Source organism: Streptomyces sp. NPDC050418 (genome assembly GCF_044458745.1).
GTDB lineage: Bacteria > Actinomycetota > Actinomycetes > Streptomycetales > Streptomycetaceae > Streptomyces.
Genome location: NZ_JBITIG010000004.1, coordinates 401,535 through 514,272, shown reverse-complemented (window position 1 = coordinate 514,272; position 112,738 = coordinate 401,535). Strand labels below are relative to the sequence as shown.

Here is a 112,738-nt window from a genome sequence, read left to right as displayed (position 1 = left end):
CATGCGCCGGGTCTGCGAGCAGGCGGTGGAGCACGGGGTGCGGATCGGCGCCCAGGTCTCGTACCGCGACCTCGCCGGTTTCGGCCGGCGCGCGATGGACGTACCGGCCGACGAACTGGCCGCCGAAGTGGCGTACCAGATCGGCGCGTTGGAGGTCTTCGCGCGCGCGGCCGGGGCGGGCGTCTCCTATGTGAAGCCGCACGGCGCGCTCTACAACCGCGTGGTGCACGACGAGGAGCAGGCGGGCGCGGTCGTCGACGGCGTGCTCCTGGCGGGTGCGCTGCCGGTGCTCGGGCTGCCGGGCTCACGTTTCCTGGAGATCGCGGGCAAGGCCGGTCTGCCGGTGGTCGCGGAGGCCTTCGCGGACCGCGCCTACACGGACGAGGGCACGCTCGTGCCGCGTACCCGTGAGGGTTCCGTGATCGCCGACCCCACGGCGGTGGCCGAGCGTTCCCTGCGACTCGCCGCCCGCGGCGAAGTCACCTCCCTCGACGGCCGGTTGATCGCGGTGCGCGCCCGCTCCCTCTGCCTCCACGGCGACACGCCGGGCGCGGTGGAGCTGGCCCGCGAGATCCGGCTGCGTCTCGAACGGACCGGCGTGGAAGTGGCGGCCTTCGCATGAACGTGCCCGTCACCCCCACCCGGCGCATCCTCCCGATGGGCGCCGACGCCCTGCTCGTCGAACTCGACAGCGGACCGGCGGCCGAGGCGCTGCACGCGGAGCTGGTACGGCTGCGCGCGGCGGGCGGCTTCCCGGCCGTACGCGAACTCGTCCCGGCCGCCCGCACGGTCCTGCTCGACGGCCTGGGCGAGCCCCCGCGCCAGGTCGCGGCCCGCCTCGCCGCGCTCCCCGTACCGCCCGTACCGGCCGCGTCCCATGAGGTGATCGACCTCCCGGTCCGCTACGACGGCCCCGACCTGCAGGAGGTCGCCGGCCTCTGGGGCGTGCCACCCGCCGAGGTCGGCCGCATCCACTCCGCCCTCGAATTCCGCGTCGCCTTCTGCGGGTTCGCGCCCGGCTTCGGCTATCTGACGGGCCTGCCCGAGCAGTACGCGGTACCACGCCACGCCTCCCCACGTGCCGCGGTCCCTGCCGGAGCGGTGGCCCTCGCGGGCCCGTACACCGGCGTCTACCCCCGCTCGTCCCCCGGCGGCTGGCAGCTCATCGGCTCCACGAACGCGGTCCTGTGGGACCACACGCGCACCCCGGCGGCCCTGCTCGCACCCGGCACCCGGGTGCGGTTCCGGATCCGCGAGGAGTCCGTATGACCGACCGCGCCGTCGTGGTGGTGCGGCCCGGTGCGCTGACCACGGTGCAGGATCTGGGCCGCCCCGGCCACGCCCACCTGGGCGTCCCGCCGTCCGGGATGCTCGACGCGCCCGCGGGCCTGCTCGCCAACCGGCTCGTCGGCAACGCTCCGGAGGCGGCCGTCCTGGAGAGCACCCTCAACGGCGTTTCCCTGCGCCCGCGTTGCGCGGTGACCATCGCGGTCACGGGCGCGCCGTGCCCGGTCACGGTCGACGGCCGTCCCGCGGCCTGGGGCGCACCGGTCCATGTGCCGGCGGGCGCGCTCCTGGACGTCGGGCAGGCGACTTCAGGGGTACGTTCCTACGTCGCCGTCTGCGGCGGCCTGGACGTCGACCCGGTCCTCGGCAGCCGCGCCACCGACCTCCTCTCGGGCCTCGGCCCACCCCCGCTCGCCCCCGACACGGTGCTCCCTCTCGGCCCGGCACTCCACGCCCCCGCCCTGGTGGACGTGGCCCCTCAACCCTCGCCCCCCGCGGAACTCCTCCTCCACATCACCTTCGGCCCCCGCGACACCTGGTTCACCCCGGCCGCCCTGGACACCCTCACCACCAGCACGTACTACGTCTCCCCCACGAGCAACCGCATCGCGCTCCGCACCGAGGGTCCTCCCCTGGAACGCGCCACACCCCGTGAACTCCCCAGCGAGGGCCTGGTCACAGGAGCCCTCCAGGTCCCCCCGAACGGCCACCCGCTCCTCTTCCTCGCCGACCGTCCGACGACGGGGGGCTATCCGGTGGTGGCAGTGGCCCGCCATACGGACCTCGCCGCGGCAGCGCAGGCTCGCCCGGGGACACCGGTCCGTTTCGTGGCACTCGGCGCCCCATCCGGCCCCGCCGGCGTGTGAGGCGAACCGCAAATCGGTACAGCCGGGAAGGGGCGGGGTGGGGGAGAAAAGCCCGCCGCGGGCGCCCCCGCCCCCACCTCCACCCTCAAAGAACCCCCGCCACCGCCGAGGCCGTCGCCCGAGCAGCCCGCACATCAAGCACCACCGACGTCCCCGCCAGCCGGTGCCGCACCTCCTCCACCGCAAGCCCCACCAGCTGCGGCACCAGATCCGTACACCTCCGCACCACCCACCCGGTCCCGGCCGTCGCCAGCCACAGCACCCCGGCCGACCGTGACGGCATTCCGTCCACCTCGACCGAGGGCGCGCCACCCACCGCCAACCCCTGCTCCACGAGCCGCGCGTGGAACCGTGCCGCCAGCATCCGATGCCCGAGCTCTCCGGGATGCAGCCGGTCCGCGCTCCACATCCCCCGGTCCGCCGCCCACGCTTCGCCGGCGACGTGCACATGCACGGCCCCGTACCGTTCCGACAGTGCGTGCACCACGGTGTTCACCGACCGCTGGCGCCGCGCGAGCGGCCGGCCCAGCGCGGACGGCAGACCGAGCATCGTGCCCGGATCGGGCAGACACGCGGTCAGCAGCACGGCGCCGCGTCCCGCGAACTCCGCGTAGACGGCGTCGAGCCTGGACGCCACCGCACGGATGTCGAACGTGTACCGCAGTGTGTCGTTGACGCCCACGAGCACCGAGACCACATCGGGCGAGAACGCCACCGCACGCGGCAGTTGCTCCATGTGCACCTCACGCGTCTGCGCCCCGCTGACCGCGAAGTTCCGGAATTCCACGCCGCGTCGAGCATCGGCCAGCGCGGGCGCGAGCAGCGCCGCCCACCCCCGCCAGCCGCCCTCGACGCGGTCCCCGACCCCTTCGGACAGCGAGTCCCCCAGCGCGGCGAACCGCAGGGCCCGGTTCATGACCGCACCACGGACCCGGCCGCCGCGTCATGCGCCCCGAGGAACGCCGCGACCGCCCGGTCCCATCCGAAGCACTCGGCCCGCACACGGGCACGGTGGCGCCGCACGGCAGGGGGCCACCCCAGCACTTCCTCCACGGCATCCGCGAAGGCCGAACCGTCATCCGCCGCGACGACCCCCGCCGCACCCAGCACTTCCTGCAGCGCCGAGGACGCACTCGCCACCACAGGAGTCCCGCACGCCAGGGACTCCAGTGCGGCGAGCCCGAAGGTCTCGGCGGGACCGGGCGCCAGGCAGACATCGGCCGCACCTTGCAGAGCGGCGAGCCGACGCCGGTCGGCCATGTGCCCGAGGAACGTCACCGGCAGGGCCCACGCCCGCGCCCGCTCCTCCATCCGCCCTCGCAACGGCCCGTCCCCTGCCACGACAAGCCGCACCGGAATCCCGCGCCGCCGCAGCACCCGTACCGCATCGATCGCGATCCCCGGCCGCTTCTCGACGGAGAGCCGTGAGCACAGCGCAACCACCACCTCGCCGGGGTCCGAACCGGCCCCGGGGTGCGGCCGGAACACCTTGAGGTCCACCCCGAGCGGAGCCCGCACCACGTTCCGCGCCCTGATCCGTACGAACTCCCGCTCGGCCCACTCGGTGGTGCACACCACGCGTGCATAGGCGTGCGCCGTGCGCCGGTTGAGCCGGTCCGCCGCCCGGCCGGCCGCCGCACGCGGCAGCCCCCAGGTCCGCAGCACCCCGTCGGCCGTCTCGTGCGAGACCATCACGGCGGGCACCCGCGCCCGCCGCGCCCACTCCCCGGTCCAGCGCAGCGTCGTACGGTCGCTGACCTCCAGCCGGTCCGGCGCGAGTTCCTCCAGCAGCCGCGTCAGCGCGGGCCGGCCGGTCAGCACGCGATAGCCCCCGGTGCCGGGCAGCAGCGGCCCGGGCACGGTGATCACCCGCCCCTGACCGGTCATACGGTCCGAGGCGCGTGCCCCCGGCACGACGAGCACGGGCTCATGTCCCGCGGCCCGGTAGCCGGCGCCCAACTCCCGCAACGCCGTCCGCAGTCCACCGGAGGCGGGTGCAACGAAGTTGGCCATCCGGACGATCCGCAGCCCTTCCCTCGCGTACCCGCTCATGCCGCCACCGCCGCCCGCGCGTCGAGTACCTCGGCGTAGTGCCCGAGGAGCCGGTCTCCGACCGCCTCCCACGTGCGGCCCAGCACGGCGGCCCGCCCGGCCCGCCCGAACGCGGCGCGCAGCGCGGGATCGGCGGACAGGGACCACACCGCGTCCCGGAAGGAGGCCGCGTCGTCGGGCGGTACGAGCAGTCCGGTGCGGCCGTGCGCCACGAGGTCGAGGGGTCCGCCCGCCGCCGGCGCGATCACGGGCACACCGCAGGACATCGCCTCCTGCACGGTCTGGCAGAAGGTTTCGTACGGTCCCGTGTGCACGAAGAGGTCCAACGAGGCGAAGATCCGGGCGAGTTCACCGCCGGTGCGCCGCCCCAGGAAGTGCGCCCCGGGCAGCGCGGCCCGCAGCGTGGTCTCGCTCGGCCCGTCCCCGGTGATCAGGACGCGTACGCCGGCCATCCGGCAGACGTCGGCGAGCAGATCGACCCGCTTCTCGGGCGCGAGCCGCCCCACGTATCCGACGAGCAGCTCGCCGTCGGGCGCGTACCGGCGCCGCAGGGCCTCGTCCCGCAGCGCCGGATCGAAGCGCACGGTGTCCACTCCGCGCGGCCACAGTCCGACCCGCGGGATCCCGTGTGCCACAAGCTCGCGGACCGCGGAGGCGGAGGGGGCGAGGGTCCGGTCGGCGGCCTTGTGCACGGCGCGGATCCGGCGCCAGGCGGTGGCCTCGCCCGCGCCCACGTAGGTGCGCGCGTAGCCGGCCAGGTCGGTCTGGTAGACGGCGACGGCGGGCAGCCGGAGCCGGGACGCGGCCGCCATGCCGCGCACGCCGAGCACGAACGGGCTCGCCAGATGGACCAGTCGGGCGCGGTGGGAGCTCAGCGCCGCCGTGACCCTGCGGCTCGGCAGCGCCACTCTGACCTGCGGATAGCCGGGAAGCGGCAGCGAGGGGACGCGCACCACGGGACAGGGCGCGCCGGCGTCGGCGAGGGGGTCGTGGCCGGCCGTGGCCGGGGCGACGACCAGGGGCTCATGGCCGCGCCGTACGAGGTGGCGGGCGGTCTGCAGCGCGCAGTGCGCCACGCCGTTGACGTCGGGGGGAAAGGATTCGGTGACGATGACGACACGCATACCGGTGTTGTCGTCGTCCGCGGCGTGGTGGCGCCAACGTGGATCTTTCCGGCGAGGAAACGTCCCATGAGCGTTCCGCTCCGCGAGCGGGGGCGGCCTCCGGCCGCCCTCCTGCGTCCCGCTCCCCCGCTCTTACGGGCCGGCCCGGTCCGGCCTACGCGTCGGGGCCGATCCGGCTCCGTACGACCGTCTGCACCTCGGTCTCCTCGGCCGGGTCGGCGGCGAGCCGGCGCAGCTGCTCGACGACGCGGCTGTCGGCGGTCTCCGCGTGCCGTGCGGCGAGTTCGCGGGTGGTCTCCTCGCAGTCCCAGAGGCACTCGACGGCGAAGCCCGCGGCGAAGGAGGGGTCGGTGGCGGCGAGCGCACCGGCCGCGCGTCCCCGCAGGTGCGAGGAGGCGGTCTCCCGGTAGATGTGGCGCAGGACGGGGGCGGCGCACGCGATGCCGAGCCGTCCCGTGCCGTCCACGAGGGTCCACAGCGTGGGCCCGTCGGGTCCCTCGGCCCGCACGGCCTCGCGCAGCGCGCCGAGCACCAGCGTGGCGTCCTCGGCGCCGCCCCGGCAGGCGAGCACCCGCCCGGCTGCGGCTCCGAGCGCGTCGGGCCGGGTCGCCCAGCCGCGGGCGCGGTCCAGGGCGCTGTCGTCGGTCATCCGCTCGAAGGCGTCGACGGCTGCGTCGATCACGGTCTGCGAGCCGTCCGCCAGGGCGGCTTCCACGAGGTCGAGCACGACGGGATCGCGGGTGTCGGCGAGGTAGCGCAACGCGGTGCTGCGTGCCCCGTCCGACCCTGATCGCGCCGCGGAGATGATCTCCGGCAGGTCGTCGGGTCCGGCCACGGCGGCCAGGCACCGGGCAGCCGGAACGTGACGTCCTGCGCCTCGCTCCATCGCCTCCTCGGCCCAGGCGAACACGGCGGAGACACTCCAGCCGGGACGTGGCCCGGACGGCCTGAGCTGGCGTTGCCACTGGTCGAAGGAGCCGCGCTCACCGGCCGCGCGCACGCGCGCTCCGACGGTGTCGCGGGGATCCTCGGCCCACAGGCGCCATGGCCGCGGTTCGAAGGCGTCGCGCACGGCGGCCGACAGTTCGGCGTCCCCTTCCGCGGTGCGCGGGAAGCGGGCGAGCACGGGCTCGGCGAGGGCGCGCAGCGCGGAGTCCTCGTCGCGCAGCGCGAGTTCGTCCAGGGCCCAGGCCCAGTTGGCGCCCTCGGCGGCGTAGCGGCGCAGCAGCATCAGCGCGTCGTCGCGGCCGTACGAGGCGAGGTGGCCGAGCACGGCCAGGGCCAGGCCGGTACGGCACTCCTCGTCGTCGAGCACGTCCTCCGCGCAGAAGAGGTGCTGCGCGATGTTCTCCAGGGAGCCGTGCAGATCGAGGTAGAGCCGCGCGTAGTACAGCGAGCGGTTCTCGACCTGCCAGTCGTGGCGGGGATCGCTCAGCACGCAGTGGTCGAGGGCGGCGAGCGCTTCCTCGCGGGGGGCGGTGAGCGCGTGCAGTGTGCCGTCGCCGCGGCCTCGCTGGAGCAGGCCGAGCAGCGTACCGCTGGGCGCTATGACCGTGTCGAACATGGAAAGAGCCTCACATCAAGCGTCGACGCAACAGGGGGTTCGCATTACCTGCCGGCGCGACAACACGTGCGGCTGCCTGTCGTCTGCTGCTTGCTGTAAGCCATCTTCCTCTGCCTCTCGGTCGGCGGCCCCGGGTAGGGCCGGTCACGGTGCGCGTGCTGCGGCATCTGCCCAGCAGTCGTGTCCGTGAATCACGACGTCATGATGGCCCAGCCGCTTCGGCCGGGTCGACCAGATTTCCGCTGACCCCCCGCGTACCCCCGTCATCCCCTGAAATACCGGCCCCGCAACACCAGGGGCCAGGGGACCTACCGCGCGCCGAACAGCTCCAGGAGATCGGTCTTGCCGAACATCCGCGCCGTGTCGACCGCCGACGGCGTCCCCGCGGCCGGATCGGCCCCGCCGTCGAGCAGCACCCCGATCACCTCGGACTCGCCCTTGAAGACCGCGCCCGCCAGCGGCGTCTGGCCGCGGTCGTTGGCCCGGTCGGCGTCCGCTCCGCGCTCCAGGAGGACGCGGACGGCTCCGGCGTGCCCGTGGTACGCGGCGAGCATCACGAGGGAGTCGCCGCGGTCGTTGGTGAGATTCACCGGTACGCCGGCGTCGACGTACGCGGCCAGCGTCTCGGTCTCGCCCTGGCGCGCCAGATCGAAGATCTTCGTGGCGAGCTCCACGACCTCCGGATCGGGTACTTGCGTCATCGGCCGGACCTTTCCCTGGGTGGCCGCATCACATCGGCCGTACGAGTGAATCGACAGCGTACTGCCCGTCACAGCACATGCGTGCCCCCGCCCGCGGCAAAGATCACCTCGGGCCCCGTGCGGCCCTGACACCCGCCCGGGCGGCTCACCCGCATGCGGCCATACGAGGGAAATTAGCCGAATTTCACCCAGTTGCACCTTTTATCGCATGGATACATGCTGTGAGCCTGGAAGAACTCATGGTGACTGTCCCCCTCAACCAGGAGAACTCTCATGATCCTTTCCATCTCGGGTGTAGTGCTGCTCGGCGTCATCGCCTTCCTGTTCTTCCGCAAGGACGGACTCAAGGCGTCCCACGCGCTGGTCTGCGCCCTCTTCGGCTTCTACCTGGCGGGCACGCAGATCGCCCCCAGCATCCAGGCCGGCGGCGCGAGCCTCGCCAACCTCCTCGGCGGCATCAAGTTCTGACCGCCGCCCCTCGGTTCACAACGGATCACAACTTCAGGAGTACGACGTGGCCAGGCGACCACTCCCGCGCATTCTGACCACCCCTTCCGCGTCGATCACACGCAGCAGGGAACTGGCCAGAACGGCAGCCGACAGCGCCACGGACGTGCTCCATCCGTTGATCACCATCACTCGGGGACTGCGCCGCCTCGCATCGGCTGGGCGGCGCAAATGGAGCGAGACACCCAAGGACCGCCGCGGACCCGTCCTGTTCCTGGTGGCGTCCTGTCTCCTCGTCGTGGTCCTCGTCCCCTACGGCCCGCTGCTCGCCCTGGTCGTCCTCATGGCGGTCGCCGCCTGGACCGGCCGCGACCGCACACCGGTGCAGACGGGCCCGGACGAGAGCCAGCTCCAGCGCCTCCAGACCCTCTACGAGGCGCTGGTCCCGTATTTCTCGGTCGCCGACGACCCCAGCCCGCTCTATGCGCACGGCGGCGAGTGGGACAAGGTGTTCACCTCCCACACGTTCGACGACAACGGCCGCATCAGCAGCCTCTCCCTGCGCTACCCCGCGTACTTCACCGACGGCGAGGCCTCGTCCCGGGCCCGCATCGAACAGGTGCTGCACGCGAAGTCGGGGCGCGGCCGCGAGTACCACTTCGAGTGGGACGAGGAGGGCAACGAGCTCACCGTCGACGTTCTGCCGCCGCTGCCCACCGACCTCGCGGCGCAGCGCTTCGTGACCACCCCCGGCGAGACCGTCCTCGGCTTCACGGACGAGACCGCCGTGCAGCGCACGCTGCCCGTGACGGACGGGGACGAGCAGCGCGACGTACCGCCCGTCGTCTGGCGCACGGGCCCCCGCTCCACCGAGCCGCATCTCCTGATCGTCGGCCAGCCAGGCAGCGGCACCACAAGCCTCATGCGCTCCATCGCCCTGCAGGCCCTGCAGAACGGCGACGTCCTGATCGTCGAGGGCAGCGGCACCGGCGAGTACGCCTGTCTGACCGGGCGCCGCGGCGTGCTCGGCGTCGAGTGCGGGCTCGCCGGAGCGGCCGCCTGCCTGGAGTGGGCGGCGCACGAGACGGAGCGCCGGCTCATCGCGGCGAACCGCGCCCGGCAGGCCGGTCACCCCGCGCCCGAGGACACCCGCCGTCCCCTGTGGATCCTGCTCGACCGCCCCAGCGTCCTCGGCCACCTCGCCGCGGCGGACGGGCGCCCGGACCCGCAGGCGCTGCTGCAGGTCCCGCTGCGGCACGGGCGCGCGGCGAGCGTCACAGTCGTCGTGGCCGACCAGTTCGACACGATGGACGCGCTGAGCGAGCCGGTGCGCCGGCACACCCGGGCCCGCGTGGTCCTCGGTTCGGCGCCCGCCGCTCAGATCGAGACGGTGCTCGGCACCGCCCCGCACACCACCCCCACCCCGGAGGTCCCGCCCGGCCGCGGCTACGCGCGGCTCGGCACGGGCCCGGTCCACCGCCTCCAGGTTCCGGCCACCCCGGACCCGTACGACGACGCGACCAGCGACACGCACCGGCGCGCGGTGCTCGACCTGCTGCCGGAACGGGTGGCGCCGCAGGACGACGTGAGCATCGTGGGTGCGGGGGACGACCCGGGTGTCGTGGGCGCCGGGGAAGGCGCGAGCGCTGTTCGGACGGCGGACGGCCCGGGTGCTGTACGCGCGGCGGACGACCCGGGTGCTGTGCACGCGGCGGACGGCGCGAGCGCGCCGGGCGATGGCGAGCTGAGCCCGTCCAACGTCTGACCTTTGCCCCAGGGCAACCGACCGCGGGCTCCGGGGGCGCCCGCGCTCCCTCCTTACGCGACGAACGTATGCGGCTGCAGCGCCCCGCCCCCGGCTCCCCCTTCGACGAGCCGGGCCGCGGCGGCCAGCCGTACGGCGGCCTCGTCGGCCAGTGCCCCGCCCACGGTGAACGGCAGCCGTACGAAGCCCTCGAAGGCGCCGTCCACACCGAACCGCGGCCCGGACGGGACCCGTACGCCGACCCGCTCGCCGACCTCGGCAAGGCGCGACCCTGACAGGCCGCCGGCCCGCACCCACAGGGTCAGTCCGCCCGCGGGCACCTCGAAGTCCCAGGCGGGCAGCTCGCGGCGGACGGCGGCGACCAGGGCGTCCCGGTTCTCCAGGGCCTGCGTCCGCCGGATGGTCACGGCCTCCTCCCAGCCGCCGGTGCTCATCAGCCAGTTGACGGCCAGCTGCTCCACCACGGGCGTCCCGAGATCCGCGTACGCGCGGGCCGCGACCAGCGACCGGATGACATCCGGGGCGGCCCGCACCCACCCGATCCGCATCCCCGCCCAGAACGCTTTGCTCGCCGAGCCGACGGTGATCACCGAGGAGCCCGCGGGGTCGAAGGCGCAGACGGGCCGCGGCATCTCGAAGCCGGGCTCCAGCCACAGTTCGTTCATCGTCTCGTCGACCACGAGCACCGTCCCGGCCGAGCGCGCCGCGTCCACGAGCGCTCGCCGCTGGCCGTCGTCCGGCAGCGCACCGGTCGGGTTGTGGAAGTCCGCCACGACATAGGCGAGCCGGGGCGCCGAGTCGCGCAGCACCTGCCGCCAGCGCTCCAGGTCCCAGCCGGTCAGCCCCTCCCCCATGGCGACCGGCACCAGACGCGCGCCCGCCTCCCGCATCAGCTGCAGGATGTTCGCGTACGAGGGCGATTCGACGGCGATGCGCTCGCCGCGACCGGCGAAGAGATGGCAGATCGCGTCCATGGCGCCCATCGCACCGGTGGTGACCATGATCTGCTCGGGCATGGTCGGGATGCCGCGCTCGGTGTAGCGGTCGGCGATCATCTGCCGCAGCGCGGGCAGCCCGGCCGGGTAGTCGCCGTGCGTGTGGGCGTACGGCGGCAGCTCCTCCAGCGCGCCCTGCACCGCCCGCGTCAGCCACGGCTCGGGGGCGGGAAGCGCCGCGCAGCCGAGATCGATCATCGAGCCGAGCGCCTCGGGCGGCAGCGGCTCCAGGCCGCGCGCGGGCAGCGGATTCCCGGCCGGTACGGCCGTCCAGCTCCCGGCGCCCCTGCGGGACTCCAGGAAGCCTTCGGTGCGCAGTGCCTCGTACGCGGCGGCGACGGTGGTCCTGCTGACGTTGAGCGAGACCGCCAGTTCGCGCTCGGCGGGCAGCCGCGCGGCGACCGGGACCCGGCCTTCGAGGACGAGAGTGCGCACACCGTCGGCGAGCGCGCGGTAGGCGGGCGGGCGCCGGCTGCCGGGGCCCGCGGGACGGGCCTGCTGCGACGTGATGAGGCGGGCGAGTTGTGTGGCACCCACCGCCGAAGTCCACTGCGCCATGAAACCAGTCCACCTTCCCCGAATTGGCCCTATCGGCCATCTCCTGGCAAGCCACAGAGTGTCATGCGTGGACCTGTGAAGGCCACTCCCGATTGCGACGCAGGCCACACGGCAGTCCGCGGCCGGGACCAAGGAACGCACCACCGAGGGGGACACCTTGCAGCGCGGCACCCATCTGACCCGCCGCCTCATCCAGCTCTATGCGGGTCTCACGCTGTACGGCGCGAGCTCGGCGCTGCTGCTGCGCTCGGGTCTCGGCCTCGAACCGTGGAACGTGCTGCACCAGGGCCTGGCCGAGCGCACCGGACTCACGATCGGCGTGGTCTCGATCATCATCGGCGCGCTGGTCCTCGTGCTGTGGATCCCGCTGAAGCAGCGCCCGGGGCTCGGCACGGTCTCCAACGTGTTCGTGGTCGGTCTCGCCATGGACGGCACCCTGGCCCTCATCCCGGACGCGGACGGCTGGACGCTGCGGATCCTCGCGATGGCCACCGGAATCGTCCTCAACGGTGTGGCCACCGGCCTCTACATCACGGCCCGCTTCGGCCCCGGCCCCCGCGACGGCCTGATGACCGGCCTCAACCAGGCCACCGGCTGGTCCATCCGGCTCGCCCGCACCAGCATCGAGATCGCCGTGGTCGCCACCGGCTTCCTGCTCGGCGGCACGGTCGGCGTCGGCACGGTCGCGTACGCGCTGGCGATCGGCCCGCTCGCCCAGTTCTTCCTGCGCTTCTTCGCCATCCCGGGTGCGGACGGCGGCAGCCGGGTGGTCGCCGCCGCGCCACGCAGGCGCGCGATACTGCGTCGGTGAGCACACCGAACCGCCACCCCTACCTCGACGCCCCCGTACCGCTCGCCTTCGCCCACCGCGGCGGGGCGGCGGACGGTCTGGAGAACACCGAGGCCGCCTTCCGCTCCGCGGTCGCCTCCGGCTACCGCTATCTGGAGACGGATGTGCACGCGACGGCGGACGGAAAGCTCGTCGCGTTCCACGACACCACCCTCGACCGTGTCACGGACGCCGACGGCGCCATCGCCGATCTGACCTGGGCCGACGTGAGCAGGGCACGGATCGGCGACCAGCCGGTCCCTCTCTTCGAGGACCTCCTCGAAGCCTTCCCCGAGGCCCGCTGGAACGTGGACGTGAAGGCGGAGCCCGCGCTCGGCCCCCTGCTCGACCTCATCCGCCGCACCGACAGCTGGGACCGCGTCTGCGTCGGCTCGTTCTCGGAGTCCCGCGTCGCCCGCGCCCAGCGCCTGGGCGGCCCGCGCCTGGCGACCTCGCTCGGCACCACCGGCGTCCTCGCGCTGCGGCTGCGCTCCCTCGGCCTCCCCGCGAAGGTGCGCCGTTCGGCCGTCGCGGCCCAGGTCCCCGAGACGCAGTCCGGGATCCGCGTGGTCGACCGCCGCTTCGTGCGCACCGCCCACGCACTGGGCCTCCAGGTCCACGTATGGACCGTGAACGACCGGGCACGGATGGAGCGACTCCTCGACCTGGGGGTCGATGGCATCATGACCGATCACACGGGGACACTGATCGAGGTGCTCAAGGAGCGCGGGGCCTGGGCCTGAGCGCACCGAGGCGCCGCCTCGACGGGAGCAGCGAGGGGGCGCGGTGGGCACGGACACCGTCATGGAGCGCAGCGACGGAGACCAGCGCCGGCGCGAGCAACGCGGCTGGTACTTCTACGACTGGGCCTGCTCGGTCTACTCGACCACCGTGCTCACGGTGTTCCTCGGCCCGTATCTGACGGAGATCGCCGAGTCCGCGGCCGGAGCGGACGGTTTCGTCCACCCGCTCGGCATCCCGGTACGCGCCGGCTCCTTCTTCCCGTACGCCGTGTCCGCCTCGCTGATCGTCGCGCTGATCGCGATGCCGCTGGCGGGCGCCGCGGCCGACCGCACGGGCCGCAAGAAGCCCCTCCTCGCGGCCGCCGCCTATCTGGGCGCGGCGGCCACGACGGGCATGTTCTTCCTGGACGGCGACCGCTATCTGCTCGGCGGTCTGCTGCTCGTGATCGCCAACGCCTCGTTCGCCGTGGCGATGGCGCTCTACAACGCGTACCTGCCGCAGATCGCCACACCCGAGGAGCGCGACGCGGTCTCCGCCCGCGGCTGGGCCTTCGGCTACACCTCCGGCGCGCTGGTCCTCGTCCTGAATCTGGTCCTCTATCTCTCCCATGACTCCTTCGGCGTCTCGGAGGGCACGGCGGTACGGATCTGTCTCGCCTCGGCGGGCGTGTGGTGGGGCGTGTTCGCCCTCATCCCCCTGACGAGACTGCGCGACCATCCGCGTGATCCCGCCGAGCTGCGGGAGCCGGCGGCGTCCGGGGGCTGGCGCCAACTGCGCGCCACTTTGCGGGACATGCGCCGCCACCCGCTGACCCTGGCCTTCCTGCTCGCCTATCTCGTCTACAACGACGGCGTCCAGACGGTGATCTCCCAGGCCTCGGTGTACGGCTCCAAGGAGCTGGACCTCGATCAGTCCACGCTGATCGTGGCGGTCCTCCTGGTGCAGGTACTCGCGGTCGGCGGCGCGCTCGGGATGGGGCGGATCGCCCGGGTGTACGGGGCCAAGCGGACGATTCTCGGTTCGCTGGTCGTATGGACGCTCATCCTGGCGGCGGGCTACTTCCTGCCGGCCGGCGCACCCGTCTGGTTCTTCGTCCTGGCCTCCGGGATCGGCCTGGTCCTCGGCGGCACGCAGGCGCTTTCGCGGTCCTTGTTCTCGCATCTGGTGCCGCGGGGCAAGGAGGCCGAGTACTTCTCCGCGTACGAGATGAGCGACCGCGGCATCAGCTGGCTCGGGCCGCTGATCTTCGGCCTCACCTACCAGGCGACGGGCAGCTACCGCTCGGCGATCATCTCCCTGGTCGCCTTCTTCCTGCTCGGCTTCCTGCTCCTGGTCCGGGTGCCGGTGCGCCGCGCCGTGGAGGCCGCGGGGAATCCCGTGCCCGAGCGGATCTAGCGTCGGATTGGGCACAGGGAGACAAAGGCCGGTAGTGTACGCCTTTGGCCTGCCAGGCGTACCGTTCCTTCACGCTAAAGAGATGGAAGCGTTGGGTGACATCTCCTGCCAGATGTGACAAAGCGGGCGTGGGTGGGTACAACAAGGGGCGGCTAAGACGGCGACGCGTGACCCGGAACGGGAATCTTTACCGCCGACCGGACGTTGACCGGATGACGACGACAGCGACACCTGTCCTGTGGGCGACAAGCCCGGGAGGCACGATTCATGAGTGAGCGAGCTCTTCGCGGCACGCGACTCGTAGTGACCAGCTATGAGACCGACCGCGGCATCGATCTGGCCCCGCGCCAGGCGGTGGAGTACGCATGCGACAACGGACATCGATTTGAGATGCCGTTCTCGGTGGAGGCAGAGATCCCTGCGGAATGGGAGTGCAAGGTCTGCGGGGCCCAGGCACTTCTCGTCGACGGGGACGGCCCTGAGGAGAAGAAGGCCAAGCCCGCGCGTACGCATTGGGACATGCTCATGGAGCGGCGTACACGTGAGGAGCTGGAGGAGGTCCTGGCCGAGCGCCTGGCCGTCCTTCGCTCCGGGGCGATGAACATCGCCGTGCACCCGCGCGACAGCCGCAAGACGGCCTAGCGCGGTACACGGCAACAAGACCGGACCGGGGGCGCGGACAGTGATGTCCGCGCCCCCGGTCCGGTTTTTGTGTGCTCTTTACCTGCGGTCAGGACCCGATCGGCGGGTACGGTCCCGCATCCCGCCGCGGCCCGTCGTCGCGCGGGGTGTCCTCGCGGATCACCTCGCCCTGGACGACCTTGCCGTCGGGGCGGTGGATCCGGGCCTGCTGGAAGGCGTCCTCGAAGCTGCCGGGGCTCGCCTCGGACAGCCGCTTCTCGAAGGACTTCTCGGCCCGCGCCGCGACCGCCTTGCGCACCGGCGGCAGCAGACAGACCAGACCGGCCACGTCCGAGATCAGGCCCGGCATGATCAGGAGCAGTCCGCCGAGCATCGTCAGACCATTGCCCTTGCTCGCCGGAGCACTGGGCGCGGCGGGCGCCTCACCGGTGGCCGCGGCGGTCTGGGCCTGCTGCAAGGTGTCGGTCAGATTCTTGAAGGCGCGGCGGCCGGCGCGCTTGATCACCACGGAGCCGAGCACCACTCCGGCCAGGAGCAGCAGGAAGACCACGAAGCCACTGGTCGCCGAAGCGACCTGGATCAGCAGCCAGATCTCGAGCACGAGCCAGGCGGCGATGCCCAGCGGCAGGAAGCGGCGCAGCTTCGAGCGGCCGGCAGGGCGGCCGCCCGGGCGATCTGTCGGAGGCATCGTCATGTCTCCAGTGTGCCGTGTGCCGCATCCGTTCGGCGTAAGGCGGAGATCAACAACGGTGGCCGCCACGGCGGTGGCCCTCGCCTCGGCAGCGGCCACCGCCTAGGCGGCCCTCTCAGCGCCTCCTGCCGCGCCCGAGGATCTTGCCCGTGCGCTCGGTGACGCCCCACGCGGTGACCCGCCACAGCGCCTCGACGAGGATGTCGCGGCTCATCTTGGAGTCGCCCAGCTCGCGCTCGACGAAGGTGATCGGCACCTCGACGACGTGGAAACCGGCCCTGACCGCGCGGCGGGCGAGGTCGACCTGGAAGCAGTAGCCCTGCGAGGCGACGTCGGCGAGGCCGAGGCCCTCCAGGGTCTCCTTGCGGAAGGCGCGGAAGCCACCGGTGACGTCACGGATCGGGACGTCCAGCATGAGGCGCGAGTACATCGAGCCGCCGCGCGAGATGAACTCGCGGGACTTGGGCCAGTTGACCACCCGGCCGCCCGGCACCCAGCGCGAGCCGAGCACGAGGTCGGCGCCCTTGAGCGCGGTGAGCAGCCGCGGCAGCTCCTCGGGCTTGTGCGAGCCGTCCGCGTCCATCTCCACGAGGACGCCGTAGCCGTTGTCGATGCCCCAGCGGAAGCCCGCGAGATAGGCGGCGCCGAGGCCCTCCTTGCCCTTGCGGTGCAGTACGTGGATGTGGTCGTCCTCGGCCGCGAGCTCGTCGGCGAGTTTGCCGGTGCCGTCGGGGCTGTTGTCGTCGGCGACGAGGAGGTGCGCGTCGGGAACCGCGGCGCGTACGCGGGCCGCGATCGGCTTGATGTTCTCGGCCTCGTTGTACGTCGGGATGATGACCAACGCTGCGCCGAGCGGGCCGTACTCCCGCTGACCGCCGTCCTTCACTGGGTGCCCCTTAATTCCAAAAGCGGATGCTCCACCATAGTGCTGCCCGCGCCCCGACCTGCCGGTCCGGGGTCACGGTGTCGCAGGAGCAAGGGAAAACGGTGCGGGTCCGGGACGCTAGCGCGGCGCGGGAGCGGACGGTACGACAGCGCGTGCCAAGAACGGGACCGCGCCGCGGCGGGAAACATCATCGGGGTGCGGGATCGGGGCCCGGTGCCCTTCGGGCCGACCTGGGACCCGCTGGCTGCGGGTCGACCGAAAGCCGTTGTCTACTGAGCAACCGGGCCCCACCCGGGTCGCACCCATCCGGCCGGGCTGCACCTGCGTTCGCCCCCGAGGCGCGGTCGCTGGGCCTGGCTCCCAGTGGCGGGGTGCCGGTGCGGCACTCCGCCCCCATGACCCAGCAGCGCTCGACGACTGCGTGGAGGTGTCCCCGCCGGACGTCCTGTGGTGGACCCGGCCGAAACTACCCGCCCCACGCGCCCGTCTGTCAACACAGCTGCCACCTGCGGCTTTTCGCGGTCCTGGCAGCTCAAGGCCGTGATCACGGGCCGGGGCGGCCCTCCCTGGGCCTCCGATCGGATCCGCGCCACACCGCAACCGTCACTCGGTCGGCCGCACGTAGACCGTCCGGCCGCCGACCACGGTCTCCAGACAGACCGGCAGTTCGCTGCCCGGGGTGAGGTCGGGCAGGCCCGGTGTGCCGGAGCGCGGGTCGGTGGACCAGCGGGCGACGCGGTCGTCGGGTGCCTGGACGATCAGTTCGTCGGCCTGCCAGATCGCGAAGTCGGCGGGTGCACCCGGGACCAGCGTGCCCGCGTCGTCCCGGCCGACGGCGCGCCAGCCGCCGCGGGTGTGCGCGGTGAAGGCGGCGCGGACCGAGACACGGTGCTCGGGCGTGCGGTGGAAGGCCGCGGCGCGCACCGTGCCCCAGGGGTCGAGCGGTGTGACGGGGCTGTCGGAGCCGAAGGCGAGCGGGACACCGGAACGCAGCAGCGCGGCAAAGGGGTTGAGGGTACGGGCCCGCTCCACGCCGAGGCGCTCGGCGTACATGCCGTCCTCGCCGCCCCACAGCGCGTCGAACGCGGGCTGCACGGAGGCGGTGAGGCCGAACTCGGCGAACGCGGCGACGGTTTCGGGGCTGAGCATCTCGGCATGCTCGACACGGTGCCGTCCGGCGCGGACGCGGGCGAGGCCCAGCTTGTCGGCAGCCTTACGCATCCCGGCCACGACGGTGGTCACGGCGGCGTCGCCGATGGCGTGGAAACCGGCCTGGATGCCCGCCTCGGTGCATGCGAGGACATGGGCGGTGACGGCGGCCTCGTCGAGGAACGCGGTGCCGGTGTGGGCGGCGTCCTCGTAGGCCTCGTGCAGGCACGCGGTGTGCGAGCCGAGCGCCCCGTCGACGAAGAGATCACCCGCGGCGCCGAGCGCGCCGAGGTCGCGGATGCGGTCGGCGTCCGCGGCGGACTCCAGGGCCTCGGCCCAGTAGCCGACGACGCGCGGGCCCGCCTCCTCGGCGGCGAGCGCGAGCAGGCCCGTGAGGTCGTCCTCGGACGAGATCTCGGGCCCGGCGCACTCGTGCACCGAGCCGATGCCGAGCGAGGCCGCCTGCCGCAGGGCGGCTCGCTGGGCCTCGGTGCGCTGGACGGGCGTGATCGCGTCGTGCGCCGCGCGCCGCACCGCGTGGTGGGCGTCCTTGGTGAGCGGTGCGTCGGCCTCGAAGCCGGGCAGCTCACGGACGCCGGGCACGAGGTCGAGGAGCGCGGTGGTGGCGACGGCCGAGTGCACGTCGATCCGGGTCAGGTAGAGCGGGCGGCCGCCGGTGGCCTCGTCCAGCTCGGTACGGTGCGGCGCGCGGCGCTCGGGCCAGCGCGCGGCGTCCCAGCCGTGCCCGAGCAGCACACGGTCGGCAGGCCGCCCGGCCGCATACGCGCGGACGGCGTCCAGCGCCTCGCGCAGGCTGCGCGCGCCGGTCAGATCGAGGCCCGTCAGCGCCAGACCGGTGGACGTCGTGTGGACGTGCGCATCGGTGAACGCCGGCGTGACAAGGGCACCTTCCAGATCCCGCACGTCCTCGACACCTTCGGCGAAGGCATCGGCCGCCCCCTCGGACCCGACCCACGCAACATGCCCACGCTCCACGACCATGGCGGTCGCGAACGGGTCGGCGGGACTGTGCACCTCACCGCCACGCAGCAGAACGGTGCGGTGGTCCGGGACGCTGGAGTTGCTGTCGCTCATAGGGAACAGTCTCGCGCCTGCCGCGGGACGATCCGGACGCGGGGGCCGACAACGGCCACGAACGCCCGCGAACGGGTCAGATACGCGGCGGCCGCGCCTCGTAAGGCGTGGACAGGCAGACCGTCGTCCGGGTGGAGACTCCGGCGAGGGCGCGGACGCGGCCGAGGAGGTCCTCCAGTTCGAGCGGGGTCGAGACGCGCACCTTGAGGATGTAGTTCTCGTCTCCGGCGACGCTGTGGCAGGCCTCGATCTCGGGGACTCCGGCCAGGCGCTCGGCGATGTCGTCGGGTGCGCTCGGGTCGAAGGGCTTCACCGAGATGAACGCGGTCAGCGGCAGGCCGACGGCCTCCGGGTCGACCACGGCCGCGTATCCGCGGATGACGCCGCGCTGTTCGAGCCGGCGCACCCGCTGGTGCACGGCGGACGTGGACAGGCCGGTGGCCTTGCCCAGGTCGGTGTAGCTCATCCGCCCGTCCTTGACGAGCAGCTGCACGATCTGGCGGTCGAGGTCCTCCATGGCGCAAGAACCTACAGGGCCGTGATCCATTGGGATACCGGGGTTACCCACGTGATACCCGGGGTGCGGCCTCATGCGCGGATGCCGGGGTACGCGACGGTGACGGGCGGCGTCCGACCGGCGGAAGTCCGCCCGGACCGGGTCCTCGTAACCGTTCTGTGACGAACGCCACACCCCGGAAACCGTGTCCTCGCGGGTGGCGTGGTTACGGCAACGAGCAGGCGGGAAGTGCTTGCTGTGGTCGAGGCCGCAGCGCCTTGCCGGCCCACCCGAGGGGGAGTACCCATGCAGCACCACGAGGGCAGCGTCGAGCCCGATGCGTACGACACATTCGAGATGTACCGGGTGATCTGCCCGGACTGCGAGCAGCCGATCGCGCTCCTCGCGGACGAGGACCTCCTGCCGCAGCACGCCAAGTGCGCGACGCCGTGGAACCCGTTCGGTCTCACCACCTGCTCCGGCACGGGCCGGCCCGCCGCCGACGCCCGCCCGGCCGACGAGGGCTTCGAGGTCCAGGAGCAGGACACCGCACTGCTTCTGACGCTCCCTCAGGGGCTCGACTGGCGGACCCAGCCCTTCTCGCACGTGGGTGGTCCGGGCTCGCGCCCGGTGAAGACCTCCGCGCTGCGCCGCGCCGCCTGAGAAGGCGACGCGGCCGCCGGGCCTGCGGAGCGACCGCCGAGCCCGCGGGCTGACCGTGTGTCAGCCGCCTTGTCCGAGCGCTTCATCCCAGTAGCTGCCTTGCACCATGGCCGTCAGACTGCCGTGGTGCAGGATCAGTTTGTCCACGTCCTTCGGGTCGTCCGGGACGCTCACCTCGCCGAAGTGCACCTGCCGGTAGGCCACGCGCAGCATCACGACCGCGTGCCGCAGTGCTGCGTACAGCGTGTAGAAGTCCATGTCCCGCGGTGTGTGGCCGGTGAGTTCGCCATAGCGCGCCTCGATCCGGTCGCGGCGCAGGAAGTCCGGCAGGCCGTCCTGGCCGAAGCTCACCGTGAGGTCCTGGAAGAAGCGGTGCAGGTAGACCGTCCAGCCCAGGTCCACTTCCCGCGGCGCGTACGACGCCATCTCCCAGTCGAGTACGGCGGCGGGTTCGAAGCCGTCGTAGATGATGTTGCCGATGCGTGCGTCACCCCAGTTGAGGACGGGTTCGCCCTCCTCCGCCGGCCAGAGCTCCTCAAGACGGTCGAAGGCCGTCTCGATCAGCGGGGAGCGTGCGACGTCGCGGACGACCCACTCGTAGTAGGCACGCTGCGCCTCGACATGACGGCGCAGGGCGCTGCCGTCGCCGGGCGTTGCGAGGAACTCGGCCTCGCCGGAAGGGAACTGGTCGTGCAGCTTGGCGAGCAGTGTGACCGAGGCGGCCTCCAGATGCTCGCGCTCGGCGTCGCTCGCCGCGTGCAGCCAGTTGCCCTCGTACGTATAGGGCATGACGTCCGGCGGTACGCGGCCCTCCTTGCGCTCCATCACGAAGAACGGCGCCCCGAGCGGGCCCGGATCGGTCTCCAGCCACTGCACGCGCGGCACCGGCAGATCCGTGTGCTCGCCGACGAGGTGCATGACGCGGTGCTGCCGCTCCATGTCGTACACCGGGAAGATCGTGTACGCGGAGGGGTCGGCGGCCAGACGCAACGCGCAGGCGGTGAGCGGGGTTTCGGGGTGCTCGATGTCGAAGAGCAGAGTCTCGCTGGACATGCCGTTGGACTCGGGGACCGTGAGGTCGGTCGCCTTCGCGCCGGGCAGCCGGGCGGAGAGCCACGCGGTCAGCAGGCGGCCGAGTTCCTCGGGGTCGCGGGTGCTGGTACGGGGGCGGGGTGCCGTGGCCATGGGTCGGCTCCTTTCGTGGGCGGCGGTGTTCAGGGGGCGACCGAGTCGAAACCGGTGAAGCCGGAGGGGTCGTGGCGGCCGAAGCTGCCGTGCTCGAAGATCCCGTAGCCCGTACGGCCGTCGAGGGTGAAGCGGGCCGCGTGGTCGATGACGCCGTAGGCGGCGAGCGGGTGTGCGGTGGGGTCCGAGAGGTCGTAGGTGCGGCGGTCGGTCCAGCCGTGGCCGCGCCAGGTGCCGTGCTGCCAGTCGTCGGCGGGCGGATAGCCGGCGCCCACCGCGAGCGGGATTTCGGTCAGGCACTCGACCGTCATCTCGACCGGTTTGCGGGCGGCGTCGGTGAGGTGGACCACCGCGCGTTCGGGGTGGCGGCTGCCCGGGCGGTAGGTGATGTCGGTCTGGGGCCAGCCGAGTTGGACGTCGCGCTCGCCGTCGCGGACGAGGACCGCCTCGTTCAGGGTGCGGTAGCCGTCGGCGTCCTCCTGGGCGATCACCATCACGAAGCGGTCGTCGAAACGGACCGGGATCCAGAGCCAGTGGAAGCCCTCGGTGCGCTCCTCGGCGCCGATCCGGCCGCCCTCCTCGCCCGGGATGGGCCGCACGCCCCAGCTGCGGTCGCGGGTGCCGGTCCAGCCGTCGGCGGAGACCGTGATCTCCTCTCCCCCGGCCCGGATGGTCCCCTCGGGCCGCCCGCCCTGCACGAAGCGGCGCCCCTCCAGGGTGAGCCGGTCACCCTTGCGCTGGGTGTGGTGCGGTTCCCAGACGGCCGGGAAGTCGGCGGTCCAAGTGAGGTCGTACGCAAGGGAGTCGGGGCCGTCCGCCGCGCACTGCAGACGTATGCGCTTGAGCGGTTCCTCGATCGTGATCCGCAGCGGGCCGACTTCGAGACGCATCCGGTCGTCCCCGAGTGCGTCGGACGCGCGTACGGCGTGCAGCGTGTCCCCGATACGCAAGGTGGCGTACGCGTCGATCACGCCCATGTTGGGGTAGACCCCCAGGCCGAGGATGAGCAGGAACCGGCCCTCGTGGTCGAAGAGATGGAAGATGCAGCGGTCGTACGCGTTGCGGTCGCCGGTCGCGACATGCTTCATCGAGAGCGGGACCTGGTGCACGGGGTACTCGTCGAGCGGTACCGGACGGTCGTCGGCCACGGCAATCCTCCCTGGACGCACGGTGGTTGCAGGGAGCGCCCCCTGCGGCGGAGTTGACGGTACGTCAGATACGCCGCGGGGGACCATACTCGTGTCACCGCTCGTGAGGAACGGCGACGGATCCGTCCGCGCCACTCGGCGCAGATCCGTTCCGTGTCACCGCCTGCCCCTCCAGGGCCACTCTCCGAACGGACCTTCGGATTCTTCCGGGGGTGTCCCGCGCGGCCGTGCGGCGTTGGCCCCGGCATGACCCCCTTGCACGAAGCAGTCGGACGGCGTCGCCGCACGCTCTACGTACCCGCGCCCGGCGAATCGGTTCAGCAGAGCGCGGACCATGCCGGTCCCGTACGCCCCTCCGACCCCCCGATCTACCGGGAGCTGATGCGGCACTGGGCGGGCAAGGGCAAGACGCTGCCGGGGCGGCGCGACCCGGAGTGGGCGCGGCTGACGGCGCCGATCGTGCGGCCCGGGGAGTTCGGCTCGCACGACGGCTTCGGGATGGGCGAGACCTTCGGGATGGGCGAGGCCTTCGGACGGTCCGAGACGTTCGGCTCGGGTGAGCCCTTCGGATCGGGCGAGGTCTTCGGGACGGCATCGGGCACGGGCGCGCGCCCCCCGCGGCGCTTCACACCGGCGCCGGTGCCCGCACCGATGCCGGCGCCGATGCCGGTGAGCGAGGCGCGCGAACCGCGCGAGCCGAGGGAGCCCCACGCACCGCAGGACTCCCTCGCGCAGGTCAGCGAGACTCGGGACCCGCGAGGTGACGGGCGATGACCATCCGCTGGATCTGATTGGTGCCCTCGACGATCTGCAGCACCTTCGCCTCGCGCATCAGCCGCTCGACCGGGAAGTCCTGCGTGTAGCCGTACCCGCCGAGCACCTGCACCGCGTCCGTGGTGACCTTCATGGCCGCGTCCGTGCAGAACAGCTTGGCCATCGCGGCCTGCCGCGAGAACGGCCGGCCCGCGTCGCGCAGCCGCGCGGCCGCCAGGTAGAGCGCGCGGCCCGCCTCGATCTGGGTGGCCATGTCGGCCAGCATGAAGCGCAGGCCCTGGAAGTCGGCGATCGGGTGCCCGAACTGCTTGCGCTGCAGCGCGTAGGCCAGCGCCTCGTCGAGCGCCGCCTGGGCGACACCGATGGCACACGCGGCGATACCGAGCCGGCCGCCGTCCAGGGCGGACAGGGCGATCGCGAAGCCCTGGCCCTCGTCGCCGATCCGCCGCGCGTCGCCGACACGGACGCCGTCGAAGTGCAGCTGGGCGGTGGGCGAGCCCTTCATGCCCATCTTCTTCTCGGGCACGGCCGCCGTCAGACCCTCGGCGTCACCGGGCACGAGGAAGGCGGTGATCCCGCGGGAGCCCTCTCCCCCGGTGCGGGCGAGCACCGTGTAGAAGTCGGCGATCCCGCCGTGGGTGATCCACGCCTTGGTGCCGTCGAGGATCCAGTCGTCGCCGTCCCGTACGGCCTTCGTGCGCAGCGAGGCGGCGTCGGAGCCGGACGAGGGCTCGGACAGGCAGTACGCGCCGAGCAGTCCGCCGCCGAGCATCGCGGGCAGGTGCTCGGCCTGCTGCTCCTTCGTGCCGTAGTTGGCGAGCGCGTGGCAGGCGAGCGAGTGGACGCTGACGCCCAGGCCGACCGTGAGCCGGGCCGCGGCGAGCTCTTCGAGCACCTGGAGGTAGACCTCGTAGGGCTGGGCGCCGCCGCCGAACTCCTCGTCGTACGGCAGACCGAGCAGGCCCGAGTCGGAGAGCAGCGCGAACAGGTCGCGCGGGAAATGGCCCGCTTCCTCCTGCTCGGCGGCAGCGGGCGCGATCTCGCCCTTGATCAGCTCACGGACGAGCGCGAGCAGGTCCTCGGCCTCCTCGGTGGGCAGCTGTCGGTCCACCGGCTGCGGGGCTCGGACGGTCATGGCGAGACTCCTCCCTGTCGGGCGCTGCAGCGGACGCGCGCAGGGTGTGGCGGCGCCGCCGAGGTCTGACTGCTCAGTCCTAGCCCCGGATACGGGTCACGAAACAGGGGCGGGTGACTGTGGCGGGATGAGTATGCCCGATGAAACGCTGCACGTCACCCGGTTCACGGCCGTTAACTCCGCCACGGTTCGGGGACGGTGGACACACGACGCCCGGTGGCGCCGCGGGACCAAGTGGAGTACCCCACACATGACCTCCGTCTCTACCCCTCAGGGCCCCACGGTGGCACCGTGGAGACCGTCCTGGGGGGACACCCACCGCAGTACCACCGTGAGCGAGTCAGCCATGAACTCCAGCGCCCGCGCAGCCACCAGCACCGCCGAAGTCGCCGAGTACGTCCGCAGCCGCACCGGCGGGCCCAAGGACGACGGCCCGAAGATCCTCGAGCACCTCGCCGGCTGGACGCTCGTGGTGGTCGTCGCGATGCTGGTGACGCAGCTGGGGCTGCTCTGAGCCAGTCCTGCGCCGGTCAGCGTGCCGGGCGGTAGGTCGCGATGATCACGCCGCTGCTGGTCGGCCGGGCGCTGACAAGGTCGAGCTTCTTCAGCGGGAAGTCGTCCGTGAACAGCTTCTTGCGCCCCTCACCGGCGACCACCGGGTGAATGAGCAGCACGAGCTCGTCCAGCAGATCCAGTTCCAGCAGGGAACGGACCAGCGTCGGGCTGCCCGCGACGGTGATGTCCTTGCCCTCACCCGCCTTGAGCTCGTTGACCGCGGTCACGAGGTCGCCCTTGATCAGGGTGCTGTTCGCCCAGCCGTCGACGCTGTCCAGGGTCGAGGAGACGACGTACTTGGGCGACTCGTTGATCCATTTCGCGAAGCCGGCGTCCTCGCCTTCGGTCACCGTCGGCCAGTATCCGGCCCACTCGGTGAACGTCACGCCGCCCAGCAGAATCGTGTCCGCCGACTCCAGCGTTCCGGCCAGTGACGCGCCCATCTCCTTGTCGAAGGCGAACTGCCACTGGTCGGGCGACTGGGCGACACCGTCGAGCGAGACGAACAGACCCGAGACAAGCTTGCGCATGATTCCTCCATGTTGAATCCGGGGGCCCGGCGCCCGCCCCGGCCGGGGCGGGCCATCCCCTTCGGCCACAACAGGAACCCTAGGCAGGCCCCATGGGGCCTGGCTTGTACAGAAGCGACAGCGGCTCCTGGGGGTCCGGCGCGCTCAACTGCGTGGCGGTGCGCCCCACGTACCGCTTCAAGGACCGTGCCAGGTGCGGCTGGTCGAAGTATCCGAGCCGGTGCACGACCTCCTGGGAGGACACCCCCTCCTGGATCAGCACCGCCGCCTGGCGGGCGCGGTGGATCTGCCGGATGGCGCCCTGGGTCTGGCCGGTCGCCGCGACGAACCGTCGCTGGAGGGTGCGGTCGGTGACGTCCGGGGCGGCTCCGCCGAGCACCGCGGGCACGACGTGGTCCGTGTCCACGATGTCCTCGCGCACCATCCGGCGCACGAACGCCTCGGCGTTGTCGTAGTCGGGAACGTGCCAGGCGGACCCCTTCAGCCACACGGAACGCCGCGTCACGTCGGGGATCTCCGCATTGCCGCCGACCAGGCGGCTGACCGGGAGGTGCGGCATCGACGTCCCCAGCGCGAAGCTGATCCCGAAGAAGTCCGCGTCGCCGGGGACCGGTGCGTGGGACGCCTTCGTCTCCGGCCCCAGCACCGCGGCCTGCATCGCGCCCTGGTGCTCCCAGAACACGAGTTCCCAGTGCGAGGTGGCGACCGACATCATCCGGCCCACGTCGTCGCTGCGGCTGCGCCACACCCGCTCGATGTACGGCAGCTCCGACGGCCGGCTCTCGATCACCAATCCCACCCGGTCCCCCTCACGCGGCTGCCGCGGTGCAAGCGGCGGAATGCCATGCCCCGATCCTCCACGCAAGCCGTGGGACCGCGCCAGGGGGGTCGAGCCTCCCGCGTACAAGGACGGCCGGGCGCGCGGCCGTCACGCCGCCGGGACGGCCGCCGCGCCGCGCACGCTCACCGCAGGCCCAGCGCCCGCAGCGCGCGGCGCTGACGCGGCGTCGGCCTGGCGGGCCAGTAGAGGTAACAGACTCCGCCCGTGCCGGAGACGACCTTGCCGGTGGAGTTGTAGCGCTTAGTGCGGAGCCAGATGTTCTCCCACTCACGCCGCTTGTAGACCCGCCGGACCGCCTCGTTGCTCGGCGAGGCCGGGTCGTTGGCGATCACGTCGCCGTCCGCGGTGAAGCCGATGACGGTCATCAGGTGGCCCGAGGTGCCGTAGCCCGCGCCCGTGAGCTCCTCCTTGAGGAACGACTGGGACGTTATGGCCGGGATACCGGCCGCGATCAGGCTCTCCAGCTCGGTGAGCGAGCCGAGCCGGGTGACGACGCCCTGCAGATTCTCGTACGAGGCCGCGTAGGCGGCGTTGAACGGCCAGTTGCCGCAGCCCTCGTACTGGTAGTCGTAGGTGAAGCGGGCCGCGTGGCAGACCTGCGGGTCGTCGAACTCGGGGTTCACCCAGGCCAGGTCCTCGGGGGTCGGGCCGCGGCCCCAGTACTCGATGATCATCGTCGAGGAGGTCGGGCTGCACCAGGCCTCGCCGCCGTTGTCGTACTCGGGGTACTGGCCGACATGCGTGTTCTGCGAGTACCGCGGAACCGCCAGCTCCTTCGCGAGGCCCGGCGCCGAGGCGGGCACCTCGAAGCGGTCGGGCACGTCGGAGCCCATCGCCCCGGCCCGCCACACGGTGGGCGTCGCACCGCTGCCGGGCTTGCGCAGCAGCGTCAGACGGAGCCGGTACGCGGTGAGGCGCAGGCCCGTCGCCGGGTCGTCGATGGCGAAGGTGTCGGTCCAGATGGAGCTCTTGCCGTCGCTCTGGTCGTCGACGGAGGTGCGCCGGATGTCCTCGTCGCCGGCGGCCCAGCGGCCCATCACGTACCAGGGCGTGGCCGTTCCGTCGGAGTACGTGCCTTGGAGCTCGATCTCGATCCAGGTCCCCGCCGGGGTGTCCGCGTTCCAGGACGCGATGGCCTCGGTGGCGGGGACGGCGAGCCGGTGCTCGCGGCTGGTCCAGGTCGCGTATTCCCAGTTCGCCGTGGTGCCGGTGTGCGGGTCGGTGTACTCGCGCACCCCGGCCGGACGGGACAGGGCGAGGCCGGGGCGCAGGCCCGGGACGGGGCGGGTGCCGTCGGCGGTGCCGCCGAGCCAGTCGGCGTACGAGGTCCAGAAGTGGTTGTCCACGAGACGCCCCTGCGGCACGGGGCGACGGGGCGCGGAGGCGGCCGCCGGGGAGGCCGGGCCGACGGCGGCCGCGGTGGCGGCGGCCACGGCGGCGGCGAGGACGGTTCTGCGGGAGGTCCTGTGCGGGGAGTTCATGAGGGGCTCCTGGTCCAGAACGACACGGGTAGAAACGGGCGGGACGGGATGCCGTGCGGGGGCGGAATCCGTCCTTTCACAAGGGCCGACAGCCGCCCACTATGGACGGTCGCGGACCCCTTCTGCCAGGGTTTCGACCCGCGTCGCGCGACCAATATTGGCCTGGACCACTGGCGTGACCCCCTGGCGTGACCTGCGACGCCGCCGTTCGGCCGCCGCACCGGCCGTACGCTGGGCGCGATGAACGACTCCCTCGCACCCGCCCCTGACCCGCACGACGTGCTGCCCGCGCTGGCCGCCGCGCTGCGGGCACTGCCCCCGTCGTGCGGGCCCGTGCGGCTGGTCGGAATCGACGGGCACGCGGGCTCCGGGAAGTCGACCTTCGCGCGCCGGCTCGCGGCCGAGCTCGCAGGTGCGCCGGTGCTCGGGCTCGACGACGTCCGCAGCCATGCCGAGCTCTTCGACTGGACCGGCCGCTTCACGCGCGAGGTCCTCGCACCGCTCTCGGCAGGCGAGGCCGCGCGCCCGGCCGTGTACGACTGGAACGAGCGCGTCCACCGGCCCGGGCCGGTGCTGCGGCCCGCCCCCGTCGTCCTGGTCGAGGGCGTCGGCGCCGGGCGGCGGGCGCTGCGCCCTTGGCTGGCGCGCCTGTTGTGGATGGAGCTGCCCGCCGGCACGGCGTGGCGGCGGGGGCGGGCGCGCGACGGTGCGGTGCAGGAGGAGTTCTGGGAGCAGTGGGAGCCGGCGGAGGAACGGCACTTCACGGAGGACCCCTCGCGACCCTTCGCCGATGTCTTGGTACGGCAGGTTCCAGAGGGGTACGAGGTGCTGCCGGGGCTCAAGTCGGGTGCAGCTTGACCCTGTGCCGTCACCCAGCGTGATGACGCGCTACCGGGGTCCCGAGCGGCCCGGAAACGGCCGGGCCGACTCCCCCAACTCGGCTTGACCGAGGGGTCGTACAGGACTTACGTTCTCAATATGCGACCGCGAGCCGGTCGCCCTCAGACGCGAAGCCCCCGGTTGTTCCCCCGTGATCGGGGGCTTCGTTCTGCCCTTTGTCCCTTTCGCGTGTGCGCCTCGCCTTCAACCGGTCACCCACGGTGACCAGTTGGGGCCCCGCCCGTGCTCCCCCTGTGCTTCCCGCCGTGCTCCCGGCGACTCGCGCGGCACCCTACGGCCGATGCCCGAGGCGCAGGTACGATGCCTCACGGTGCGATCTCCGGGCCCGCCCGGCTGCTCGCCACCACGTCAACTCCCGGTACCAGCACGGCGGTTCGGCGAAGGACGCCGGCGGGCAGCTGCCCGGCGGCGCACCAACGGGGGCAGGGTTTGTGGGGGACGTGATGGACTTCGGCACGCAAGGTGCATCGGCTCCGGCCGACCTCGCCTGGCTGCGCGGCGTCGACGCCTACACCATGGGCGCGTATCCGCAGGCCGAGGAGGAGTTCAGGACGGCGGTCCGGCTCGACCCGGGGATGGCCGACGGCTGGCTGGGGCTGCACGCGCTGCGGGTGGACACGACCACCGCGTTATTGCGGATGTACCGCCACCGCGACCGTTTCGGCGAGCAGCGCACCCGTCACCGCCGCACGCTCAACTCCTGGTACTGGCTGGGCTGGTGGGTCCAGCCCGTCCTCGAGAGCACCCGCGATCTGCTGCTCGCCCATGCCTCGCACTGGCTCGACGGGCGGCACGTCCCCGATCTCGACCGTGCGCTCGCCGGGCTGCCGCCGGTCGACGCCGACGCGCAGGTGCGCTTTCTGCACGCGTGCCGCTCGTACCTGGTCAAGGACTGGGAGCAACTCGTCCGGCACACCGACCCGTTGATCGACGACCATGCGCTCGGGATCGAGGCGGGTCTGTTCGGCGGCATGGCCCGGGTGCGCCTGGAGATGTACGGGCAGGCCGAGCCACTGCTCGCCGCGGCCCTGATGCGCTGCCGCAGCGAGCAGCCGCAGCGCAAGGAGCTGCGCTACTGGCTGGCGCGCGCTCACGAGGGCACCGGGCGCAGCGCCGCCGCGCTGCCCCTGTACCGGGCGGTGCACCGGGTGGATCCGGCGTTCATGGACACCTCGGCGCGGCTGGCCGCCATCGCCGACTACGACGGCATCGACGGGATGGACGACGGCGGGGACTTCGCCGCCATGACCCTGGGGGGCGGCGACGCCGGGGACTACCCCGACGGCTATGACACGGCGTACGGGACCGAGGGTGGCGACCTCAAGGTCGACCCCGACCCGCCCGGCGGGGGCCAGCCGCCCGAGGCCGATGCCGTACGGGAGAAGGCGTTGATACCCGCGCAGGCGGGACCGCCGCTGCCGACCGGTCCGGCGGATCCTGCGCTGCTCCAGGAGGCACTCGCCGAGCTGGAGCGGATGGTCGGGCTCGAACCGGTGAAGCGGCAGGTCAAGGCGTTGTCCGCGCAGCTGCGGATGGCGCGGCTGCGGGCCGACAAGGGGCTGCCGGTGCAGCCGCCGAAGCGGCACTTCGTGTTCTCGGGGCCGTCCGGCACCGGCAAGACCACCGTCGCCCGGATCCTCGGGCGGGTCTTCTACGCGCTCGGGCTGCTCGGCGGCGACCATCTCGTGGAGGCCCAACGGGCCGATCTCGTCGGCGAGTTCCTCGGCCAGACGGCCGTGAAGGCGAACGAGCTGATCGACTCGGCGCTCGGCGGAGTGCTGTTCGTCGACGAGGCGTACGCGCTGTCCAACTCCGGGTACAGCAAGGGCGACGCGTACGGGGACGAGGCACTGCAGGTGCTCCTGAAGCGGGCCGAGGACAACCGCGACCACCTGGTGGTGATCCTCGCGGGCTACCCCGAGGGCATGGACCGTCTGCTCGCCGCGAACCCGGGGCTCTCGTCACGCTTCACGACGCGCGTGGACTTCCCCTCGTACCGCCCGCTGGAACTCACCTCGATCGGCGAGGTCCTCGCCGCGGAGAACGGCGACCAGTGGGACGCGGAGTCCCTCGACGAACTGCGGTCGATCGCCGGGCACGTGGTCGACCAGGGCTGGATCGACGAACTCGGCAACGGCCGCTTCCTGCGCACGCTCTACGAGAAGAGCTGCGCCTACCGTGATCTGCGCCTGTCGGGCTACCCGGGCGAACCCTCGGTCGAGGACCTGGCAACGCTCCGGCTGCCGGACCTGATGCAGGCCTACGGGGAAGTGCTGTCGGGGCGGGGGCCCGGGGACACGGCCGGCGCGTGAGCCTGCGGGAGCCGGGGGCATCACCCCCGGCCCGCACACGCGGACTCCGTCCGGAGCCACTCACGCGACGGCCGGACTGACCGTCTCCCGCGCCGACTGGACCGGTATCACCCGGTGCGCCGGGTCCCGTACCTCTCCGACCAGGAGTTCCAGGACGTCCTCCAGTGCCACCAGGCCCAGGACACGGCCCGATGAATCCGCGACCTTCGCCAGGTGGGCTGCCGCGCGTTGCATGACCGTCAGGGCGTCGTCCAACGGGAGTTCGGCGTGCAGGGTTGCCAGGGGGCGCCAGATTTCCTGGGGGACGGCGCGTTCCGGGGCCTCGACGTCCAGGACGTCCTTGACGTGGACGTAGCCCATGAACGCGCCGCCGTCCGCGCAGACCGGGAAGCGGGAGTAGCCGGTGCGGACGGCGAGTTCCTCGATCCGGCGTGGTGTGACGGTGGGGGCGACCGTGACGAGTTCGGCCGGGTCCAGGAGCACGTCGGAGACCGCGCGGCTGCCCAGCTCCAAGGCATCGCCGAGGATTTCCTGCTCCTCGGGCTCCAGGAGCCCGGCCTGGCCCGCGTCCTCGACGAGACGGCCCAGCTCCACACTGGTGAAGGCCGCCTCGACCTCGTCCTTGGGCTCGACCCCGAACAGCCGGAGCACGGCCCGCGCGCACGCGCCGAAGGCCGCCGTGACGGGACGGCAGAGGCGGGCGAAGGCGACGAGCGCGGGGCTCAGCCACAGCGCCGTTTTCTCCGGGGCCGCCATCGCCAGGTTCTTCGGCAGCATCTCGCCGATCACGAGGTGCAGGACGACGACCGCGGCGAGCGCGATGACGTATCCGAGCGGGTGGATCAGACCGTCCGGGACGTGCAGCCAGTGGAAGACGGGTTCCAGCAGGTGCGCCACGGTCGGCTCGGCGACCGCGCCGAGCGTCAACGAGCAGATGGTGATGCCGAATTGGGCCGCGGCCATCATCTGCGGCAGGTTCTCCAGGCCGTACAGGACCCGGCGGGCCCGCGCCGAGTCCTTCGCGTACGGCTCGATCTGACTGCGGCGTACGGAGACGAGGGCGAACTCGGCGCCGACGAAGAAGCCGTTGCCGAGGACCAGGAGGAGGGCGAAGAGCAGATGCAGCACGCTCATCGGGCGGCCTCCAGGGGCCGCGACGCGGTCCGTACGAGACGTACGCGCTCGGCACGGTTGTGGCCGACCTGTCGTACCGACAGGCGCCAGCCCGGGAGTTCGGCACGGTCGCCCGGTGCGGGGATCCGGCCGAGCAGATCTGCGACGAGTCCGGCGACCGTCTCGTACGGGCCCTCGGGGACCTGCAGCCCTATCCGCAGCAGGACGTCGACCCGGCAGCTGCCGTCCGCGTCCCAGGCGGGCCTGCCGTCCTCGGCAGGGGCGGTGGCGAGCTCCGGGGTGACGTCGTTGTCGTGCTCGTCGCGTACCTCGCCCACGAGTTCCTCGACGATGTCCTCAAGGGTGACCACTCCGGCCGTCCCCCCGTACTCGTCGACGACCACGGCGATCGGCTGCTCGCGGCGCAGCTGCTGCAGCAGACTCCGCACGGGCAGCGTCTCGGGCACGAGGAGCGGCGGCAGCGCGATCCGGCCGACCGGAGTGCGGCCGCGTTCCTGGACCCGTACGGCCAGGGCGTCCTTGAGGTGGACCATGCCGATGATTTCGTCGATGCGCTCGCGGTAGACGGGAAAACGGGACAGGCCCGTGGCGCGCGTGAGGTTGAGGACGTCGGCGGCGGTCGCGGAGGACTGCAGCGCGTTCACCTTCACGCGGGGCGTCATCACGTGCTGCGCGGTGAGCTCGCCGAGGGAGAGCGTGCGCACGAACAGGTCCGCGGTGTCCGCTTCGAGCGCGCCGGTCTGCGCGGAGTGCTGCGCGAGCGACATCAGTTCGTCGGGGGTACGGGCCGAGGCCAGCTCGTCGGCGGGCTCGACGCCGAAGGAGCGGACGAGCCGGTTGGCCACCGCGTTCAGCGCGGCGATCACCGGGCGCAGCAGCCGGGCGAACGCTCCCTGCGGCCCGGCCACGAAACGGGCGACCTGGAGCGGGCGCGACACGGCCCAGTTCTTCGGGACCAGTTCACCGATCACCATCTGCACGGCGGACGCGAGCAGCATGCCCACCGCGACGGAGACACCGGGGACCGCCCCGGATGGTATCCCGGTCGCGGTGAAGGGTCCGGCGAGCAGATGCGCGAGCGCGGGCTCGGCCAGCATGCCGACGACGAGGGAGGTGATGGTGATGCCGAGCTGGGTGCCCGAGAGCTGGAAGGAAAGCTCCCGCAGCGCCGAGACGACCCGGCGGGCCTTGCGGTCACCGGAGTCCGCGGCGCGCTCGGCGTCCGCGCGCTCGACGGTGACGAGGCCGAACTCGGCAGCGACGAAGAACCCGTTGGCGAGGATGAGCAGGAACGCCGCGGCGAGCAGCAGAAGGGGGATGATCATGCCGCCTGCTCCCCGGGTCCGGTCGCGGACCTATGTCGGGAGGGGGCGGCGCAGGTACTACCGGACGATCCGTCCATCGGCGGAGGGAGTCACTCCTCGGTTCGCAGGGGCCCCCGGCGCGGGGACGGGCGCGCACGGCGCCGCTGCCACCAGATTAATCACGGCAGGGGGTGCTCCGGCAGTGCTCCCCCGCCGGTTGTCGCCCGGCAGGGGAACGGTGCGGGCGTTCAGTTGCCGTCGGTGCCCGTGCCGTGTGCCTCGGCGAGCGCCCGCAGCGTGCCCGCGTCGCGGATGGCCTGCCGCTTGCCGATGCCCGGCTGGATGCCGAGGGCCGGGAGGCTGGTGCCGTCGCTGAGGTTGAGGAACACCCAGGGGTCGCCGGGACGCAGGTTGACCTGGAGGATCTCCGCCCAGGCGAGCCGACGCCGGCTGGTCAGGTTGATCACGGTGACCCCGGAGTCGTCGGCCACGACCTTCGGCCGGGACAGCAGGATCAGACCGCCGAAGAGCAGCGCGGCGGTGAGGATGAACGACATCCGCTCACCGGTGCCGAGCGTGTTCAGCATCAGGGCGATCGCCGTGATCACGGCGAACATCGCGACCCCGATGGTCAGCAGGACGGCACGGGTGCGGGTGGGCCGGAACGTGACCGGCAGCGAGGGGAGTTCGACGTCGGCCATGGTTCAGAGCCGGCAGGCGTGGATGGCCGTGGTGAGGATGGCGCGGGCGCCGAGCGCGTACAGGTCGTCCATGATGCGCTGGGCCTCCTTGGCGAGGACCATCGCACGGACCGCGACCCAGCCCTCGCTGTGCAGCGGCGAGATGGTCGGGCCCTCGAGGCCGGGCGTGAGGGCGACGGCGGCGTCCAGGTGCTCGGCGCGGCAGTCGTAGTCCATCATCACGTAGGTCCGGGCGACGAGCACGCCCTGCAGACGGCGCAGGAACTGCTGGACCTTGGGGTCCTCGCCGTCCGCGCCGGCCCGCCGGATGACCACGGCCTCGGACTTCATGATCGGGTCGCCGAAGACCTCCAGGCCCGCATTGCGCAGCGAGGTGCCGGTCTCGACGACATCGGCGATGGCGTCGGCGACGCCCAGCTCGATGGCGGTCTCGACGGCGCCGTCGAGGTGTACGACGGAGGCGTCGACGCCCTGCTCGGCGAGGTGCTTGCCGACGATGCCCTCGTACGAGGTGGCGATCGTGCGGCCCGCGAGGTCCTCGACGCTCGCCACCGCGCCGGGCTTGGCGGCGAAGCGGAACGTGGAGCGCGCGAAGCCGAGCGGCAGGATCGTCTCGGCGCTCGCGCCGGAGTCGATCAGGAGGTCCTCGCCGGTGATGCCGATGTCGAGCCGGCCCTGCGCGACGTAGATCGCGATGTCCTTGGGTCGGAGGTAGAAGAACTCCACCTCGTTGTCCGGGTCGACGTGGACGAGTTCCTTGGACTCCTTGCGCTGGGAGTAGCCGGCCTCATGGAGCATCGCCGACGCAGGTCCGGACAGTGAACCCTTGTTGGGGACGGCGATGCGCAGCATGAGGTCGGCTTCCTTGCGTAGAAGTTGATACGGAGTGGGGTGGCGGCGTACGTCAGAGATGGGCGTACACGTCGTCGAGCGTGATGCCGCGGGCGACCATCATCACCTGGACGTGGTACAGCAGCTGCGAGATCTCCTCGGCGGCGGCTTCCTTGCCCTCGTACTCGGCGGCCATCCAGACTTCGGCGGCCTCTTCGACGACCTTCTTGCCGATGGCATGCACACCCTTGTCCACCAGCTCGGCGGTACGGGAGGTGGCGGGGTCGCCGTTGGCGGCCTTGTGCTGGAGCTCGGTGAAGAGCTCCTCGAACGTCTTCTTGGACATGATGGCCCTACTCTACGCCGCTCCCCGTCCCGTCCTAACGCCAGGGCTCCGAGACGGTACGCAGCGTGGTCGCGGTGGCGACGGCGGCGATGACCGCTTCGTGGCCCTTGTCCTCGTTGGAGCCCTCGATACCGGCGCGGTCCAGGGCCTGCTCCTCGGTGTCGCAGGTCAGGACGCCGAAGCCGACCGGGACGCCGGTCTCCACGGAGACCTGGGTGAGACCCAGGGTCACGCCCTGGCAGACGTACTCGAAGTGCGGGGTGCCGCCGCGGATGACGACGCCGAGCGCGACGATCGCGTCGTAGCCGCGGCCCGCGAGGACCTTGGCGACGACGGGCAGCTCGAAGCTGCCGGGGACGCGCAGGACGGTCGGCTCGTCGATGCCCAGCTCGTGCAGGGCGCGCAGGGCGCCGTCGACGAGTCCGTCCATGACCTTCTCGTGCCACTGTGCCGCGATCACCGCGACCCGCAGGTCGCCGCAGTTCTTCACGCTGAGTTCGGGTGCGCCCTTGCCGCTCACGTGCTCTTCTCCTCGTGTCGCAAATGTCTGTACGGGTCGGTGGGTCGTCTACTGCGCGTCGAGCCAGGGCAGGTCGTGCCCCATGCGGTCGCGCTTGGTGCGCAGATAGCGCAGGTTGTGCTCGCCGGCGGGCAGGGGCAGGACCTCTCGGCCGCTGATGGCGATGCCGTGCCGGGTGAGTGCGTCGGACTTCTCGGGGTTGTTGGTCATGAGGCGGACGCTGCGCACACCGAGGTCGGTGAGGATCTGCGCGCCGGCCCCGTAGTCGCGGGCGTCGGCGGGCAGGCCCAGTTCCAGGTTGGCGTCCAGGGTGTCGCGGCCGCGCTCCTGGAGCTCGTACGCGCGCAGCTTGGACAGGAGGCCGATGCCGCGGCCCTCGTGGCCGCGCAGATAGACGATGACGCCCCGGCCCGCGGCCTGGACGCGGTCCATGGCGGCCTCCAGCTGGGGGCCGCAGTCGCAGCGCAGGGAGTGGAAGACATCGCCGGTGAGGCACTCGGAGTGCATACGGACCAGGACGTCCTCGCCGTCGCCGATCTCGCCGTGCACCAGCGCGACATGCTCGACGCCGTCCACGGTGGAGCGGTAGCCGTACGCGGTGAACTCGCCGTGCTGCGTGGGCAGCTGGACCTCGGCCTCGCGCCGGACGGTCGGCTCGGAGCTCTTGCGGTACGCGATGAGGTCCTCGATCGAGATGATCGTGAGGCCGTGCTTGCGCGCGAACGGGACCAGCTCGGGCAGGCGCAGCATCGCGCCGTCCTCGCCGGCGATCTCGACGATCGCACCGGCCGGGCGCAGGCCCGCGAGGCGGGCCAGGTCGACGGCGGCCTCGGTGTGGCCGTTGCGCACGAGCACGCCGCCTTCGCGGGCGCGCAGCGGGAAGATGTGGCCGGGGCGCACGAAGTCGGAAGCCTCGGTGGTGCCGCTCGCCAGGAGGCGCAGGGTCGTGGCGCGGTCCCAGGCGGAGATGCCGGTGGTGACGCCGTGGGCACCGGAGGCGTCGACGGAGACGGTGAAGGCGGTCTTCATCGACTCGGTGTTGTCGGCGACCATCTGCGGCAGCTGCAGCCGGTCCAGCTCGTCGCCCTCCATGGGAGCGCAGATGAGGCCGCGGCACTCGCTCATCATGAACGCGATGATCTCGGGCGTGGCCTTCTCGGCGGCGATGACGAGGTCGCCCTCGTTCTCGCGGTCCTCGTCGTCCACGACGACGACCGGGCGTCCTGCGGCGATGTCGGCGATGGCCTGCTCGACCGGGTCGAGGCTCAGGTCCTCGGCGTCACCGGGGATGTAGCTGACGGGCGCTGTGCTCATGCCGGGGCTCCTTCCAGGGCCGGGGCGGTGGCGCGCGAGCGCAGCCACCAGTCGCGCATGCCCCACAGGACGAGCGCGCCGTAGATGACGTAGACGAATCCGGAGAAGGCGTAACCGTTGGCGAAGTTCAGCGGGACGCCCACGAGGTCGACGAGCAGCCAGGCGAACCAGAACTCGACCATGCCGCGGGCCTGGGCGTACATCGCGACGATGGTGCCGACGAAGATGTACGCGTCGGGCCACGGGTCCCAGGACAGGTGCGGGAAGGCCTTGAAGAGCAGCGCGACGGCGACGGTGCCCGCAGCCGCGGCCGCGACCATGAGGCCGCGCTCCTTCCAGGTCGCGAAGCGGACGGCTATGGAGCCGTCCTGCGCGTTCTTGCGGCCGCGGGTCCAGGCGAGCCAGCCCATCGCGGCGACGACCATCACCACGACCTGCTTGCCGGCGCTGCCGGACAGATGGCCGACGGCGAACGCGGCGAAGAGGATCAGGCCCGAGACGAACTGGGCGGGCCAGGTCCAGATCGAGCGCTTCCAGCCGAGTGCGAGCGCGGCCAGACCGATGATGTTGCCGATCATGTCGGACCACTTGATGTGCTGGTCGAAGGCCGTGAAGGCCTCCGCGTTCAGCCAGTTCAGCATGGAGCTCACTTGGATTCCCCCGAGGTGTTCCGGTCCGCGGCGGCGGTACGGTCGCCGAGCAGACGCTCGACGTACTTGGCGATGACGTCCACTTCGAGGTTCACCGGGTCGCCGGCCTGCTTGAGGCCGAGCGTGGTGAGGGCGAGGGTCGTCGGGATGAGGCTGATCGTGAAGTAGTCGTCGGCGGCCTCGACCACGGTGAGGCTGACGCCGTCGACGGTGATGGAGCCCTTCTCGACCACGTAGCGCGAGAGTTCGGCCGGGAGCGAGACCTTGACGATCTCCCAGTTCTCGGACGGCGTACGGTCCAGGATCGTGCCGGTTCCGTCGACGTGGCCCTGCACGATGTGGCCGCCGAGCCGGGCGCCGACGGCGGTCGGGCGCTCCAGGTTCACGCGGGAGCCCTCGGCGAGCGCGCCCAGGCTGGAGCGCTTGAGGGTCTCCTCCATCACGTCGGCGGTGAACCAGTCGTCACCGAATTCGACGACGGTCAGGCACACCCCGTTGACGGCGATGGAGTCGCCGTGACCTGCGCCTTCGGTGACGACTTTGCCGCGCACGCGGAACCGGCACGAGTCGCCGAGCTGCTCGACGGCGGTGATCTCACCCAGTTCTTCGACGATTCCGGTGAACATGCTCAGGACTCCTTCGGGCGCGGCGTGGCGGTGATGCGGAGGTCGGGGCCGATGCGCACGGTCTCGGTCACGTCGAGGCGCAACGCGTCGGTGATGGTGGTGATTCCTGCGTCGGCGAGCGCGGCGGGGCCGGCGCCGAGCAGGACGGGGGCGAGGTAGCCGATGACGCGGTCGACGGCGCCGGCGGCCACGAAGGCACCGGCGAGCGTCGGTCCGCCTTCGAGGAGGACGGAGCGGACGCCTCGGGTGTGGAGCGCTGCCAGCAGCGCCGGGATGTCCAACCCGCTTGCGCCGCGCGGCAGTCGTACGACGCCGGCCAGGTCGGTGGTGGCGTCCTCGGCGACGGCGATCAGCGTCGGGGCCGTGTCGTCGAGGATCCGGGCGCCGGGCTTCACGGCGGCTGCCTCGGTGTCGACGGCGACCCGCAGCGGCTGTACGGCGCCTTCGATGCCGCGGACGGCGAGGTGCGGGTCGTCGGCGCGCATCGTGCCGGAGCCGACCACGACCGCGTCGCACTCGGCGCGCAGCCGGTGCACGTCGGCGCGGGACTCCGCCGAGGAGATCCAGCGGCTGCTGCCGTCGGCGGCGGCGATCCGGCCGTCGAGGGTGGCGGCGTACTTCCAAGTGACGTACGGGCGTCCGGTGTTGACGGAGGTGAGCCAGGCGATGTTCCCGGCGCGTGCCTCGTCCTCGAGCAGTCCGTGCTCGACGTCGATTCCGGCCGTACGAAGGGTGGCAGCGCCACCCGTCGCGGTGGGGTCGGGGTCGCTCACCGCGTAGACGACGCGGGCGATCCCGGCCTCGATCAGGGCCTGGGCGCAGGGGCCGGTGCGGCCCGTGTGGTTGCAGGGTTCGAGGGTGACCAGGGCGGTGCCGCCGCGGGCCTTGTCCCCTGCGGCGCGCAGGGCGTGCACCTCGGCGTGCGGGCCGCCGGCCCGCTCGTGGAAGCCCTCGCCGACGACCGTGCCGTGGGCGTCGAGGACGACGCAGCCGACGACGGGGTTGGGGCTGGTGGAGCCGAGTCCGCGCGCGGCGAGCGCGACGGCGCGACGCATCGCGTCTGCTTCGGCTGCGGTGGGGGCCACCGGGTCCTCCTGCCTCATAGGGCACGGACTCCGGGGCCTGTCGATGACGACAGAGTTCACGGGCGAGGACACTTCGGGGACGCCGGATGACGGTGGTCCTGTGACGACAGGGCCCACCTTCGGCGGCGTACACGAATACACGTGCCTGCCCGCCGCGCACTGCCTCCCATCCGGACTTTCACCGTCGGTCCAGGAATTTCACCTGGTCAACCGGTCACTGGAGGTGACCGGGTCGCGGACTGTAACCGCCGGTTCGGAATTACACCGACCCCGGAGTGCGCTGCTGCTGGTACACGGCCAGTGTGCCACGCCTGATCGACGGCCATACGGGCGAACGGCTGTGGGCTGGCTCACAAGGGGTTTGCGTTTGTCCCGCGGCTGCCCGGGCCAAAATGTGACGCCTCTGCGAGGCTGGGAACTCGGCCCCCGTACCGGAATTCCACCCGAATTCCATTCCAAGGGGGCACGACGAGCCCCGAGGAGGGCGCGATGAGCACGATCCTCGTGACCGGAGCGACCGGCACGCTCGGCACTCCGCTCACGCAGCTGCTGCGGGACGCCGGACACGACGTACGGGCGATGAGCCGGCGCTCCGACTGGTGGGCGGCCGATCTGCAGACCGGAGCGGGCCTGGGCCAGGCTCTGTCCGGGGCGGAGGTGGTGGTGCACTGTGCGACGGCGCAGAAGACGGGCGCCGATGTGACGGCGGCCCGGAATCTGATCGCCGCCGCGAAGAAGGCGCAGGTCAGGCATCTTGTCTATATCTCGATCGTCGGCGTGGACGTCGTACCGCTCGGCTACTACCAGGCGAAGTACGAGGTCGAGCGGCTGATCGAGGAGTCGGGGCTCGGCTGGACGACATTGCGGGCCACGCAGTTCCACGACCTCGTGGTGAAGGTGCTCTCGGCGCTGGCGAAGCCGCCGGTGCTTGTGATCCCGAAGGACGCGCGCACCCAGCCGATCGCCGTCGAGGAGGTGGCCGCGCGGCTCGCGGAGCTGGCGCAGGGCGATCCGCTGGGGCGGGTCGACGACATGGGCGGGCCCGAGGTCCTGACGCTGCGGGAGCTGGCCGAGAAGTATCTGGCCGCGGTCGGCAAGCAGCGGCGGATCATCGAGATTCCGCTGGCCGGCAAGACGTATCAGGGCTTCGTCCAGGGTGGGCATCTGGCACCCGAACGGGCCGTGGGCAAGGGGACGTTCGACGAGTATCTGACGCTGCATGTGGCGAAGGGCGGGTAGCCCGCCCTCTTCGGCCGGGGTGCGCCGAAGCCAGGTGATTCAGCGCTCCGACGGGAACAGCGCGTCCTGAGCCGCCTCCTGCGCTGCGAGCAGTGCGCCGCGCAGGACCGCGCCGCCGCCGAGCTCGCCCGCGCGGACCTTTGTTCGCAGCGGCGAGAGCGCTGCCACGCGTTCCTCGACGCGGCGGGCGAGGTCCGGGCCGCCCGCGCAGCCGATCTCGCCGCCGAGGACCACACAGCCGGGGTCGAGTACGGCGGCGGTGGCGGCGGCCGCGAGGGCGAGCCGGTCGGCGAGTGCGTCGAGGAAGGCGTCCGCACCCTCGGCCACGGCGTCCGCCACGACCGCCGCGCCGGCCGGACCCGCGGCGTCGTCGGGGGCGGACAGGCCGTGCTGCGCGCCGAGTTCGACGAGCGCGGCCGAGCAGGCCAGCGAGTGGAAGCCGCCGCCGCAGTCCACCGCGGACGGCAGGCCCACCGTGCCCGGCACCGGCAGGAAGCCCAGCTCGCCCGCGCCGCCGGAGACGCCGCGCCGCAGCCGTCCGTCGAGGACGACGGCGGCGCCGACTCCGTGGCTGAGCCAGATCAGCACGAACGTGTCGTGGTCACGGGCACCGCCCGCGTGCTGTTCGGCGACCGCGGCGAGGTTTGTCTCGTTCTCGACGAGCACCGTCGCGGGAAGTTCCCGCTGCAGGGCCGCCACCAGGCTCCGGTGCCAGGCGGGCAGACCGCTGCTGTCGCGGAGTTCGCCGCTGGCCGGGTCGATCAGGCCGGGCGCGCCGATCCCGACACTGTGCAACTCCCCCGCCCCGGCGTCCTTCGCCGTCTTGTCGAGCAGGGCGACGGCCCGCTCGACGGCGATCCGGGTGCCGTCGCTCTCGTCGATGGGCAGCGAGGCCTCGGCCCGTACGACGCCGAGGAGATCGGCGACGACCACCGAGACCCCGGCCATCCGCACGTCGAGGGCCGCCAGGAACGCGCGGTCGGCGACGATCCCGTACACCTTCGCGTTGGGTCCCCGCCGCTGCGCGCCCGCCTCCCCGACCACGCCGATCAGACCGGAGCCCTGCAGCCGCTCGACGAGGTCGGCGACCGTCGGCCGGGACAGACCCGTGAGCTCCTTGAGCTGCGCGGCCGTCAGCGGACCCTGCTGCTGCAGAAGCCGCAGCGCGAGCCGGTCGTTGATCGCGCGGGCGGTACGGGGAGAGGCGGCCATGGCGGGGATCCTTCCAGATCGCTGAGCGGGTCCGGCGTGGGTGCTCGGGTCAGGCGAGCGGCCCCGGTGCGGCCTTGGCCTCGGCGACCGCGCCGCGGGCCGTCACCTGGTCGCGGCCCGCGGTGCGCAGCACCCCGGCGAACAGGATCAGACCGACGGCGAGCACCGTGACCAGGCTGAACGAGACCATCAGCGAGGTGGCGTCGGCGACCGCGCCGATCGCCGAGGGGGCGATCAGACCCGAGGTGTACGTGATGGTGGCGACGCCCGCGATGGCCTGGCTGGGGTTGGGGCCGCTGCGTCCCGCGGCGGCGAAGGCGAGCGGGACGACGACCGCTATGCCGAGGCCCATGAGTCCGAAGCCGGTCATGGCGACGGCCGGATGGTCGGCGAGGACCACCAACAGGCCGCCCGCGGTGGCGAGTACACCGCCGGAGCGCACGGTGCGCACGGGCCCGAAGCGGTCCACGACCTTGTCGCCGGCGATCCGGGCGACGGCCATCGTCAGGGCGAAGGCGGTGGTGCAGGCGGCGGCGAGGCCGGCGGAGGTCTCCAGCTCGTCCTTGAGGTAGACCGCGGACCAGTCGAGGCTGGCGCCCTCGGCGAACACCGCGCAGAAGCCCACCGCGCCGATGAGCAGCGCGGACTTGGGCGGCAGCGCGAACCGCGGCGGCGGGTCCTCCTCCGGGGCGCTCTGTACGTCGAGCACGGACTGCACGGCGAACAGTCCGACGGCGGTCAGGACGCCCGCGGCGAGCAGATGGTGGATCCGGGCGTCGGCGCCGAGGTGCGCGGCCAAGGTGCCGCCCGCCGAGCCGATCAGGGCGCCGGCGCTCCACATGCCGTGCAGACCGGACATGATCGAGCGGTCGAGCCGGTTCTCGACCTCGAGTCCGTTCGCGTTCATCACGACGTCGGACATGCCGGAGGTCGCCCCGTACACGAAGAGCGCCGCGCCGAGCGTCATGAGGTTGGGGGCGAGCGACGGCAGGATCAGCGACAGCGTCCACATCGCGAGCAGGACCCGCAGCGCGGGGCGCGAGCCGAAGCGGTGGCTGATGGCCGCGGCGAGCGGCATCGCGACCGAGGCGCCGAGCGCCGGGAACGCGAGGGCGAGGCCGAGCTGTCCGGCGCTGACGTCCGCGTGCTCCTGGATCCAGGGGATCCGGGTGGCGAAGGAGCCGGTGACGGCGCCGTGCACACAGAACACGGCCGCGACGGCGAACCGCGCCCGCTTCAACTCCCGTTTCCCCGTGGCCACTTCACTCATGGGTCCCCTCCCGAAATCCGCGCCCTGCCTGTCGGGGCGTAAAACTATCAGGAACGTTGCCTGATAAATAGAGGGCTTTCGGCGGCCGGATCAAGGACCCTCCGCCTCGAGCACGCCGCGCGCCCGGCCCTACCATTGCGGCGATCATGACGGGGAGCAGACCCCGCAGGCCGGAGAGAAAGCGATCCCCACCATGAACCTCGGCGTCCGCTGGAGCGTGCACGGCGACGGGAAGACCCCGGCGCCCGGCGCGGTGGTCCGCCCCGACGAGCGGCTCTCCTGGCCGCGCACCTTCGGCTTGGGTGCGCAGCACGTCGTCGCGATGTTCGGCGCCTCGTTCGTCGCTCCGGTCCTGATGGGCCTGGACCCCAACCTCGCGATCATGATGTCGGGTGTCGCGACGGTCATCTTCCTGCTCGCCACGCGGGGCAAGGTGCCCAGCTACCTGGGCTGTTCGCTCTCGTTCGTGGGCGTTGCGGCCGTCATCCGGGCGCAGGGCGGTGACAGCGCGACGGTGACCGGTGCGGTGCTCGTGGTGGGCGCCGTGCTGTTCCTGGTCGGCCTCGCCGTGCAGCGCTTCGGCGCGCGGATCATCCACGCCGCGATGCCGCCGGTGGTGACCGGCGCGGTCGTCATGCTGATCGGCTTCAACCTGGCGCCGGTGACCGCCTCCACGTACTGGCCGCAGGATCAGTGGGTCGCCCTGCTGACCATGCTGTTCACCGGTTTGGCCGTCGTGTGCCTGCGCGGTTTCTGGGCCCGTGTCGCGATCTTCCTGGGGCTCGTCTTCGGCTACGGCATCTCCTGGCTCTTCGACAACGTCTTCGGGAAGATCAACTCGGTGGTCGGGGGCGGCGAGGCCACCGACCACTGGCGGCTCGACCTGTCGGCGGTCGGCAAGGCGGACTGGATCGGGCTGCCCGACTTCCACGGGCCGTCCTTCGAGTGGTCGGCGATCCTCGTCGCGCTGCCGGTCGTCATCGCGCTGATCGCCGAGAACGCCGGGCATGTGAAGGCCGTCGGCGAGATGACCGGCGACGACCTCGACGACAAGCTCGGCACGGCGATCTCCGCGGACGGCGCCGCGTCGATGCTCTCCACCGCGGTCGGCGGCCCGCCGAACACCACGTACGCCGAGAACATCGGGGTCATGGCGGCCACCCGCGTCTACTCGACGGCCGCCTACTGGGCCGCCGCCTTCTTCGCCCTGCTCTTCGGCCTCTGCCCCAAGGTCGGCGCGATCGTCGCGGCCATCCCGGGCGGCGTGCTCGGCGGCATCACCGTGATCCTCTACGGCATGATCGGTCTGCTCGGCGCGCAGATCTGGATCAACGCCCGGGTGGATCTGCGCAATCCGCTGAACCTGGTGCCGGCCGCGGCGGGCATCATCATCGGCACCGGCGGGGTCAGCCTGAAGTTCACCGACAACTTCGAGCTCAACGGCATCGCGCTCGGCACGCTCGTCGTCATCACCGGCTACCACGTCCTGCGGGCCTTCGCCCCGGCCCATATGAAGGAGAGCCGCGAGCCGCTGCTCGACGAGGGCACCTCGCGCTACGGCGACGAGAGCGGCGAGCCGGCCGACCGGCCGCGCAAGCAGCTCTGACCGGCGGACGGGCGGCTCACCTCAGCCGCCCGTCACCGCTCCGGTCAGCCACCGCTCAGCCGCCGCTCAGCCACCGGTCACCAGGTCGTACGCGTAACTCGGCGTGAACGTGCCGGGCTTGCCCTTGCAGCCGTCGGACTCGCCCGGCAGCTTGATCCAGAGGTACGCGTCGATCCTGGACTGCCCCGTCGAGAGCGTCGGCGGGCGGCCGAGCTTGCGGCCCGCCGGATCGCACCACTCGCCGTCGGCCGGCGGCCCGTTGCCGTTGCGGCTGGTGTCGATGACCGCGCCGAGCCCGGACGAGCCGCCCATCGCGCTCAGGACGGACTGCGCGAACGTGACCTCGTCCTCGGTGCGGTGGAAGTTGGACACGTTGGTGAAGATGCCGTCCGACGAGGCGGAGGACGCGGCGCCCGCCTGGCGGAGCGCGCCGGCCTGCTTGGCCGCGGAGTTCCAGCCCGAGTGACCGCCGTCGTAGTAGACCCGCGCGTTGGGGTTGGCGGCCTTGAGCGTCCGGCCCGCGCGGGCGAGCGAAGCGAAGCGGGCGGCGCGCTGGTCCGCGCTGAGGCAGTCGAACTGGGCCAGCGAGTCGGGTTCGAGGATCACGATCACCTCGGACGAGCCGAGCCCCGCCGCGAACTTCTCCACCCACGCGTCGTACGCCCCGAGATCGGGCGCACCGCCCTGCGAGTGCCCGCCGCAGTCGCGGTCCGGGATCGCGTACGCCACCACCGTGGGCACCTGGCCGCGGGCCGAGCCGCCCGCGGTCACAGCCCGCACCCGCGAGGTGATCGTGTCGGGGCTGTAGTCGGCGAACCAGACGGCGGCCGGACGGTCGGCTATCTGCGCCTCTATCTGCGGGCGGCGCGGGTCCGAGCGGTTGGCCCGCACCCAGTCGAGCACCTGCGAGTCACCGTGCAGATAGAGCCGGTTGGACGAGGCCGACTTCGGCTTCCTCGCCGGCGCCTTCGAACTGGGCTTCTTCGAGGGCGACTTGGATGCCTTCGGTGATTTCGAGGCGCTCGCCGACGGCGAGGGCGTGGGGACGGCCGGCAGCGGCTCCAGCTTGGGCGCCCGGGTCTCCTGAGGCTTCGACTCGTCCGACGCTCCCCCGCCGTCCGCGGCCGCGAGCACCCCGCTGACCGTGCCGATCACCACGACCACCGAGGCCCCTGCGGCCATCACGTTCCGCAGTTTTGCCTTTCTGCGCTCGGCGCGTTCGGCCCGCCGCTGTGCGCGTACGCCCTGCACGTCGCTGATCCCCCCATACGTTCCTGCGCCTGTTCCGAGGCCCTCCCGCGCACCCCGTTCCCCCGATCCGGCGAAGCTCGCGGCCCGTCGGGCCCGACAGCAGCCTATGACTGGGACGCTGCGTGCATGGCGCAGACCGGTCAGATCACAGCAGACACCACCCACGTCACCGCCGTGGCCGCGCGGATGCGCGCCTGGGACGCGCGGTGGCCGCAGACGGACGGGGTCGCGGTCTTCAACCGGGTCTATCTGAGGGTCACCGAGGAAATCGGGCGCGAGATCGGCGCGGGCGGCTTTCCCGACGTCATCGCCGCGCAGACGCTCGGCGCCCGGTTCGCCGAGCGCTATCTGGACGTCGTGGAGCTGGTCGCGGAGGGTGGCCGTCCGCCCGCGTGCTGGCGGCCGCTGTTCCAGTACCGGGGGCATCGTGACGTACGACCGCTGCAGTTCGCGCTCGCGGGCATCAATGCGCACATCGGACACGATCTTGCACTGGCCGTCGTGGACACCTGTCGTAGTCTCGACTGCGCTCCACGGTCCATCGAGGACGAGTTCGACCGCGTCGGCGAGATCCTCGGGACGCTGGAGGAACGCATCCGCGAAGAGCTGATGCCGGGCCCCGATCTGCTGCAGGTGGCCGACCCGCTCACGCATCTGCTCGGCACCTGGAGCCTGGAACGCGCACGGGACGCGGCGTGGTCGGCGGCGCGGGTCCTGTGGAGTCTGCGGGAACTGCCGGATCTCGCCGAGGAGTTCACGGAGCGGATGGACGCGGGGGTCGGCCTGGTGGGGCGGTGCCTGCTGACTCCCTGGCGGTGAGGTCAGTCCTCCGGCAGTTCCACCGGTGCGATCTCGTCGAAGAGGTCGCCCGGGCCGGGGTTGGTCGCGTCGGTGGCGCCGCCGAACTGGTGCATGACGCCCCACACCGCGTTCAGCGCGGTCTGTACGGCGCCCTCGGCCCAGCCCGCCGTCCAGGAGATGTCGTCGCCCGCGAGGAACAGACCGCGCTGGTCGGCGGGCAGCCTGTCCTGCATGAAGTGCGTGAACAGGCGCCGCTGGTAGCGGTAGTGGCCCGGCAGGTTGGCCTTGAACGCGCCCATGAAGTAGGGCTCGTTCTCCCAGGAGACGGTGACGGGGTTGCCGATGATGTGGCTGCGGATGTCGACGTTCGGGTAGATCTCGCCGAGCGACTTCAGCATGACCTCCATCCGCTCGTTCGCGGAGAGCGGCAGCCACTTCAGGCTGTCGTCGCACCAGGTGTACGAGAGGCAGATGACGGCGGGCTTGTCCGGGCCGTCGTCGAGCAGGTAAGTGCCGCGCGTCATACGGTCGGTGAGGGTCATCGACATGACGTCGCGGCCGGTCGGGTTTCCCCTGTCGTCGACGGCCTTGTCGAGCCAGAACGGGCGGTCGACCGGCACGAAGAGCTTGCTGGACTCCATGTAGTGCGTGCGCTCGATCGCCGTCCAGTGGTCGATCGGGAAGAGCCGGTCGTCGCAGGCGATCTTGGAGAGCAGCATCCAGGACTGCGCGGTGAAGACGGCCGCCTTGTACGTGCGGATGTCGCCGGTCGCGTCCGTGACGGTGATCCGGTTGCCCGCGGTCCGGGCCAGCCGGGTCACGGCCGGACGCGGTTCGCCCGCCTCGTGCAGGGAGCTCAGCGAGGTCCCGTACGCCCAGTGGACGATCTTCTCCGGGGTGCGCTCCCACAGGCGCAGCGGCAGCTGCTGGCTGCCGCCGACGATGCCGCGGTGGTGGTCGTCGGCCTCGGTGTAGACGACGCGCAGGATCTCCAGGATGGAGTTGGGGAAGTCGGTGTCCCAGCCGCCGGTGCCGAAGCCGACCTGGCCGAAGATCTCGCGGTGGCGGAAGGACTTGAAGGCCTCGGAGTCGCAGAGGAAGCCGTAGAACGTCTGGTTGTCGAGCTTCTCGACCAGCTGCGACCAGATCGCCCGGATCGTCGGGATGTCGCGCTCGCGCAGCGCGCGGTTCATGGCGGAGAAGTCGGCGCCCTCCTCGAGACAGGCGTTCCAGGCGTTCATCACGTCGCGGTAGACCTGCGGCAGGTCGTCCACGGACGTGGCGTAGTGCGACTCGCCCTTGAGGTCCACGACCGTCGAAGGGGTGGACTCGGCCAGGGGGTTGGGGAACGGCTTGGTCTCCAGGCCCACCAGGTCGATGTAGTGCTGCAGCGCCGTGGAGGACGGCGGGAAGCGCATCGCGCCCATTTCCGCGGTGAGTTCGGGGTCGCAGCCGTCGAAGCCGACGGTGCGCAGGCGGCCGCCGATCTTGTCGGCCTCGTAGACGACGGGCTTGAGGCCCATCTTCATCAGTTCGTACGCGGCGATGATCCCGGAGAGCCCGCCGCCGATGACCGCGACCTCCTGGCCGTGCTCGGTCGCGGGTATCTGGCCGAGGCCCGCGGGGTGCGCGAGGAAGTCGTCGTACGCGTAGGGGAAGTCCGGCCCGAACATCGTGATCGGCGGCTGGTTCGCCGGGGTGTGCTGGACGGCCGTGGGCACAGTGGACGTCATGGGGTACGGACTCCTTGCGGGAACAGGTGCTGCGAGGGGGGCGGAGGCGGGTCGCGGGATCGCGGAAGGGTCAGATCAGGGAGCCGTAGAGGCCCGGGCGCCGGTCGCGCAGATACGGGTTGCCGGCTCGTGACGCGGCCAGGAACTCCGGGTCGGCGTCGGCGAACAGCAGCTCGGCGCCGCGGCCGCCGCGGGTGCGGGCGATGCCGTCGGGACCGGCGAGCGTGGACAGGCCCACGAACTCGAACTCGCCTTCCGCACCGGCCCGGTTCACGTACGCCACGTACATCTGGTTCTCGAAGGCGCGCACGGGCACCAGGGATTCGGCGACGAACTGGAAGGGGTGCATCTGGGCGGTCGGGACCAGGAGGAGGTCGGTGCCGGCGAGGGCGTGCGCCCGGACGTTCTCGGGGAACTCGACGTCGTAGCAGATCATGATGCCGACGCGCAGCCCCGCGATCACGGCCTGGACGACGGGCTGCTCGCCCGCGGTGAAGTGCCGCTGCTCGAACTCGCCGAAGAGGTGGGTCTTGCGGTAGTCGGCGAGGGCGCTGCCGTCCGCGCCGATCAGCTGCGCGGCGTTGTACACGGTGTCGCCGTCGCGCTCGGGGTAGCCGTGCACGATCGCGAGCCCGTGCCGGGCCGCGGTCTTGGCGACGGCCTGCGCGTAGGAGCCGTCGGCGGGCTCGGCCAGTCGGGCGACGTCGTCGCCGATCGCGTACCCCGTCACGAACATCTCCGGACAGACAAGCAGCCCCGCGCCGACGGCGGCGGCGCGCTCGGCGGTCTCCTCGAGGAGCGCCAGATTGGCCTGCACATCACCCGGTCGTCCGGAGTTCTGAAGCAGGGCGATACGCAGCGGGGGCATGGGCGGACCTCGGTCGTACGGGATGCCGGCAGGGGAACGCATTGACGGTACGTTCGCGCGGACCCCTGCGACAAGACGCGACCATTGCGTCTGGGTGCGCGATCTGTTGCGCAGATCGGCGCCGGAACGGCGATTCGTTGTCCTGCGTGCGCCCGGCCGGGACCCTCAGGCGGGTGCTCCCGACGAATACCGCCGCAGCAGCGGCGAAAGCACCAGCACCGACTTCGTCCGCTCCACGAACGGCTCGCCGGCCACCTTCTCCAGGACCTGCTCGAAATGCCGCATGTCCGAGGCGAAGATCTGCACGACCGCGTCCGCCTCCCCCGTCACCGTCGAGGCTGCCACGATCTCCGGATACCGCTCGAGCCCGGCCCTGATCGCGTCCGGCGAGGTGTTGCTGCGGCAGTAGATCTCGACGAACCCTTCGGTCTGCCAGCCCAGCGCGCCCGGATCGACCCGCACCGTGAACCCGGTGATCGCCCCGCTGGCCCGCAGCCGGTCCACGCGCCGTTTCACCGCGGGCGCGGAGAGGCCGACCAGCTGGCCGATGTCGGCGAAGGAGCGCCGGGCGTCCTCGGCGAGGGCGTGGACGATACGTTCATCGAGCTCGTTCAGCACGGCGGGCGGGTCACTCCTCGGTCGCAGGGGCGTCGGCCGCCTCCACGGCCAGACGCGAGCGGCGCCGGCCGTACGCGAAGTAGATCGCGAGCCCGAGCGCCATCCACAGGCCGAACACCGTCCAGGTGACGGCCCGCAGGGACACCATCATCCACACACACAGACCGAAGCCGACGAGCGGGAACACCGGGGCGAACGGCACCCGGAAGGAGCGGCGCAGGTTCGGCCGCGTCCGGCGCAGCACGATGACGGAGATGTTGACGAGCGCGAAGGCGAAGAGGGTGCCGATGCTGGTGGCGTCGGCCAGCTCGCCCAGCGGCACGATCGCGGCGAGCACGCCGCAGAAGAGCGAGACCCAGATGGTGTTGATCCGGGGCACCCCGGTCCGCGTGTGGATCTTCGCGAAGGAGCGCGGCATCAGCCCGTCGCGGGACATCGCGAAGAGGATGCGGGTCTGGCCGTAGAGCACGGCGAGCACCACGGACGCGATGGAGATGACTGCTCCGGCCGCCAGGACAGTGCCCCAGAAGGTCTGGCCGGTGACCTCGTTCATGATCGCGGCGAGGGTGGCCTCGGTGTCGGTGAAGTTCTCCCAGGGGCGCGCGCCGACGGCCACGAAGGCGACGAGCACGTACAGGGCGGTGACGATGCCGAGCGAGAGGAGGATCGCGCGGGGCAGGTCGCGCTGCGGGTTCTTGGCTTCCTCACCGGCCGTCGAGGCGGCGTCGAAGCCGATGTACGAGAAGAAGAGCGTGGCGGCCGCGCCGCTGACCCCGGCCATGCCGAGCGGCATGAAGTCCTCGTAGTTGCCGGACTGGAAGCCGGTCAGGCCCACGGCGCAGAAGAGCAGCAGCGCGGCGATCTTCACGCCGACCATGACCGCGTTGACCCGCGCGGACTCCTTGGAGCCGCCGAGCAGCACGACTCCGGCGAGCAGGACGAGGATCAGGGACGGCAGGTTGATCACCCCGCCGTCGCCGGGCGGCGACGCGAAGGTGTCGGGGATGGTGAAGCCGAAGGTGCCGTTCAGGAACTCGTTGAGGTACTCGCCCCAGCCGACGGCCACGGCCGCGATCGAGACGCCGTACTCGAGGATCAGACACCAGCCGCAGATCCAGGCGATGATCTCGCCGAGCGTTGCGTACGCATAGGAGTACGAGGATCCCGCGACCGGGATGGTGCCCGCGAGCTCCGCGTACGAGAGGGCCGAGAAGAGCGCCGTGAGACCGGCGATCACGAAGGAGAGCGTGACGGCGGGTCCGGCCTTGGGCACGGCCTCGCCGAGCACGACGAAGATGCCGGTGCCGAGCGTGGCGCCGATGCTGATCATCGTCAGCTGCCACATGCCCATGGTGCGTCGCAGGCCACCGCCCTCGCCCTGCCCGCCCTCGGCGACAAGCCGCTCGACCGGCTTGCGGCGCATCAGGCTGCCGAGCAGCGACTGCTCGGTTCGGGTCGACGTCGCGTCGGACACCTTGGGCTCCTCGGTGGGTTCTCTCGGGGGACCGCTCGGGGGTGAGCGGGCGCTGGCGCGCCGCAAAACCATACGGTCACTCGTATTCACTTGCGTAACGCAGCGAACCGCCGTCCGGAGACTGCGATTCCGCTGTTTCCGTCCGGGATACGGCAGTTCGTTGCGTCCCGCCACTCGGGAAGCCGCCCCGTCGTGACCATTGACACATCGCGAGGGCTCGCTCATCCTCCTCGCCGCCCGAGGACCGGATCTTTCGGTATTTCGAAAACCGCTCGCCGTGGAGGACCGGATGGACCTGGACGTCCTGTACGAGATCGATGTGCCCAAGCCCTGGAACAAGCCGCACCCGTACGGCCAGCGCGAGGCCGAGCAGCGCGCCTACCGCGAGGCCGTCGAGCAGATCAGGCTCGCCGACCGGGTCGGGTTCCGCACCGTCTGGGCCGTCGAGCACCATTTCCGCGAGGGCCGCTCGCACTGCCCCGCCCCCGAGGTGCTGCTCGGTCATCTGGCCGCGCTGACCGAACGCATCCGGCTCGGCTTCGGGGTGACCCTGACGCCGTTCGGCTTCACCCCGCCGCAACGGATCGCCGAGAAGGTCGCGGCCGTCGACATCCTCTCCGGCGGCCGCGTCGAGTGGGGCACCGGGCGCTCGACGCCGATGGAGCAGACGGCCTTCGGGGTGGACCGGGAGCTGTCGCGGGACGACTGGCGCGAGGCGATCGGGATCGTCACGGGGATGTGGCGCGAGGAGTACTTCTCGTACGAGTCCCCTCGGTTCTCCTTCCCGCGCCGGATGGTGACCCCGAAGCCCGTACAGGATCCGCATCCGCCGGCCTGGATGGCGGCGACGTCGGCGGGCTCGGCGGAGGTGGCGGGGGCGGCCGGGATGGGGCTCCTGTCGTTCTCGATCATGCAGCCCCTGGAGAAGATGGCCCAGCAGGTCGCGGCGTACCGCGAGGCCGCCCGCGCACCGTCCCCGCTCACGGACGTCACGACGAACCGGGTCAGCGCGTACACCCTCGTCCACGTCGCCGACAAGCCGTCGCAGCGGGTCTGGGACTCGGTGGCCTGGTGGTACGGCAATCTCGCGCAGTTCACGCTCGACTGGGAGCTGCCCCACCTCTCCCCCGAGGAGCGCGACCGGACCTTCCCGTTCCTGAAGCCGATCCTCGAAGGGCACGTCCCCGTCCAGGAGTTCAACGACGGCGACATGATCCTGATCGGTGACGCGGAGACCGTCATCCGCAAGGCCAAGCACTACGCGGACCTCGGTATCGACCAGCTGATCTGCTACGTCCAGTGGGGCTATCTGGAGCACCAGGAGATCCTCAGGACCATCGAGATCCTGGGCAAGGAAGTCATCCCTGAGCTGGCGGCGTACCGGCCGCGGAGGCCCGTATGAGCCTCGACGACTCCCCTGTTCCCGATTACCCGGGCCTCTCCCGCCTGGACGGCCGCGGCTTCGTGCTGCTCGGCGCGGGCAACGGCATCGGACGGCAGACCGCGCACGCGCTCACCGCATCGGGCGCGCGCGTGGTCTGCGTGGACGTCGACAAGGAGCGCGCGGAGGCGGTGGCCGCCGAGACGGGATCGGCCGCGTACGTCGCGGATGTGACGCGGCGGGACGCCGTACGCGAGCTCTTCGCCTCGTCGGTACGGGAGTTGGGCGCCGTGCACGGTGTCGTCGACATCGTGGGCATGGCCCGTTACAAGGCGCTCGCCGACCTCGGCGACGAGGAGTGGGAGTGGCACTTCGACATCGTGCTGCGCCACGCCCGGCTCGCCATGGAGTACGGGGCCGAGGCGGTGGCGGCGGCGGGCGGTGGTCCGCTGGTGTTCGTGGCCTCGGTGTCCGGTCTGACCGGGGCACCCCTGCACGCGGCGTACGGGGCGGCGAAAGCGGGACTCGTCTCGCTGGTGCGCTCGGCGGCGGTCGAGTACGGGCCGCGGGGTGTACGGGTCAACGCGGTGGCGCCGGGTGTGGTGTGGACGCCGCGCGTCGCGGCGCTGCTGGGCGAGGACGGGCGGGCGCTCAACGCGGCGAACGCGCCGCTCGGCCGCGTCGCCGAGACCTCCGACATCGCCTCCGCCCTCCTGTTCCTGGCGTCCCCGCTCTCCTCGTACGTCACCGGGCAGACGCTGGTCGTGGACGGCGGCGTGGGCGTGAAGTTCCCGTATCCGACGATCGGGGGTGCGAAGTGAACGAACTGCTGCGCGGGGTGAGCTGGCTCTCGCCGGAGGGTGCCGTGCTGCGCGCCGACCCCGCCGACCGGGTCCGGTTGCCACTCGACACCTGGGAGCGGGCGACGGTACCGGCCGGGGTGCGCCTCGAGTTCGTGGCCGAGGGCGTGGCGGCGCTGGACGTGACGTACTCCGCCACGCCGCCGCTGCCCGCGGACGCGTACCGGAAGTGCGAGCCGGTGTTCACGCTGCTGTGTGGCGAGCAGGTGGTGGCGGAGGCCGCGGCTTCGGCGGGGGACGGCCAGGTGGTGCGCCTTGAGCCCGGGACGGACGGCGAATTCACGCTCCACCTGCCCGAGGTGCTGCGCCCGGTCGTGCACGAGGTCCGCCCCGCGGGCGGCACGCTGCGTCCCGCCCCGGCCCGCCCCCGCTGGCTCGTCTACGGCGACTCGATCAGCGAAGGCTGGACCACCTCACGACCACACCGCGCGTGGCCGTCGCGCGTGGGGCGGAAGCTCGGCCTGGACACCGTGAACCTCGGCTACGCGGGTGCGGCGCGCGGCGAACTGGCGTCGGCGCAGCAGCTCGCCTCGCTGCCGGCGGACCTGATCACCCTGGCCTTCGGCACCAACTGCTGGAGCCGTACGCCGAGTTCGGGCGAGCTGCTGTACGAGACGACGCGCGCGTTCCTCGGCATCGTGCGCGCGGCGCACCCGGACGTCCCGGTCCTTGTCGTCTCCCCGGTCGTACGCCCCGACGCCGAGCACGTCCCCAACGCGCTCGACGCGTCCCTCGCACGGCTGCGCGGGGCGCAGGAGCGGGCGGTGAGCGACCTGGCGGACAAGGGGGTGCGGCTGCTGTCCGGTGAGCGGCTGATCGAGGCGCGGCACCTGGTCGACGGGGTCCATCCCGGGGACGAGGGGCACGGGATGATCGCGGAGGCGGTGACGGAGGTTCTGCGGGACGTCCTGGCCGGGCAGGACCGGTGAGGGAGTCCCGGCGAGGGAATCCCGGTGAGGAGTCCCGGTGAGGAGTCCCGGTGAGGAGTCCCGGTGAGGGGATCCGACCGGCCGAGATCCTGGCACATAGCCCGGCTCCATCACGAGGCAGCCGACGCCAACTCCTTCACCAGGAACCCGCAGCCAGCTCCTTCACCAGGAACCCGCTGCCAGCTCCTTCACCAGGAACGTGCAGGAATCTGCGCACTCCACCCGCAGACCGCCCCGGTCCACATAGGCCCAGCGGTCCACGTACGGCACCACCGGCCGGTATCCAAGGCGCTCGTACAGCGCCGCCGCCCGCGGGTTGCTCTCGTCGACACCGAGACCGATCGCGGGCAGGCGGCGCTCGCGGGCCAGCTCCTCGGCGGCGGCGATCAGTGCGCTGCCGATGCCCTGCGACCTCAACTCACCGGCCACGGCCAGGCCGTTGATCTCGGGGCAGCCCGCCACGGCCGCCCGTACCTCCGGCGCCGCGCAGCCGTTCCAGCGCACCTCGGCGTGCCCCACAGGCCGTCCGTCACGCCAGGCGAGCAGATACGTGGACTCGCCCGCCTCCTGGCGCGCGAAGCGGGCGGCGTGATGCGAGTCGGCACTGGCGGACGGCAGGTGCTCGTCGAGGAGTACGAGGTCCTCGGAGCGGCAGGGCGTGATCTTCATCCGGCCGACAGTACCGGTGGCCTGCCGCCGATCTCCTTCCCCAACACACCCGCCACATCCGTGAGTTGCCCCGCGAGCCGGGTCAGTCCCACGCCGTCGAGCTCCGGCAGCCCGGTCGCCGTCAGCGCGAGGGCGACCGCCCCGTGCTGGTCGAAGACGGGCACGGAGAGCGTCGCGAGGCGGTAGCGCTCCCGGTCCGCGACGGCGAGCAGCTCGTAATCATCACCGAGCGACGCCACCAACGAGGCCACCCGCGCCCGCAGTTCCGCGTCACGCGGCGCGTCCGCGAGCCGGGCCAGTGCCTCGCCCAGGGCCCGGCGGCCCGGGGTGTCGAGGTTCGCGGACCAGCCCCGTTCCCGTACGACCGCCATCGCGGTGTCGAGATGGGGCGGCAGCGGCGCGCCGACGGACGTCCGGTCGAGCCAGCGCCGTACCTCGCCCGAACCGTTGCCCGACCAGGCGAGGAACACCTGCCCCAGCGGCGGGAGCAGCGGCAGCCGCTGACCGGCCCACACCTCGGGCGTCCGCCCTCGGCCCTCGACGACGGCGAGGATGACGATGCTGTCGCCCGCGACCGCGCTCACCACGTACTCGGCACCCGACGCGGCGGCCAGGGCCCGCAGTTCGCCGCGCGCCCGGTCGACGACGCGGTGCCGGGTGAGCGCAGCGTGGCCCACCGCGACGAGCGACATCCCGAGCCCGTACGTCTTGCGCTGCGGATGGCGCGCGAGATACCCGGCGTCGGTGAGCGCCTGGAGCACCGAGAGCAGCGACGGCGCGTTGATGCCGAGCGCGCCGCTCAACTCGCTGAGCGTGTACGACTGTTCGGGATGCGCCGCGAAGTAGTCGAGCACGGCGAGTGCGCGGCCTGCGGCGAGGGCTGGACGTACCACGGCCCTGATCGTACGGAGACGATCAGGGCCGTGAACAGGGCTTCAACCCGAGCGATCAGCTCCAGGAGGCGTGCAGCGGCTTGCCCTCGGCGTAACCGGCCGCCGACTGGATGCCGACCACGGCCTTCTCCTCGAACTCCGCGAGGGAGCCGGCCCCGGCGTAGGTGCAGGAGGAGCGGACACCGGCGATGATCGAGTCGATCAGGTCCTCGACGCCCGGACGCTGCGGGTCGAGGTACATCCGCGAGGTGGAGATGCCCTCCTCGAACAGCGCCTTGCGGGCGCGGTCGTAGGCGGACTCCTCGGACGTGCGGTTCTTGACGGCCCGCGCGGAGGCCATGCCGAAGGACTCCTTGTAGAGCTTGCCGTGCGCGTCCTCGTGGAGGTCGCCCGGGGACTCGTACGTACCGGCGAACCAGGAGCCGATCATGACGTTGGACGCACCGGCGGCGAGCGCCATGGCGACGTCACGCGGGTGACGGACACCGCCGTCGGCCCACACGTGCTTGCCGTACTTCTTCGCCTCGGCGGCGCACTCCAGGACGGCGGAGAACTGGGGGCGGCCCACGCCGGTCATCATGCGGGTCGTGCACATGGCGCCGGGACCGACACCGACCTTGATGATGTCCGCGCCGGCGTCGATGAGGTCCTTGACGCCCTCGGCGGCGACGATGTTGCCCGCGACGATCGGGACCTGCGGGTCGAGCGCCCGCACCTTCCTGATCGCCTCGATCATCGACTCCTGGTGGCCGTGGGCCGTGTCGATGACCAGGGTGTCGGCGCCGGCGTCGAGCAGCTGCTTGGCCTTGCCCGCCACGTCGCCGTTGATGCCGACGGCGGCGGCGATCCGCAGCCCGCCCTTGGCGTCCACGGCCGGCGTGTAGAGGGTCGCGCGCAGGGCGCCCTTGCGGGTGAGGATGCCGGCGAGCTTGCCGTCGGCGTCCACGGCCGGGGCGTAGCGGCGGTTGGCGTTGTCCAGCTTGTTGAAGGCCTCGCGCGGGTCGATGTCCGCGTCGAGAAGGAGCAGGTCCTTGGACATGACCTCGGACAGCTGCGTGAAGCGGTCCACGCCGGAGAGGTCCTGGTCGGTGACGACACCGACCGGACGGTTGTCGCCGTCGACGACGACGCCCGCGTTGTGCGCGCGCTTGGTGAGCAGCGCGAGGGCGTCGGCGACGGTCTGGGTCGGGGCCAGCACGATCGGGGTGTCGAGCACGTGGTGGCGCGTCTTGACCCACGAGATGACGTCCGTGACGACCTCGATCGGGATGTCCTGGGGGATGACCACGAGGCCGCCGCGGCGGGCGATGGTCTCGGCCATACGGCGTCCGGCGATCGCGGTCATGTTGGCGACGACCAGCGGAATCGTGGTGCCCGTACCGTCCGGGGACGAGAGGTCCACACCCTGACGGGAGCCGACGGCGGAGCGGCTCGGCACCATGAACACATCGTCGTACGTGAGGTCGTACGGCGGCTTGATGTCATTGAGAAAACGCATGCTAACTCTCTCACCTGCAGGTTTACGTCAGGGCGGGTGGGGAGTCAGCGCAGAACCGGCACTGGATCAGGCTGCGGCTCCTAGGCCATCATCGCCGATGCCACCCCCTCATGGCCAACCGGCGCCGAGGACGCTGTACTATCCGCCGGTTTCCCGGCCGCAATGTCTGTAGGTTCCACCAAGCGCCCGGCTCGCGGCCACCGCAAGCGAAACGGCGACCAGGCGTTAGCGGCGCGGCGACCGCGCCCGGCAGTGTGGTGCCACCAGAAGCCTGCCGCCTGAGGGCCGGTCCGGGAGACGGGGAGCACACGGCCATGACGCGCACCATCACACACGCCGCCGGCGCCGGCGCCTCAGGCGAGCGAGTCGGCGCGGGCCGGGTCGAGAGCGTGGTGCAGTGGCTCGGAGCGGGTGAAGCGGCGGAGCTCGTCGAGCACGAGCCGGCCGAGGCGGTGGCGTTCGGTGCCCACGGCACCGGCGATGTGCGGGGTCAGTACGACGTTGGGCAGCGTGAACAGGGGCGAGTCGGCGACGGGCGGCTCGGGGTCCGTCACATCGAGCACGGCGGTGAGATCGGGCCGGTTCCGCAGGACGTCGACGGCGGCCGGTTCGTCGATCAGCGCGCCCCGCGCGGTGTTGATCAGTGTCGCGCCCGGCCTGAGCGAGTTCACCAGGTGCGCGCCGACGACGCCCCGGGTCCGGGGCAGCAGGGGCGCGTGGAGGCTGACCACCTGACTGGTGGCGAAGAGTTCGTCGAGGTCGACGAGCTGTACGCCCGCCTTCCGGGCGGCACTCGGCGAGGCGACCGGGTCGGTGGCGACGACCTCGACGTCGAAGCGGGAGAGGTGTCCGGCCACCAGCCTGCCGATGTGGCCGAGCCCCCACAGGCCGACCCGGGTCCGGTAGGCACCCGCGACCTCGGGGTGGCCGGGGAAGCCGCGGCCGGCCGCCGCCTCGCGGGCGATGCGGTGGGTCTGCTTCAGTCCCAGCAGAACCTGGGCGAGCGTGAACTCCGATACCGGGACGGCGTTGGCCGCGGCGGCCGAGACGATCGGGATGCCGCGGCCCCAGAAGGCGGGCGTGGTGATGTGCCGGACGGAGCCCGCCGCCACGAACACCGCACGCAGCCGCGGCGCCCGCGCGAGCAGGCCGGCCTCCAGAACGGGCGCGCCCCAGCCGGTCAGCAGGAAGTCGACGTCCCTCAACTGGCCGGGTGCGTCGGCGAGTTCCTGCCGGGTGCAGGGCGGGGCCGACCAGGTGACCAGGTCACCGATCGCGGCGAGCACCTCGGGTGGATAGACGTCCGCCCGGCGTTCTTCCTCCATGACCAGCAAGGCAGTCGGTGCGTCGGCCCGCGGGGCGGTGGGTGCGTCGGCCGGAGCGTCCATGGCGGCTGTCTCCTTTGGCAGGCCGAAGCCGGTCGGGGTGTGTCTCGTTCATGTCGTCGAACGCATCGACCCGCCGACCATACATCGGATCTCTACGGCGCCTCTACGGGAGAGGTCCGAGGAATCCGCGCGTCTGTCCAGCACGTCGGAGCGCAGGCCCCGAACCCTGTGTTTCGCTCCGAATCCTTCAAGAATCAAGGGAGATGAAGGCCATCGAGGTGCTCCGCCCCTGCGATGCTCCGCAAACCCTGCCCACAGGCGCGCGGCGAGCAGGGCGGGCCAGATCTCGTATCACTCGTTATTCATCGGAGTATTGACCGCCAATTTCGACCCCGCTACCTTCCCAGCAAGCGCTTACCAGGCCAACGGCGATGCGGCGAAACGGGAGTTGTCATGCGGAGATCTCGATGGGTCGGTGCCGGCGTTCTCGCCTCGGCCCTGGCGCTCACCAGCTGTTCGTCCGGACCCGCGGGAACGGACGCCAAGCAGAACGAGAAGGCCACCCTGGAGCTCTGGACCAGGACCACGCCCGGCGGGCCGGGCGAGGAAGGCGCGGTCAAGCTGGCCACCGCCTTTGAGAAGGCCACGGGGTACAAGGTCGAAGTCACCGCGATCTTCGACGACTTCGAGACCAAGCTGCAGCAGCGGGCGGCCCAGAAGAAGCTCCCGGACATCGTCATGAACGACGTGACACAGCTCGGGGCCATGCACAGTCAGGGCCTGCTGCGTGAGATCGACCTGGACAAGATCAAGGACCGCGCCCAGATCATCGGCCAGGGCCTCGACTCCGGGAAGAGCGTGGACGGCAAGCAGTACGGGCTGCCGTACTCGGCACAGGCCTCCGCTCTGCTCATCCGCAAGGACTGGCGGCAGAAGCTGAAGCTGGACGTTCCCGAGACCTGGGACGACTTCGCCGGTATGGCCAAGGCGTTCACCACGCGGGACCCCGACGGCGACGGGAAGAAGAACACCTCCGGCCTGGCCGCACCCCTGTCCACAAAGCGCGGCTACGCGTCGTGGTACTTCTCCAACTTCCTCTGGGCCGCGGGCGGTGACTTCATCACCGAGGCCGGCAAGGGCACGTACAAGCCCGCCATGACCGACAAGGCGTCGGTCGAGGCGGTGCAGTGGTTCCGCGATCTGAGCTGCAAGGACAAGGCCGTCCAGCCCGGCGCCGTGACCATGGACACCCCGCCGACCAACGAGACGTTCGAGTCCGGCAAGGCCGGCATGTTCGTCGTCGGCCCGTATCTGCTCCCGCGCTTCGACGAGACGCTCGGCAAGGACAAGTACGAGGTCGTGCCGATGCCCAAGGGTCCCAAGGACTCCACCGTGCTGGCCGAGGGCGGTTCCGTCTATCTGATGGCGGGCTCCGAGAACCGGGCGGGCCAGGACGCGTTCGCCTCCTTCGCCGTCTCGGCCGAGGGCCAGAAGACGGGCATGGAAGGCACCACCGCTTACACGGTGCAGCTTCCCGTGAACAAGTCCGTGGACATCTCCCAGGTACGCCCCGACCCTCGCTGGAAGACGTACGCGCAGGTGTACCAGGAGTCGGGCCGCTACGCGCCGTCCATTCCGAACTGGACCCCGGTGCGCCAGGCCACGGCGGACGCCCTGAACGCCCTCATGGCCGACTGCGGCCTGAGCACCGAGACCAAGCTCCGTGAGCTCGACAAGCAGCTCGCCGGCATCCTCGAAGAGCAGGGCGTCTCGGCGTCATGAGCCTCGACCAGGCCGGACCGGCCACCGTCCCTGCCGCCGCACGCAAAGTGCGGGGCCGGGGCCGCGGGAGCGGTGAGGCGGCGGCCCGCCGGGTACGCAGCCGGCGGTCCGGCCGGTGGTGGATGCCCTGGCTGTTCCTGGCCCCCGCGCTTGTGCTCTTCCTGTACTTCAAGTTCATTCCGATGGCCAACGCGCTGACCATGTCCTTCCAGGACGTTCAGCCGTACCTGGGCAACAAGTGGGTCGGGACCGAGAACTACTCCACGGTCCTCGGGTCCACCGGTTTCCGCGAGGCCGCCTGGCACACGGTCGTCCTCGCGGCCGGTCAGACCGCGGGCTCGATGGCGCTGGGGCTGGTTCTGGCCCTGCTGATGGAGGGCCAGAGCCGGCGGCTCGGATTCGTGCGCTCCGCCGCGTTCCTTCCGGTGGTGGTGCCGATCGCGGTCGTCGCCGAACTGTGGCGGATCATGTACCACCCGACCGGGGACGGCATGCTCAACTCCCTGCTCGGCCTGGTGGGGTTGGGTCCGTCGGGTTTCATCAACGACCCGGACACCTCGATGGCCTCGATCATGCTCACGGGGGTCTGGCGAGGCGCCCCGTACGACATGATGATCTTCCTTGCCGGTCTGGCCGGCGTGGACCGCGGCCTGTACGAGGCCGCGAAGGTCGACGGCGCGTCCCGGTGGCAGCGGGTGTGGCACGTCACCGTGCCGGGTCTGCGGTCGGTGTTCTCGATCCTGTTCATCCTCGCGGCGATCCGCGGACTGAGGGTGTTCACCGAGGTGTTCCTGCTGACCAACGGCGGGCCCGACGGGTCCACCGAGGTCGTCATGACCCTCATCTACAAGCTCGGACTCGAACAGAACCGGCTCGGCGTCGGAGCGGCAGGGGCCGTCCTGCTGTTCGTCGCGACGCTGATCCTGACCGTCGTCGTCCAACTGCTGCGGCGCAGGGAGAACAAGTGAATGCGCACACCGAGACCGCGCTGGGCCTGACCGAGAACCGTGGCACCGGCGGACGGATCCTCAAGACCGTCATCCACCTCCTGGTCCTCACCGTCTTCGCGGGGCCCCTGCTCGCCCTGCTCGTCGGTGCGTTCGGCGATGTGAAGGACCCGACCCAGCTCAGCGTCGTCCCCTCGGGCCTCACGCTCGACAACTTCCGGATCGCGTTCGACCAGGGGGTGCTCGCGTACCTCCTGAACTCGTTCCTCGTCGTCGGCTTCGGGCTGCTGCTGCAGGTCACAGTCTCGGTCCTGGCCGGGTACGCGCTGGCGCGCAAGAAGTTCCGCGGCATGACGCTGGTCCTCGTCGCCGTCCTGGCCACGCTGATGCTGCCCGAGGAGATCCTCGCGCTGCCGCTCTCCCTGATCCTGGCCGATCTGCCGGTCGTCCACTTCAACCTGGTCGGCACCCTCGCGGGCATGATCGTTCCGCTGGGTGCCTGGGGCTTCTCCATCCTGGTGATGACGGAGTTCATGAAGGACGTGCCGCGTGAACTCGAGGAGGCGGCCCGTATCGACGGCGCGGGAGACCTACGGATCTTCGCCCAGGTCATCCTGCCGATGTGCAAGCCGGCGCTGGGCGTCATCGGCGTGTTCGGCTTCACCATGATCTGGGACCAGTACCTGCTGCCCCTCCTCGTCTCCACCGACGCCTCCTCGTACACCCTGCCGCTCGCGCTGCGGACCTTGCGGATCGACCCCGCCGTCACCCCCGGAGTGGTCCTGGCCGCCTCCCTGCTGGCCCTGCTGCCCTCCGTGATCGCCTTCCTGTTCTTCCAGCGCTCCTTCGTGAGCGGTCTGTCCTCCGGCGCGCTGAAGGGCTGATCCCCGCAGGTTCCGCGCCCACCTCTCCCCGCCCGTGCACGAGAAGGAGCGATGTCCCGTGTCCACTTCCGCCGCAGCCCGTCCCTCGACCCCGCCGGCCACCGCACCCGCTCCGGACCCGACCTGGTTCACCACCGCCCGGTTCGGGATGTTCGTCCACTGGGGCCTGTACTCGCTCGCCGCCCGGCACGAGTGGGTCAAGCACCGCGAGCGGCTCACCGACGAGCAGTACCAGGTCTACTTCGACCACTTCGACCCCGACCGCTACGACCCGGTGCGATGGGCCAGGGCGGCGAAGGCGGCCGGCATGCGCTACGTCGTCCTCACCACCAAGCACCACGACGGCTTCTGTCTGTGGGACAGCGCCCTCACCGACTACAAGGTCACCAACACCCCGTACGGTCTCGACCTCGTCGGCCCGTTCGTCGAGGCGTGCCGGGCCGAGGGGCTGAAGGTCGGGTTCTACCACTCGCTGATCGACTGGCACCACCCGTCCTTCCCCGTCGACGGCACCCATCCGCAGCGCGACGACGAGGAGTTCAAGGCCGTCCACGCCGGCCGGGACATGAGCGAGTACCGGCGGTATCTGCACGGGCAGGTCCGTGAACTGCTGACGTCGTACGGGCACATCGACTACCTGTTCTTCGACTTCTCGTACGCGGAGCGGAGTTGGTGGGGCGGCAAGGGGCCCGACGACTGGGACTCCCCCGGACTGCTCGCCATGGTCCGCGCGCTGCAGCCGCACGTGCTCGTCAACGACCGGACCGGGCTGCCCGGCGACTTCGTCACCCCCGAGCAGTACCAGCCCTCCGAGCCGATGACGGAGAACGGGCGGCCCGTGGTCTGGGAAGCCTGCCACACGGTGAACGGCAGTTGGGGCTACGACCGCGACAACCTCGACCGCAAGAGCGCGGACCTGCTGATCCGAATGCTCGTCGACGGCGTGTCCAAGGGCGGCAACCTGCTGCTCAACGTCGGTCCCACCGGCCGCGGCGACCTCGACCCGCGCGACGTCGAGGTCCTGGACGAGGTCGGCCGCTGGATGCAGTTGCACGAGCGGTCGGTCCGGGGCTGCGTCCCGGCCCCGTACACCGCCCCACCGGAATGCCGCTACACCCAGCGCGGCGACCGGCTCTACGTCCACCTGTTCGCGTGGCCCCTGCGCCATCTGCACCTGCCGGGCCTGGCCGGGCGGGTCCGCTATGCCCAACTGCTCAACGACGCCTCGGAGATCGTCCCGGTGCACATCGACGCGGACCACGTCGCGGTCAACACCGAGATGGGCGGGCAGCCGGCCGGAACGCTCACGCTTGAGCTCCCGGTACGGCGTCCCGACACACCCGTCCCTGTCATCGAACTGTTCCTGGCCGGCCCCACCACCGTCTGACCCGCGGTCCTTTCCCCGCGCGGTCCGTTCCTAGCGCGGTCCAACCCGCGCGGTCCTTTCCCCCGCAGTCCCGTCCACCGCACGTCACGGAGGCACCATGCAGCGCCGCACATTCCTGATGAGCACCGCCGCGGGGGCGACCTTGGCCGCCCTCCCCATCGGCGCCCCGCCGGCCGCCGCCACACCGCTGCCCGGACCGGTCCGCACTCTGGACGAGCTCCGGGCGGCGATCGACCGGGCGCGGCCCGGCGACCGCATCGTCGTCGCGGACGGCACCTACACCGTCCCCACGGACGCCCCCGTGCTCATCCGGGACACGCACGGCACCGGCCGCGCCCCTGTGACCATCACGGCGCAGACCCGCGGCGGTGTCGTCCTGGAGGGCGAACAGAGCTTCGTCCTGGAGAAGTCGAGCCACGTGACCCTCAGCGGGTTCGCCTTCCGGCAGCGCACCACTCTGGACGTACCGCCGGACTGCTCCCACATCAGGCTCACGCGCAACGACTTCCAACTGGCCGACATCGAGGGCCTGCACTGGGTGATGGTGCGCGCGGACGACAGCAAGGTCGACCACAACCACTTCCACGGCAAGAGCACGCTCGGCATCTTCCTCGGCGTGGAAGGCGCGGGCACCGACGAGATGGCACAGCGCGTCCACATCTACCGCAACCACTTCTCCGACCACAGCTTCGCCGGATCCAACGGCGGCGAGCCCATCCGCCTCGGCGTCAGCCCTCGCGCCCTGTCCAGTGCCCGGGCGGTCGTCGAGTACAACCTCTTCGAGCGCTGCGACGGCGACCCCGAGGCGGTCTCCGTGAAGTCCTCCGACAACACGGTGCGCCACAACACCTTCCGCGACAGCCTCGGCGGCATCGTCCTGCGCCACGGCAACCGCAACCGGGTGGAGGCCAATCACCTCGTCGGCGGCAAGGAGGGCATCCGCATCTACGGCGACGACCACGTGATCGTCAACAACTACCTCGGCGGGCTGTCCGGCCGTGCCCTGGTCATCGGCAGCGGCTCGGAACGGGACCACCTGCCGGGCGAGTCGCCCGAGGCACGCCGCGGCAACGACGCCCCCGACCGTGTGCTCATCGCGTACAACACCCTGGTGAACAACGGCGGCACGCTGTCCGGGGAGAGCCATCGCCCGCATGAGCCGCGCGATGTCACGGTTGCCGACAACCTGTTCGTGGCGGACTCCGGCGCGCTGGTCGAGATGGCCGCCACGGTGCGCTTCACCTGGTCGGGCAACATCCTCTGGGGCGCCGCCGCCGACGGCAACATGCCCGCCACGGGCGGTACCCGGACCGACCCGCGTCTGGTCACGGACGCGTACGGCGTCGCCCGCCCGGCCGCCGACAGTCCCGCGATCGATGCCGGGACGCTCCGGTGGCCGCCGGTCACGCACGACATCGACGGTCAGCCGCGTGGCCGGCGCCGGGACGTGGGCGCCGACGAGTACGCGCCTCGTGCGCCGCGCCGCGGACCGCTGACCCCGGCCGACGTCGGCCCCGACGCCCCCTGAACTCCTGTCCCCCACCTCTGAAGGAGACGCCATGCAACGACGCACGTTACTCAGGAGCGCCACCTTGGCCGCGCTCGCCGTCGTCCCCGTCGGCGCCGCGCCGACCACGAGCGCGTCGGCGGCCGAGATACCCGTCTCGTCCCTGGCCGAGCTGCAGAAAGCGATCGACGGTGCCGAGGCCGGGGACCGGATCGTCGTCGCCGACGGCACTTACACAGTCCCGTCCGGCGGTGCCCTCAGCGTCTCCGGCAAGCACGGGACCAGCAGCGCGCCGATCACCATCGTGTCCCGGAGCCGCGGCGGCGTGGTGCTGAAGGGCGAGCGCAGTTTCGTGCTGAGCAACTCCAGCAACATCACTCTCAGCGGCTTCACCTTCCGGCAGAGCACCACACTCGAACTGCCCGCGGACTGCTCGGCGATCCGGCTGACCCGCAACGACTTCCAGCTCGCGGACTCCGGGGACCCGCACTGGCTCGTCGTCCGGGCGGACGACACGAAGATCGACCGGAACCGGTTCCACGGCAAGACCACAGCCGGCGTCTTCCTGGTCGTCGACGGCCCGGGGTCGACGGCCATGGCCCAGAACCTGCACGTCTTCCGGAACCACTTCTCCGACCACACCTACGGCGGGACCAACGGCGGCGAGGCCCTCCGCCTCGGCGTCAGCGGCCGCGCCCTGTCCGGCGCCCACGCGGTCGTCGAGTACAACCTCTTCGAGCGCTGCGACGGCGACCCCGAGGCCGTCTCCGTGAAGTCCTGCGACAACACCGTCCGGTACAACACCGTCCGCGACAGCCGCGGCGGCATCGTCCTGCGCCACGGCAACCGCTCGACCGTCCAGGGCAACCACCTGCTCGACGGCGGCGAAGGCATCCGCCTCTACGGAAACGACCACAGGATCGTCAACAACCACGTCAGCGGGCTCTCCGGCCGCGCCCTGGTCATCGGAAGCGGTTCGACCCGGGACCACCACGCGGGCGAGACGAAGGACGAGCGCCGGGGCAACGACGCCTGCGACCGTGCCCTGATCGCCCACAACTCGCTGATCGGCAACGAGGAAACCCTGTCGGGAGAGACCAAGCCCTACGAGCCGCAGGACGTCGTCGTCGCGGACAACCTGCTCGTCGGCGACACGGGCAGCCTCGTCGCCATGGGCGCCACCTCCGGCTTCACCTGGCAGAGCAACCTGCTGTGGGGCGCGGCCGCCAACGGCAACATCCCCGCCGGCGGCTTCACCCGGGCCGACCCCCGACTCGCCGCGGGCGCCGACGGTGTCCTGCGGCTGACGTCCGCCAGCCCCGCGATCGGCGCCGCCACCCTCGCGGGCACTCCCGTCACCGACGACGTCGACGGAGATCAGCGCGGCAGCGTCCGGGACATCGGCGCCGACGAGTACGCGACGGCCGCCCCGCTGCGTCACCCGCTCACGGCGGCGGACGTCGGACCGAACGCCCCCTGACGCCCGCGCCGCCCCGCACCCCCGAACACGCCGTCCCTGCACCCCGAACACACCACACACATGGAGAAGGGCAGCACCATGACCTTGGCAGGGACGAACAGCAGCCGCGCCGGCCGGGCGGGCCCCGTCCCGGCCGGCCCGCCGGCCGCGGGGAGGACCCGCCTCGGCCTGTGCTCGGTCACCTTCCGCCGGCTGCCCGCCATCGAAGTCGCCCGGTACGCCGTCCACGCGGGGCTCGAAGTCATCGAGTGGGGCGCGGATGTGCACGCGCCCGCGGGCGAACCCGGCACCGTCCGCGCCGTCCGGGAGATCACCGACCGCTACGGGCTGACCTGTTGCTCGTACGGTTCCTACTTCCGCGCACTCCCGGAGGAACCAGTCGCGTTCCCCGCGATCGCCCGCGCCGCCGTTCTGCTCGGCGCGCAACGGATCCGGGTCTGGGCGGGAGGCACCGGATCGCGTCACGTGCTGCCGGACGAACGGCACGCGACGGTACGCCGGCTGAGCGAGGCGGCCCGGATCGCCGCCGACCACGGCCTCATGCTCGCGACCGAGTTCCACGGCAACACGCTCACCGACACCGTCGCCTCGACCCTCCGGCTGCTCGACGAGCTGGGTGAGCTGGGCACCGACAACGTCCGCACGTACTGGCAGCCGCCGCAGGACGCCCCCGACGAGGAGGCGTTGGCGGGTCTCGTCGCACTCGGCGACCGGGTCGCCGCCGTCCACGCGTTCTCCTGGTGGCCCGGCAACACCCGTCTCCCGCTGGCGGATCGCGAAGCCCTGTGGACCACGGCCCTCGGCCTCGTGACCGGCCGGGGCCTCGACGCCCTCGTCGAGTTCGTCCCCGATGACAATCCCGAGCTCCTGGCACGCGAGGCAGCCACCCTGAGGCGGGCGGCCGCACCATCACCGTCAGGGCTCCCATAGTTGACAGCGACCGGACCGACCGCAGAACCGGACCGACCGCGGAACCGGATCAACCGCGCCCTCCGGCCGGCTCCACCTCCGACACGACTACGACGCGACTTCAACCCGAGAACGGCAGACATGCACTTCACGGACTCCGACACCCTCGTGTTCATCGGCGACTCCATCACCGACGCGGGCCGCGACCGCACCGACCCCTCGTCGCTGGGCAACGGCTACGTCAACGAGATCGCCCGCACCCTGAACGCGCGGGCCGCCACCGGCCACAAGGCCGACCCGGCCCCTCGGATCATCAACCGGGGCGTCAACGGCCACCGCATCCGCGACCTCGCACCCCGCTGGACCACCGATGTCCTCGACCACCGCCCCACCCACGTCACCGTCAAGATCGGCATCAACGACACCTGGAGACGCTACGACCGAGGACTCCTCAGCCCGGTCCCGGAGTTCCGCGCCGCCCTCGACCGCCTGCTGGACCTCACCGCCCGGCACACCACCGCCCGGCTGACCGTCATCACGCCCTTCCTCCTCCCGGTCCGGCCGGACCAGCACGCCTGGTTCGAGGACCTGCAGCCCCGCACCGAGGCCGTACTCCGGGCCGCCGCCGACCACAAGGCCCGGATCGTCCGCGCCGACCTCGTCCTCGAACAGGCCGCACGGCACCACGCGGCCGCCGAACTCGCCCACGACGGCGTCCACCCCACCCCGCTCGGGCACCGGCTCATCGCCGACGCCTGGCTGTCCACGGCCGAGGCGGTCTCCCCCGCGCAGGGCCCCGACGGCGGGTGACCCGCGCCAGGCAAAGGCGCTCAGGCGCATCACTTCACGTGGGCGATCACACGCTCCCCGAAGGACGCGGCCTGCTCCAGGAACTCCGCGCGGGTGCGGGCCGGAAGGGCGATCGTGACGCCGGTGACACCCACCGCGGCCTGCTCGGCCAGGTCCTCGACGATCGCGTCGGCGTCCAGGTCAGCGCCGGAGAACATGCTGAGGCCGCGCGGCATGAAGGTCACGTCCACCGGGGCGGTGCGGCCGACCGACGCCGCGTACTCCTCGAGGTAGTCGAGCCGCGCGCGCAGACCGGCGAGCGTCTCGATGCCGGGGGTGCGCAGGGTCTTCGAGGCCTTGGCGGGGGCGGGCATCGGCAGCCAGCCGTCGCCGAGGTCCACTACGCGGCGGATGGCGCGCTTGCTGTTGCCGCCGATCCAGACGGGGATCCGCTCCTGCGCGGGCCGCGGCAGCATCGTGTTCCCGGGCGCCGCGTAGCCCGCGCCCTCGAAGACCACCGACTCCCCGGTCCACGCGGCCCGCATGGCGCGCAGCGCCTCGTCGAGCGCGTCGTTGCGTCCCTCGAAGTCCGCGCCCAGCGCCGCGAATTCGGGCTCCAGATAGCCGGCGCCCACCCCCAGGATCACCCGTCCTGCGGACAGCGCGTCCAGGGTGGAGATCATCTTCGCGGAGACGAAGGGGTTGCGGTACGCGGGCACGAACAGGTTCGTGTGCAGCCGCAGGGTGGTGGTCGCGGCGGCGGCGAACGAGAGGGTGACCATCGGGTCGAGGGTGTGATGCCCGCCGTGGGCGAGCCACCGGTCGCCCGGGAACGGGTGGTCGGTCACGAACGCGGCGTCGAACCCGGCGTCCTCGGCCGCGCGCGCCATCTCCATGACCGCCTCGGCACCGACCAGATCGGCGCCCGCGTCCACCCTGTGCGTCGGTATCCCCACCGAGAAGAACATGCGGCCGACCGTAACTGACGACCCGTCAGTTGTCAGTAGTGTGTACGGGATCAGACCGCATGGTGCAGCTTCGCCCCCAGGTGATGCTGCAGCCGCTGACCCACCGCCGCGAGATCGTGCACGAAGTCGAGGGTCCCACCGCCCTCCGTCCGGGTGTAGCGGCGGCGGGTGGCGGTGACCTCCTTGGCCGTGGGGGTGAGCGCGACCGAGTGCGAGGCGAGTTCGGCGAGTCCTTCGGTGACCGTGCCGACCATGATCTCCGCGATCCCGGTCGGCTGCGTGATCAGCGCCTCCACACGTCCCTCCGGCTGGATCCGCCACCACCCGCTCTCGCGCGCGGCCGGCCGCAGCGGACCGTCCTCGCCGTCGATCAGCCAGGCCCTGGCCTCGTACCGCAGGAAGGGCCGTCCGTCGTGCGCGAAGGTCACCTCCTGCGCGTACGTGAAGTCCGCGTCGAGCGTGGGGTACGTGCCCCGCCCCCTCCCCCGCCAGGTCCCGAGCAGCCAGAGCGCGGGCGCGAGCTGCTCGTGCGGCTGTGGCGCGCTCTCGGGGCTCAGGGCTTCGGAGTACGGGTACGCGGGGGTGTGGTCGGACACGGTGGCGCTCCTCGGGGTGCCTTGCGTGGGGTTCGTCGCGGGAAGCGTAGAGGGCGCGAGCCGGCGCCCTGACACGCGGTGCGCGCGTCGCGGTACTTCGGCTTCCGGAGCGCTACTCCAGCACGACAAGCGCCGTGACCGGGTCGGCCTCGGCGAGGATCTCCCGCGCGGTCTCCCACTCGCCGGGCCGCGCGGCGGCGTACGCACCCCATCCGGTCAGCACCACCACGGTGCCGGGCTCCAGATCTCTCAGACAGTCCGCGAGGGCGTCCCAGTTGCGGCCGAACCACGAGGGGAACGCGAGGCTGCGGGCGCACGCGTCGAGGAACGCGGCCTTGTCCGTGACCTCGGACAGGTCGAGCACATGCAGCGGGACATCGGAGCTGCGGGCCGTGTCGGCCAGCGCCGCCAAGGGCTGCGGGCGCCCGGCCCAGCGGCCCGGCGGACACCCCGCCGAGCTGCCGGGACGCGGGGGGTACGGCACGCCGGAACCGGTGTCGTACACCTCGGCACCCGACGGGCTCTGCCCCTCGTCCGGCCCTTCGAACGCGCCGCCGGATGCGCTGGAACCGCCTGTCATCGCAGGACCGCCTTGAACGTGTCGTAGTGATCGTCCGTGTAGTAGAACTCCCCGCCCCGGCCGGTCACAATGCGGCGGGCCCCGCGGTCGCGTTCGCCAGGGGTGCGGACGGTGTACTCGCGGTAATAGCCGCGCTTCTGGCGCGGCAGGATCCGCTCGAAGTTGCCGAAGGTCGCACCGTCCTTGGCGTACGGGAAGGGCCCGCCCTCGTCGATCAGCCGCAGCGTCTGACGGGCCTCGGCAGGCAGTTCCCCCTCCTGGACGGTCACGAAGCCGTTGGCCCAGGCGGGGGCGGCGGTCTCCGTCCGGCCCACGGACTCGGACGCGGCAGCAGAAGCAGAAGCAGCCGACGACGCCGTATCGCCCGCCGAGGAACCCGCCCCGGACGAGCACCCCACAAGCAGCACCGCACACAGCGCACCGAGCACGCCCACGAGAAGACGGACGAGCGGACGGACGAGCGGACGGACGAGCGTGGCCGTCCGGCGTCTGGGGTCCATGCGGCCGATGCTGCCACGACGACCCGCACGCCGCCGGTCGGCGCGGCCCCCGCACCCGGAGAGCGCACGCACGCCCCCTGCGCCCCTGCGCCCCGTACGCCACGATGAGGACATGCTCTTCGCCGAAGTGGCCACCACCTCGCACCGGGTCGCCGCCACCACCGCCCGCAAGGAGAAGACCGCGCTGCTCGCCGAGCTGTTCGGGCGGATGACACCTGACGAGGCGCCGCTCGTCGTCTCCTATCTCGCGGGCCGGCTCCCCCAGCGGAAGATCAACGTCGGCTGGACGGCCTTCCGCGAGAAGCAGCAGCCCGCCGCGGTCCCCACCCTCACCGTGGTGGGCGTGCACGAGACCTTCGACCGCATCGCGGCCGTCGCGGGCCAGGGCGCGCAGGCCGAGCGCAAGCGCCTGCTGCACGGGCTGCTCGCCGCCGCCACGGAGGACGAGCAGCGGTTCCTGTCGGGGCTGATCGGCGGCGAACTGCGCCAGGGCGCCCTCGACGCGCTCGCCGTGGACGGCCTCGCCGCCGCGTACGGTGCCAAGGCGGCCGCCGTCCGGCGCGCCGTGATGCTCGCGGGCCGCCTCGACACCGTCGCCCAGGCCCTGATCACCGACGGCGTGCCCGCGCTCGACACGTTCCGGCTCACCGTCGGCCGTCCGGTCCTGCCCATGCTGGCGAAGACCGCCAAGGACGTGGACGAGGCGATCGGCCTGGTCGGCGCCTGCGCGGTGGAGGAGAAGCTGGACGGCATCCGCGTCCAGGTCCACCGCGACGCCGGATCCGTACGGATCTTCACGCGCACCCTCGACGAGATCACCGAGCGGCTGCCGGAGGTCGTCACCGCCGCCCTGGAGCTGACCGCGGAACAGGCCGTCCTGGACGGAGAGGTGATCGCGCTCGGGCCCGAGGGCCGCCCCGTGCCGTTCCAGGACATCGCGGGCCGTGTGGGCTCCAAGGTGGACGTCCCCGGCGCCCAGGCCGAACTGCCCCTCGCCCCCGTCTTCTTCGATCTCCTCGCCGTCGACGGCCGCGACCTCCTCGACCTCCCGGCCCGCGAACGCCACACCGAACTGGCCCGCGTCACCCCCGCACCGCGCCGCGTCCGGCGTTACGAGGTCACCGACCCCGACGACGTACAACAGCGGGAAGAAGCACGGAAGTTCGCGGAGGAGACCCTGGCGCGCGGGCACGAGGGTGTCGTGGTCAAGGGGCTCGACGCTCCGTACAGCGCGGGCCGGCGCGGGGCGTCGTGGGTGAAGGTGAAGCCCGTGCACACCCTGGATCTGGTGGTGCTCGCGGCCGAGTGGGGGCATGGGCGGCGCACGGGAAAACTGTCGAATCTGCATCTGGGGGCCCGGCGCGAGGACGGTTCCTTCGCGATGCTGGGCAAGACCTTCAAGGGTCTGACCGATGCCGTCCTCGCGTGGCAGACCGAGCGGCTGCAGGACCTGGCGGTCGAGGACGACGGCTGGGCGGTGACGGTGCGGCCCGAACTGGTGGTGGAGGTGGCCTTCGACGGCGTACAGCGTTCGACCCGCTATCCGGAGGGCGTGACCCTGCGCTTCGCCCGGGTGGTGCGGTACCGGGAGGACAAGACGGCCGCGGACGCGGACACCGTGGCCGCGGTGCTGGCGCTGCGGCGCTGAACGGGGAGGCGGGTCCGATGGATGAACCGGGCGGGTACGGAGGCGGTTTCGGCCTCGACGACTTCGCGAGCGACAGCGATCTCGCGGATGTCCCGGACGACCACTGGCTGATCGAGGGCCTGGAGGCGAGCGGCCTCCACTCGGTGGCCCTGACCTGGGTGGACGTGGCGGGCCACACGCGCGTCAAGACGGTGCCGCTCGCCCGCCTCCAGGAGGCCGCCGAGCACGGCGTCGGCATGTCCCCGGTCTTCGACGTGTATCTCGTCGACGACTCGGTCACCACGAGCCGCCACATCGGCGGTCCCGACGGCGATCTGCGGCTGCGCCCCGACCTCGACCGGCTCACGGCCCTCGCGGGGCAGCCCGGCTGGGCCTGGGCGCCGGTCGACCGCTTCCACCAGGACGGCCGTCCGTACGAGGCCTGCCAGCGCCGGTTCGCCCGCTCGATGGTGCGGCGCGCCGCCGAGCAGGGGCTCGAACTGCGGATGGGCTTCGAGACGGAGTGGGTCGTACGGCGCGGGGACGAACCTGCCTGTACGGGGCCTGCGTACGGCATGGCGAGGGTCGTGGAACTGTCCGCGTATCTCGGCGAGCTCCTGACCGCCTTGCGTGATCAGGGACTTGAGGTGCTACAGCTCCATCCCGAGTACAGCCCGGGCCAGTTCGAGCTGTCCTTCGCGCCGACGGACCCGGTGGGCGCGGCCGACCAGGCGGTCCTGGTCCGCGAGACGATCCGCGCGCTCTCGCTCGCGCACGGGCTGACCCCGTCCTTCGGTCCCGCCGTCGCGCCCGGGGCGGTCGGCAACGGGCGCCATCTGCATCTGAGTCTGTGGAGCGGCGGACGGAATCTGTGCGCCGACGGCGAGGGACCGTTCGGCATGACGGACGTCTGCGAGCCGTTCCTCAGCGGCATCCTCCGCGAACTGCCCGCGCTGCTCGCCCTCGGCGCCCCCTCCCCCGCGAGTTATCTGCGCCTGACGCCCTCGCGTTGGGCAGGCGCGTTCCAGTGCTGGGGCCTGGAGAACCGCGAGGCCGCGCTCCGTTTCATCGCGGGCCAGGGCGCCAACGCCGAGATCAAATGCTTCGACCCGGCGGCGAATCCGTACCTCGTGGTGGGCGCGGTGATCGCCGCCGGCCTCGCGGGCCTGGAGTCCCGTCTCGCCCTGCCCGTGCCGGTCGCGGGGGATCCCGTGCGCCAGTCCGAACGCCGCTTGCCCCGCTCGCTCACGGAGGCCGTGGAGCACTTCGCCGCCTCACGCGTCCTGGGCGAGGCCCTGGGCGAGGCCCTCACGGAGGCGGTGATCGCGGTCCGGACGGCGGAGGTGGAACTGTTCGCCGGCGCGACACCCCAAGAACTCGCCGAGGCGACGAGGGACCGGTACTGATGCCCGCGCCGTGCGACGAGCCGAGGCCGGGCGACCGGCGGATGCGGCGCGGTGCGCCGACGCGCGGCGACCGGCAGACGCCCGACGGCGAGGCAGCACCCGGCGAGCGGCGCGCACCCGCCGCCCCCGGGCACGCTCACCTCCGCGCCGCCGACCCGTCCCCCTCCCACCCCCTCCTCATCGACCACCACTGCCACGGCCTGGTCCGCGGCGACCTCACGCGCGCCGCCTTCGAGGCGTACCTCAGCGAGTCCCCCGAACCCGCCCCGCCCGGCACCAGCTTCTTCGACAGCCAACTCGGCTTCGCCGTACGCCGGTTGTGCCCGCCGGTCCTCGGCCTCGATCCGCACTGCCCGCCGGACGTGTACCTGGAGACGCGCTCCCGGATGGGCTGGCAGGAGGTCACGCGCAGACTGCTGCGGGCCGCGGACATCTCCGCGTACCTGGTCGACACGGGCCTGCCCGGCGACCTCACCCCGCCCCACGAACTGGCCCGCCTCGCGCGCTCGCCGGCCCGTGAGATCGTCCGTCTGGAACACCTCGCTGAGTCCCTGGCCACCACCGCACCCGCCCCGGACGCCTTCCTCGCCGCGCTCGCCGAGGCCCTGCGGGAGGCGGCGTACACGGCGGCCGGCTTCAAATCGGTCGCGGCCTACCGCCACGGCCTCGCTCTGCCGCCCGAGCCCCCTGCCCGCCCTGATGTCGAGGCCGCGCTGGCCCGCTGGCTGCCCGCGGGCGGCCGCCTGACGGACCCCGTGCTCCTGCGCCACCTGCTCTGGTCGGCCGCCGCCACGGGCCGCCCGCTGCAGCTCCACACGGGCTTCGGCGACCCGGATCTGCGGCTGCACCGCGCCGATCCGCTGCTGCTCACGGAGTTCATCGAGGCCGTACGCCCGACCAGGTGCACGCTCGTGCTGCTGCACTGCTACCCGTATCACCGGCAGGCGGGCCATCTCGCCCAGGTGTATCCGCACGTCTACGCGGACGTGGGCCTCACGCTGAACCATGTGGGGGCGCGGGCGGCGGCGGTCCTGGCGGAGTTCCTCGAGCTGGCGCCGTTCGGGAAGCTGTTGTTCTCGACGGACGCGTACGGGCTGCCGGAGCTCTATCTGACCGGGGCCCGGCTCTTCCGTGAGGCGCTCGCCGAGGTGCTCGGCGGCTGGACGGCCCGCGGCGCGTGGGCGGACGCCGACGCCGACCGGGTCGCTGACCTGGTCGGCGCCGGGAACGCGCGCAGGATCTACTCGCCGTCCGGGTCCGCGCGGTCCAGCGCGGGCTTCGGGGCGGGGCCCGCGGACAGCAGGTAGTCGGCCGCGGCGGTGTCCGTGACAAGGCTGGTCACCAGGCCGGAGCGGAGTACCGCGTCGATCGCGGAGGCCTTGCGCTGGCCGCCCGCGATGGCCACGACCTCGGGGATACGGCGCAGCCGGTCGGCCTCGACCGTGATGCAGCGTTCGCCCAGGTCACGGCCGACGCGGCGGCCGTCGGCGTCGAAGAGGTGCGCGGACATCTCGGCGGCGACACCGAGCGAGGCGTAGTGTGCCCGCTCCTCGTCGCTGAGCATGTCGTGCACGGTCGAGATGCCGGGCTCCCAGGAGCCGATGGAGACGCATGCGACGGTGACCTTGTCGAAGTACTCGAAGGCCCGCGCGATACCCGTCTGGTTCCGCAGCGCCGCGGCGGTGGCCGCGTCCGGCAGGAGCATCGGCGCGTAGATCGGGTGGGCGTCACCGCCGGAGACCTGCGCGGCACGGCGGACCGCCTCGACGGAGCCGCGCTCGGCGGTCCCGGCGTCGTACACGCCCGTCAGCTGCACCACGGTGCACGGCGGCAGCCGGTCGAGCGCCGCGGCCATGTGGATGGTGGAGCGGCCCCAGGCGAGGCCGAGCACATCGCCCTCGGTCACCAGCTCGCCGAGCAGGTCGGCGGCGACCTCGCCGAGGTTCTCCGGGTCGGGCGACTGCTCCTCCGACTCGGCGGGCGACTCGACGACGACCGCGTGCCGCAGGCCGTACCGGGCCCGCAGCTTGTCCGAACGCTCCGCGTCCAGCTCCGCCGGAACCCGGATCTCGATCCGTACGAGATCCCGTTCGAGAGCCGTCTCCAGGACCCGCGCGACCTTGAAGCGGCTGACGCCGAACTCCTCCGCGATCTGGATCTTGGACTTGCCCTCCAGGTAGAAGCGGCGCGCCATGGCTGCCGCCTGCACCAGCTCAGCGGGTCCCATCCGCAGGGCTGGCCTCCCCGCTGACATGCCCGTCACGGCGATCTCCTCACTGCTGTTCACACGCTCTTGTCGAAGCGAGCCATCGGGCGACTCGCCGTTCATCCTCGCAGATCCGGCGGTGCTTGATCAGTCCTGAAGGGCCCGGATCGGTCCCGAACCCCGCCGTTCACCTGCCGCAGGCCCGGACGACGGCCTGCCGACCGCCCCCCGATGCCGCGGACTCAGTGGCCGCAGGCCCAGGCCGCCGAAGCGGTGGCGGTCTCGGCCTTGGCGCGCAGGGCCGCCACGGCGGCGGCCGGGTTCTCCTTGCCGTACACGGCCGAACCGGCCACGAACACGTCGGCGCCCGCCTCGGCGCACTGCTCGATGGTCGCGTCGGCGACACCGCCGTCCACCTGCAGCCACAGGTCAAGACCGTGCTTGGCGATCAGCTCACGGGTGCGGCGGATCTTGGGCAGCATGATGTCGAGGAAGGCCTGGCCGCCGAAGCCCGGCTCGACCGTCATGATCAGCAGCATGTCCAGCTCGGGCAGCAGGTCCTCGTACGGCTCGATCGGGGTGCCCGGCTTGAGCGCCATGGAGGCGCGGGCGCCCTTGGCCCGGATCTCGCGCGCCAGCCGGACGGGCGCCGCGGCCGCCTCGACGTGGAAGGTGACGGAGGAGGCACCCGCTTCGACGTACTGGGGAGCCCAGCGATCGGGGTCCTCGATCATCAGGTGGCAGTCCAGCGGGGTGTCCGTCGCCCGGCTCAGGGACTCTACGACCGGGACACCGAGCGTGAGATTCGGGACGAAGTGGTTGTCCATGACGTCGACGTGGAGCCAGTCGGCGCCGTCGACGGCCTTTGCCTCGTCGGCGAGACGGGCGAAGTCGGCGGACAGGATGCTGGGACTGATCTGAACGGCCATGCCCCAAGCCTGCCATGCCCGGGGAGTGTTGCCGTCCGCGGTACGGAGCGTGAGACGCGCAGCGCCCGAATCCTCCCGGGATCATGGGCGGGCGTGCCATTCTTGCGCCCGGCGGCCGTGGCCGTCATGTGGGGTGGGCACCTATTTGGGGGGCGTCGTGCCGGACGCGGAGACAGCGGGCAGCACCGAGGAGGACCGGCCGGGCGGGGTACCGGGCCCGGTGCGGGGCGGCGCGGGCGAACGGCGCGGTGTGGCCTGGCTGGTGTGCGGCAGGCGCTCGAAGTGGGTCGTCCTGCTGCTGTGGCTCGTCGTCATCGTCCTGATGTCCCCGCTGGCCCAGAAGCTCGCCGACGCGCAGGACAACGACAACGCGTCGTGGCTGCCCGGGGACGCGGAGTCCACCCAAGTCCTCGATCTCTCCGAGGACTTCAGGCCCGAACAGCTGCCGGCCGTCGTCCTGTACGTGCGCGACGGCGGGCTCACGGACGCCGACCGGGCGAAGATCGCCGACGATGTCGCGGCCTTCAAGGCGCTGACCGCGCACGGCATCCGCGGCGCGGAGACCCAGGGACCCGTTGCGTCCGAGAAGACCCCGTCCGCCGCCGCTCAGGTCTTCGTCCCGATCACGATGGACGAGAAGGGCTGGGAGCGGATCGCGCCCGCGGTGGACGAGTTGCGCGGGATCGCCGGGAAAGGCGCGGACGGGCTCGACGTCTATCTGACGGGTCCGGGCGGTACGACGGCGGACTTCTCGGAGGCGTTCGAAGGCATCGACTCCACGCTCCTGTTCGCGGCGATGGGCGTGGTGATCGTGATGCTCCTCATCACGTACCGCAGCCCGACACTGCTGCTCGTACCACTGGTGTCGGTCGTGGGCGCCCTGTTCACGGCGCAGGCGATCATCTACCTCCTCGCGGACAACGCGGGCCTCACCGTGAACGGCCAGAGCGCGGGCATCCTCACGGTGCTCGTCTTCGGCGCGGGCACGGACTACGCGCTGCTGCTCGTCGCCCGCTACCGCGAGGAGCTGCACCGCCACGAGGACCGGCACGAGGCGATGGCCCTGGCCCTGCACCGCGCGGGGCCCGCGGTGCTCGCCTCGGGCGCGACCGTGATGCTGGGCATGCTGGTGCTCCTGTTCGCGGACATGAACTCGACGAGCGGCCTCGGACCGGTCGCCGCGATCGGCGTCGCGGTCGCGCTCCTGGCGATGCTGACGCTGTTCCCGGCGCTCCTGGTGATCTTCGGCCGGTGGATCTTCTGGCCCGTCATTCCGCGTTACGACACCGCCGAGCCGACCGAGACCGGCCTGTGGGCGCGGATCGGCCGCCGTATCTCGGTGCGGCCCCGGGCGGTCTGGGCGGCGACGGCCCTCGTCCTCGCGGCACTCGCGCTGGGTCTGACCCAGCTGCGCGCGGAGGGTCTGAGCAACGCTGACGCCTTCACGGACACCCCCGAGTCGATCGTCGGGCAGCGGGTCCTGGAGGAGCACTTCCCGGCCGGCTCCGGCGATCCGCTCTACATCGTGGCGAACGCGGAGCAGGGCGAGGCGGTGGGCCGGGCCGTCGCCGCCACGGACGGTGTCGTCGACCGGTCGATCCGGCCCGCCGTGGGCGCGAAGCCGGAGCACGACGGCCGGATCCTCCTCGAGGCGACGATGGACTCGCCGTCCGACAGCCCGGCCGCGAAGGACACCGTGGAGCGGGTACGGGACGCGGTGCACGCCGTACCCGACGCCGGGGCCCAGGTCGGCGGCAACACCGCGGCGCTGCTCGACATGGAGGCGGCGACCACGCACGACAACATCCTGATCATCCCGCTGGTCCTGCTGGTGGTCTTCCTCGTCCTGATCGTGCTGCTGCGCGCCCTGATCGCCCCGCTGCTGCTGATCGGGACGGTGGTGCTGTCCTTCGCGGCGGCGCTCGGCATCAGCGCGCTCGCCTTCCGGTACCTCTTCGACTATGCGGGCGAGACCACGGACTTCCCGCTGTTCGTCTTCGTCTTCCTGGTGGCGCTCGGCATCGACTACAACATCTTCCTGACCACCCGGATCCGCGAGGAGGCCCGCCTCAAGGGCACCCGCGCGGGCGTCCTCACCGGCCTCTCCGCGACGGGCGCGGTGATCACCTCGGCGGGACTGGTGCTCGCGGGCACCTTCGCCGCGCTGGCCACGCTCCCGATGGTGGCGTTCGCGGAGATCGGCTTCGCGGTGGCCCTGGGCGTCCTCCTGGACACCTTCGTGGTCCGCTCCGTCCTCGTCACGTCGCTCTTCCTTGACGTGGGACCGAAGGTCTGGTGGCCGCACCGCCTGGCCCGCGAGGAACCGGCGGCCACGGCGGACACGACGGCGGTACGGGACTGAGCGCGCCCGCCCCGTACCGCCGGCCTACGAGCCCTGCGCTCAGGCAGTGCGGCGGATCAGCGCCAGATACATCGCGTCCGTGCCGTGCAGATGCGGCCACAGCTGGACGTCGGGGCCGTCACCGAGCGCGGGGACGTCCGGCAACAGGGGCCGCGCGTCGATGAGTTCGGTTCCCGGCACGCGCTTGAGTACGTCGTCCACGACCGCGCGCGTCTCGGCGAGATGCGGCGAACAGGTCGCGTACCCGACGACGCCCCCGACACGTACCGCCTCCAACGCCTGGGTGAGCAGCGCCCGTTGCAGCGGTCCGAAGCCGTCCAGATCCTCCGGACGGCGGCGCCAGCGCGCCTCGGGGCGGCGGCGCAGGGCTCCGAGACCCGTGCACGGGACGTCCATCAGGACACGGTCGAAGCTGCCGGGGCGCCACGGCGGGCGGGTGCCGTCGGCGGCGATCACCTGGTACGGGCCGGGGTTGCCCGCGAGCGCCTGGGCGACCAGGCCCGCGCGGTGCGGCTGCTTCTCCGACGCGAGCAGCAGCGCGCCGCGCGCGGAGGCGAGACCGGCCAGCATGGCGGCCTTGCCGCCGGGGCCCGCGCAGCCGTCGAGCCAGCGCGCGTCGGAGCCCTCCACGGGCGCGTTGGCGAGCGCGAGCGCCACCAACTGGCTGCCCTCGTCCTGCACTCCGGCCCGCCCCTCACGCACGGGTTCGAGCGCGCCGGGCTCGCCGCCCTCCGTGAGGCGCACGGCGTACGGGGACCAGCGGCCCGGCACGGCGGTGTCCTCGGGCAGCGCGCCGAGCAGTTCGGTGCCGGTGATCCGGCCGGGGCGGGCCACGAGCGTGACCTCGGGCCGCTCGTTGTCGGCCTCCAGGAGGTCCTCGATCCCTGCGCGGCCGCCGCCCAGCGAGTCCCACAGCGCGGAGACGACCCAGCGCGGGTGCGAGTGCACGATCGCAAGGTGGTCCTCGGGGTCCTCGTCGTAGGGCGGCGCGACCTTCTCCAGCCAGCCGTCGAGATCGTCCCCGGCGATCCGGCGCAGCACGGCGTTCACGAACTTCGCCCGCCCGTCACCGAGCACCACCCGCGCCAGCTCCACGGTCGCGGACACCGCGGCGTGCGTCGGGATCCGGGTACCGAGCAGCTGGTGCGCACCGAGGCTCAGAACGTCGAGAACGGGCGGGTCGACCTCGCGCAGCGGCCGGTCCACACAGGCCGCGATGATCGCGTCGTACGTGCCTTGGCGGCGCAGCGTCCCGTACACCAGCTCCGTGGCGAGGGCGGCGTCGCGCGCGTCGAAGTTCTCGTGCTTCTCGCGCGCCTTGCGCAGGAGCGGGGGCAGCACGAGGTTGGCGTACGCGTCCCGCTCGTCCACGGCCCGCAGCGCCTCGAAGGCGAGGATGCGCACCGGGTCCTTCTGCGGCCTGCGGTGCTTGCGCGGGGGGCGGTTGCCGGGCTTGTCGTTCACGAAAAGGTGCTCCGGATTCTGGATGCTGATTCTTCCCGGGGGACTCCCCCGGATCCCCGGCCGAACCAGCAGGTCGGCCGAGGCGGCCGGTCCGGGCCCTGCGAGTCGGCCCCGGACGGGCAGGCCCTCCCAGCGTACGGGCGGGGCCATGGGACGGCCCGGCACCGATGGCACGGAGCCGGGCCTGGCGGACAGCCGATCGTGCGGATGCGGACGGCGCGCGGGCGGTACGCGGACGGTGTGCTCGTCAGACGCCGAGGGTCTCCCCCGACCCGATCCGCACCCCGCGCGCCCAGTCCGCCGCCTTCATCGGCTTCTTGCCCTGCGGCTGGACCCACAGGAGCTCGACGGCGTGCGAACCGGTGCCGACGTACACGTTGTTCTTGCCCGCGTCGAGCACGCCCGCCGCGAGGTCCGTGCGGTCGGTCACCGGGGCGACGGCGATCAGCTTGAGGCGCTCGCCGCGGAACACCGTCCAGGCGCCGGGCGCCGGGGTGCAGCCGCGGACCACACGGTCGACGCGCAGCGCGGGCGCCGCCCAGTCGACCGCCGCGTCCTCGACGGTGATCTTCGGGGCGAGCGAGATGCCGTCGACGGGCTGCGGCACGGCGAGCAGACTGCCGTCCTCGATGCCGTCCATGGTCGCCTCCAGGAGACCGGCGCCCGCGAACGCGAGGCGGGTCAGCAGATCACCGCTGGTGTCGGTGGCCCGCACCTCCTCCGTCACCGTCCCGTACACGGGCCCCGAGTCGAGACCCTCCTCGATCAGGAACGTGGAGGCGCCGGTGATCTGGTCGCCCGCCATGATCGCGTGCTGCACGGGCGCGGCTCCGCGCCATGCGGGCAGCAGCGAGAAGTGCAGATTGACCCAGCCGCGCGCCGGGACGTCGAGCGCAACCTTCGGGAGCAGGGCACCGTAGGCGACGACGGGGCAGCAGTCGGGCTCGATCTCCCTGAGCCGCGCGAGGAAGTCCTCGTCCCTCGGCCGCCGGGGCTTGAGCACCTCGATGCCGGCCTCCTCGGCCCGCTCGGCGACGGGGCTCGCGACGAGTCTGCGGCCGCGCCCCGCGGGAGCGTCCGGCCTGGTGACCACGGCGGCGACCTCGTGCCGGCCGGAGGCGATCAGGGCGTCAAGGGCGGGAACGGCAACCTCGGGGGTGCCTGCGAAGACGAGCTTCATCGGTGGCTGAGGGCCTCTCGGGCGGGAACGTACGAGCAGCGCACCAGTCTATGAGGCGGACGGCACCCGGCGTACGCCGCGGGGTGCGTGCCCGCTCCCGTTCTTGTTCCGGCGGACGGCGGCCCGGGGGCGTGAGGACGGCCGCGCGCCCCGCGCATATGCGCATACGCCCCTCCACCGTGACCACATCCACCGCTGGTGCGTTGGTCAAGAAAGAGTTGACCCCCATGGGGCCGCGGTCGCGGCCCGATCCTTTTCAACGCCGGTTCGAGAGGCTTGTTCATGGCCGACCACGCAACCCACGACGCCCAGGCAAGGGCCAGCCTGCATCTGCTGGTGCGGGACATCGAGCGGGTCCGCCGACAGGTGGACGCACTGCGCACCCTCACCGCCCAGTTGGGCAACGTCTACCGCCCGCGCCGCTCCGGCCCCGCCACGGGCTTCGTCGTGTACGGGCGCGCGCCCGCCCCCACCGTCCGTCTCGCCCAGGAGCTGCGGGACAGCGTAGAGACGCTGGTCACCGCGGCGGTCGACTTCGACCGCTCGCTCGGCTTCTCCTGGGACGCGGTGGGCTCCGCACTCGGAGTCACCAAGCAGGCGGTGCACCGCCGTTACGGCGCCCGGCGCGCGACGGCACAGGCCGCCGCCGAGGCCGAGCGCGCGGCGGACACCGGAGCACGCCCGGTGGGCGTCGGCGCGGGCCTCCCGTCGGTCCCGGCCGCCCGCTCCATGCCGACCCAGCCCACGGCGGGCAGCCCCGTCCTCCGCGAATCCCCGGGAGCCCCAGCCCTGCGCGACGACCCCCGCCCGCCGGCCTTCCCCGGCCCCCGCAACGGCTGACCGAGAGACAGCAGAACGCCGACGCTGCTGCCTCTGGGCCCGCCTGACGAAGTGCCCCTGCCCTTCTGGGTTGGGGCACTTCGTATTCATTCAGCCCGGCCGGCGTTTGAGGCCATCCGAACGAAGTTCGGATCCGGGGGTCCGGGGGCGAAGCCCCCCCCACGCGGCGGAGCCGCAAATTGATACAGCCGGGAAGGGGCGGGGCGGGGAAAAAGCCCGCCGCAGGCGCCCCCACCCGCGCCCAACAACCAACCCTCACCCAATATCCGGCGGATCAACCCGAACCCGAACCCCCTCCGAGGCCCCACGCGCCACCCGCGAAGCCACCGCCGCCTTGAGCGCCGATGCCAACGCCGCCCCGCTCCCCGGCGGCACGCGAAGAAGCACCCGCTCCCACACCTCCCCGACCGGCACCTCCCCCACCCGCCGCGGCCGCGCCGGATCCGTCACGGGCAGGGGCACAGGCCCCAGCACCTCCACGTCCGAGGGAAGCCCCGCCCCGGCCAGAAACTCCGTGAGCACCTCCGCCCGCCCCGCCACCGACACCATCCGCGACACCGGCGGAAACCCGAGCTCGGCCCGCTCGGCCAGCTCCCGCACCGCATGCCCCACGGGATCCCACCGCACGAGCGCCTGCACGGGCCGCAGCGTCGGCTCCCCGACCACCACGACCGTGCCGCCCGCACCCTGGCCCCGTACCAGCGCCGCCGCCCCGATCCACCGCCGCAGCGCATCCTCCGCGGCCCGCAGATCGGGCCGCCCGAGCATGGTCCACCCGTCGAGCAGCAGCGCCGCCGCGTACCCGCCCTCGGCGACGGGCTCGGCCCCGGGCGTGGACACCACGAGCGACGGCTGGTCGGGCACCGATTCGAGCACATGCTCGCGCCCGGACGTCCGCACGGGCACGGACGGAAACGCCCGCCCCAGCTCCTCCGCCGTACGCCGCGCCCCCACGATCTGCGCACGCAGCCGGAACGACCCGCACTCGGGACAGTGCCACTGCGGCTCCCCCCGCCCGCACCACACGCACTGCAGCGCCCCGGCGTCCTGCGCCGCGAGCGGCCCGGCACACGCACGGCAGCGTGCGGGCGCACGGCAGCGCTCGCAGGCGAGCCGCGGCACATAGCCCCGCCGCGGCACCTGTACGAGAACGGGCCCGCGGGTCAGCCCCTCCTTGGCGACCTGCCACGCGAGCGACGGCAGACGGGCCGCCCGCGCCGCCGCGTCCCGCGCCACATCGCCGTCCCCGACGGTCCGTACGAGCGGCGCGGCCCGCCGCACCTGCTCCCGGTCGGCGACCAGCGGCTTGGCCCAGCCCGTCTCGACCAGCTGCGCCGCCTCCACGGTGCAGCTCCAACTGCCCAGCAGGAAGCCGCACTTGTCGTGCGCGGCCCGTAGCAGCAGCACATCGCGCGCGTGCGGCTGCGGCGCGTGCAGCTCGCTGTGATTGCCGTCCCCGTCGTCCCAGATCGCCACGAGCCCGAGGTTCTGCACCGGCGCGAACATCGCCGCCCTGGTCCCCACCACGGCACGCACCGCGCCCCGCCGCACGGCCAGCCACTCCGCGTACCGCTTCTGCGGCCCGGCGTCGGCCGTGAGCAGCGCATGCCGCCCCTCACCGAGCACGGCGGTCAGCGCGGCATCGACCCGCCCGGCCGTCTTCCCGTCCGGCACGACGACGAGCGCGCCCCGCCCCGACGCCAGCGTGGCCGCGACGGCCCGCGCGAGCTCCTCGGCCCAGTGCGGCCCGGGCAGCGCGTTCCACACGGCGCGCGGCGCGCCGCCCGACGCGAGCGACTCCAGGAACGCGGGCCCCTGCCCGTACCGCTCCCAGGTCCCTGCCGAGGGCTTCGGCGGGGCGGGCGGGGCCGGCGGCGAAGGCCTGCCCTCCGCCTTCGCGTTGCGCGGCGGGATCGCCAACTGCAGGACGTCCGCGAGGCTCCCCGCATACCGGTCGGCGACAGCGCGCGCGAGCCCGAGCAGCTCGGGGCTCAACACCGGTTCGGGAGAGACGACTTGGGCGAGCGCGGCCAGCGGTCCGGAGTAGTCGGACGCGGCGATCCGCTCGACCAGATACCCGCTGATCAGCCCGCCGCCCTCACGCCGCCCTCCGTGCACCCGCCCGCGCCCGGCCCCGAACCGCACCCGCACCCGCACGCCCGGCTGGGCGTCGGCGTCGAGGTCGGCGGGCACCGCGTAATCGAAGTACCGGTCGAGGTGCAGCACGCCCTTGTCGACGAGGACACGGGCCACGGGAAGCTCGGGCGCCAGATCCGCGCCGCGCCACGTACGGGGCTTCGCGCGGGGTACGGCGGCCTTGCGCACCGTCTCCCGGATGAGGGCGAGCTGCTCCGGCGCCGCGTCCTGCGCGTCGCTGCCGGGGCGGTCGTTCTCGCTGCTCACGGCCCCAACTTAACCAGACGGCACTGACACCGGACGCGCCCGAGATCCAGTCGGCGGCGGCGTGGGTGCCTCTGCGTCTGCCAGTTCCGCCACACCGCGACCGGGGTCACGGCGACGGGATTCGAACCCGTAGGGGCCATACGGCCCGGAGAAGTATCCGCTGCCTGCGCACCGGGCGCTCCGGTGTCATGACGGCCACGATAGACACCGACTGCCGCCCTGCGCAGATGATTTCGGGTACGACGACGGCCCCGGACCGATTGGTCCGGGGCCGTCGTCTCACAGCTGACTACAGACCGGCGGCCTTGCGCAGCGCGTCCACGCGGTCCGTGCGCTCCCAGGTGAAGTCCGGCAGCTCACGGCCGAAGTGGCCGTACGCGGCGGTCTGGGAGTAGATCGGACGCAGGAGGTCCAGATCGCGGATGATCGCGGCCGGGCGCAGGTCGAAGACCGTGGAGATGGCTTCCTCGATCTTCTCGACCGGGACGGTGTTGGTGCCGAAGGTCTCGACGAACAGACCCACCGGCTCCGCCTTGCCGATCGCGTACGCGACCTGCACCTCGCAGCGCGAGGCGAGCTGGGCGGCGACCACGTTCTTGGCGACCCAGCGCATCGCGTACGCGGCCGAGCGGTCCACCTTGGACGGGTCCTTGCCCGAGAAGGCGCCGCCACCGTGGCGGGCCATGCCGCCGTAGGTGTCGATGATGATCTTGCGGCCGGTCAGACCGGCGTCGCCCATCGGGCCGCCGATCTCGAAACGGCCGGTCGGGTTGACCAGAAGGCGGTAGCCCTCGGTCTCCAGCTTGATGCCGTCCTCGAGCAGCGCCTTGAGCTCCGGCTCCACGACGAACTCGCGAATGTCGGGCGCGAGCAGCGACTCCAGGTCGATGTCGGAGGCGTGCTGCGAGGAGACGACCACGGTGTCGAGGCGGACGGCCTTGTCACCGTCGTACTCGATGGTGACCTGGGTCTTGCCGTCGGGGCGCAGGTAGGGGATGGTCCCGTTCTTGCGGACGTCCGACAGACGGCGCGACAGACGGTGCGCGAGGTGGATCGGCAGCGGCATCAGCTCGGGCGTCTCGTCGGTCGCGTACCCGAACATCAGGCCCTGGTCGCCGGCGCCCTGCTTGTCCAGCTCGTCCTCGTCGCCCTCGACCCGCTTCTCGTACGCGGTGTCGACGCCCTGCGCGATGTCCGGGGACTGCGCTCCGATGGACACCGAGACACCACAGGAGGCGCCGTCGAAGCCCTTCTTGGAGGAGTCGTAACCGATCTCCAGGATCTTCTCGCGCACCAGCTGCGCGATCGGCGCGTACGCCTTGGTGGTGACCTCACCCGCGACGTGCACCAGACCCGTGGTGATCAGGGTCTCCACGGCGACGCGGGACGTGGGGTCCTCGCGAAGCAGCGCGTCGAGAATGGTGTCGCTGATCTGGTCAGCGATCTTGTCGGGGTGGCCCTCGGTCACGGACTCCGAGGTGAACAGACGACGGGACACAACGCTCCCTGGGGTTGCAGCGGCTGCTGGCTGATCATGGGCGAAGCCGCCGGGAGCTGCGCCCGGCCCTGCTTCGTCGACCAGTTTATCGGTCGCCTCCGGCCACCGGGCGCCGCGTCTCGCTTCCTGGATGCCCTGTGACCTGCGGCACTGCATTCTGCGATACGACGATCGGTCTCCGCCAGGGCGTTGACGTCCGAATTTCACGGTTTTGAGGCGCCCGGCCGGGCGAAATTCACTTCCCATACACCCCGGGGATCAGACCAGCCTCTCCCGCACCAGGTCCCACACCACGTCCGCCAGGGCTTCCTTGGGCCCGTACGGCACAGGCGTCTCGGAACCGTCGGCGCCGAGCACGACCGCCTCGTTCTCCTCGGAGCCGAAGGTCTTGCGCTCACCGACCTCGTTGACGACGAGCAGATCGCAGCCCTTGCGCTCCAGTTTGGTGCGCCCGTTGGCGAGCACGTCGTCCGTCTCGGCGGCGAAGCCGACGACGACCTGGCCGGGCCGGGCCCGGTCTGCGGAGATCTCGGCGAGGATGTCGGGGTTGCGGACCAGGGTGATCACCGGGTCGGCCCGGTCGTCCTTCTTCTTGATCTTCCCGGTGGCGTACTCGGCGGGCCGGAAGTCCGCGACGGCGGCCGCCATCACCACGGAGTCCGCGTCGGCCGCGGCCTTGAGGACGGCCTCGCGCAGCTGCACGGCAGTGCCGACGTGGACGACGTCCACGCCCGCGGGATCGGGCAGCCCCGCGTTCGCCGAGACCAGCGTGACGCGGGCGCCGCGGGCCGCCGCCGTCCGCGCGAGGGCGTAGCCCTGCTTGCCGGAGGAGCGGTTGCCGAGGAAGCGGACCGGGTCGAGGGGCTCGCGCGTACCGCCGGCGCTCACCACGACGTGGCGACCGGCCAGGTCGGCCTCGGCGGTGCCGCGCGCGAGCACCCGGCGGCAGACCTCGAAGATCTCGCCGGGCTCGGGCAGTCGCCCCTTGCCGGTGTCCACGCCGGTGAGGCGGCCGACGGCGGGCTCGATGACGACGGCACCGCGGCGGCGCAGCGTCGCGACGTTCTCCTGGGTCGCCGGGTGCTCCCACATCTCGGTGTGCATCGCGGGTGCGAACACCACGGGACAGCGGGCGGTGAGGAGCGTGTTGGTGAGCAGATCGTCGGCGAGGCCGTGCGCGGCCTTCGCGAGCATGTCGGCGGTGGCCGGCGCCACGACCACGAGATCGGCGTGCTGACCGATCCGTACGTGCGGCACCTCGTGGACGTCGGACCAGACCTCGGTCGAGACGGGGTTCCCGGAGAGCGCGGACCAGGTCGCGGCGCCCACGAAGTGGAGCGCGGACTCGGTCGGCACGACGCGTACGTCATGACCGGACTCGGTCAGCCGGCGCAGGAGCTCGCACGCCTTGTACGCGGCGATCCCGCCGCTGACCCCCAGGACGACCTTCGGCTTGTCCACTGCCACTCCCCACTACGAACCGGTACGTCTTCATGACACACCACAGGCCCGGCAGTCGCGCTGCCGGGCCTGAAGTGGAAAAACTGCCGAATGCGGCGCGACTACTGCGCCGGGGCCTCGATGGCCTCGGAGGTCAGCAGGCCGGCGTTGATCTCGCGCAGCGCGATCGAGAGCGGCTTCTCGTGGACGTGGGTGTCCACCAGCGGACCGACGTACTCGAGGAGACCCTCGCCGAGCTGCGAGTAGTACGCGTTGATCTGGCGCGCGCGCTTGGCCGCGTAGATCACGAGGCTGTACTTCGAGTCGGTGGCCTCGAGGAGCTCGTCGATCGGCGGGTTGATGATGCCCTCGGGCGCGGTGATGGAAGAGGACACGCTCTACCTTCCGAAGAATGGAAAAGATCAGACAGGAAGAGCCTGATCACACAACGTTCATCAAGGCTAGCAGCTCGCGGGCCACGTCCTCGACGGAGGTGTTGACAAGGGTGGTATCGAACTCCGACTCGGCGGCGAGCTCGATACGGGCGGCGGCCAGACGGCGCTCGATGACCTCGGGCGCCTCGGTACCGCGGCCGGTCAGGCGGCGCACCAGCTCGTCCCAGCTGGGCGGTGCGAGGAAGACCAGCTGGGCCTCGGGCATCGACTCGCGGACGAGCCGGGCGCCCTGGAGATCGATCTCCAGGAGGACCGGCTCGCCGCGGTCGAGGCGCTCCAGGACGGCGCCGCGCGGTGTGCCGTAGCGGTTGCCCGCGAATTCGGCCCATTCGAGCAGGTCGCCGTTGGCGATCAGCTTGTCCATCTCGTCGTCGGTGACGAAGAAGTACTGGACGCCGTGCTTCTCCCCGGGACGCGGCTTCCGAGTCGTCGCCGAGACGGAGAGCCAGACCTCGGGGTGTTCCTTGCGCATATGAGCGACGACCGTGCTCTTGCCGACCCCGGAGGGGCCGGAGAGCACGGTCAGCCGCGGACGTTCACTCATGCAGCGATTATCCAGGTTCTCAGGGGTGCCTGAGACCGTCAGGCGGCACCGCCGCCGAACTCTCGCTCCAAAGAAGCGATCTGGTTGGAGCCAAGGCCCCGCACACGCCGGCTCTCGGAGATACCGAGACGCTCCATGATCTGCTTGGCGCGGACCTTGCCCACGCCCGGCAGCGACTCGAGGAGGGCGGAGACCTTCATCTTTCCGATGACGTCGTTCTCCTGGCCCTGCTTGATGACCTCGTGAAGGGAGGCGCCGGAGTGCTTGAGTCGATTCTTGACCTCGGCCCGCTCCCGGCGAGCCGCGGCGGCCTTTTCGAGCGCGGCTGCGCGCTGTTCAGGGGTAAGGGGCGGAAGAGCCACGCCTACGTCACCTCGGTTGTCGAACTGGTCGGATACGGACCGGTGAGGAACCTAATAGCCCCGCACCTGGGGAGTCACGAGCAAACAGCACCCGTGCACTCCCGACGGAGACTAGCGGCCAGGACCGCTCCAGTCAGCGAGAACAGCGGAAAAGTCCAGGTCAGCCTCTGCTGAACTATACATATCGGGCAAACTGCCCCGGATTTGAGGGTCCGTGACCTGAAAATCTTCGGCCCGCACACCCGATCGCCTTCTGCTTGCCTCCTGCAACGATGTGAAATCCCGCTCCGCCAAGGCCGATTCGCGCCCTTGCGGAACGCGGGGAGGCATGCCTTGCGGCCGGGCGCCGAGGACGCCCGGCCGCAGCCACGTCTCTAGGCCCCCGCGACCGCCGTACGGACTTCGTCGGCGAACTGCGCCGCCGAGGACCGCAGCGCCTCCACGGACGGCCCGTGCTTCAGGACGCCCCGGCTCACGTTGGGCACGACGTTGCCCACCGCGGAGCCGAACACCGACGGCAGATCGGCGGGCGTCGCCCCCTGCGCCCCGATGCCCGGCGCCAGGAGCGGCCCGTTGATGTCCAGGTCGTACGAGGACAGGTCGCCGAGCGTCGCCCCGACCACCGCGCCGAAGGAGCCGAGGGGTGTGTCGCCCGCGTTCTCCTCGGCCAGGTGCGCCAGCATCGTCGCGCCGATAGTGCGGCCGTCGGCCCGCACCGCGTGCTGCACCTCGCCGCCCTCGGGGTTGGAGGTGAGGGCGAGGACGAAGAGTCCCGCACCGTTCTCGCGGGCAAGGTCGACGGCGGGCTTCAGCGACCCGTACCCGAGGTACGGCGACACGGTCAGCGCGTCCGAGAACAGCGGCGAGTCCTTGCGCAGGAAGGCCTCGGCATACGCGGCCATCGTCGAGCCGATGTCCCCGCGCTTGGCGTCCATGCACACCAGCGCACCCGCGGCGCGCGCCTCGGCGACCGTGGTCTCCAGGACCGCGACGCCCTTCGAACCGAACCGCTCGAAGAACGCGGCCTGCGGCTTGAACACCGCGACCGTCTCGCCCAGCGCCTCGACGACCGTGCGCGAGAACCGCTCCAGGCCCTCGACCGTGTCGGGCAGACCCCAGGAGTCCAGCAGCGAGGCGTGCGGGTCGATGCCGACGCAGAGCGGACCGCGCGTGTCCATCGCCCGCCGCAGCCGGCTGCCAAACGATTCGATGCTCATGCGGAGACCTTTCGCGTGTCGGCGCCGACCGCTTCGGCCAGCGTGGCGTACGGGGAGTTGTTCAGGCGGGCGGCAAGACCCTTGTGCATCGCGCGCATCCAGAAGGGGCCCTCGTAGATGAAGGCGCTGTAGCCCTGCACCAGCGTGGCGCCCGCGAGGATCCGCTGCCAGGCGTCCTCGGCGTTCTCGATGCCGCCGACGCCGACCAGCGTGATCCGGTCGCCCACGCGCGCGTACAGGCGGCGCAGGACCTCCAGGGAGCGCTCCTTGAGGGGCGCGCCGGACAGGCCGCCGGTCTCCTTGGTGAGCGAAGGGTCGGACAGGAGTCCTTCGCGGCCGATCGTCGTGTTCGTGGCGATGATCCCGTCCAGGCCCAGCTCCACGGCCAGGTCGGCGACCGCGTCCACGTCCTCGTCAGCGAGGTCGGGCGCGATCTTCACCAGGAGCGGGACGCGGCGGGAGGTGACCGTACGGTCGGCGGCCTCGCGTACGGCGGCGAGCAGCGGCCGCAGTGCCTCCGTGGCCTGCAGGTTGCGCAGTCCGGGCGTGTTCGGGGAGGACACGTTGACCACGAGGTAGTCGGCGAACTGGGCGAGCCGCTCGGTCGACTTCACGTAGTCGCCGGCCGCCTCGGCCTCCGGCACGACCTTGGTCTTGCCGATGTTCACGCCGACGGTGGTCTTGAAGACGGGGTTACGGGAGGCCAGGCGCGCCGCGACCGCGAGCGAACCCTCGTTGTTGAAGCCCATGCGGTTGATCAGCGCACGGTCGGGGACCAGGCGGAACAGCCGCTTCTTGGGGTTGCCGTCCTGCCCCTCCCCGGTGACCGTGCCGATCTCGATGTGGTCGAAGCCGAGCATGGCCATGCCGTCGATCGCGACGGCGTTCTTGTCGAAGCCGGCCGCGAGCCCGAACGGGCCGTGCATGCGCAGGCCCAGAGCCTCGGTGCGCAGTTCGCGGAAGCGCGGCGCCAGGATCGCGGCGACGAAAGTACGCAGGACGGGGATACGGGCCGCGAGGCGGATCCAGCGGAAGGCGAGGTAATGGGCCTTCTCGGGGTCCATGCGCTTGAAGACGAGGTTGAAGAAGAGCTTGTACATACGTCGTGAGTCCTCAGGGTCCTCATGAAGAGGGGGACACCGTTTCCGGTGTCCCCCAGTTCGTTGCTAGTCGCGGGCCGCGGTCAGATGCTCGGCGTGTTCCTGGAGTGAACGGACGCCCACATCACCGTGGTTGAGCGCGTCGATGCCCTGCACGGCGGCGGCGAGCGCCTGGACCGTGGTGAGGCAGGGGACGCTGCGGGCCACGGCCGCGGTGCGGATCTCGTAGCCGTCGAGGCGGCCGCCCGTACCGAACGGCGTGTTGACGATCAGGTCGACCTGGCCCTCGTGGATCAGCTGGACGATCGTCTTCTCGCCGTTGGGGCCCTCGCCCTCGGACTGCTTGCGCACGATCGTGGCGTTGATGCCGTTGCGCTTGAGCACTTCGGCCGTACCGGACGTGGCCATCAGCTCGAAGCCGTGCGACACGAGTTCACGCGCCGGGAAGATCATCGAGCGCTTGTCGCGGTTGGCCACCGAGATGAACGCGCGGCCCTTGGTCGGCAGCGGACCGTACGCGCCGGCCTGCGACTTGGCGTACGCCGTGCCGAAGACCGAGTCGATGCCCATGACCTCACCGGTCGAGCGCATCTCCGGGCCGAGCACCGTGTCGACGCCGCGGCCGTGGATGTCGCGGAAGCGCGACCACGGCATGACGGCCTCCTTGACGGAGATCGGCGCGTCCATCGGGAGCGTGCCGCCGTCGCCGGTCTTCGGGAGCAGACCCTCCTCGCGCAGCTCGGCGATCGTGGCGCCGAGCGAGATGCGCGCGGCGGCCTTGGCCAGCGGCACCGCGGTCGCCTTCGAGGTGAAGGGGACGGTGCGCGAGGCGCGCGGGTTCGCCTCGAGGACGTACAGAATGTCGCCGGCCATCGCGAACTGGATGTTGATCAGTCCGCGCACGCCGACGCCCTTGGCGATGCCCTCGGTCGAGGCACGCAGGCGCTTGATGTCGAAGCCGCCGAGCGTGATCGGGGGCAGCGCGCACGCCGAGTCGCCGGAGTGGATACCGGCCTCCTCGATGTGCTCCATGACGCCGCCGAGATAGAGCTCGGTGCCGTCGTAGAGCGCGTCCACGTCGATCTCGATCGCGTCATCGAGGAAGCGGTCGACGAGCACCGGCCGGGTCGGGCTGATCTCGGTCGACTCCTCGATGTACGAGGACAGGCGGGCCTCGTCGTACACGATCTCCATACCGCGGCCGCCGAGCACGTACGACGGGCGGACGAGGACCGGGTAGCCGATCTCGTCGGCGATCGTCTTGGCCTCGGCGAAGGTGGTCGCGGTGCCGTGCTTCGGCGCGGGGAGCCCGGCCTCGGCGAGGACGCGGCCGAAGGCGCCGCGGTCCTCTGCGGCGTGGATGGCCTCGGGCGAGGTGCCCACGACCGGCACGCCGTTGTCCTTGAGCGCCTGCGACAGACCCAGCGGGGTCTGGCCGCCGAGCTGCACGATGACGCCGGCGAGCGGGCCCGCCTGCTGCTCGGCGTGCACGATCTCCAGGACGTCCTCGAGCGTCAGCGGCTCGAAGTAGAGGCGGTCGGACGTGTCGTAGTCCGTGGAGACCGTCTCCGGGTTGCAGTTGACCATCACGGTCTCGTAGCCCGCGTCGCTCAGCGCGAAGGAGGCGTGGACGCAGGAGTAGTCGAACTCGATGCCCTGGCCGATGCGGTTCGGGCCCGAGCCCAGGATGATCACCGCGGGCTTGGTGCGCTTGGCGACCTCGTTCTCCTCGTCGTACGAGGAGTAGAAGTACGGGGTCTTCGCGGCGAACTCGGCGGCGCAGGTGTCGACCGTCTTGTAGACCGGGCGGACCCCGAGCGCGTGCCGCACCTCGCGGACGACGTCCTCGCGCAGACCGCGGATCTCGGCGATCTGGGCGTCGGAGAAGCCGTGGCGCTTGGCGTGGGCGAGCAGGTCGGCGTCCAGGCGCTCTGCCTCGGCCAGCTCGTCCGCGATCTCCTTGATGAGGAAGAGCTGGTCCACGAACCAGGGGTCGATCTTCGTGGACTCGAAGACCTCCTCCTGCGTGGCACCGGCGCGGATCGCGTGCATGACGGTGTTGATCCGGCCGTCGGTGGGGCGCTGGGCCTCCTCCAGGATGACGGCCTTGTCGCCGACGGGGCCCGTGAAGTCGAACTGCGAGCCCTTCTTCTCCAGGGACCGCAGCGCCTTCTGCAGCGCCTCGGTGAAGTTGCGGCCGATCGCCATGGCCTCGCCGACCGACTTCATGGTCGTGGTCAGCGAGGAGTCGGCGGACGGGAACTTCTCGAACGCGAAGCGCGGGGCCTTCACGACCACGTAGTCGAGCGTCGGCTCGAAGGACGCGGGGGTCTTCTCCGTGATGTCGTTCGGGATCTCGTCGAGCGTGTAGCCGACGGCCAGCTTCGCGGCGATCTTCGCGATCGGGAAGCCGGTCGCCTTGGAGGCGAGAGCCGACGAACGCGAGACCCGCGGGTTCATCTCGATCACGATGACGCGGCCGTCGACCGGGTCGATCGCGAACTGGATGTTGCAGCCGCCGGTGTCGACGCCGACCTCGCGGATGATCGCGATACCGACGTCGCGCAGGCGCTGGTACTCACGGTCGGTGAGCGTCATCGCGGGGGCGACGGTGATCGAGTCACCGGTGTGCACGCCCATCGGGTCGAAGTTCTCGATGGAGCAGACGACCACGACGTTGTCGTTCTTGTCGCGCATCAGCTCCAGCTCGTACTCCTTCCAGCCGAGGATGGACTCCTCCAGGAGCACCTCGGTGGTCGGCGAGAGCGTGAGGCCCTGACCGGCGATACGGCGCAGCTCCTCCTCGTCGTGCGCGAAGCCGGAACCGGCGCCGCCCATCGTGAAGGAGGGGCGGACGACGACGGGGTAGCCGCCGAGCGTGTCCACGCCCGCGATGACCTCGTCCATGGTGTGGCAGATCACCGAGCGGGCGGACTCACCGTGCCCGATCTTGCGGTTGACCTCCTCCACGACCTCCTTGAACAGGTCGCGGTCCTCACCCTTGTTGATCGCCTCGACGTTGGCGCCGATCAGCTCGACGTCGTACTTCTCGAGGGTGCCCGCCTCGTGCAGCGAGATCGCGGTGTTGAGCGCGGTCTGGCCGCCGAGAGTGGGAAGCAGGGCGTCCGGGCGCTCCTTGGCGATGATCTTCTCGACGAACTCCGGGGTGATCGGCTCGACGTACGTGGCGTCGGCGATCTCCGGGTCGGTCATGATCGTGGCCGGGTTGGAGTTGACCAGGATGACCCGCAGGCCCTCGGCCTTCAGGACACGGCAGGCCTGGGTGCCGGAGTAGTCGAACTCGGCTGCCTGGCCGATGACGATCGGGCCGGAGCCGATGACCAGGACGGACTGGATATCGGTGCGCTTAGGCACGCTGGCCCTCCATGAGCTGTACGAAGCGGTCGAAGAGGTACGCGGCGTCGTGCGGACCCGCGGCAGCTTCGGGGTGGTACTGAACGCTGAAGGCCGGCTGGTCGAGGAGCTGGAGCCCCTCCACCACCTGGTCGTTCAGGCAGACGTGGGAGACCTCGGCGCGCCCGTAGGGCGTCTCGGAGACCTTGTCGAGCGGCGCGTCCACGGCGAAGCCGTGATTGTGCGCGGTGACCTCGACCTTGCCGGTGGTGCGGTCCTGCACCGGCTGGTTGATGCCGCGGTGGCCGTACTTCAGCTTGTACGTGCCGAAGCCGAGCGCGCGGCCCAGGATCTGGTTGCCGAAGCAGATGCCGAAGAGCGGCGTCCTGCGCTCCAGGACGGCCTGCATGACGGAGACGGGGTGGTCGGCGGTGGCCGGGTCGCCCGGCCCGTTGGAGAAGAACACACCGTCCGGGTTGACCGCGTAGACGTCCTCAACCGTGGCGGTCGCGGGCAGCACGTGCACCTCGATGCCGCGCTCGGCCATCCGCTGCGGGGTCATGCCCTTGATGCCGAGGTCCACGGCGGCGACCGTGAACTTCTTGGTGCCGATCGCCGGGACCACGTAGGTCTCCTTGGTGGCGACCTCGGCGGAGAGGTTCGCGCCCTTCATCTGCGGGGCTTCCTTCACGCGGGCGAGCAGCGCCGCGTCGTCCGCGACGGCCTCGCCGGAGAAGATGCCGACGCGCATGGCGCCGCGCTCACGCAGGTGCCGGGTCAGGGCGCGGGTGTCCACGCCGGAGATCCCGACGACACCCTGGTTCGCCAGCTCCTCGTCGAGCGTGCGCTTGGCGCGCCAGTTCGACGGGACGCGTGCGGGGTCGCGTACGACGTAGCCCGAGACCCAGATGCGGGCCGACTCGGGGTCCTCGTCGTTGACGCCGGTGTTGCCCACGTGCGGTGCCGTCATCACGACGACCTGCTTGTGGTACGAGGGGTCGGTCAGGGTCTCCTGGTAGCCGGTCATGCCGGTGGAGAACACGGCTTCGCCGAAGGTCTCCCCCACGGCCCCGTAGGAACGGCCGCGGAAGATCCGGCCGTCCTCCAGGACGAGTACGGCGGGAGCGGCCTGCGTGCGGGCTCCCCTTGTGGAGGTCGTCATCGTGCGCCTTCCGTGCTGTTCGTGGTGGTCGTGGTCGTCGTGTGCGCGGTCATGGAGTTGATGGCCTCGACCCAGGCCGCGTGTTCCGCGGCGTGGTCGGAGCGGAAGCCCGAGTCGAGCAGCTTGCCGCCGTGCTCCCAGGTGACGATCAGGAGACCGCCCTCGGCGAGCACCTTGCCCGCGATGCCCTTGTCGAGCCGGGCCTCGCGCAGGGCGCCGGCCGGGACGAAGAAGTCCTGCGCCCCGGGGCGTACGACATCCAGGCCCGCGTCCGTGAGCGTCAGCTCGACACGGCTGCGCGTGCCGAGACCGTGGGCCACGATCCGGTCGAGCCACTGCCCGGCCGTCGTGGACCCGTGGTACCGGCCGCTCAGCTCAAGTTTCGCCGGACCTGCCTGATCGGGCGCGGTGGACAGCTCGGGCAGATCGCCCTGGAGCGTGCCGCGCCACTTCCAGCCCTGGCGCATCAGCCAGTAGACGAGGGCGATGAAAAGGAGGAGTCCTACGACCCAGCCGATCCTCGCCGCCCAGTCGGTGACCTCTGCGGACTTCTGCTCGGCAATCAGTAGTGGTGTGCTCACGCCAGCTTCCCGTCGATGACCGTCGCGCGGCCCCGCAGGAAGGTGTGGGTGACGCGACCGGGCAGCTCGAGACCCTCGTACGGGGTGTTGCGGCTGCGGGAGGCGAATTCCGCGGAGTCCACCGGACCACGGTATGCCGGGTCGACCAGGGTGAGGTTGGCCGGCTCACCTGCCGAGACGGGGCGTCCATGTCCGGCGAGACGGCCGATCTTCGCCGGGTTGACCGACATGCGCTGCGCGACGCCCGCCCAGTCGAGCAGGCCGGTGTCGACCATCGTGTGCTGGATGACCGACAGCGCGGTCTCCAGGCCGACCATGCCCATGGCGGCCGCGGCCCACTCGCAGTCCTTGTCCTCGTGCGGGTGCGGGGCGTGGTCGGTGGCGACGATGTCGATCGTGCCGTCGGCCAGGGCCTCGCGCAGCGCCATCACGTCGTTCTCGGTGCGCAGCGGCGGGTTGACCTTGTAGACCGGGTTGTACGTGCGCACCATCTCGTCGGTGAGGAGCAGGTGGTGCGGGGTGACCTCGGCAGTGACGTCGATGCCGCGGGACTTGGCCCAGCGGACGATCTCGACGGAGCCGGCGGTCGACAGGTGACAGATGTGCACGCGGGAGCCGACGTGCTCGGCGAGCAGCACATCGCGGGCGATGATCGACTCCTCGGCGACGGCCGGCCAGCCGCCGAGCCCCAGCTCGGCGGAGACGACGCCCTCGTTCATCTGGGCGCCCTCGGTGAGGCGGGGCTCCTGGGCGTGCTGTGCGACGACACCGTCGAAGGCCTTCACGTACTCCAGGGCGCGGCGCATGATCACCGCGTCGTCCACGCACTTGCCGTCGTCGGAGAAGACCACGACGCCGGCGGCGGACTCGTGCATGGCGCCGAGCTCGGCGAGCTGCTTGCCCTCCAGGCCGACGGTGACGGCGCCGATCGGCTGCACGTCGCAGTAGCCGGACTCCTTGCCGAGCCGCCAGACCTGCTCGACGACACCGGCGGTGTCGGCGACCGGGAAGGTGTTGGCCATCGCGTGGACGGCGGTCCAGCCGCCCTTGGCGGCGGCCTTGGTGCCGGTGAGGACGGTCTCGGAGTCCTCACGGCCGGGCTCGCGCAGGTGCGTGTGCAGGTCGACGAGGCCGGGCAGCAGGATCTTGCCGTCGGCCTCGATGACCTGGGCGTCGCCGGCCTCGATACCCGTACCGACCTCGGCGATCGTCTCGCCGTCGATCAGGACGTCCTGCGCTTCGCCACCCAGGACCTGCGCACCGCGGATCAGGATCTTGCTCATGGTTACTTGCTCTCCTCGGCCGGAAGGTAGGGGCGCGCGGAGCGCTCCTCAGAAGGGTGGTGGTGGGCGACGGGCGGGCGGGCGTGGGTGACGGCGGGCTCGTTGCCGCCAAGAAGCAGATAGAGGACCGCCATACGGGTGTGGACACCGTTGGCGACCTGTTCGATGACGGTGCAGCGCGGGGAGTCGGCCACCTCGGCGGTGATCTCCATGCCGCGGACCATCGGGCCGGGGTGCATCACGATCGCGTGCTCCGGCGCCTTCGCCATGCGCTCGCCGTCCAGGCCGTACCGGCGGCTGTACTCGCGCTCGGTCGGGAAGAACGCGGCGTTCATCCGCTCGCGCTGCACGCGCAGCATCATCACGGCGTCGCTCTTCGGCAGCACGGCGTCGAGGTCGTACGAGACCTCGCAGGGCCAGTTGTCCATGCCGACCGGCAACAGGGTCGGCGGCGCGACCAGGGTGACCTCGGCGCCGAGCGTGTGCAGCAGGTCGACGTTGGAGCGGGCGACGCGGCTGTGCAGGATGTCGCCGACGACGGTGACGCGCTTGCCGGAGAGGTCCTGGCCGATCCCCGCGTCCGGGCCGATGAGACGGCGGCGCATGGTGAACGCGTCGAGCAGCGCCTGCGTGGGGTGCTGGTGCGTACCATCACCGGCGTTGATGACCGGGGCGTCGATCCAGCCGGAGTTCGCCAGGCGGTACGGGGCGCCGGAGGCGCCGTGGCGGATGACGACGGCGTCGACACCCATCGCCTCCAGGGTCTGGGCGGTGTCCTTCAGGGACTCGCCCTTCGACACCGACGACCCCTTGGCGGCGAAGTTGATGACATCCGCCGAAAGACGCTTCTCGGCGGCCTCGAACGAGATCCGGGTCCGGGTCGAGTCCTCGAAGAACAGGTTGCAGATGGTCCGTCCGCGCAGGGCGGGCAGCTTCTTGATCGGCCGGTCGGCGACCCGGGCCATCTCCTCGGCGGTGTCGAGGATGAGGACGGCTTCGTCGCGGGTGAGGTCGGCGGCCGAGATGAGGTGACGCATCATCTGGAAGGCTCCGTAAGGCAGTTCAGGAGGTCCGGGGCTTCCCCGGAGGGCACGGGCGTGCGGGCGTGCGGAAGCACACGTCGGTCCGGCGCGGGACCGACCGGGGTGCTAGCGCTCGCCTGCCGGGGAGGTCGGCTTCTCGCCGAGCAGCACGGCGTCGCGGCCGTCCTCCTCGTCGAGCTGGACCTTGACCGTCTCCCGCAGCGACGTCGGGAGGTTCTTGCCGACATAGTCGGCGCGGATCGGGAGCTCGCGGTGGCCGCGGTCGACGAGAACGGCGAGCTGGACGGCGCGCGGCCGGCCGATGTCGTTCAGGGCGTCGAGGGCGGCGCGGATGGTGCGGCCGGAGAAGAGCACGTCGTCGACGAGGACGACGAGGCGTCCGTCGATGCCGTCGGCCGGGATGTCCGTACGGGCGAGGGCGCGCGGCGGGTGCATCCGCAGGTCGTCGCGGTACATGGTGATGTCGAGGGAGCCGACCGGGATCTTGCGGTCGGTGATCTCTTCGAGCTTGTCGGCCAGGCGCCGGGCGAGGAAGACGCCGCGGGTCGGGATGCCGAGGAGCACCACGTCGTCGGCGCCCTTGGCGCGCTCGACGATCTCGTGGGCGATGCGGGTCAGAACCCGCGCGATGTCCGGGCCTTCGAGAACCGGCCGGGCAGCATCGGAGTGCGTGCTTGAGTCCATGAAAAGGACCTCCTTCTCCGCCTCACGGGACGGACCTTAAAGGACGTCGTAATTGCGCCAACCACGGTACCAGCAAACGGCAACACCGCTCGTCACACCCCGTCCGTAGGAGCGGTATGGACCTCTCGGCTTGACGCATGGACGTAACGCTGCGTAACCTCACAGTGAGTTACCAGTCTTGCGGCAGGCTCGAGGCCGACCGCAGATCGAAACGGTGTCCGGGAGCTATATGTCCAGCGAATACGCCAAACAGCTCGGGGCCAAGCTTCGAGCGATCCGCACCCAGCAGGGCCTCTCCCTCCACGGTGTGGAAGAGAAGTCCCAGGGACGCTGGAAGGCGGTCGTGGTCGGTTCGTACGAGCGCGGCGACCGCGCCGTGACCGTGCAGCGCCTGGCCGAACTGGCCGATTTCTACGGGGTCCCGGTGCAGGAGCTGCTCCCGGGCACGACGCCCGGCGGCGCGGCCGAGCCGCCGCCGAAGCTGGTCCTCGACCTGGAGCGCCTGGCGCACGTCCCGCAGGAGAAGGCAGGCCCGCTGCAGCGCTATGCGGCGACGATCCAGTCGCAGCGCGGTGACTACAACGGCAAGGTCCTCTCGATCCGCCAGGACGACCTGCGCACCCTCGCGGTCATCTACGACCAGTCCCCCTCGGTCCTCACGGAGCAGCTGATCAGCTGGGGCGTCCTCGACGCCGACGCCCGCCGCGCCGTGGCCCACGAAGAGGCCTGACCCCCTCTGCAGAAACGTGCCGCCTGGGCGGGACCGATCGGTCCCGCCCAGGCGGCATTTCATTGGCCTGAGGTCAGGCGGCGCGTTTGGGGGCGTTGGCCAGAGCTTGCTGTGCAGACGGCGTGCTCCAAGGGGATGTGAGAGCCGAAGGGCCCGCAACGCACAATGCGTTGCGGGCCCTTCGCAATACCGCGTACCGACGGCGCGGCGCAGCCTGAGACCTACGCCTCGTCCCGCCGAAGCGACGGCTTGAGGTCCTTCAGGCGGCCCAGGAGGCCGTTGATGAAGGAGGGCGACTCGTCCGTGGAGAACTCCTTGGCGAGCTGCACGGCCTCGTCGAGGACGACGGCGTCCGGCGTCCCGTCGACCCAGACCAGCTCGTAGGCGCCGAGCCGCAGGATGTTGCGGTCCACGGCGGGCATCCGGTCGAGCGTCCAGCCGACGGCGTACTGCGAGATGAGTTCGTCGATACGCGTGGCGTGCTGCACGTATCCCTCGACGAGCTCCATCGTGTACTCGCTGACGGGCGGCTGCCGGGTGTCCGACTTGGAGTGCCGGATCCAGTCCGCGAGGACCGTCTGCACGTCCGCGCCGCGCTGGTCGGCCTCGAAGAGGATCTGGAAGGCGCGCTTACGAGCCGTATTGCGGGCAGCCACGGTTAGCTGTTCACCCGGCCGAGGTAGCCGCTGTCACGGGTGTCGACCTTGATCTTCTCGCCCGTGGTGATGAAGAGCGGGACCTGGATCTGGTGGCCGGTCTCCAGGATGGCGGGCTTGGTGCCACCGGTGGAGCGGTCGCCCTGGACGCCCGGCTCGGTCTCCTGGATGACGAGCTCGACGGCGGCCGGCAGCTCGACGAAGAGCACCTCGCCCTCGTGCTGCGCGACCGAGGCGGTGAAGCCCTCGATCAGGAAGTTGGCGGCGTCGCCGACGGCCTTCTTGTCGACGTGCAGCTGGTCGTAGGTCTCCATGTCCATGAAGACGAAGTACTCGCCGTCCATGTAGGAGAACTGCATGTCGCGCTTGTCGATGGTGGCCGTGTCGACCTTCACGCCGGCGTTGAACGTCTTGTCGACGACCTTGCCGGACATCACGTTCTTGAGCTTGGTGCGCACGAAGGCCGGGCCCTTGCCGGGCTTGACGTGCTGGAACTCGACGACGGACCAGAGCTGGCCCCCGTCGAGCTTGAGCACCATGCCGTTCTTGAGGTCGTTCGTGGAAGCCACGGTTGCGGATCTCCTGGACTGGACTGGTGGGACCAGGGCGCGGCCGCGCTACAGCGCGAGCAGCTCCTTGGTCGTGATGGTGAGTAGCTCGGGTCCGCCGTCCGCCTCGGGGCGTACGACGAGCGTGTCATCGATCCGGACTCCGCCCCGTCCCGGGAGGTGTACTCCCGGTTCGACGGTGACCGGCACGCAAGCGTCCAGTTTACCCATGGCCGTGGGGGCCAACTTCGGGTCCTCGCCGATTTCGAGCCCCACACCGTGTCCGCTGGCCGCCGGAAGGTGTTCCGCGTACCCGGCGGAGTCCAGGACCTGCCGGGCCGCATGGTCCACATCCCGGTAGGCCACACCGGGCGCGAGCGCTTCCCGGCCGGCCCGCTGGGCGGCGAAGACAAGGTCGTAGAGCTCGATCTGCCAGTCGGCCGGAGAAGTCCCGATGACGAAGGTACGGCCGATCTCGCAGCGGTAGCCGCGGTAGTTCGCCCCGAGGCACACGGAGAGGAAGTCCCCCTCCTCGACCCTGCGGTCGGAGGGCCGGTGACCGCCGCGCCCGGAGTTCGGTCCGGTGCCGACAGAGGTGGCGAAGGCCGGTCCGTCCGCGCCGTGGTCGACGAGTCGGCGCTCCAGCTCCAGGGCCAGGTGGCGCTCGGTGCGTCCGACGAGGATCGATTCCAGGAGTTCGCCGAGCGCCTGGTCCGTGATCTCGGAGGCGATCCGCAGACAGGAGATCTCCTCGTCGTCCTTGACCAGCCGCAGCTGCTCGACGGCGCCGCCGAGGTCCGCGAGCCGCAGCGCCGGGGCCACGGAGGCGAGGGCACGGTGGCGGGCGACGGTCAGATGGTTCTCCTCGACGGCGATCGACTCGGCTCCCGCGCCGGCGGCGAGGTCGGCGGCGGCCACGGCCGCGTCGCCGTCCGGTGTGCCGAGGACCTGGAGCCGCAGCTGCTCGTCGGGCCGCCCTTCGGCGGGCTCGCCCGTGGGCACCTGGCTGCACAGCAGGAGATCCTCACCGGGACCGAGCAGCAGCACGGCTCCTCGGGGCGAGGAGCCCGCGAGATAACGGACGTTGGCGGGGTGGGAGACGACGGCCGCGGCGCTGCCGCCTGCCGTGCACTGCTCCCTCAACCGCGCCCTGCGGGCGGCGTACACCTCTGACATGAGCCGAGCGTACGAGCGGGGGCGCGGGGTCGCCCGGTCAGCGCGTCCGACCGGGCGCAGAGGCACGGAGGGGCGCGGAGGGCGCCCGGCTCACCACTGGGGCGGACTGGCGATCGAGCGCGCGAGCACTTCGTCGAGGACCCGGGCGGTGGTCGGCACGTCATAGTGCGAGTTGTCGATGATGGGCAGCCCCGACCCGTACCAGCCGGCCATGCGGCCGTGAATCCTCGCGACTTCCTCGTCCGTGAGCCGCCGGTTGCCGCTGCGCTGCGCATTGCGCTCAAGCACGATCTCCAGGCCCGGCAGCAGCACGACGGGCAGCAGCCCCGGTCCGACGTGCCGCTTCCAGCCGCCGAGGCCCACGACGGGACGGTCCGGGAAGACCGCGTCGTCGAGGATGCAGGAGATCCCGTTGGCCAGGAAGTTGCGCGCCGAGAAGCCGCAGGTGCGGCGGGCGAGGCGGTACTGCGCCTCGGAGTTGTCGTTCCACCCTGACTGCGGGTCGGCGAATCCGGAGCGCACCCACTCCCGTACGTCATCGAGGCTGATGTGCGCGGTCGGCACGCGGCGGTGCTCGGCCCAGTACTTCGCCACGGAGGTCTTGCCCGCGCCTGCGGGGCCGATCAGGAGCACGGCGAGCGTGGTGCCACCGGTGTCGACCGGCGCGTGGCCGGGCGGCGGGCTGGGCACCGCGACGGGACCGCCGGGCGGCAGCTGGACATGCCCGGTGGTGTCACGCGTGCGGGGTGCAGGCTGCGGGGCGGGCGCCTGCTGAGGCGCGGGCCCGTTGTGAAAGCTCGCGGCGGGCGGCGCGGCCGGCGGCGGCGCCACCACCGGGGGCGGAGGTCCGGCCGGCGGTGCCACGGCGCCGGGCGCGGTGGGGTGCGGTCCGGCAGGGCCTTGCCCCGGCCGATGGGGCGGCAGCGGGTTGCCCACTGCGTGCTGCATCCGGTGCCACTCCGTCTCGTACAGGCGACTGGCGCTGGTCGGGCGCCTCGTCGGGCGGAACTCGGCGTCGGGTCCCTTGCGGTCGCCGGACGGTGCCCGGCCACTGACTCTCACGGAACGGTACCGCCCCCGGCCGCCGTTGTGTGAACGTCCGGGGGCGGACAGAAGTGCCCGAATGGCTTGATTACGAAGAAACTTCGCCGTACGCGGCAAGCAGAACCGCAGGGTCGGGGCCCTCGAGGACGGACGGCTTGGCGAGCCCGTCGAGGACGATGAAGCGCAGCAGATTGCCGCGGGACTTCTTGTCGACCTTCATCGTCTCGAGCAGCTTGGGCCACTGGTCGTAGCGGTAGCTCAGCGGCAGCCCGACCGACTCCAGAACGCTGCGGTGCCGGTCCGCCGTGGCGTCGTCCAACCGGCCCGCGAGACGGCCGAGTTCGGCCGCGAACGCCATGCCGACGGAGACCGCGGCGCCGTGCCGCCACTTGTAGCGCTCGTTCTTCTCGATCGCGTGGGCCAGCGTGTGCCCGTAGTTGAGGATCTCGCGCAGACCGGATTCCTTGAGGTCGCTGGAGACGACCTCGGCCTTGACGCGAATCGATCGCTCGATGAGCTCGGCGGTGTGCGGTCCCGCGGGCGTACGGGCGGCCTGCGGGTCCTCCTCGATGAGGTCGAGGATCACCGGGTCGGCGATGAAACCGGCCTTGATGATCTCCGCGAGCCCGGACACGTAGTCGTTGACCGGCAGCGAGTCCAGCGCGGCGAGGTCGCAGAGCACACCCGCCGGCGGGTGGAAGGAGCCGACGAGGTTCTTGCCCTCGGCGGTGTTGATGCCGGTCTTGCCACCGACCGCCGCGTCCACCATGCCGAGCACCGTCGTCGGCACGGCCACCCAGCGCACGCCGCGCAGCCACGTGGCGGCCACGAAACCGGCGAGGTCCGTGGTCGCACCGCCGCCGACGCCCACGATCACGTCGGTGCGCGTGAAGCCGGTCTGCCCGAGGGCCTTCCAGCAGTACGCGGCGACCTCGGCGGTCTTGGCCTCCTCGGCGTTGGGCACCTGGATGGCGACGACCTCGTAGCCCAGGTCGGCGAGGTCGGCCCGGATGGCGTCACCGGTCTCGGCGAGCGCCTCGGGGTGGATGACGGCGACGCGCTGTGCCTTGTCGCCGATCAGTCCGCCGAGTTCACCGAGCAGCGAGCGCCCCACGAGGACCTCGTACGGATCGTTTCCGGCGCTGCCGCCGATCTGGATCCGGGTCACCTGCTGCTCGGTCATGCCTGCTTCAACTCCAGTGCTTCGAGGACCGCCTCGGCGACCTCTTCGGGGGCCCGGCCGTCGGTGGCGACCACCACGCGGGCGACTTCCTGGTACAACGGGCGGCGCGCGTCCATGAGTTCACGCCACTGCTTGCGCGGGTTGATCATGAGCAGCGGCCGGGCGGCGTTCAGACCGGTGCGCTTGACGGCCTCGTCCACGTCCATCGACAGATAGACGACGGTGTGCTCGCCGAGCAGCGCACGGCTGCCCTCGTCCATGACGGCACCCCCGCCGAGCGCGAGGACCCCGTCGTGGCCGGTCAGCGCTTCCCGTACGGCTGCGCTCTCCAGCCGGCGGAAGTGCTCCTCACCGTCCTCAAGGAAGATGTCCGAGATCTCCCGGCCGTCGGCGGCCACGACGTCGGCGTCGGTGTCGCGGAAGGCGCAGCCGAGCCGCTCGGCGAGCAGTTCACCGACGGTCGTCTTGCCGACACCCATCGGGCCGACGAGGACGATCCGCGGGCTGCGGGCGCTCATCGGATGTGGAGGTTGTCGAGGTACGACTGCACATTCCGCCGCGTCTCGGGGACGCTGTCGCCGCCGAACTTCTCCGCGACGGCGTCCGCGAGGACCAGGGCCACCATGGCCTCGGCCACGATGCCGGCGGCCGGCACGGCGCACACGTCGGAGCGCTGGTGGTGCGCCTTGGCGGCCTCACCGGTGGCCACGTCGATGGTGGCGAGCGCCCGCGGAACCGTCGCGATGGGCTTCATCGCGGCCCGTACGCGCAGGAGTTCACCGGTGGTCAGACCACCCTCCGTACCGCCGGAACGGCCGGAGGAGCGCTTCACGCCGTCCTCGGTCTGCAGGATCTCGTCATGCGCCTTGGAGCCGGGCACGCGGGCGAGCTCGAAGCCGTCGCCGACCTCGACGCCCTTGATGGCCTGAATGCCCATGAGCGCGGCGGCGAGGCGGGCATCGAGGCGGCGGTCCCAGTGGACGTGCGAACCGAGCCCGACGGGAACGCCGTACGCGAGCACCTCGACGACACCACCGAGGGTGTCCCCGTCCTTATGCGCCTGGTCGATCTCCGCGACCATCTGCTTCGACGCATCGGCGTCCAGGCAGCGCACCGGATCGGCGTCGAGCTTCTCGACGTCGGCCGGGGTCGGGTAGACGCCGTACGGGGCCTTCGCCGCGGCCAGCTCGACCACATGGCTGACGATCTCGATGCCGGCGGTCTCCTTGAGGTACGACCGGGCGACCGCACCGAGCGCGACACGTGCCGCGGTCTCACGCGCCGAGGCACGCTCCAGGATCGGCCGGGCCTCGTCGAAGCCGTACTTCTGCATGCCCGCGAGGTCGGCGTGACCGGGACGCGGACGGGTCAGCGGCGCGTTGCGCGCGAGCCCGTCGAGGATCTCGGGGTCGACCGGGTCGGCCGACATGACCTGCTCCCACTTGGGCCACTCGGTGTTGCCCACCATGATCGCGACCGGGGAACCCATGGACAGACCGTGGCGCACGCCGCCGAGGAACGTGATCTCGTCCTGCTCGAACTTCATCCGCGCGCCGCGTCCATAGCCGAGCCGCCGCCTCGCCAGGTGGTCCGCCACCATCTCGGTGGTGATCGGGACGCCCGCGGGCAGCCCTTCAAGGGTCGCCACGAGTGCGGGGCCGTGGGACTCGCCCGCGGTCAGCCAACGCAACCTGCTCAACGGTGCTCCTCATGCTCGCGCCTGGTACAGCGGCGGCGCGACCGGGTGCGCGGCCCTGGCCCGCCTCCCCTAGATCCTCCCACGAGCGACGGCCCGCCCCGCCCGCCGGTCCAGCAGGCGGACGCGCGTCTCAGCCCTGACGCCGGGACTGGTCCTGCTGCGGGGCGTACGAGCCGAGGTGGTCGGCGCCGGAGGACTGCTGCTGCGGAGCGTAGGTGCCCAGGTGGTCGGCGCCGGAGGACTGCTGCGGAGCGTACGGACCGAGATAGTCGGCACCGGAGGGCTGCCCCTGCGCGACCGTGGGCGTCGGGCGGCCCTGGCGGAGCGCCCTGCGGGCGTCCACCTTGCGCTTGATCTTCACGACCCAGCTCACGACCACGGCGAGCAGCACGAGCGCCAGGACAGTGATCTTGATCCAGTCGGGCAGGAACCCGAACACACCGTCGAAAATCTTGCTGCCGATCGAGGCCAGCGGCATACCGGATTCCATGGATCCCCCCAAGGATCTTGATAAGAACCCCGGAATCCTAGCGGTCCGTCAGCGCCCGCTCCCCCGCTTTGCGCATCGCACCGAGCGGGGCCGGCGAGCGACCCGTCATCTGCTCCACCTGCAGCACGGCCTGGTGCACCAGCAGGTCGAGCCCGCTGACCACCGCACCGCCGAACATCGACCAGCGCGCGGCCAGTTCGGTGGGCCACGGCTCGTAGAGAACGTCGAACAACGTGCCCGGCTTCTCGGGCACGGACTGCGCCAGCTCGTCCGTCGTCCCCGCAGGCGTCGTGGCGATCACCAACGGCAGTTCGAGCGCGGCGGCCGCCTCGCTCCAGGGAGCGGTCCGCACTTCGACGTCGAGCCGCTCGCCCCACTGCTTCATCTCCAGGGCGCGCGCCTCGCTGCGGACGTACGCGACCACCTCACCGGTGCAGAGCCGGGACAGGGCGGCCAGCGCGGACGACGCCGTGGCCCCGGCGCCCAGGATCGCCGCCGTCTCCACCTGCTCGACACCGTGCTCGCGCAGGGCCTCGATCATCCCGGGGATGTCCGTGTTGTCGCCGACCGTGCGGCCGTCCTCGCCGAAGACGACCGTGTTGACGGCCTCGACCGAGGCCGCCGTGTCGGTGATCTCGTCGAGCAGCGGCAGCACCGCCCGCTTGAGCGGCATGGTCAGCGAGAGCCCGGCCCACTCGCCGTCGAGCCCTTCGAGGAACCCGGGCAACCCGGCCTCGTCGACCTCGAACCGCTCGTACGACCAGTCCCGCAGGCCCAGCCGCTCGTACGCCGCCCGGTGCAGGACCGGCGAGAGCGAGTGGGCGATGGGCGAACCGAGAACCGCGGCTCGCCGTCGCACGTCTGCCATCAATTGCTCTCTTGTTCCTTCTGGTACTTCTTGCGGTTGCGCTCATGCTCGGCGTTCGTCTCCGCGAAGAGCGTCTCGTTCTTCAGGGAGACGAAGTAGTACCAGTTGCCCTTCGCCGGCTTGAGCGCCGCATCAAGGGCTTCCTTGCTGACGGTGCTGATCGGACCGGGCGGCAGGCCCTTGTTGTCGTTGTTGATGCCCGGCCAGTACGTGTTGTAGCGGTCCTCGATCTTGCGCAGATCATCGACCGAACCGGTGTCGAGCTTGGACTCGCCGCGCACATAGTTGACCGTCGAGTCCATGTCCAGGAGGCCGTACGTCTCCGTGTTGTTGGGCTTGAGACGGTTGTAGACAACGCGGGCGATCTTCTCGAAGTCGGCCTTGTTGCTGCCTTCCTTCTGCACGATGCTCGCGAGGGTGACGATCTCGATCGGGTTCTTCAACCCGAGGTCCCTCGCCTTGGACTCGAGGTTGTAGTCCTCGAACTGAGCGGTCGCGCCCGCGACCATCTTCTTGAGGACGTCCTCGGACTTCATGCCCTCGGAGACCGCGTACGTCGCCGGGTGGAGGTAGCCCTCCAGCGGGTCCTTGACGTGCTCGCTCGGAGTCTCGGCCCACTTCGGCAGACCGAGCTCCTTCCAGTGCTCCTTGGCGTACTTCGCCGTGGTGCCCGCCTTCTGCCCCGTGCGCTTGTCGATCTCCTTGTAGATCGTCGTGTTACGGGCGCCGGGAATCACGACGAGGTTGTTGCCGCTCTTGGGGTCGAGCAGCATGGCGACCGCGGCCTCGGCGGACATCTCCTTCTGGAGGACATACGCACCGGCCTGAATGCTGAGCCCGTCCGGGTTGTCCTGCTGAGCGGCGGCGAACGCCTCGACGCTGGCCACCACTCCGTTCTGCTTCAGGATCTGGCCGATCTCGTTGCCGCCAGCGCCCTTGGGGATCTCGATGGAGACGGTCTCGCCGTTCCCGCTGCCCGAGTAATCCTCAGCCGTCCCGAAACGGTCTTGGTAGAACTGGTACCCGAAGTAACCGACGCCACCGATACCCCCGGCGAACACCGCCGCCACGACCAGGCAGGCACAGCCGCTGCGGCGCTTCTTGCCGCCGCGTCCGCGCCGTTCGTCGCGGCCTCCGCGGCCACCGCCACGGCCGCCGCGCCCGCGGCCGCGGTCGTCATCGTCGTAGTCGTCGTCATCGTCCCCGCCGCCGGAGAAGAAGGCGTGCTCGCCCTGGTCCGGTCCCGGATCCCAGTCGGGCTTCTGCTCGGGCACCGCGCGCCGGCGGCCCGGGGGCTGCGGCGGCGGATAGGCCTCGGGCGTGCGGTAGTGATCGGGGCGCTCGCCGCCGTACTGCGCGGGCTGCCCGTAGGGGTCGGGTCCCGCGCCGTACGAGGGCTGCTGCCCCGTGTCCCAGCCGCCGTTGTAGTCGTGCTGCGGATAGCCGCCCTGCGCGTTGCCGCCATAGGCGGCCTGCTGTCCGGTGTCGTACGAAGAGGGCGTACCGCCGCCGTACGTCGGCTGCTGCCCCGTGTCGTAGGACGGATAGCCCTGCTGCTGACCGGTGTCGTACTGCTGCTGGGGCTGCTGCGGGTACTGCTGCTGCGGCTGGCCGCCGTACGGACTGTGGCCACCGGCGGCCTGCTGTCCAGACCACCCCTGGTCCCCGTACAACGGGTCCTCGGGGTGCCACGGTTCGGGGCCTCGGCCCCGGCCATACTCAGTCATCGATCCCCTACGAGCCGCGAGGCGGCTGCCGATCGCTGTGCGACCGGATCGCTCCGCCTCTCCTGCTGCACGCCATGCTGTTCGAACACCGGCGCATCGCGCGGAACGTTACCGTATCGCGATCAGATGACCACTTCGACGCCCTCGCCCGGAGCTTTACCCGACGCCCGTTCGGACTCCAGAGCGTTCTGGAGGATCACCACAGCGGCAGCCTGGTCGATCACAGAACGGCCCTTTTTGGACTTCACGCCCGAGGCGCGCAGGCCCTGACTGGCCGTCACTGTGGTCATCCTCTCGTCCACGAGCCGCACCGGAACAGGGGCGATGCCCTTGGCGAGCTCCTGAGCGAAGGCCCGTACCTTGACGGCCGCCGGGCCCTCGCCCCCGTTGAGGGAGCGAGGGAGTCCGACGACGACCTCGATGGGCTCGTACTCCTCGACCAGTTGGCGCAGCCGCCGGTGGGCGGCCGGGACGTCACGTCCCGGCACCGTCTCGACGGGGGTGGCGAGGATCCCGTCGGGGTCGCACGAGGCGACCCCGATCCGGGCGTCCCCGACGTCGATCGCCAACCGGCGACCTCGCCTGAGCAGCGTCATCAGGCGGTCTCGCCGACCAGTCGCTCGACGGCGGCCATGGCCTCGCCGATGGCGGCCGGGTTCTGGCCGCCGCCCTGGGCGACGTCCGGCTTGCCGCCACCGCCGCCACCGAGGGTCTTGGCCGCGGTGCGCACCAGGTCGCCGGCCTTGAGGCCGCGCTCGCGTGCGGCTTCGTTGGTGGCGATGACGGTCAGCGGCTTGCCGTTGACCGTGGTGAACAGGGCGACGACGGCCGGGCGGTCGCCGGGGATGCGGCCGCGCACGTCGAGGACCAGCTTGCGCAGGTCGTCGGCGCCGGTGCCGTCGGGCACCTGGCCGGTGACGAGAGCGACGCCGCGGACGTCGGCGGCGCCCTGGGCGAGACCGGCGGCGGCCTGCAGCACCTTCTCCGCGCGGAACTTCTCGATCTCCTTCTCGGCGTCCTTGAGCTTGCCGAGCATGGTGGAGATCTTCTCCGGGAGCTCCTCGGGGCGGCCCTTGACCAGTTCCTGGATCTGGGCGACGACCGTGTGCTCACGGGCGAGGAAGCTGTACGCGTCGACTCCGACGAGGGCTTCGATACGGCGCACACCGGAGCCGATCGAGGACTCTCCGAGCAGTTTCACCAGGCCGAGCTGGGCGGTGTTGCCCACGTGCGTACCGCCGCACAGCTCCTTGGAGAAGTCGCCGATGGTGACGACGCGGACCCGCTCGCCGTACTTCTCGCCGAACTCGGCGATGGCGCCCTGCTTCTTGGCCTCGTCGATCGACATGACCTCGGCCTGGACGTCGAGTTCGCGCGAGAGGACCTCGTTGATCTTCTGCTCGACGTCGGTCATCACGGCCGTCGGAACGGCGGACGGGGAGCCGAAGTCGAAGCGGAAGCGGCCGGGCTGGTTCTCGGAACCGGCCTGGGCGGCCTGCGGGCCGAGCGCGTCGCGCAGGGCCTGGTGCGTGAGGTGGGTGGCGGAGTGGGCGCGGGCGATGGCGCGGCGGCGGGAGCCGTCGATGATCGCCTGGGCCGGGGCGCCGACGGTGACCTCGCCGACCTGGACGACGCCCTTGTGGACGTAGACGCCGGGGACGGGCTTCTGGCAGTCGCGGACCTCGACGACGGCGCCGGAGTGCAGCTTGATCTTGCCGGTGTCGCCGATCTGGCCGCCGCCCTCGGCGTAGAAGGGGGTGCGGTCGAGGACGATCTCGACCTCGTCGCCCTCGACGGCGGCGGGCGAGGGCACACCGTTGACGAGGATGCCGACGACCTTGGACTCGCCCTCGGTGGAGGTGTAGCCGATGAAGTCGGTGGCGCCGGCCTCGTCGGCGATCTCGCGGTAGCCGGACATGTCGGCGTGGCCGGTCTTCTTGGCCTGCGCGTCGGCCTTGGCGCGGTCGCGCTGCTCCTTCATGAGGCGGCGGAAGCCGTCCTCGTCCACCTTCAGGCCCTGTTCGGCGGCCATCTCGAGGGTGAGGTCGATCGGGAAGCCCCAGGTGTCGTGGAGCAGGAACGCCTTGTCGCCGGCGAGGACCGTGCCGCCGGCGGCCTTGGTCTCGGTGACGGCGGTGTCGAGGATGTTGGTGCCGCCCTTGAGGGCCTTGAGGAACGCGGCCTCCTCGGCGAGCGC

At 71.5% G+C, this 112,738-nt stretch carries 105 protein-coding genes and 1 riboswitch (2 of these 106 only partly in view); of the genes, 34 read left to right on the top strand and 71 right to left on the bottom strand.

From position 1 onward, the window contains the following. The 3 genes in view from ACIBI4_RS12635 to ACIBI4_RS12625 are tightly spaced (each overlapping or abutting the next) and all read left to right on the top strand, a layout consistent with a single transcriptional unit that may run on beyond the window. Nucleotides 1-622: the 3' portion of a LamB/YcsF family protein gene (locus ACIBI4_RS12635; protein WP_399203722.1), read on the top strand. It extends 137 nt beyond the left edge of the window; only the last 622 of its 759 coding nucleotides appear in the window; the start codon falls outside the window, past its left edge; the stop codon is at nt 620-622. Beyond that, a complete protein-coding gene (locus ACIBI4_RS12630; RefSeq protein ID WP_399203720.1) occupies nt 619-1,269 on the top strand; it encodes an allophanate hydrolase subunit 1 in 651 nt (216 codons plus the stop codon). Before ACIBI4_RS12635 ends, ACIBI4_RS12630 begins: the two co-directional genes overlap by 4 nt. Beyond that, nucleotides 1,266-2,153 carry a biotin-dependent carboxyltransferase family protein gene (locus ACIBI4_RS12625; protein ID WP_399203719.1) on the top strand — a complete coding sequence of 296 codons (888 nt, stop codon included), beginning with the start codon at nt 1,266-1,268 and terminating at the stop codon, nt 2,151-2,153. The genes ACIBI4_RS12630 and ACIBI4_RS12625 overlap by 4 nt, the downstream gene beginning before the upstream one ends. An 85-nt stretch (nt 2,154-2,238) precedes the next feature. Here ACIBI4_RS12625 and ACIBI4_RS12620 read toward each other — a convergent pair whose 3' ends face one another. The 5 genes from ACIBI4_RS12620 to ACIBI4_RS12600 form a co-directional block, all read right to left on the bottom strand. After that, a complete protein-coding gene (locus ACIBI4_RS12620) occupies nt 2,239-3,069 on the bottom strand; it encodes an SGNH/GDSL hydrolase family protein (protein ID WP_399203718.1) in 831 nt (276 codons plus the stop codon). Continuing rightward, a complete protein-coding gene (locus tag ACIBI4_RS12615; protein ID WP_399203717.1) occupies nt 3,066-4,205 on the bottom strand; it encodes a glycosyltransferase in 1,140 nt (379 codons plus the stop codon). Before ACIBI4_RS12615 ends, ACIBI4_RS12620 begins: the two co-directional genes overlap by 4 nt. Then, nucleotides 4,202-5,329: a glycosyltransferase family 4 protein gene (locus ACIBI4_RS12610; protein WP_399203716.1), complete on the bottom strand. Its 1,128-nt coding sequence runs from the start codon at nt 5,327-5,329 to the stop codon at nt 4,202-4,204. Before ACIBI4_RS12610 ends, ACIBI4_RS12615 begins: the two co-directional genes overlap by 4 nt. Before the next feature lie 154 nt (nt 5,330-5,483). Further along, nucleotides 5,484-6,893 carry a HEAT repeat domain-containing protein gene (locus ACIBI4_RS12605; protein WP_399203715.1) on the bottom strand — a complete coding sequence of 470 codons (1,410 nt, stop codon included), beginning with the start codon at nt 6,891-6,893 and terminating at the stop codon, nt 5,484-5,486. 308 nt (nt 6,894-7,201) lie between these two features. After that, nucleotides 7,202-7,594, bottom strand: coding sequence for an ankyrin repeat domain-containing protein (locus ACIBI4_RS12600; protein ID WP_399203714.1), 393 nt, complete (start codon nt 7,592-7,594; stop codon nt 7,202-7,204). A 273-nt stretch (nt 7,595-7,867) separates the two neighbouring features. Between ACIBI4_RS12600 and ACIBI4_RS12595 the strand changes: the two genes are divergently transcribed. Both ACIBI4_RS12595 and ACIBI4_RS12590 read left to right on the top strand, forming a co-directional pair. Continuing rightward, nucleotides 7,868-8,062 (top strand): hypothetical protein, encoded by a 195-nt coding sequence (locus ACIBI4_RS12595; RefSeq protein ID WP_399203713.1) that lies wholly within the window; start codon nt 7,868-7,870, stop codon nt 8,060-8,062. 46 nt (nt 8,063-8,108) lie between these two features. Next, on the top strand, nt 8,109-9,806 hold the full coding sequence (locus ACIBI4_RS12590) for a hypothetical protein (protein WP_399203712.1): 1,698 nt from the start codon (nt 8,109-8,111) through the stop codon (nt 9,804-9,806). A 53-nt stretch (nt 9,807-9,859) separates the two neighbouring features. Here ACIBI4_RS12590 and ACIBI4_RS12585 read toward each other — a convergent pair whose 3' ends face one another. After that, on the bottom strand, nt 9,860-11,359 hold the full coding sequence (locus ACIBI4_RS12585; protein WP_399203711.1) for a PLP-dependent aminotransferase family protein: 1,500 nt from the start codon (nt 11,357-11,359) through the stop codon (nt 9,860-9,862). Nucleotides 11,360-11,516: 157 nt separating this feature from the next. Between ACIBI4_RS12585 and ACIBI4_RS12580 the strand changes: the two genes are divergently transcribed. From ACIBI4_RS12580 to ACIBI4_RS12565, 4 genes are all read left to right on the top strand, one after another. After that, nucleotides 11,517-12,170, top strand: coding sequence for a YitT family protein (locus tag ACIBI4_RS12580; protein ID WP_399203710.1), 654 nt, complete (start codon nt 11,517-11,519; stop codon nt 12,168-12,170). Beyond that, on the top strand, nt 12,167-12,931 hold the full coding sequence (locus ACIBI4_RS12575; RefSeq protein ID WP_399203708.1) for a glycerophosphodiester phosphodiesterase: 765 nt from the start codon (nt 12,167-12,169) through the stop codon (nt 12,929-12,931). The genes ACIBI4_RS12580 and ACIBI4_RS12575 overlap by 4 nt, the downstream gene beginning before the upstream one ends. A 43-nt stretch (nt 12,932-12,974) precedes the next feature. Further along, on the top strand, nt 12,975-14,327 hold the full coding sequence (locus ACIBI4_RS12570; protein ID WP_399203707.1) for an MFS transporter: 1,353 nt from the start codon (nt 12,975-12,977) through the stop codon (nt 14,325-14,327). Nucleotides 14,328-14,594: 267 nt separating this feature from the next. Further along, on the top strand, nt 14,595-14,969 hold the full coding sequence (locus tag ACIBI4_RS12565) for an RNA polymerase-binding protein RbpA (RefSeq protein ID WP_165333861.1): 375 nt from the start codon (nt 14,595-14,597) through the stop codon (nt 14,967-14,969). 88 nt (nt 14,970-15,057) lie between these two features. On the opposite strand, the gene fxsA is transcribed toward ACIBI4_RS12565, so the two are convergent. The 4 genes from fxsA to ACIBI4_RS12545 form a co-directional block, all read right to left on the bottom strand. Then, a complete protein-coding gene (gene fxsA / locus ACIBI4_RS12560; protein WP_399203706.1) occupies nt 15,058-15,663 on the bottom strand; it encodes an FxsA family membrane protein in 606 nt (201 codons plus the stop codon). A 112-nt stretch (nt 15,664-15,775) separates the two neighbouring features. Beyond that, entirely contained in the window at nt 15,776-16,546 is a 771-nt protein-coding gene (locus tag ACIBI4_RS12555; RefSeq protein WP_399203705.1) for a polyprenol monophosphomannose synthase, read from the bottom strand. Between the two features lie 603 nt (nt 16,547-17,149). Next, nucleotides 17,150-18,790 carry an amidohydrolase gene (locus ACIBI4_RS12550; protein ID WP_399203704.1) on the bottom strand — a complete coding sequence of 547 codons (1,641 nt, stop codon included), beginning with the start codon at nt 18,788-18,790 and terminating at the stop codon, nt 17,150-17,152. A gap of 76 nt (nt 18,791-18,866) precedes the next feature. After that, nucleotides 18,867-19,307 (bottom strand): Lrp/AsnC family transcriptional regulator, encoded by a 441-nt coding sequence (locus ACIBI4_RS12545; protein ID WP_052577377.1) that lies wholly within the window; start codon nt 19,305-19,307, stop codon nt 18,867-18,869. A 285-nt stretch (nt 19,308-19,592) separates the two neighbouring features. Here ACIBI4_RS12545 and ACIBI4_RS12540 point away from each other — a divergent pair, with 285 nt between their 5' ends. After that, nucleotides 19,593-19,949: a hypothetical protein gene (locus ACIBI4_RS12540; RefSeq protein WP_399203703.1), complete on the top strand. Its 357-nt coding sequence runs from the start codon at nt 19,593-19,595 to the stop codon at nt 19,947-19,949. 60 nt (nt 19,950-20,009) lie between these two features. Here the strand turns inward: ACIBI4_RS12540 and ACIBI4_RS12535 are convergent, their stop codons facing one another. Both ACIBI4_RS12535 and ACIBI4_RS12530 read right to left on the bottom strand, forming a co-directional pair. Further along, complete coding sequence (locus ACIBI4_RS12535) at nt 20,010-21,134, bottom strand: phosphotransferase family protein (protein WP_399203702.1); 1,125 nt, start codon at nt 21,132-21,134, stop codon at nt 20,010-20,012. 29 nt (nt 21,135-21,163) lie between these two features. Further along, entirely contained in the window at nt 21,164-22,282 is a 1,119-nt protein-coding gene (locus ACIBI4_RS12530; protein ID WP_399203701.1) for a hypothetical protein, read from the bottom strand. 255 nt (nt 22,283-22,537) lie between these two features. On the opposite strand from ACIBI4_RS12530, the gene ACIBI4_RS12525 reads away from it, so the two are divergent. Then, nucleotides 22,538-23,056, top strand: coding sequence for a hypothetical protein (locus ACIBI4_RS12525; protein WP_399203700.1), 519 nt, complete (start codon nt 22,538-22,540; stop codon nt 23,054-23,056). Here ACIBI4_RS12525 and ACIBI4_RS12520 read toward each other — a convergent pair. Further along, complete coding sequence (locus tag ACIBI4_RS12520) at nt 23,019-24,191, bottom strand: acyl-CoA dehydrogenase family protein (protein WP_399203698.1); 1,173 nt, start codon at nt 24,189-24,191, stop codon at nt 23,019-23,021. The genes ACIBI4_RS12525 and ACIBI4_RS12520 overlap by 38 nt on opposite strands. Before the next feature lie 331 nt (nt 24,192-24,522). On the opposite strand from ACIBI4_RS12520, the gene ACIBI4_RS12515 reads away from it, so the two are divergent. After that, complete coding sequence (locus ACIBI4_RS12515; protein ID WP_399203697.1) at nt 24,523-24,705, top strand: SCO1431 family membrane protein; 183 nt, start codon at nt 24,523-24,525, stop codon at nt 24,703-24,705. 16 nt (nt 24,706-24,721) lie between these two features. Here the strand turns inward: ACIBI4_RS12515 and ACIBI4_RS12510 are convergent, their stop codons facing one another. The 3 genes from ACIBI4_RS12510 to ACIBI4_RS12500 all read right to left on the bottom strand — a co-directional run bounded on the left by ACIBI4_RS12510 (nt 24,722) and on the right by ACIBI4_RS12500 (nt 27,598). Then, nucleotides 24,722-25,276 carry a dihydrofolate reductase family protein gene (locus ACIBI4_RS12510; RefSeq protein ID WP_399203696.1) on the bottom strand — a complete coding sequence of 185 codons (555 nt, stop codon included), beginning with the start codon at nt 25,274-25,276 and terminating at the stop codon, nt 24,722-24,724. Between the two features lie 79 nt (nt 25,277-25,355). After that, nucleotides 25,356-26,066, bottom strand: coding sequence for a helix-turn-helix domain-containing protein (locus tag ACIBI4_RS12505; protein ID WP_399203695.1), 711 nt, complete (start codon nt 26,064-26,066; stop codon nt 25,356-25,358). A 173-nt stretch (nt 26,067-26,239) separates the two neighbouring features. Further along, complete coding sequence (locus ACIBI4_RS12500) at nt 26,240-27,598, bottom strand: peptidase C39 family protein (RefSeq protein WP_399203694.1); 1,359 nt, start codon at nt 27,596-27,598, stop codon at nt 26,240-26,242. Nucleotides 27,599-27,838: 240 nt separating this feature from the next. On the opposite strand from ACIBI4_RS12500, the gene ACIBI4_RS12495 reads away from it, so the two are divergent. Beyond that, nucleotides 27,839-28,456, top strand: a complete 618-nt coding sequence (locus ACIBI4_RS12495; RefSeq protein ID WP_399203693.1) for a uridine kinase — start codon at nt 27,839-27,841, stop codon at nt 28,454-28,456. A gap of 485 nt (nt 28,457-28,941) precedes the next feature. Continuing rightward, nucleotides 28,942-30,810 carry an AAA family ATPase gene (locus tag ACIBI4_RS12490; protein ID WP_399203692.1) on the top strand — a complete coding sequence of 623 codons (1,869 nt, stop codon included), beginning with the start codon at nt 28,942-28,944 and terminating at the stop codon, nt 30,808-30,810. A gap of 60 nt (nt 30,811-30,870) precedes the next feature. On the opposite strand, the gene ACIBI4_RS12485 is transcribed toward ACIBI4_RS12490, so the two are convergent. From ACIBI4_RS12485 to ribD, 10 genes are all read right to left on the bottom strand, one after another. Next, nucleotides 30,871-31,944: a hemolysin family protein gene (locus ACIBI4_RS12485; protein ID WP_399203691.1), complete on the bottom strand. Its 1,074-nt coding sequence runs from the start codon at nt 31,942-31,944 to the stop codon at nt 30,871-30,873. Then, the gene (locus tag ACIBI4_RS12480; protein WP_399203690.1) at nt 31,941-33,269 is read right to left on the bottom strand and encodes a hemolysin family protein; all 1,329 of its coding nucleotides are present in this window, start codon (nt 33,267-33,269) and stop codon (nt 31,941-31,943) included. The genes ACIBI4_RS12485 and ACIBI4_RS12480 overlap by 4 nt, the downstream gene beginning before the upstream one ends. A gap of 227 nt (nt 33,270-33,496) precedes the next feature. Next, nucleotides 33,497-33,949: a PH domain-containing protein gene (locus ACIBI4_RS12475; protein WP_399203689.1), complete on the bottom strand. Its 453-nt coding sequence runs from the start codon at nt 33,947-33,949 to the stop codon at nt 33,497-33,499. A 3-nt stretch (nt 33,950-33,952) separates the two neighbouring features. Further along, a complete protein-coding gene (gene hisG / locus ACIBI4_RS12470) occupies nt 33,953-34,801 on the bottom strand; it encodes an ATP phosphoribosyltransferase (protein ID WP_399203688.1) in 849 nt (282 codons plus the stop codon). 52 nt (nt 34,802-34,853) lie between these two features. Then, nucleotides 34,854-35,126: a phosphoribosyl-ATP diphosphatase gene (locus ACIBI4_RS12465; RefSeq protein WP_399203687.1), complete on the bottom strand. Its 273-nt coding sequence runs from the start codon at nt 35,124-35,126 to the stop codon at nt 34,854-34,856. Nucleotides 35,127-35,160: 34 nt separating this feature from the next. Next, complete coding sequence (ribH, locus tag ACIBI4_RS12460) at nt 35,161-35,646, bottom strand: 6,7-dimethyl-8-ribityllumazine synthase (RefSeq protein WP_399203686.1); 486 nt, start codon at nt 35,644-35,646, stop codon at nt 35,161-35,163. Nucleotides 35,647-35,694: 48 nt separating this feature from the next. After that, the gene (locus ACIBI4_RS12455) at nt 35,695-36,960 is read right to left on the bottom strand and encodes a bifunctional 3,4-dihydroxy-2-butanone-4-phosphate synthase/GTP cyclohydrolase II (protein WP_399203685.1); all 1,266 of its coding nucleotides are present in this window, start codon (nt 36,958-36,960) and stop codon (nt 35,695-35,697) included. Continuing rightward, nucleotides 36,957-37,598, bottom strand: a complete 642-nt coding sequence (locus ACIBI4_RS12450; protein WP_399203788.1) for a nicotinamide riboside transporter PnuC — start codon at nt 37,596-37,598, stop codon at nt 36,957-36,959. The genes ACIBI4_RS12455 and ACIBI4_RS12450 overlap by 4 nt, the downstream gene beginning before the upstream one ends. 8 nt (nt 37,599-37,606) lie before the next feature. Continuing rightward, nucleotides 37,607-38,236, bottom strand: coding sequence for a riboflavin synthase (locus ACIBI4_RS12445; RefSeq protein WP_399203683.1), 630 nt, complete (start codon nt 38,234-38,236; stop codon nt 37,607-37,609). A gap of 2 nt (nt 38,237-38,238) precedes the next feature. Continuing rightward, nucleotides 38,239-39,339: a bifunctional diaminohydroxyphosphoribosylaminopyrimidine deaminase/5-amino-6-(5-phosphoribosylamino)uracil reductase RibD gene (gene ribD / locus ACIBI4_RS12440; protein ID WP_399203682.1), complete on the bottom strand. Its 1,101-nt coding sequence runs from the start codon at nt 39,337-39,339 to the stop codon at nt 38,239-38,241. Between the two features lie 134 nt (nt 39,340-39,473). Beyond that, nucleotides 39,474-39,604: riboswitch (FMN riboswitch) on the bottom strand. 206 nt (nt 39,605-39,810) lie between these two features. Here ribD and ACIBI4_RS12435 point away from each other — a divergent pair. Beyond that, nucleotides 39,811-40,560, top strand: coding sequence for an SDR family oxidoreductase (locus ACIBI4_RS12435; RefSeq protein WP_399203681.1), 750 nt, complete (start codon nt 39,811-39,813; stop codon nt 40,558-40,560). 39 nt (nt 40,561-40,599) lie between these two features. On the opposite strand, the gene ACIBI4_RS12430 is transcribed toward ACIBI4_RS12435, so the two are convergent. Together ACIBI4_RS12430 and ACIBI4_RS12425 are read right to left on the bottom strand one after the other, a co-directional pair. After that, nucleotides 40,600-41,772 carry an ROK family transcriptional regulator gene (locus tag ACIBI4_RS12430; protein ID WP_399203679.1) on the bottom strand — a complete coding sequence of 391 codons (1,173 nt, stop codon included), beginning with the start codon at nt 41,770-41,772 and terminating at the stop codon, nt 40,600-40,602. A gap of 49 nt (nt 41,773-41,821) precedes the next feature. Continuing rightward, on the bottom strand, nt 41,822-43,042 hold the full coding sequence (locus ACIBI4_RS12425) for an MFS transporter (RefSeq protein WP_399203677.1): 1,221 nt from the start codon (nt 43,040-43,042) through the stop codon (nt 41,822-41,824). Nucleotides 43,043-43,235: 193 nt separating this feature from the next. On the opposite strand from ACIBI4_RS12425, the gene ACIBI4_RS12420 reads away from it, so the two are divergent. Continuing rightward, nucleotides 43,236-44,648, top strand: coding sequence for a uracil-xanthine permease family protein (locus ACIBI4_RS12420; RefSeq protein ID WP_399203676.1), 1,413 nt, complete (start codon nt 43,236-43,238; stop codon nt 44,646-44,648). A gap of 66 nt (nt 44,649-44,714) precedes the next feature. Here the strand turns inward: ACIBI4_RS12420 and ACIBI4_RS12415 are convergent, their stop codons facing one another. Continuing rightward, nucleotides 44,715-45,830 carry a glycoside hydrolase family 6 protein gene (locus ACIBI4_RS12415; RefSeq protein WP_399203786.1) on the bottom strand — a complete coding sequence of 372 codons (1,116 nt, stop codon included), beginning with the start codon at nt 45,828-45,830 and terminating at the stop codon, nt 44,715-44,717. A 195-nt stretch (nt 45,831-46,025) separates the two neighbouring features. On the opposite strand from ACIBI4_RS12415, the gene ACIBI4_RS12410 reads away from it, so the two are divergent. Then, complete coding sequence (locus ACIBI4_RS12410; protein ID WP_399203675.1) at nt 46,026-46,718, top strand: DUF5995 family protein; 693 nt, start codon at nt 46,026-46,028, stop codon at nt 46,716-46,718. 2 nt (nt 46,719-46,720) lie between these two features. Here the strand turns inward: ACIBI4_RS12410 and ACIBI4_RS12405 are convergent, their stop codons facing one another. From ACIBI4_RS12405 to ACIBI4_RS12390, 4 genes are all read right to left on the bottom strand, one after another. Continuing rightward, nucleotides 46,721-48,433 carry a flavin monoamine oxidase family protein gene (locus ACIBI4_RS12405; RefSeq protein WP_399203674.1) on the bottom strand — a complete coding sequence of 571 codons (1,713 nt, stop codon included), beginning with the start codon at nt 48,431-48,433 and terminating at the stop codon, nt 46,721-46,723. Nucleotides 48,434-48,503: 70 nt separating this feature from the next. Further along, nucleotides 48,504-49,292, bottom strand: a complete 789-nt coding sequence (locus ACIBI4_RS12400; protein ID WP_399203785.1) for a carbon-nitrogen hydrolase family protein — start codon at nt 49,290-49,292, stop codon at nt 48,504-48,506. Between the two features lie 174 nt (nt 49,293-49,466). Then, on the bottom strand, nt 49,467-49,919 hold the full coding sequence (locus ACIBI4_RS12395; RefSeq protein ID WP_399203673.1) for an Lrp/AsnC family transcriptional regulator: 453 nt from the start codon (nt 49,917-49,919) through the stop codon (nt 49,467-49,469). Nucleotides 49,920-49,929: 10 nt separating this feature from the next. After that, nucleotides 49,930-51,342, bottom strand: coding sequence for an amino acid permease (locus ACIBI4_RS12390; RefSeq protein ID WP_399203784.1), 1,413 nt, complete (start codon nt 51,340-51,342; stop codon nt 49,930-49,932). A gap of 340 nt (nt 51,343-51,682) precedes the next feature. Here ACIBI4_RS12390 and ACIBI4_RS12385 point away from each other — a divergent pair, with 340 nt between their 5' ends. From ACIBI4_RS12385 to ACIBI4_RS12375, 3 genes are read left to right on the top strand one after another with little or no spacing between them, the layout of a single operon-like run. Further along, nucleotides 51,683-52,795, top strand: a complete 1,113-nt coding sequence (locus ACIBI4_RS12385) for an LLM class flavin-dependent oxidoreductase (protein WP_399203672.1) — start codon at nt 51,683-51,685, stop codon at nt 52,793-52,795. Then, nucleotides 52,792-53,595 carry an SDR family NAD(P)-dependent oxidoreductase gene (locus tag ACIBI4_RS12380; RefSeq protein WP_399203670.1) on the top strand — a complete coding sequence of 268 codons (804 nt, stop codon included), beginning with the start codon at nt 52,792-52,794 and terminating at the stop codon, nt 53,593-53,595. Before ACIBI4_RS12385 ends, ACIBI4_RS12380 begins: the two co-directional genes overlap by 4 nt. Next, a complete protein-coding gene (locus ACIBI4_RS12375; protein ID WP_399203669.1) occupies nt 53,592-54,563 on the top strand; it encodes a GDSL-type esterase/lipase family protein in 972 nt (323 codons plus the stop codon). The genes ACIBI4_RS12380 and ACIBI4_RS12375 overlap by 4 nt, the downstream gene beginning before the upstream one ends. 162 nt (nt 54,564-54,725) lie before the next feature. Here ACIBI4_RS12375 and ACIBI4_RS12370 read toward each other — a convergent pair whose 3' ends face one another. The 4 genes from ACIBI4_RS12370 to ACIBI4_RS12355 all read right to left on the bottom strand — a co-directional run bounded on the left by ACIBI4_RS12370 (nt 54,726) and on the right by ACIBI4_RS12355 (nt 59,011). Then, nucleotides 54,726-55,232, bottom strand: a complete 507-nt coding sequence (locus ACIBI4_RS12370) for a GNAT family N-acetyltransferase (RefSeq protein ID WP_399203668.1) — start codon at nt 55,230-55,232, stop codon at nt 54,726-54,728. Further along, entirely contained in the window at nt 55,229-56,125 is an 897-nt protein-coding gene (locus ACIBI4_RS12365; protein ID WP_399203667.1) for an IclR family transcriptional regulator, read from the bottom strand. Before ACIBI4_RS12365 ends, ACIBI4_RS12370 begins: the two co-directional genes overlap by 4 nt. Before the next feature lie 55 nt (nt 56,126-56,180). Then, nucleotides 56,181-57,623 carry a GuaB1 family IMP dehydrogenase-related protein gene (locus ACIBI4_RS12360; RefSeq protein WP_399203665.1) on the bottom strand — a complete coding sequence of 481 codons (1,443 nt, stop codon included), beginning with the start codon at nt 57,621-57,623 and terminating at the stop codon, nt 56,181-56,183. Nucleotides 57,624-57,976: 353 nt separating this feature from the next. Further along, nucleotides 57,977-59,011 (bottom strand): hydroxyacid dehydrogenase, encoded by a 1,035-nt coding sequence (locus ACIBI4_RS12355; RefSeq protein WP_399203664.1) that lies wholly within the window; start codon nt 59,009-59,011, stop codon nt 57,977-57,979. Between the two features lie 393 nt (nt 59,012-59,404). Here ACIBI4_RS12355 and ACIBI4_RS12350 point away from each other — a divergent pair, with 393 nt between their 5' ends. The 8 genes from ACIBI4_RS12350 to ACIBI4_RS12315 all read left to right on the top strand — a co-directional run bounded on the left by ACIBI4_RS12350 (nt 59,405) and on the right by ACIBI4_RS12315 (nt 68,657). Next, entirely contained in the window at nt 59,405-60,733 is a 1,329-nt protein-coding gene (locus tag ACIBI4_RS12350) for an extracellular solute-binding protein (RefSeq protein WP_399203663.1), read from the top strand. After that, complete coding sequence (locus ACIBI4_RS12345; protein ID WP_399203662.1) at nt 60,730-61,701, top strand: carbohydrate ABC transporter permease; 972 nt, start codon at nt 60,730-60,732, stop codon at nt 61,699-61,701. Before ACIBI4_RS12350 ends, ACIBI4_RS12345 begins: the two co-directional genes overlap by 4 nt. Further along, on the top strand, nt 61,698-62,564 hold the full coding sequence (locus ACIBI4_RS12340) for a carbohydrate ABC transporter permease (protein ID WP_399203661.1): 867 nt from the start codon (nt 61,698-61,700) through the stop codon (nt 62,562-62,564). Before ACIBI4_RS12345 ends, ACIBI4_RS12340 begins: the two co-directional genes overlap by 4 nt. Before the next feature lie 58 nt (nt 62,565-62,622). Beyond that, nucleotides 62,623-63,951 (top strand): alpha-L-fucosidase, encoded by a 1,329-nt coding sequence (locus ACIBI4_RS12335; protein ID WP_399203660.1) that lies wholly within the window; start codon nt 62,623-62,625, stop codon nt 63,949-63,951. Between the two features lie 97 nt (nt 63,952-64,048). Beyond that, entirely contained in the window at nt 64,049-65,479 is a 1,431-nt protein-coding gene (locus tag ACIBI4_RS12330; protein ID WP_399203659.1) for a polysaccharide lyase 6 family protein, read from the top strand. 31 nt (nt 65,480-65,510) lie between these two features. Continuing rightward, a complete protein-coding gene (locus tag ACIBI4_RS12325) occupies nt 65,511-66,938 on the top strand; it encodes a polysaccharide lyase 6 family protein (protein WP_399203658.1) in 1,428 nt (475 codons plus the stop codon). 78 nt (nt 66,939-67,016) lie between these two features. Further along, entirely contained in the window at nt 67,017-67,868 is an 852-nt protein-coding gene (locus tag ACIBI4_RS12320) for a sugar phosphate isomerase/epimerase family protein (RefSeq protein WP_399203657.1), read from the top strand. 120 nt (nt 67,869-67,988) lie between these two features. Further along, a complete protein-coding gene (locus ACIBI4_RS12315; protein ID WP_399203656.1) occupies nt 67,989-68,657 on the top strand; it encodes an SGNH/GDSL hydrolase family protein in 669 nt (222 codons plus the stop codon). 29 nt (nt 68,658-68,686) lie between these two features. Here the strand turns inward: ACIBI4_RS12315 and ACIBI4_RS12310 are convergent, their stop codons facing one another. From ACIBI4_RS12310 to ACIBI4_RS12295, 4 genes are all read right to left on the bottom strand, one after another. Beyond that, the gene (locus ACIBI4_RS12310) at nt 68,687-69,604 is read right to left on the bottom strand and encodes an LLM class F420-dependent oxidoreductase (RefSeq protein ID WP_399203655.1); all 918 of its coding nucleotides are present in this window, start codon (nt 69,602-69,604) and stop codon (nt 68,687-68,689) included. 50 nt (nt 69,605-69,654) lie between these two features. Further along, nucleotides 69,655-70,200 carry an FABP family protein gene (locus ACIBI4_RS12305; RefSeq protein WP_399203654.1) on the bottom strand — a complete coding sequence of 182 codons (546 nt, stop codon included), beginning with the start codon at nt 70,198-70,200 and terminating at the stop codon, nt 69,655-69,657. 112 nt (nt 70,201-70,312) lie between these two features. After that, on the bottom strand, nt 70,313-70,780 hold the full coding sequence (locus tag ACIBI4_RS12300) for a barstar family protein (RefSeq protein ID WP_399203653.1): 468 nt from the start codon (nt 70,778-70,780) through the stop codon (nt 70,313-70,315). Next, the gene (locus tag ACIBI4_RS12295; RefSeq protein ID WP_399203652.1) at nt 70,777-71,280 is read right to left on the bottom strand and encodes a ribonuclease domain-containing protein; all 504 of its coding nucleotides are present in this window, start codon (nt 71,278-71,280) and stop codon (nt 70,777-70,779) included. Before ACIBI4_RS12295 ends, ACIBI4_RS12300 begins: the two co-directional genes overlap by 4 nt. Nucleotides 71,281-71,392: 112 nt before the next feature. Here ACIBI4_RS12295 and ACIBI4_RS12290 point away from each other — a divergent pair, with 112 nt between their 5' ends. The 3 genes from ACIBI4_RS12290 to ACIBI4_RS12280 are packed head-to-tail and all read left to right on the top strand — an operon-like array spanning nt 71,393 to nt 75,620. Further along, nucleotides 71,393-72,928: an ATP-dependent DNA ligase gene (locus tag ACIBI4_RS12290; RefSeq protein ID WP_399203651.1), complete on the top strand. Its 1,536-nt coding sequence runs from the start codon at nt 71,393-71,395 to the stop codon at nt 72,926-72,928. A gap of 17 nt (nt 72,929-72,945) precedes the next feature. Beyond that, nucleotides 72,946-74,313 (top strand): glutamine synthetase family protein, encoded by a 1,368-nt coding sequence (locus ACIBI4_RS12285; protein ID WP_399203649.1) that lies wholly within the window; start codon nt 72,946-72,948, stop codon nt 74,311-74,313. After that, entirely contained in the window at nt 74,313-75,620 is a 1,308-nt protein-coding gene (locus tag ACIBI4_RS12280; RefSeq protein WP_399203648.1) for an amidohydrolase family protein, read from the top strand. The genes ACIBI4_RS12285 and ACIBI4_RS12280 overlap by 1 nt, the downstream gene beginning before the upstream one ends. Here the strand turns inward: ACIBI4_RS12280 and ACIBI4_RS12275 are convergent. Together ACIBI4_RS12275 and rpe are read right to left on the bottom strand one after the other, a co-directional pair. Continuing rightward, entirely contained in the window at nt 75,554-76,600 is a 1,047-nt protein-coding gene (locus tag ACIBI4_RS12275; protein ID WP_399203647.1) for a sugar-binding transcriptional regulator, read from the bottom strand. The two genes, ACIBI4_RS12280 and ACIBI4_RS12275, sit on opposite strands and share 67 nt — an antisense overlap. A gap of 161 nt (nt 76,601-76,761) precedes the next feature. After that, nucleotides 76,762-77,448, bottom strand: coding sequence for a ribulose-phosphate 3-epimerase (gene rpe, locus ACIBI4_RS12270; RefSeq protein WP_399203646.1), 687 nt, complete (start codon nt 77,446-77,448; stop codon nt 76,762-76,764). A gap of 220 nt (nt 77,449-77,668) precedes the next feature. Here rpe and ACIBI4_RS12265 point away from each other — a divergent pair, with 220 nt between their 5' ends. Next, nucleotides 77,669-79,810 (top strand): MMPL family transporter, encoded by a 2,142-nt coding sequence (locus tag ACIBI4_RS12265; protein ID WP_399203783.1) that lies wholly within the window; start codon nt 77,669-77,671, stop codon nt 79,808-79,810. Nucleotides 79,811-79,849: 39 nt separating this feature from the next. Here ACIBI4_RS12265 and ACIBI4_RS12260 read toward each other — a convergent pair whose 3' ends face one another. Both ACIBI4_RS12260 and fmt read right to left on the bottom strand, forming a co-directional pair. Continuing rightward, nucleotides 79,850-81,274 (bottom strand): RsmB/NOP family class I SAM-dependent RNA methyltransferase, encoded by a 1,425-nt coding sequence (locus ACIBI4_RS12260; RefSeq protein ID WP_399203645.1) that lies wholly within the window; start codon nt 81,272-81,274, stop codon nt 79,850-79,852. A gap of 247 nt (nt 81,275-81,521) precedes the next feature. Then, nucleotides 81,522-82,454, bottom strand: coding sequence for a methionyl-tRNA formyltransferase (gene fmt / locus ACIBI4_RS12255; RefSeq protein WP_399203644.1), 933 nt, complete (start codon nt 82,452-82,454; stop codon nt 81,522-81,524). A 282-nt stretch (nt 82,455-82,736) separates the two neighbouring features. On the opposite strand from fmt, the gene ACIBI4_RS12250 reads away from it, so the two are divergent. Beyond that, on the top strand, nt 82,737-83,294 hold the full coding sequence (locus tag ACIBI4_RS12250; RefSeq protein ID WP_399203643.1) for a hypothetical protein: 558 nt from the start codon (nt 82,737-82,739) through the stop codon (nt 83,292-83,294). Between the two features lie 255 nt (nt 83,295-83,549). Here the strand turns inward: ACIBI4_RS12250 and ACIBI4_RS12245 are convergent, their stop codons facing one another. The 14 genes from ACIBI4_RS12245 to pyrR form a co-directional block, all read right to left on the bottom strand. Next, nucleotides 83,550-85,697: a primosomal protein N' gene (locus ACIBI4_RS12245; protein ID WP_399203642.1), complete on the bottom strand. Its 2,148-nt coding sequence runs from the start codon at nt 85,695-85,697 to the stop codon at nt 83,550-83,552. A 289-nt stretch (nt 85,698-85,986) separates the two neighbouring features. Then, nucleotides 85,987-87,195: a methionine adenosyltransferase gene (gene metK / locus ACIBI4_RS12240; RefSeq protein WP_399203641.1), complete on the bottom strand. Its 1,209-nt coding sequence runs from the start codon at nt 87,193-87,195 to the stop codon at nt 85,987-85,989. Between the two features lie 258 nt (nt 87,196-87,453). After that, nucleotides 87,454-88,656: a bifunctional phosphopantothenoylcysteine decarboxylase/phosphopantothenate--cysteine ligase CoaBC gene (gene coaBC / locus ACIBI4_RS12235; RefSeq protein ID WP_399203640.1), complete on the bottom strand. Its 1,203-nt coding sequence runs from the start codon at nt 88,654-88,656 to the stop codon at nt 87,454-87,456. A gap of 101 nt (nt 88,657-88,757) precedes the next feature. Continuing rightward, entirely contained in the window at nt 88,758-89,030 is a 273-nt protein-coding gene (rpoZ, locus tag ACIBI4_RS12230; RefSeq protein ID WP_004948662.1) for a DNA-directed RNA polymerase subunit omega, read from the bottom strand. A gap of 46 nt (nt 89,031-89,076) precedes the next feature. Continuing rightward, nucleotides 89,077-89,634: a guanylate kinase gene (gene gmk, locus ACIBI4_RS12225; RefSeq protein WP_399203638.1), complete on the bottom strand. Its 558-nt coding sequence runs from the start codon at nt 89,632-89,634 to the stop codon at nt 89,077-89,079. Nucleotides 89,635-89,672: 38 nt separating this feature from the next. Beyond that, a complete protein-coding gene (locus tag ACIBI4_RS12220; protein WP_005319887.1) occupies nt 89,673-89,996 on the bottom strand; it encodes an integration host factor in 324 nt (107 codons plus the stop codon). A 374-nt stretch (nt 89,997-90,370) separates the two neighbouring features. Further along, nucleotides 90,371-91,213 (bottom strand): orotidine-5'-phosphate decarboxylase, encoded by an 843-nt coding sequence (pyrF, locus tag ACIBI4_RS12215; RefSeq protein WP_399203637.1) that lies wholly within the window; start codon nt 91,211-91,213, stop codon nt 90,371-90,373. Continuing rightward, nucleotides 91,210-92,313, bottom strand: coding sequence for a quinone-dependent dihydroorotate dehydrogenase (locus ACIBI4_RS12210; protein ID WP_399203636.1), 1,104 nt, complete (start codon nt 92,311-92,313; stop codon nt 91,210-91,212). The genes pyrF and ACIBI4_RS12210 overlap by 4 nt, the downstream gene beginning before the upstream one ends. 66 nt (nt 92,314-92,379) lie before the next feature. Then, the gene (gene carB, locus ACIBI4_RS12205; protein WP_399203635.1) at nt 92,380-95,688 is read right to left on the bottom strand and encodes a carbamoyl-phosphate synthase large subunit; all 3,309 of its coding nucleotides are present in this window, start codon (nt 95,686-95,688) and stop codon (nt 92,380-92,382) included. After that, the gene (gene carA / locus ACIBI4_RS12200) at nt 95,681-96,829 is read right to left on the bottom strand and encodes a glutamine-hydrolyzing carbamoyl-phosphate synthase small subunit (protein WP_399203634.1); all 1,149 of its coding nucleotides are present in this window, start codon (nt 96,827-96,829) and stop codon (nt 95,681-95,683) included. The genes carB and carA overlap by 8 nt, the downstream gene beginning before the upstream one ends. Beyond that, the gene (locus tag ACIBI4_RS12195) at nt 96,826-97,410 is read right to left on the bottom strand and encodes a hypothetical protein (protein ID WP_399203633.1); all 585 of its coding nucleotides are present in this window, start codon (nt 97,408-97,410) and stop codon (nt 96,826-96,828) included. The genes carA and ACIBI4_RS12195 overlap by 4 nt, the downstream gene beginning before the upstream one ends. Further along, complete coding sequence (locus tag ACIBI4_RS12190; protein WP_399203632.1) at nt 97,407-98,693, bottom strand: dihydroorotase; 1,287 nt, start codon at nt 98,691-98,693, stop codon at nt 97,407-97,409. Before ACIBI4_RS12190 ends, ACIBI4_RS12195 begins: the two co-directional genes overlap by 4 nt. A 2-nt stretch (nt 98,694-98,695) precedes the next feature. Continuing rightward, nucleotides 98,696-99,733, bottom strand: a complete 1,038-nt coding sequence (locus ACIBI4_RS12185; RefSeq protein WP_399203631.1) for an aspartate carbamoyltransferase catalytic subunit — start codon at nt 99,731-99,733, stop codon at nt 98,696-98,698. A gap of 108 nt (nt 99,734-99,841) precedes the next feature. Beyond that, complete coding sequence (gene pyrR / locus ACIBI4_RS12180; RefSeq protein ID WP_399203629.1) at nt 99,842-100,420, bottom strand: bifunctional pyr operon transcriptional regulator/uracil phosphoribosyltransferase PyrR; 579 nt, start codon at nt 100,418-100,420, stop codon at nt 99,842-99,844. 229 nt (nt 100,421-100,649) lie between these two features. Here pyrR and bldD point away from each other — a divergent pair, with 229 nt between their 5' ends. Beyond that, nucleotides 100,650-101,150 carry a transcriptional regulator BldD gene (gene bldD / locus ACIBI4_RS12175; protein ID WP_093608484.1) on the top strand — a complete coding sequence of 167 codons (501 nt, stop codon included), beginning with the start codon at nt 100,650-100,652 and terminating at the stop codon, nt 101,148-101,150. 221 nt (nt 101,151-101,371) lie between these two features. On the opposite strand, the gene nusB is transcribed toward bldD, so the two are convergent. The 12 genes from nusB to alaS all read right to left on the bottom strand — a co-directional run. Further along, the gene (gene nusB / locus ACIBI4_RS12170) at nt 101,372-101,806 is read right to left on the bottom strand and encodes a transcription antitermination factor NusB (protein WP_399203628.1); all 435 of its coding nucleotides are present in this window, start codon (nt 101,804-101,806) and stop codon (nt 101,372-101,374) included. A 2-nt stretch (nt 101,807-101,808) separates the two neighbouring features. Further along, nucleotides 101,809-102,375, bottom strand: coding sequence for an elongation factor P (gene efp, locus ACIBI4_RS12165; RefSeq protein WP_399203627.1), 567 nt, complete (start codon nt 102,373-102,375; stop codon nt 101,809-101,811). Nucleotides 102,376-102,423: 48 nt separating this feature from the next. Further along, nucleotides 102,424-103,530, bottom strand: a complete 1,107-nt coding sequence (locus ACIBI4_RS12160) for an aminopeptidase P family protein (RefSeq protein WP_399203626.1) — start codon at nt 103,528-103,530, stop codon at nt 102,424-102,426. Nucleotides 103,531-103,620: 90 nt separating this feature from the next. After that, nucleotides 103,621-104,478 (bottom strand): Pro-rich N-terminal domain-containing protein, encoded by an 858-nt coding sequence (locus ACIBI4_RS12155; protein WP_399203625.1) that lies wholly within the window; start codon nt 104,476-104,478, stop codon nt 103,621-103,623. A gap of 184 nt (nt 104,479-104,662) precedes the next feature. Further along, entirely contained in the window at nt 104,663-105,757 is a 1,095-nt protein-coding gene (gene aroB, locus ACIBI4_RS12150; protein ID WP_399203624.1) for a 3-dehydroquinate synthase, read from the bottom strand. Beyond that, a complete protein-coding gene (locus ACIBI4_RS12145) occupies nt 105,754-106,275 on the bottom strand; it encodes a shikimate kinase (protein ID WP_399203623.1) in 522 nt (173 codons plus the stop codon). The genes aroB and ACIBI4_RS12145 overlap by 4 nt, the downstream gene beginning before the upstream one ends. Beyond that, a complete protein-coding gene (aroC, locus tag ACIBI4_RS12140; RefSeq protein ID WP_399203622.1) occupies nt 106,272-107,456 on the bottom strand; it encodes a chorismate synthase in 1,185 nt (394 codons plus the stop codon). Before aroC ends, ACIBI4_RS12145 begins: the two co-directional genes overlap by 4 nt. Nucleotides 107,457-107,586: 130 nt before the next feature. After that, nucleotides 107,587-107,946: a hypothetical protein gene (locus ACIBI4_RS12135; RefSeq protein WP_399203621.1), complete on the bottom strand. Its 360-nt coding sequence runs from the start codon at nt 107,944-107,946 to the stop codon at nt 107,587-107,589. A gap of 37 nt (nt 107,947-107,983) precedes the next feature. Then, nucleotides 107,984-108,814 carry a shikimate dehydrogenase gene (locus tag ACIBI4_RS12130; RefSeq protein WP_399203619.1) on the bottom strand — a complete coding sequence of 277 codons (831 nt, stop codon included), beginning with the start codon at nt 108,812-108,814 and terminating at the stop codon, nt 107,984-107,986. Then, nucleotides 108,814-110,541 (bottom strand): endolytic transglycosylase MltG, encoded by a 1,728-nt coding sequence (mltG, locus tag ACIBI4_RS12125; RefSeq protein ID WP_399203618.1) that lies wholly within the window; start codon nt 110,539-110,541, stop codon nt 108,814-108,816. Before mltG ends, ACIBI4_RS12130 begins: the two co-directional genes overlap by 1 nt. Nucleotides 110,542-110,663: 122 nt before the next feature. Further along, nucleotides 110,664-111,137 carry a Holliday junction resolvase RuvX gene (gene ruvX / locus ACIBI4_RS12120; RefSeq protein ID WP_399203617.1) on the bottom strand — a complete coding sequence of 158 codons (474 nt, stop codon included), beginning with the start codon at nt 111,135-111,137 and terminating at the stop codon, nt 110,664-110,666. Next, nucleotides 111,137-112,738 carry the 3' portion of an alanine--tRNA ligase gene (gene alaS / locus ACIBI4_RS12115; RefSeq protein WP_399203616.1) on the bottom strand. 1,068 nt of this gene lie beyond the right edge of the window, so the window shows 1,602 of its 2,670 coding nt (coding positions 1,069-2,670); its start codon lies off the right edge, out of view — the gene reads right to left on this strand; its stop codon occupies nt 111,137-111,139. The genes ruvX and alaS overlap by 1 nt, the downstream gene beginning before the upstream one ends.

Excerpts from the sequence above, each read along its gene's own strand:
- ACIBI4_RS12630 (WP_399203720.1), top strand. The coding sequence starts at position 619 with ATGAACGTGCCCGTCACCCCCACCCGGCGCATCCTCCCGATGGGCGCC.
- ACIBI4_RS12625 (WP_399203719.1), top strand. The coding sequence starts at position 1,266 with ATGACCGACCGCGCCGTCGTGGTGGTGCGGCCCGGTGCGCTGACCACG.
- ACIBI4_RS12620 (WP_399203718.1), bottom strand. The coding sequence starts at position 3,069 with ATGAACCGGGCCCTGCGGTTCGCCGCGCTGGGGGACTCGCTGTCCGAA.
- ACIBI4_RS12615 (WP_399203717.1), bottom strand. The coding sequence starts at position 4,205 with ATGAGCGGGTACGCGAGGGAAGGGCTGCGGATCGTCCGGATGGCCAAC.
- ACIBI4_RS12610 (WP_399203716.1), bottom strand. The coding sequence starts at position 5,329 with ATGCGTGTCGTCATCGTCACCGAATCCTTTCCCCCCGACGTCAACGGC.
- ACIBI4_RS12605 (WP_399203715.1), bottom strand. The coding sequence starts at position 6,893 with ATGTTCGACACGGTCATAGCGCCCAGCGGTACGCTGCTCGGCCTGCTC.
- ACIBI4_RS12600 (WP_399203714.1), bottom strand. The coding sequence starts at position 7,594 with ATGACGCAAGTACCCGATCCGGAGGTCGTGGAGCTCGCCACGAAGATC.
- ACIBI4_RS12595 (WP_399203713.1), top strand. The coding sequence starts at position 7,868 with ATGATCCTTTCCATCTCGGGTGTAGTGCTGCTCGGCGTCATCGCCTTC.
- ACIBI4_RS12585 (WP_399203711.1), bottom strand. The coding sequence starts at position 11,359 with ATGGCGCAGTGGACTTCGGCGGTGGGTGCCACACAACTCGCCCGCCTC.
- ACIBI4_RS12565 (WP_165333861.1), top strand. The coding sequence starts at position 14,595 with ATGAGTGAGCGAGCTCTTCGCGGCACGCGACTCGTAGTGACCAGCTAT.
- fxsA (WP_399203706.1), bottom strand. The coding sequence starts at position 15,663 with ATGACGATGCCTCCGACAGATCGCCCGGGCGGCCGCCCTGCCGGCCGC.
- ACIBI4_RS12550 (WP_399203704.1), bottom strand. The coding sequence starts at position 18,790 with ATGAGCGACAGCAACTCCAGCGTCCCGGACCACCGCACCGTTCTGCTG.
- ACIBI4_RS12545 (WP_052577377.1), bottom strand. The coding sequence starts at position 19,307 with ATGGAGGACCTCGACCGCCAGATCGTGCAGCTGCTCGTCAAGGACGGG.
- ACIBI4_RS12540 (WP_399203703.1), top strand. The coding sequence starts at position 19,593 with ATGCAGCACCACGAGGGCAGCGTCGAGCCCGATGCGTACGACACATTC.
- ACIBI4_RS12535 (WP_399203702.1), bottom strand. The coding sequence starts at position 21,134 with ATGGCCACGGCACCCCGCCCCCGTACCAGCACCCGCGACCCCGAGGAA.
- ACIBI4_RS12520 (WP_399203698.1), bottom strand. The coding sequence starts at position 24,191 with ATGACCGTCCGAGCCCCGCAGCCGGTGGACCGACAGCTGCCCACCGAG.
- ACIBI4_RS12510 (WP_399203696.1), bottom strand. The coding sequence starts at position 25,276 with ATGCGCAAGCTTGTCTCGGGTCTGTTCGTCTCGCTCGACGGTGTCGCC.
- ACIBI4_RS12500 (WP_399203694.1), bottom strand. The coding sequence starts at position 27,598 with ATGAACTCCCCGCACAGGACCTCCCGCAGAACCGTCCTCGCCGCCGCC.
- ACIBI4_RS12495 (WP_399203693.1), top strand. The coding sequence starts at position 27,839 with ATGAACGACTCCCTCGCACCCGCCCCTGACCCGCACGACGTGCTGCCC.
- ACIBI4_RS12490 (WP_399203692.1), top strand. The coding sequence starts at position 28,942 with ATGGACTTCGGCACGCAAGGTGCATCGGCTCCGGCCGACCTCGCCTGG.
- ACIBI4_RS12485 (WP_399203691.1), bottom strand. The coding sequence starts at position 31,944 with ATGAGCGTGCTGCATCTGCTCTTCGCCCTCCTCCTGGTCCTCGGCAAC.
- ACIBI4_RS12480 (WP_399203690.1), bottom strand. The coding sequence starts at position 33,269 with ATGATCATCCCCCTTCTGCTGCTCGCCGCGGCGTTCCTGCTCATCCTC.
- ACIBI4_RS12475 (WP_399203689.1), bottom strand. The coding sequence starts at position 33,949 with ATGGCCGACGTCGAACTCCCCTCGCTGCCGGTCACGTTCCGGCCCACC.
- hisG (WP_399203688.1), bottom strand. The coding sequence starts at position 34,801 with ATGCTGCGCATCGCCGTCCCCAACAAGGGTTCACTGTCCGGACCTGCG.
- ACIBI4_RS12465 (WP_399203687.1), bottom strand. The coding sequence starts at position 35,126 with ATGTCCAAGAAGACGTTCGAGGAGCTCTTCACCGAGCTCCAGCACAAG.
- ACIBI4_RS12455 (WP_399203685.1), bottom strand. The coding sequence starts at position 36,960 with ATGAGCACAGCGCCCGTCAGCTACATCCCCGGTGACGCCGAGGACCTG.
- ACIBI4_RS12445 (WP_399203683.1), bottom strand. The coding sequence starts at position 38,236 with ATGTTCACCGGAATCGTCGAAGAACTGGGTGAGATCACCGCCGTCGAG.
- ribD (WP_399203682.1), bottom strand. The coding sequence starts at position 39,339 with ATGAGGCAGGAGGACCCGGTGGCCCCCACCGCAGCCGAAGCAGACGCG.
- ACIBI4_RS12435 (WP_399203681.1), top strand. The coding sequence starts at position 39,811 with ATGAGCACGATCCTCGTGACCGGAGCGACCGGCACGCTCGGCACTCCG.
- ACIBI4_RS12430 (WP_399203679.1), bottom strand. The coding sequence starts at position 41,772 with ATGGCCGCCTCTCCCCGTACCGCCCGCGCGATCAACGACCGGCTCGCG.
- ACIBI4_RS12425 (WP_399203677.1), bottom strand. The coding sequence starts at position 43,042 with ATGAGTGAAGTGGCCACGGGGAAACGGGAGTTGAAGCGGGCGCGGTTC.
- ACIBI4_RS12420 (WP_399203676.1), top strand. The coding sequence starts at position 43,236 with ATGAACCTCGGCGTCCGCTGGAGCGTGCACGGCGACGGGAAGACCCCG.
- ACIBI4_RS12415 (WP_399203786.1), bottom strand. The coding sequence starts at position 45,830 with ATGGCCGCAGGGGCCTCGGTGGTCGTGGTGATCGGCACGGTCAGCGGG.
- ACIBI4_RS12410 (WP_399203675.1), top strand. The coding sequence starts at position 46,026 with ATGGCGCAGACCGGTCAGATCACAGCAGACACCACCCACGTCACCGCC.
- ACIBI4_RS12405 (WP_399203674.1), bottom strand. The coding sequence starts at position 48,433 with ATGACGTCCACTGTGCCCACGGCCGTCCAGCACACCCCGGCGAACCAG.
- ACIBI4_RS12390 (WP_399203784.1), bottom strand. The coding sequence starts at position 51,342 with ATGCGCCGCAAGCCGGTCGAGCGGCTTGTCGCCGAGGGCGGGCAGGGC.
- ACIBI4_RS12385 (WP_399203672.1), top strand. The coding sequence starts at position 51,683 with ATGGACCTGGACGTCCTGTACGAGATCGATGTGCCCAAGCCCTGGAAC.
- ACIBI4_RS12380 (WP_399203670.1), top strand. The coding sequence starts at position 52,792 with ATGAGCCTCGACGACTCCCCTGTTCCCGATTACCCGGGCCTCTCCCGC.
- ACIBI4_RS12370 (WP_399203668.1), bottom strand. The coding sequence starts at position 55,232 with ATGAAGATCACGCCCTGCCGCTCCGAGGACCTCGTACTCCTCGACGAG.
- ACIBI4_RS12360 (WP_399203665.1), bottom strand. The coding sequence starts at position 57,623 with ATGCGTTTTCTCAATGACATCAAGCCGCCGTACGACCTCACGTACGAC.
- ACIBI4_RS12355 (WP_399203664.1), bottom strand. The coding sequence starts at position 59,011 with ATGGACGCTCCGGCCGACGCACCCACCGCCCCGCGGGCCGACGCACCG.
- ACIBI4_RS12350 (WP_399203663.1), top strand. The coding sequence starts at position 59,405 with ATGCGGAGATCTCGATGGGTCGGTGCCGGCGTTCTCGCCTCGGCCCTG.
- ACIBI4_RS12345 (WP_399203662.1), top strand. The coding sequence starts at position 60,730 with ATGAGCCTCGACCAGGCCGGACCGGCCACCGTCCCTGCCGCCGCACGC.
- ACIBI4_RS12330 (WP_399203659.1), top strand. The coding sequence starts at position 64,049 with ATGCAGCGCCGCACATTCCTGATGAGCACCGCCGCGGGGGCGACCTTG.
- ACIBI4_RS12325 (WP_399203658.1), top strand. The coding sequence starts at position 65,511 with ATGCAACGACGCACGTTACTCAGGAGCGCCACCTTGGCCGCGCTCGCC.
- ACIBI4_RS12320 (WP_399203657.1), top strand. The coding sequence starts at position 67,017 with ATGACCTTGGCAGGGACGAACAGCAGCCGCGCCGGCCGGGCGGGCCCC.
- ACIBI4_RS12315 (WP_399203656.1), top strand. The coding sequence starts at position 67,989 with ATGCACTTCACGGACTCCGACACCCTCGTGTTCATCGGCGACTCCATC.
- ACIBI4_RS12310 (WP_399203655.1), bottom strand. The coding sequence starts at position 69,604 with ATGTTCTTCTCGGTGGGGATACCGACGCACAGGGTGGACGCGGGCGCC.
- ACIBI4_RS12300 (WP_399203653.1), bottom strand. The coding sequence starts at position 70,780 with ATGACAGGCGGTTCCAGCGCATCCGGCGGCGCGTTCGAAGGGCCGGAC.
- ACIBI4_RS12295 (WP_399203652.1), bottom strand. The coding sequence starts at position 71,280 with ATGGACCCCAGACGCCGGACGGCCACGCTCGTCCGTCCGCTCGTCCGT.
- ACIBI4_RS12290 (WP_399203651.1), top strand. The coding sequence starts at position 71,393 with ATGCTCTTCGCCGAAGTGGCCACCACCTCGCACCGGGTCGCCGCCACC.
- ACIBI4_RS12285 (WP_399203649.1), top strand. The coding sequence starts at position 72,946 with ATGGATGAACCGGGCGGGTACGGAGGCGGTTTCGGCCTCGACGACTTC.
- ACIBI4_RS12280 (WP_399203648.1), top strand. The coding sequence starts at position 74,313 with ATGCCCGCGCCGTGCGACGAGCCGAGGCCGGGCGACCGGCGGATGCGG.
- rpe (WP_399203646.1), bottom strand. The coding sequence starts at position 77,448 with ATGGCCGTTCAGATCAGTCCCAGCATCCTGTCCGCCGACTTCGCCCGT.
- fmt (WP_399203644.1), bottom strand. The coding sequence starts at position 82,454 with ATGAAGCTCGTCTTCGCAGGCACCCCCGAGGTTGCCGTTCCCGCCCTT.
- ACIBI4_RS12250 (WP_399203643.1), top strand. The coding sequence starts at position 82,737 with ATGGCCGACCACGCAACCCACGACGCCCAGGCAAGGGCCAGCCTGCAT.
- gmk (WP_399203638.1), bottom strand. The coding sequence starts at position 89,634 with ATGAGTGAACGTCCGCGGCTGACCGTGCTCTCCGGCCCCTCCGGGGTC.
- pyrF (WP_399203637.1), bottom strand. The coding sequence starts at position 91,213 with ATGAGCATCGAATCGTTTGGCAGCCGGCTGCGGCGGGCGATGGACACG.
- ACIBI4_RS12210 (WP_399203636.1), bottom strand. The coding sequence starts at position 92,313 with ATGTACAAGCTCTTCTTCAACCTCGTCTTCAAGCGCATGGACCCCGAG.
- carA (WP_399203634.1), bottom strand. The coding sequence starts at position 96,829 with ATGACGACCTCCACAAGGGGAGCCCGCACGCAGGCCGCTCCCGCCGTA.
- ACIBI4_RS12190 (WP_399203632.1), bottom strand. The coding sequence starts at position 98,693 with ATGAGCAAGATCCTGATCCGCGGTGCGCAGGTCCTGGGTGGCGAAGCG.
- ACIBI4_RS12185 (WP_399203631.1), bottom strand. The coding sequence starts at position 99,733 with ATGATGCGTCACCTCATCTCGGCCGCCGACCTCACCCGCGACGAAGCC.
- pyrR (WP_399203629.1), bottom strand. The coding sequence starts at position 100,420 with ATGGACTCAAGCACGCACTCCGATGCTGCCCGGCCGGTTCTCGAAGGC.
- bldD (WP_093608484.1), top strand. The coding sequence starts at position 100,650 with ATGTCCAGCGAATACGCCAAACAGCTCGGGGCCAAGCTTCGAGCGATC.
- ACIBI4_RS12160 (WP_399203626.1), bottom strand. The coding sequence starts at position 103,530 with ATGTCAGAGGTGTACGCCGCCCGCAGGGCGCGGTTGAGGGAGCAGTGC.
- ACIBI4_RS12155 (WP_399203625.1), bottom strand. The coding sequence starts at position 104,478 with ATGCAGCACGCAGTGGGCAACCCGCTGCCGCCCCATCGGCCGGGGCAA.
- aroB (WP_399203624.1), bottom strand. The coding sequence starts at position 105,757 with ATGACCGAGCAGCAGGTGACCCGGATCCAGATCGGCGGCAGCGCCGGA.
- ACIBI4_RS12145 (WP_399203623.1), bottom strand. The coding sequence starts at position 106,275 with ATGAGCGCCCGCAGCCCGCGGATCGTCCTCGTCGGCCCGATGGGTGTC.
- ACIBI4_RS12135 (WP_399203621.1), bottom strand. The coding sequence starts at position 107,946 with ATGGAATCCGGTATGCCGCTGGCCTCGATCGGCAGCAAGATTTTCGAC.
- ACIBI4_RS12130 (WP_399203619.1), bottom strand. The coding sequence starts at position 108,814 with ATGGCAGACGTGCGACGGCGAGCCGCGGTTCTCGGTTCGCCCATCGCC.
- mltG (WP_399203618.1), bottom strand. The coding sequence starts at position 110,541 with ATGACTGAGTATGGCCGGGGCCGAGGCCCCGAACCGTGGCACCCCGAG.
- ruvX (WP_399203617.1), bottom strand. The coding sequence starts at position 111,137 with ATGACGCTGCTCAGGCGAGGTCGCCGGTTGGCGATCGACGTCGGGGAC.